The sequence below is a fragment of the Thermopolyspora flexuosa genome (genome assembly GCF_006716785.1).
Taxonomy (GTDB): domain Bacteria; phylum Actinomycetota; class Actinomycetes; order Streptosporangiales; family Streptosporangiaceae; genus Thermopolyspora; species Thermopolyspora flexuosa.
Window position 1 is genome coordinate 1,663,683 of record NZ_VFPQ01000001.1, and the last position, 115,047, is coordinate 1,778,729.

At 73.6% G+C, this 115,047-nt stretch carries 100 protein-coding genes and 1 pseudogene (2 of these 101 running past the window's edge); 62 read left to right on the plus strand and 39 right to left on the minus strand.

The features are described from left to right. Positions 1-345, plus strand: partial view of a carboxyl transferase domain-containing protein gene (locus FHX40_RS07155; protein ID WP_142261602.1) — the final stretch only. 1,155 nt of this gene lie to the left of the window's left edge; only the last 345 of its 1,500 coding nucleotides appear in the window; the start codon falls outside the window, past its left edge; it ends in the stop codon at positions 343-345. Between the two features lie 3 nt (positions 346-348). Here FHX40_RS07155 and FHX40_RS07160 read toward each other — a convergent pair whose 3' ends face one another. The 4 genes from FHX40_RS07160 to FHX40_RS07175 are packed head-to-tail and all read right to left on the minus strand — an operon-like array spanning position 349 to position 3,123. Next, positions 349-771 (minus strand): hypothetical protein, encoded by a 423-nt coding sequence (locus FHX40_RS07160; protein WP_142258882.1) that lies wholly within the window; start codon positions 769-771, stop codon positions 349-351. A 37-nt stretch (positions 772-808) separates the two neighbouring features. After that, on the minus strand, positions 809-1,276 hold the full coding sequence (locus FHX40_RS07165) for a hypothetical protein (RefSeq protein WP_229788667.1): 468 nt from the start codon (positions 1,274-1,276) through the stop codon (positions 809-811). Between the two features lie 10 nt (positions 1,277-1,286). Continuing rightward, positions 1,287-2,081 carry a carbon-nitrogen hydrolase family protein gene (locus FHX40_RS07170; protein ID WP_142258883.1) on the minus strand — a complete coding sequence of 265 codons (795 nt, stop codon included), beginning with the start codon at positions 2,079-2,081 and terminating at the stop codon, positions 1,287-1,289. 4 nt (positions 2,082-2,085) lie between these two features. Next, positions 2,086-3,123, minus strand: coding sequence for a DUF418 domain-containing protein (locus FHX40_RS07175; RefSeq protein ID WP_142258884.1), 1,038 nt, complete (start codon positions 3,121-3,123; stop codon positions 2,086-2,088). 103 nt (positions 3,124-3,226) lie between these two features. Here FHX40_RS07175 and FHX40_RS07180 point away from each other — a divergent pair, with 103 nt between their 5' ends. The 10 genes from FHX40_RS07180 to FHX40_RS07225 all read left to right on the plus strand — a co-directional run bounded on the left by FHX40_RS07180 (position 3,227) and on the right by FHX40_RS07225 (position 12,156). Next, positions 3,227-4,414: a pyridoxal phosphate-dependent aminotransferase gene (locus FHX40_RS07180; protein WP_142258885.1), complete on the plus strand. Its 1,188-nt coding sequence runs from the start codon at positions 3,227-3,229 to the stop codon at positions 4,412-4,414. Positions 4,415-4,516: 102 nt separating this feature from the next. Continuing rightward, positions 4,517-5,455, plus strand: a complete 939-nt coding sequence (locus FHX40_RS07185) for a carbamate kinase (protein WP_229788670.1) — start codon at positions 4,517-4,519, stop codon at positions 5,453-5,455. Between the two features lie 16 nt (positions 5,456-5,471). Further along, positions 5,472-6,578, plus strand: a complete 1,107-nt coding sequence (gene bar / locus FHX40_RS07190) for a barbiturase (protein WP_142258886.1) — start codon at positions 5,472-5,474, stop codon at positions 6,576-6,578. Positions 6,579-6,618: 40 nt separating this feature from the next. Then, entirely contained in the window at positions 6,619-7,155 is a 537-nt protein-coding gene (locus FHX40_RS07195) for an SseB family protein (RefSeq protein WP_142258887.1), read from the plus strand. Positions 7,156-7,234: 79 nt separating this feature from the next. Beyond that, the gene (locus tag FHX40_RS07200; protein WP_142258888.1) at positions 7,235-7,960 is read left to right on the plus strand and encodes a prepilin peptidase; all 726 of its coding nucleotides are present in this window, start codon (positions 7,235-7,237) and stop codon (positions 7,958-7,960) included. Positions 7,961-8,083: 123 nt separating this feature from the next. After that, entirely contained in the window at positions 8,084-9,262 is a 1,179-nt protein-coding gene (aroC, locus tag FHX40_RS07205) for a chorismate synthase (RefSeq protein WP_142258889.1), read from the plus strand. Continuing rightward, the gene (locus FHX40_RS07210; protein WP_142258890.1) at positions 9,262-9,795 is read left to right on the plus strand and encodes a shikimate kinase; all 534 of its coding nucleotides are present in this window, start codon (positions 9,262-9,264) and stop codon (positions 9,793-9,795) included. Before aroC ends, FHX40_RS07210 begins: the two co-directional genes overlap by 1 nt. After that, positions 9,792-10,868 (plus strand): 3-dehydroquinate synthase, encoded by a 1,077-nt coding sequence (gene aroB / locus FHX40_RS07215; protein ID WP_142258891.1) that lies wholly within the window; start codon positions 9,792-9,794, stop codon positions 10,866-10,868. Before FHX40_RS07210 ends, aroB begins: the two co-directional genes overlap by 4 nt. Positions 10,869-10,909: 41 nt before the next feature. Next, positions 10,910-11,356 carry a type II 3-dehydroquinate dehydratase gene (gene aroQ / locus FHX40_RS07220; RefSeq protein WP_142258892.1) on the plus strand — a complete coding sequence of 149 codons (447 nt, stop codon included), beginning with the start codon at positions 10,910-10,912 and terminating at the stop codon, positions 11,354-11,356. A gap of 2 nt (positions 11,357-11,358) precedes the next feature. Beyond that, positions 11,359-12,156 (plus strand): SGNH/GDSL hydrolase family protein, encoded by a 798-nt coding sequence (locus tag FHX40_RS07225; protein ID WP_142258893.1) that lies wholly within the window; start codon positions 11,359-11,361, stop codon positions 12,154-12,156. 46 nt (positions 12,157-12,202) lie between these two features. Here the strand turns inward: FHX40_RS07225 and FHX40_RS07230 are convergent, their stop codons facing one another. Further along, on the minus strand, positions 12,203-13,537 hold the full coding sequence (locus FHX40_RS07230; protein ID WP_142258894.1) for a hypothetical protein: 1,335 nt from the start codon (positions 13,535-13,537) through the stop codon (positions 12,203-12,205). Positions 13,538-13,816: 279 nt separating this feature from the next. On the opposite strand from FHX40_RS07230, the gene FHX40_RS07235 reads away from it, so the two are divergent. Beyond that, positions 13,817-15,871: an ATP-dependent DNA helicase gene (locus tag FHX40_RS07235; protein WP_142258895.1), complete on the plus strand. Its 2,055-nt coding sequence runs from the start codon at positions 13,817-13,819 to the stop codon at positions 15,869-15,871. Here the strand turns inward: FHX40_RS07235 and FHX40_RS07240 are convergent. Further along, positions 15,852-16,667: an ABC transporter permease gene (locus FHX40_RS07240; RefSeq protein ID WP_170198747.1), complete on the minus strand. Its 816-nt coding sequence runs from the start codon at positions 16,665-16,667 to the stop codon at positions 15,852-15,854. The genes FHX40_RS07235 and FHX40_RS07240 overlap by 20 nt on opposite strands. After that, positions 16,667-17,614 (minus strand): ATP-binding cassette domain-containing protein, encoded by a 948-nt coding sequence (locus FHX40_RS07245; protein WP_142258896.1) that lies wholly within the window; start codon positions 17,612-17,614, stop codon positions 16,667-16,669. The genes FHX40_RS07240 and FHX40_RS07245 overlap by 1 nt, the downstream gene beginning before the upstream one ends. 76 nt (positions 17,615-17,690) lie before the next feature. Between FHX40_RS07245 and FHX40_RS07250 the strand changes: the two genes are divergently transcribed. The 4 genes from FHX40_RS07250 to FHX40_RS07265 all read left to right on the plus strand — a co-directional run bounded on the left by FHX40_RS07250 (position 17,691) and on the right by FHX40_RS07265 (position 19,743). Next, positions 17,691-18,539, plus strand: coding sequence for a TetR/AcrR family transcriptional regulator (locus FHX40_RS07250; protein WP_211350188.1), 849 nt, complete (start codon positions 17,691-17,693; stop codon positions 18,537-18,539). 62 nt (positions 18,540-18,601) lie between these two features. Further along, positions 18,602-18,976, plus strand: a complete 375-nt coding sequence (locus FHX40_RS07255) for a hypothetical protein (RefSeq protein WP_142258898.1) — start codon at positions 18,602-18,604, stop codon at positions 18,974-18,976. Between the two features lie 60 nt (positions 18,977-19,036). Next, on the plus strand, positions 19,037-19,414 hold the full coding sequence (locus FHX40_RS07260) for a YidH family protein (RefSeq protein WP_142258899.1): 378 nt from the start codon (positions 19,037-19,039) through the stop codon (positions 19,412-19,414). Further along, the gene (locus tag FHX40_RS07265; RefSeq protein WP_142258900.1) at positions 19,414-19,743 is read left to right on the plus strand and encodes a DUF202 domain-containing protein; all 330 of its coding nucleotides are present in this window, start codon (positions 19,414-19,416) and stop codon (positions 19,741-19,743) included. Before FHX40_RS07260 ends, FHX40_RS07265 begins: the two co-directional genes overlap by 1 nt. Positions 19,744-20,231: 488 nt before the next feature. On the opposite strand, the gene FHX40_RS26155 is transcribed toward FHX40_RS07265, so the two are convergent. Both FHX40_RS26155 and FHX40_RS25730 read right to left on the minus strand, forming a co-directional pair. Continuing rightward, the gene (locus FHX40_RS26155; protein WP_306465699.1) at positions 20,232-21,251 is read right to left on the minus strand and encodes an aggregation-promoting factor C-terminal-like domain-containing protein; all 1,020 of its coding nucleotides are present in this window, start codon (positions 21,249-21,251) and stop codon (positions 20,232-20,234) included. A 370-nt stretch (positions 21,252-21,621) separates the two neighbouring features. Beyond that, positions 21,622-21,906 carry an aggregation-promoting factor C-terminal-like domain-containing protein gene (locus FHX40_RS25730; protein ID WP_373286892.1) on the minus strand — a complete coding sequence of 95 codons (285 nt, stop codon included), beginning with the start codon at positions 21,904-21,906 and terminating at the stop codon, positions 21,622-21,624. 4 nt (positions 21,907-21,910) lie between these two features. Between FHX40_RS25730 and FHX40_RS25735 the strand changes: the two genes are divergently transcribed. Together FHX40_RS25735 and FHX40_RS07280 are read left to right on the plus strand one after the other, a co-directional pair. Further along, positions 21,911-22,300, plus strand: a complete 390-nt coding sequence (locus tag FHX40_RS25735; RefSeq protein WP_229788760.1) for a hypothetical protein — start codon at positions 21,911-21,913, stop codon at positions 22,298-22,300. 73 nt (positions 22,301-22,373) lie between these two features. Continuing rightward, positions 22,374-22,847 carry a glutathione peroxidase gene (locus FHX40_RS07280; protein ID WP_373286893.1) on the plus strand — a complete coding sequence of 158 codons (474 nt, stop codon included), beginning with the start codon at positions 22,374-22,376 and terminating at the stop codon, positions 22,845-22,847. 94 nt (positions 22,848-22,941) lie between these two features. Here FHX40_RS07280 and FHX40_RS07285 read toward each other — a convergent pair whose 3' ends face one another. After that, complete coding sequence (locus tag FHX40_RS07285; RefSeq protein WP_306465700.1) at positions 22,942-23,943, minus strand: LacI family DNA-binding transcriptional regulator; 1,002 nt, start codon at positions 23,941-23,943, stop codon at positions 22,942-22,944. A gap of 204 nt (positions 23,944-24,147) precedes the next feature. Here FHX40_RS07285 and FHX40_RS07290 point away from each other — a divergent pair, with 204 nt between their 5' ends. Further along, positions 24,148-25,365 carry an ABC transporter ATP-binding protein gene (locus FHX40_RS07290; protein WP_142258903.1) on the plus strand — a complete coding sequence of 406 codons (1,218 nt, stop codon included), beginning with the start codon at positions 24,148-24,150 and terminating at the stop codon, positions 25,363-25,365. A gap of 15 nt (positions 25,366-25,380) precedes the next feature. Here FHX40_RS07290 and FHX40_RS07295 read toward each other — a convergent pair whose 3' ends face one another. Then, positions 25,381-26,133, minus strand: coding sequence for an SDR family NAD(P)-dependent oxidoreductase (locus tag FHX40_RS07295; RefSeq protein ID WP_142258904.1), 753 nt, complete (start codon positions 26,131-26,133; stop codon positions 25,381-25,383). Positions 26,134-26,521: 388 nt separating this feature from the next. Between FHX40_RS07295 and FHX40_RS07300 the strand changes: the two genes are divergently transcribed. From FHX40_RS07300 to FHX40_RS07310, 3 genes are all read left to right on the plus strand, one after another. Further along, a complete protein-coding gene (locus FHX40_RS07300) occupies positions 26,522-26,896 on the plus strand; it encodes a carboxymuconolactone decarboxylase family protein (protein WP_142258905.1) in 375 nt (124 codons plus the stop codon). 302 nt (positions 26,897-27,198) lie between these two features. Then, positions 27,199-27,828 (plus strand): hypothetical protein, encoded by a 630-nt coding sequence (locus FHX40_RS07305; RefSeq protein WP_142258906.1) that lies wholly within the window; start codon positions 27,199-27,201, stop codon positions 27,826-27,828. Between the two features lie 9 nt (positions 27,829-27,837). Next, on the plus strand, positions 27,838-30,861 hold the full coding sequence (locus FHX40_RS07310) for an AAA family ATPase (protein WP_142258907.1): 3,024 nt from the start codon (positions 27,838-27,840) through the stop codon (positions 30,859-30,861). 96 nt (positions 30,862-30,957) lie between these two features. Here FHX40_RS07310 and FHX40_RS07315 read toward each other — a convergent pair whose 3' ends face one another. Further along, complete coding sequence (locus tag FHX40_RS07315) at positions 30,958-32,499, minus strand: aldehyde dehydrogenase family protein (protein ID WP_170198748.1); 1,542 nt, start codon at positions 32,497-32,499, stop codon at positions 30,958-30,960. Positions 32,500-32,688: 189 nt separating this feature from the next. On the opposite strand from FHX40_RS07315, the gene FHX40_RS07320 reads away from it, so the two are divergent. The 3 genes from FHX40_RS07320 to FHX40_RS07330 all read left to right on the plus strand — a co-directional run bounded on the left by FHX40_RS07320 (position 32,689) and on the right by FHX40_RS07330 (position 37,383). After that, complete coding sequence (locus FHX40_RS07320; RefSeq protein ID WP_229788677.1) at positions 32,689-34,125, plus strand: MFS transporter; 1,437 nt, start codon at positions 32,689-32,691, stop codon at positions 34,123-34,125. Positions 34,126-34,711: 586 nt separating this feature from the next. Continuing rightward, a complete protein-coding gene (locus tag FHX40_RS07325) occupies positions 34,712-36,190 on the plus strand; it encodes an endo-1,4-beta-xylanase (RefSeq protein WP_142258910.1) in 1,479 nt (492 codons plus the stop codon). A 152-nt stretch (positions 36,191-36,342) separates the two neighbouring features. Further along, positions 36,343-37,383, plus strand: coding sequence for an enolase C-terminal domain-like protein (locus FHX40_RS07330; RefSeq protein ID WP_142258911.1), 1,041 nt, complete (start codon positions 36,343-36,345; stop codon positions 37,381-37,383). Positions 37,384-37,388: 5 nt separating this feature from the next. On the opposite strand, the gene FHX40_RS07335 is transcribed toward FHX40_RS07330, so the two are convergent. Together FHX40_RS07335 and FHX40_RS07340 are read right to left on the minus strand one after the other, a co-directional pair. Further along, on the minus strand, positions 37,389-38,930 hold the full coding sequence (locus FHX40_RS07335; RefSeq protein WP_142258912.1) for an LCP family protein: 1,542 nt from the start codon (positions 38,928-38,930) through the stop codon (positions 37,389-37,391). Between the two features lie 206 nt (positions 38,931-39,136). Further along, a complete protein-coding gene (locus tag FHX40_RS07340) occupies positions 39,137-40,582 on the minus strand; it encodes an alpha/beta hydrolase family protein (RefSeq protein ID WP_229788682.1) in 1,446 nt (481 codons plus the stop codon). A 164-nt stretch (positions 40,583-40,746) separates the two neighbouring features. Between FHX40_RS07340 and FHX40_RS07345 the strand changes: the two genes are divergently transcribed. Next, positions 40,747-41,874: an exonuclease SbcCD subunit D gene (locus FHX40_RS07345; RefSeq protein ID WP_142258914.1), complete on the plus strand. Its 1,128-nt coding sequence runs from the start codon at positions 40,747-40,749 to the stop codon at positions 41,872-41,874. Further along, the gene (locus FHX40_RS07350) at positions 41,875-46,053 is read left to right on the plus strand and encodes an AAA family ATPase (RefSeq protein ID WP_142258915.1); all 4,179 of its coding nucleotides are present in this window, start codon (positions 41,875-41,877) and stop codon (positions 46,051-46,053) included. Positions 46,054-46,088: 35 nt separating this feature from the next. Here FHX40_RS07350 and FHX40_RS07355 read toward each other — a convergent pair whose 3' ends face one another. Together FHX40_RS07355 and FHX40_RS07360 are read right to left on the minus strand one after the other, a co-directional pair. Next, on the minus strand, positions 46,089-46,829 hold the full coding sequence (locus FHX40_RS07355) for a M50 family metallopeptidase (RefSeq protein WP_142258916.1): 741 nt from the start codon (positions 46,827-46,829) through the stop codon (positions 46,089-46,091). Positions 46,830-46,869: 40 nt separating this feature from the next. Continuing rightward, the gene (locus FHX40_RS07360; protein ID WP_142258917.1) at positions 46,870-49,083 is read right to left on the minus strand and encodes a thiamine pyrophosphate-dependent enzyme; all 2,214 of its coding nucleotides are present in this window, start codon (positions 49,081-49,083) and stop codon (positions 46,870-46,872) included. 190 nt (positions 49,084-49,273) lie between these two features. On the opposite strand from FHX40_RS07360, the gene FHX40_RS07365 reads away from it, so the two are divergent. Further along, positions 49,274-50,650 carry a hydroxyisourate hydrolase gene (locus tag FHX40_RS07365; protein ID WP_142258918.1) on the plus strand — a complete coding sequence of 459 codons (1,377 nt, stop codon included), beginning with the start codon at positions 49,274-49,276 and terminating at the stop codon, positions 50,648-50,650. Between the two features lie 131 nt (positions 50,651-50,781). Here FHX40_RS07365 and FHX40_RS07370 read toward each other — a convergent pair whose 3' ends face one another. The 4 genes from FHX40_RS07370 to FHX40_RS07385 form a co-directional block, all read right to left on the minus strand. After that, on the minus strand, positions 50,782-51,636 hold the full coding sequence (locus tag FHX40_RS07370) for an ABC transporter permease (protein ID WP_142258919.1): 855 nt from the start codon (positions 51,634-51,636) through the stop codon (positions 50,782-50,784). 44 nt (positions 51,637-51,680) lie between these two features. Beyond that, positions 51,681-52,661: an ATP-binding cassette domain-containing protein gene (locus FHX40_RS07375; protein ID WP_142258920.1), complete on the minus strand. Its 981-nt coding sequence runs from the start codon at positions 52,659-52,661 to the stop codon at positions 51,681-51,683. After that, entirely contained in the window at positions 52,651-53,340 is a 690-nt protein-coding gene (locus FHX40_RS07380; RefSeq protein WP_142258921.1) for a PadR family transcriptional regulator, read from the minus strand. Before FHX40_RS07380 ends, FHX40_RS07375 begins: the two co-directional genes overlap by 11 nt. Positions 53,341-53,437: 97 nt before the next feature. Beyond that, positions 53,438-54,040: an SACE_7040 family transcriptional regulator gene (locus tag FHX40_RS07385; protein WP_142258922.1), complete on the minus strand. Its 603-nt coding sequence runs from the start codon at positions 54,038-54,040 to the stop codon at positions 53,438-53,440. 160 nt (positions 54,041-54,200) lie between these two features. Between FHX40_RS07385 and FHX40_RS07390 the strand changes: the two genes are divergently transcribed. The 4 genes from FHX40_RS07390 to FHX40_RS07405 are packed head-to-tail and all read left to right on the plus strand — an operon-like array spanning position 54,201 to position 59,927. Then, a complete protein-coding gene (locus FHX40_RS07390; RefSeq protein WP_373286894.1) occupies positions 54,201-55,787 on the plus strand; it encodes a carboxyl transferase domain-containing protein in 1,587 nt (528 codons plus the stop codon). 8 nt (positions 55,788-55,795) lie between these two features. Beyond that, positions 55,796-57,754 (plus strand): acetyl/propionyl/methylcrotonyl-CoA carboxylase subunit alpha, encoded by a 1,959-nt coding sequence (locus FHX40_RS07395; protein WP_142258924.1) that lies wholly within the window; start codon positions 55,796-55,798, stop codon positions 57,752-57,754. Continuing rightward, positions 57,751-58,731 carry a hydroxymethylglutaryl-CoA lyase gene (locus FHX40_RS07400; protein ID WP_142258925.1) on the plus strand — a complete coding sequence of 327 codons (981 nt, stop codon included), beginning with the start codon at positions 57,751-57,753 and terminating at the stop codon, positions 58,729-58,731. Before FHX40_RS07395 ends, FHX40_RS07400 begins: the two co-directional genes overlap by 4 nt. 20 nt (positions 58,732-58,751) lie before the next feature. Continuing rightward, positions 58,752-59,927: an acyl-CoA dehydrogenase family protein gene (locus FHX40_RS07405; protein ID WP_142261608.1), complete on the plus strand. Its 1,176-nt coding sequence runs from the start codon at positions 58,752-58,754 to the stop codon at positions 59,925-59,927. A 36-nt stretch (positions 59,928-59,963) separates the two neighbouring features. On the opposite strand, the gene FHX40_RS07410 is transcribed toward FHX40_RS07405, so the two are convergent. The 3 genes from FHX40_RS07410 to FHX40_RS07420 form a co-directional block, all read right to left on the minus strand. Then, positions 59,964-61,637, minus strand: coding sequence for a hypothetical protein (locus FHX40_RS07410; RefSeq protein ID WP_142258926.1), 1,674 nt, complete (start codon positions 61,635-61,637; stop codon positions 59,964-59,966). A 120-nt stretch (positions 61,638-61,757) separates the two neighbouring features. Further along, positions 61,758-62,723 (minus strand): carbohydrate kinase family protein, encoded by a 966-nt coding sequence (locus FHX40_RS07415; protein WP_170198749.1) that lies wholly within the window; start codon positions 62,721-62,723, stop codon positions 61,758-61,760. Further along, positions 62,705-63,637, minus strand: coding sequence for a pseudouridine-5'-phosphate glycosidase (locus FHX40_RS07420; protein ID WP_142258927.1), 933 nt, complete (start codon positions 63,635-63,637; stop codon positions 62,705-62,707). Before FHX40_RS07420 ends, FHX40_RS07415 begins: the two co-directional genes overlap by 19 nt. Positions 63,638-63,847: 210 nt before the next feature. Here FHX40_RS07420 and FHX40_RS07425 point away from each other — a divergent pair, with 210 nt between their 5' ends. The 4 genes from FHX40_RS07425 to FHX40_RS07440 all read left to right on the plus strand — a co-directional run bounded on the left by FHX40_RS07425 (position 63,848) and on the right by FHX40_RS07440 (position 67,032). Then, the gene (locus tag FHX40_RS07425; RefSeq protein WP_142258928.1) at positions 63,848-65,395 is read left to right on the plus strand and encodes a phytoene desaturase family protein; all 1,548 of its coding nucleotides are present in this window, start codon (positions 63,848-63,850) and stop codon (positions 65,393-65,395) included. 162 nt (positions 65,396-65,557) lie between these two features. Then, positions 65,558-65,764, plus strand: a complete 207-nt coding sequence (locus FHX40_RS07430) for a hypothetical protein (RefSeq protein WP_142258929.1) — start codon at positions 65,558-65,560, stop codon at positions 65,762-65,764. Positions 65,765-65,841: 77 nt separating this feature from the next. Next, entirely contained in the window at positions 65,842-66,693 is an 852-nt protein-coding gene (locus tag FHX40_RS07435; protein WP_142258930.1) for a helix-turn-helix domain-containing protein, read from the plus strand. Positions 66,694-66,765: 72 nt separating this feature from the next. After that, complete coding sequence (locus tag FHX40_RS07440; RefSeq protein WP_142258931.1) at positions 66,766-67,032, plus strand: hypothetical protein; 267 nt, start codon at positions 66,766-66,768, stop codon at positions 67,030-67,032. Between the two features lie 34 nt (positions 67,033-67,066). Here the strand turns inward: FHX40_RS07440 and FHX40_RS07445 are convergent, their stop codons facing one another. Together FHX40_RS07445 and FHX40_RS07450 are read right to left on the minus strand one after the other, a co-directional pair. Next, a complete protein-coding gene (locus FHX40_RS07445) occupies positions 67,067-67,825 on the minus strand; it encodes an ABC transporter permease subunit (RefSeq protein WP_142258932.1) in 759 nt (252 codons plus the stop codon). Between the two features lie 53 nt (positions 67,826-67,878). Beyond that, positions 67,879-68,526: pseudogene (locus FHX40_RS07450) on the minus strand (ABC transporter ATP-binding protein); the annotation flags it as partial. Positions 68,527-68,754: 228 nt separating this feature from the next. Between FHX40_RS07450 and FHX40_RS07455 the strand changes: the two are divergent. Beyond that, complete coding sequence (locus tag FHX40_RS07455) at positions 68,755-70,056, plus strand: sensor histidine kinase (protein ID WP_142258934.1); 1,302 nt, start codon at positions 68,755-68,757, stop codon at positions 70,054-70,056. Beyond that, positions 70,053-70,745 (plus strand): response regulator, encoded by a 693-nt coding sequence (locus FHX40_RS07460; RefSeq protein WP_142258935.1) that lies wholly within the window; start codon positions 70,053-70,055, stop codon positions 70,743-70,745. The genes FHX40_RS07455 and FHX40_RS07460 overlap by 4 nt, the downstream gene beginning before the upstream one ends. Before the next feature lie 6 nt (positions 70,746-70,751). On the opposite strand, the gene FHX40_RS07465 is transcribed toward FHX40_RS07460, so the two are convergent. From FHX40_RS07465 to FHX40_RS07485, 5 genes are all read right to left on the minus strand, one after another. Next, the gene (locus FHX40_RS07465) at positions 70,752-71,507 is read right to left on the minus strand and encodes an enoyl-CoA hydratase-related protein (RefSeq protein ID WP_142258936.1); all 756 of its coding nucleotides are present in this window, start codon (positions 71,505-71,507) and stop codon (positions 70,752-70,754) included. Positions 71,508-71,678: 171 nt separating this feature from the next. Beyond that, the gene (locus tag FHX40_RS07470; protein WP_229788687.1) at positions 71,679-73,304 is read right to left on the minus strand and encodes a serine/threonine-protein kinase; all 1,626 of its coding nucleotides are present in this window, start codon (positions 73,302-73,304) and stop codon (positions 71,679-71,681) included. Between the two features lie 257 nt (positions 73,305-73,561). After that, positions 73,562-74,011, minus strand: coding sequence for a hypothetical protein (locus FHX40_RS07475; RefSeq protein ID WP_142258938.1), 450 nt, complete (start codon positions 74,009-74,011; stop codon positions 73,562-73,564). Between the two features lie 35 nt (positions 74,012-74,046). Further along, on the minus strand, positions 74,047-74,934 hold the full coding sequence (locus tag FHX40_RS07480) for an RNA polymerase sigma factor (RefSeq protein WP_211350189.1): 888 nt from the start codon (positions 74,932-74,934) through the stop codon (positions 74,047-74,049). Positions 74,935-75,149: 215 nt separating this feature from the next. Beyond that, positions 75,150-76,541, minus strand: a complete 1,392-nt coding sequence (locus FHX40_RS07485) for a S8 family peptidase (protein ID WP_142258939.1) — start codon at positions 76,539-76,541, stop codon at positions 75,150-75,152. A 136-nt stretch (positions 76,542-76,677) separates the two neighbouring features. On the opposite strand from FHX40_RS07485, the gene FHX40_RS07490 reads away from it, so the two are divergent. From FHX40_RS07490 to FHX40_RS07500, 3 genes are all read left to right on the plus strand, one after another. Next, positions 76,678-79,302: a CHAT domain-containing protein gene (locus tag FHX40_RS07490; protein WP_211350190.1), complete on the plus strand. Its 2,625-nt coding sequence runs from the start codon at positions 76,678-76,680 to the stop codon at positions 79,300-79,302. A 572-nt stretch (positions 79,303-79,874) separates the two neighbouring features. After that, positions 79,875-81,536: an aa3-type cytochrome oxidase subunit I gene (ctaD, locus tag FHX40_RS07495; RefSeq protein WP_229788690.1), complete on the plus strand. Its 1,662-nt coding sequence runs from the start codon at positions 79,875-79,877 to the stop codon at positions 81,534-81,536. 65 nt (positions 81,537-81,601) lie between these two features. Then, positions 81,602-82,600, plus strand: coding sequence for a diacylglycerol/lipid kinase family protein (locus tag FHX40_RS07500; RefSeq protein ID WP_170198750.1), 999 nt, complete (start codon positions 81,602-81,604; stop codon positions 82,598-82,600). 14 nt (positions 82,601-82,614) lie between these two features. On the opposite strand, the gene FHX40_RS07505 is transcribed toward FHX40_RS07500, so the two are convergent. Beyond that, a complete protein-coding gene (locus FHX40_RS07505) occupies positions 82,615-83,076 on the minus strand; it encodes an HIT family protein (protein WP_142258942.1) in 462 nt (153 codons plus the stop codon). A gap of 32 nt (positions 83,077-83,108) precedes the next feature. Then, positions 83,109-83,570 (minus strand): hypothetical protein, encoded by a 462-nt coding sequence (locus tag FHX40_RS25015; RefSeq protein ID WP_170198751.1) that lies wholly within the window; start codon positions 83,568-83,570, stop codon positions 83,109-83,111. 469 nt (positions 83,571-84,039) lie between these two features. On the opposite strand from FHX40_RS25015, the gene FHX40_RS07515 reads away from it, so the two are divergent. The 6 genes from FHX40_RS07515 (at position 84,040) to FHX40_RS07540 (ending at position 91,410) form a co-directional block, all read left to right on the plus strand. Beyond that, the gene (locus tag FHX40_RS07515; protein ID WP_142258943.1) at positions 84,040-85,236 is read left to right on the plus strand and encodes a sensor histidine kinase; all 1,197 of its coding nucleotides are present in this window, start codon (positions 84,040-84,042) and stop codon (positions 85,234-85,236) included. A 1,119-nt stretch (positions 85,237-86,355) separates the two neighbouring features. Continuing rightward, positions 86,356-87,126, plus strand: a complete 771-nt coding sequence (locus FHX40_RS07520) for a LytR/AlgR family response regulator transcription factor (RefSeq protein WP_142258944.1) — start codon at positions 86,356-86,358, stop codon at positions 87,124-87,126. Continuing rightward, on the plus strand, positions 87,123-87,560 hold the full coding sequence (locus tag FHX40_RS07525; protein WP_229788692.1) for a hypothetical protein: 438 nt from the start codon (positions 87,123-87,125) through the stop codon (positions 87,558-87,560). The genes FHX40_RS07520 and FHX40_RS07525 overlap by 4 nt, the downstream gene beginning before the upstream one ends. 33 nt (positions 87,561-87,593) lie before the next feature. Next, positions 87,594-89,318 carry a sodium/solute symporter gene (locus FHX40_RS07530; protein ID WP_142258945.1) on the plus strand — a complete coding sequence of 575 codons (1,725 nt, stop codon included), beginning with the start codon at positions 87,594-87,596 and terminating at the stop codon, positions 89,316-89,318. A gap of 155 nt (positions 89,319-89,473) precedes the next feature. After that, positions 89,474-89,803 (plus strand): DUF485 domain-containing protein, encoded by a 330-nt coding sequence (locus FHX40_RS07535; protein WP_142258946.1) that lies wholly within the window; start codon positions 89,474-89,476, stop codon positions 89,801-89,803. Then, positions 89,800-91,410 carry a solute symporter family protein gene (locus FHX40_RS07540; protein WP_142258947.1) on the plus strand — a complete coding sequence of 537 codons (1,611 nt, stop codon included), beginning with the start codon at positions 89,800-89,802 and terminating at the stop codon, positions 91,408-91,410. The genes FHX40_RS07535 and FHX40_RS07540 overlap by 4 nt, the downstream gene beginning before the upstream one ends. Before the next feature lie 146 nt (positions 91,411-91,556). Here the strand turns inward: FHX40_RS07540 and FHX40_RS07545 are convergent, their stop codons facing one another. Further along, positions 91,557-93,266 carry a DNA polymerase/3'-5' exonuclease PolX gene (locus tag FHX40_RS07545; protein WP_142258948.1) on the minus strand — a complete coding sequence of 570 codons (1,710 nt, stop codon included), beginning with the start codon at positions 93,264-93,266 and terminating at the stop codon, positions 91,557-91,559. A gap of 90 nt (positions 93,267-93,356) precedes the next feature. On the opposite strand from FHX40_RS07545, the gene FHX40_RS07550 reads away from it, so the two are divergent. From FHX40_RS07550 to FHX40_RS07565, 4 genes are all read left to right on the plus strand, one after another. Continuing rightward, complete coding sequence (locus FHX40_RS07550; protein ID WP_211350191.1) at positions 93,357-95,450, plus strand: SpoIIE family protein phosphatase; 2,094 nt, start codon at positions 93,357-93,359, stop codon at positions 95,448-95,450. Positions 95,451-95,525: 75 nt separating this feature from the next. Next, positions 95,526-95,987, plus strand: coding sequence for an RrF2 family transcriptional regulator (locus tag FHX40_RS07555; RefSeq protein ID WP_142261613.1), 462 nt, complete (start codon positions 95,526-95,528; stop codon positions 95,985-95,987). A 55-nt stretch (positions 95,988-96,042) separates the two neighbouring features. Continuing rightward, the gene (locus FHX40_RS07560) at positions 96,043-97,272 is read left to right on the plus strand and encodes an MFS transporter (RefSeq protein WP_142258949.1); all 1,230 of its coding nucleotides are present in this window, start codon (positions 96,043-96,045) and stop codon (positions 97,270-97,272) included. Between the two features lie 5 nt (positions 97,273-97,277). Further along, positions 97,278-97,676: a RidA family protein gene (locus FHX40_RS07565; RefSeq protein WP_142258950.1), complete on the plus strand. Its 399-nt coding sequence runs from the start codon at positions 97,278-97,280 to the stop codon at positions 97,674-97,676. 43 nt (positions 97,677-97,719) lie between these two features. Here the strand turns inward: FHX40_RS07565 and FHX40_RS07570 are convergent, their stop codons facing one another. Beyond that, the gene (locus FHX40_RS07570) at positions 97,720-98,751 is read right to left on the minus strand and encodes an ROK family protein (protein ID WP_142258951.1); all 1,032 of its coding nucleotides are present in this window, start codon (positions 98,749-98,751) and stop codon (positions 97,720-97,722) included. Between the two features lie 117 nt (positions 98,752-98,868). Between FHX40_RS07570 and add the strand changes: the two genes are divergently transcribed. The 4 genes from add (at position 98,869) to FHX40_RS07590 (ending at position 102,114) form a co-directional block, all read left to right on the plus strand. Then, positions 98,869-99,900 carry an adenosine deaminase gene (add, locus tag FHX40_RS07575; protein WP_189136209.1) on the plus strand — a complete coding sequence of 344 codons (1,032 nt, stop codon included), beginning with the start codon at positions 98,869-98,871 and terminating at the stop codon, positions 99,898-99,900. Between the two features lie 70 nt (positions 99,901-99,970). Next, positions 99,971-100,282: a hypothetical protein gene (locus FHX40_RS07580; RefSeq protein ID WP_142258952.1), complete on the plus strand. Its 312-nt coding sequence runs from the start codon at positions 99,971-99,973 to the stop codon at positions 100,280-100,282. A 136-nt stretch (positions 100,283-100,418) separates the two neighbouring features. Continuing rightward, entirely contained in the window at positions 100,419-101,690 is a 1,272-nt protein-coding gene (locus tag FHX40_RS07585) for a cytochrome P450 (protein WP_142258953.1), read from the plus strand. Between the two features lie 4 nt (positions 101,691-101,694). Beyond that, positions 101,695-102,114, plus strand: a complete 420-nt coding sequence (locus FHX40_RS07590; protein ID WP_211350192.1) for a VOC family protein — start codon at positions 101,695-101,697, stop codon at positions 102,112-102,114. Between the two features lie 67 nt (positions 102,115-102,181). On the opposite strand, the gene FHX40_RS07595 is transcribed toward FHX40_RS07590, so the two are convergent. Continuing rightward, positions 102,182-102,862, minus strand: coding sequence for a class I SAM-dependent methyltransferase (locus FHX40_RS07595; protein WP_142258954.1), 681 nt, complete (start codon positions 102,860-102,862; stop codon positions 102,182-102,184). A 218-nt stretch (positions 102,863-103,080) separates the two neighbouring features. Here FHX40_RS07595 and FHX40_RS07600 point away from each other — a divergent pair, with 218 nt between their 5' ends. The 7 genes from FHX40_RS07600 (at position 103,081) to FHX40_RS07630 (ending at position 110,677) form a co-directional block, all read left to right on the plus strand. Next, on the plus strand, positions 103,081-103,749 hold the full coding sequence (locus FHX40_RS07600) for a hypothetical protein (protein WP_142258955.1): 669 nt from the start codon (positions 103,081-103,083) through the stop codon (positions 103,747-103,749). 123 nt (positions 103,750-103,872) lie between these two features. Further along, positions 103,873-104,811, plus strand: a complete 939-nt coding sequence (locus FHX40_RS07605; RefSeq protein WP_142258956.1) for a polyphosphate polymerase domain-containing protein — start codon at positions 103,873-103,875, stop codon at positions 104,809-104,811. 3 nt (positions 104,812-104,814) lie between these two features. Beyond that, positions 104,815-105,492: a DUF4956 domain-containing protein gene (locus tag FHX40_RS07610; RefSeq protein WP_142258957.1), complete on the plus strand. Its 678-nt coding sequence runs from the start codon at positions 104,815-104,817 to the stop codon at positions 105,490-105,492. 6 nt (positions 105,493-105,498) lie between these two features. Next, positions 105,499-107,025, plus strand: a complete 1,527-nt coding sequence (locus FHX40_RS07615) for a CotH kinase family protein (RefSeq protein ID WP_142258958.1) — start codon at positions 105,499-105,501, stop codon at positions 107,023-107,025. Positions 107,026-107,465: 440 nt separating this feature from the next. After that, complete coding sequence (locus FHX40_RS07620) at positions 107,466-108,800, plus strand: extracellular solute-binding protein (RefSeq protein WP_229788698.1); 1,335 nt, start codon at positions 107,466-107,468, stop codon at positions 108,798-108,800. Positions 108,801-108,843: 43 nt separating this feature from the next. Next, positions 108,844-109,776, plus strand: a complete 933-nt coding sequence (locus tag FHX40_RS07625; protein ID WP_142258960.1) for a carbohydrate ABC transporter permease — start codon at positions 108,844-108,846, stop codon at positions 109,774-109,776. 1 nt (position 109,777) lies between these two features. Next, entirely contained in the window at positions 109,778-110,677 is a 900-nt protein-coding gene (locus FHX40_RS07630; RefSeq protein WP_142258961.1) for a carbohydrate ABC transporter permease, read from the plus strand. A gap of 390 nt (positions 110,678-111,067) precedes the next feature. Here the strand turns inward: FHX40_RS07630 and FHX40_RS07635 are convergent, their stop codons facing one another. From FHX40_RS07635 to FHX40_RS07650, 4 genes are all read right to left on the minus strand, one after another. Continuing rightward, entirely contained in the window at positions 111,068-112,675 is a 1,608-nt protein-coding gene (locus FHX40_RS07635) for an ABC transporter substrate-binding protein (protein WP_142258962.1), read from the minus strand. A 147-nt stretch (positions 112,676-112,822) separates the two neighbouring features. After that, positions 112,823-113,887: an ABC transporter permease gene (locus FHX40_RS07640; RefSeq protein ID WP_211350193.1), complete on the minus strand. Its 1,065-nt coding sequence runs from the start codon at positions 113,885-113,887 to the stop codon at positions 112,823-112,825. A gap of 14 nt (positions 113,888-113,901) precedes the next feature. Further along, complete coding sequence (locus tag FHX40_RS07645; RefSeq protein ID WP_142258963.1) at positions 113,902-114,861, minus strand: ABC transporter permease; 960 nt, start codon at positions 114,859-114,861, stop codon at positions 113,902-113,904. Continuing rightward, positions 114,858-115,047 carry the end of an ABC transporter ATP-binding protein gene (locus FHX40_RS07650; RefSeq protein ID WP_170198752.1) on the minus strand. Its footprint extends 875 nt past the window's final position, so the window shows 190 of its 1,065 coding nt (coding positions 876-1,065); the start codon falls outside the window, past its right edge; the stop codon is at positions 114,858-114,860. Before FHX40_RS07650 ends, FHX40_RS07645 begins: the two co-directional genes overlap by 4 nt.

Here is a 115,047-nt window from a genome sequence, read left to right on the forward strand (position 1 = left end):
GCGGGCGGCGCGGCGCTCGCGCTGCTGCCCGCCGACCGGGTGCTGTGCGCCCAGCACGGCTGGCTCGCGCCACTGCCCCCGGAGGGCGCGTCGGCGATCCGCTACCGCACCGTCGACCGGGCGGCGGAGATCTCCCGGGCGCAGGGCGTCGGCTCGGCCGACCTGCGCCGCTCCGGCGTGGTGGACCGGATCATCCCCGAGCTGCCGGACGCCGCGGCCGAGCCGGCGGAGTTCTGCGCGCGGGTGGCCCGCACCCTCGAGTACGAGATCGCCGTGCTCACCGGGCGCGACCCGGCCGAGCGGCTCGCCGCCCGGCACGCCCGGTACCGCACGCTCGGCGGCTGACGGTCAGGAGCCCCCGGCGGCCTCCGCCGGGCGGCACGGGATCGGGATGCGCTCCACCCGGATCGAGGTGACCTCCTCGCGGGGCACGACCACCTCGTAGGCGCCGTGGTCGACCATCCAGTAGCCCAGCGCCTCGGCCTGCGTGCCGTTGTGCCCCGCGTAGGCGATGTGCAGGCCGTCGGTGTCCTCGTCGAGGACGAGGCACGGCTCGCCGGCGAACGCGCCGACCGTGCGCACGAGCATGAGCCACTCCAGCTCGTCGCGCCGCACCGTGAGCCGCCAGTAGCCGTCGGCCTGCTCGAACCCCTCGCGCGGCTCCTCGCTGAACAGCACCACGTCGTCGCTGTCCGGCCCGACCGCGGCCGGGTGGGTGTGGCCGCGGTACCGGGCGAGATAGCCGCAGCCCACCGGCTCGACATCGGTCATCGGCACACTCCGGTCCTGCCTTCCGCCGGCGACCCGGTCACCGGGCCGGCCGCCACGTCAGCCCATCGTAGATCGCGAACAGGTGCTCGCCGTCCTCGTCCACCCGGTAGATCTCCGCCCCGGCCGGGATCGGCATCGGCATGGTGTGGAACTGCGGCACCACGTGGCCGCGCGACGAGGTGAACCCGTTGCCGGCGAACGGCGGGCTGTCGTGCCAGTCGCCGCCCATGTGCGGGCCGTACGGCACGGCGTAGCCGTCGCTGTCGCGGGCGTACCACCGCAGCAGGTAGAGCTCGGGCACGTCGGGGGTGAGCTGGGAGCCCTCGAAGCCGAGGTCGAGCGCCTCGTACAGCAGCCGCGGCGTGGTGAGGCGGAGGCAGTCCTGCACCCGGTACACGTAGCCGGAGATCACCGTGCGCTTGCCCTGCAGGTACGGCACGAGCAGCCGCGGCGGGATCACCTTCTGCATCCGGGTCCGGGCGGCCGGCGCGCTCAGCTCGCTCACGAGCGCCAGTTTACGATCCGTTTCCCCGCAGCCGCCGGTGTTCCAGACAGGGCAGGACGGCGCGGACCCGCTCGGTGGCCGCGAGGTCGAGCTCGGCGACCCGCACCGCCGCCTCCGGGCCGAGGTCGGTGCGCACCACGCCCATCGGGTCGACGAGCATGCTGCGGCCCACGCCGAAGCCGTCGCGGAACTCGGGGGCGGGGGCCTGGCCGACCGCGATCGTCCACATCGTGTTCTCGATCGCCCGCGCCCGGACCAGGGTGACCCAGTGGTCCTCCTTCATCGGCCCCGACCCCCAGGCGGCGATCACCGCGAACGCCTCGGCGCCGAGGTCGACCAGCCGCCGGGCCAGCTCGGGGAAGCGCACGTCGTAGCAGGTGACCAGGCCGAGCCGCAGCCCGGCGAGCCCCACCACGACCGGCGTGTCGCCCGGGCGCACCAGCTCCGACTCCCGGCCGCCGAAGGAGTCGAACAGGTGGATCTTGCGGTAGCTCCCGGCGAGCGAGCCGTCCGCCTCGATCGCGACCGCGGTGTTGTAGACCCGGCCGTCCCCGGACGGCTCGAACACCCCGGCGAGCACCGCGACGCCGTGCTCCCGCGCCGCCTCGGCGAGCCCGGACACGAACGGCCCGTCGAGCGGCTCGGCGGCGGCCAGGGCGTCCCGGCCGAAGCGGACCAGGGTCGCCTCGGGGAGGACGGCGAGGCGGGCGCCCCCCGCGGCGGCCTCGGCCACGGCCGCGCGGGCGCGCTCCAGGTTGGTCTTGGGGTCCTTGGTGACCGCGAGCTGGCAGAGGGCGACGCGCATGCGCTCATTCTCCCCCGGCCGTGCCGTACCGGACCGGATCGGGGCGCCGGTTGGGGGTGATGCGCCACCAGGTGGCGCACCGCCAGACCCACTCCAGCGGGCCGTACCGGTGGGTGCGCAGCCACCACCGGGCGAACGCGAACTGGACGGCGAGCACCAGGGCCGAGTACCCGATCACCGACAGGTGGGTGGTGTCCCGGGCCAGCAGCGGCAGCGCCGCGAGGATGAACGGCGTGCTCGTCAGGTAGTTGGTGAGCGCCATCCGGCCCAGCGGCTCCAGCACGGCCGAGACGGCGCGGCTCGCCCGCGCCACCAGCACCGCGCCGAGCGCGTACGCGGCGGCCCCGAAGAGCGCGGCGACCAGCCCCGCCGCGTACGGGTCGATCCCCGGGTCGAGCGCCTCGCCGAGCTCCAGGTGCAGCCAGAGGGCCGCGGCGGCGAGCACCGCCGAGGCGGCGAACGACGGCACGAGCAGCCGCGGCGCGGGCCGGTAGCGGACGAGCGCCATGCCGACCGGGAACAGCCCGGCGATGAGCAGCCAGGCGTCGACCAGCGCCACCGCCGCGGCGACCCCGGCGAGCCCGGCGGCCAGCGCGGCCCAGCGCGGCAGGTAGGACAACGGCAGCAGCAGCACCAGGCCGAACGCCGCGTACGGCAGCAGCACCTCGCCCTCGTTGACGGTCTGGTGCAGCAGGCCGAAGCAGGCGAGCACGACGAGCCGCATGAACAGCGCGAGCCGGGGGTGCTCGGTGCGCTCCCGGGCGGAGTCGAGGAAGAGCACGAAGCTCATCCCGAACAGCAGCGAGAAGATCGGGTAGAACCGGCCCTGGAGCAGGGCGCCGATCACGTCGTCGACCGGGCCGCCCTCGTGCGTGGACCAGGTGGCGGCGCGCACGAACTGCCAGGTGTTCACCACCATGATCCCGCAGATCGCGAAGCCGCGCAGCGCGTCGAGCTCGCGGACCCGCGGCCGCGGCGGCGGTTCGCCGGTGGGTGAGTCGGGCACCGGCGGGTTCTCGGGGACGCGGCGCGGCTCGGCCATACCGCCAGTTCATCACGATGGGTGGACTCGGCGCGAGCGGCCCGTGCCCGTTCGCCGCGCCACCCCCTCGGCGTGGCCGCCTCCGCGCACTACGCTGAAGCCCGTGACAGAGCCTCTCGTCGCCAGGATGCGGGCGTTCGGCACCACGGTCTTCGCCGAGATGACCGCGCTCGCCGTACGCACCGGGTCGCTCAACCTCGGGCAGGGCTTCCCCGACACCGACGGGCCCGCCGCGATGCTCGACCGCGCGGTCGAGGCGGTCCGCTCCGGGCTCAACCAGTACCCGCCGGGCCCCGGCCTGCCGGAGCTGCGGCAGGCGGTCGCCGAGCACCACAAGGAGCGGTACGGCCTCGCCTACGACCCGGACGGCGAGGTCCTCGTCACCGTCGGGGCCACCGAGGCGATCACGGCCGCGGTGCTCGCGCTCTGCGAGCCGGGCGACGAGGTGATCGTCTTCGAGCCGTACTACGACTCCTACGCCGCGGCGATCGCGCTCGCCCAGGGGGTGCGGCGGGCGGTGACGCTGCGGCCGGTGGCGGGCCGGTTCGCGGTCGACCCGGACGAGCTGCGCGCCGCGGTCGGCCCGCGCACGAGGCTGATCATCGTCAATTCGCCGCACAACCCGACCGGCACCGTGTTCACCCGGGAGGAGCTGGAGGCGATCGCGGCGGTGTGCCTCGAGCACGACCTGATCGCGATCACCGACGAGGTCTACGAGCACCTCACCTTCGACGGCACCCCGCACATCCCGCTCGCCACGCTGCCGGGCATGCGGGAGCGCACCGTGATGATCTCCTCGGCGGGCAAGACGTTCTCGGTGACCGGCTGGAAGACCGGCTGGGTCTGCGCGCCCGCGCCGCTCGTCACCGCGGTGCAGACGGTCAAGCAGTTCCTCACCTTCACCGCGAACGGCCCCTGGCAGGCCGCGGTCGCCTACGCGCTGCGCAACGAGATGGCCTGGGTGGCAAGCCTGCGCGACGAGCTGCAGGCCAAGCGCGACCGGCTCGTCGCCGGGCTCACTGAGGCCGGGTTCGCCGCGCTGCGGCCCGCCGGGACCTACTTCGTGCAGGCCGACATCCGGCCGCTCGGCTTCACCGACGGGCTCGACCTCGCCCGCCGGCTGCCCGAGCTCGCGGGTGTGGTCGCGATCCCCACCCAGGTGTTCTACGACGACGCCACGGCGGGCCGGCACTTCGTGCGGTTCGCGTTCTGCAAGCGGGACGAGGTGATCGACGAGGCGGTACGGCGGCTCGCCCGGCTCGGCGGCGCGAGCCGTACCGGGGCCCGCTGAGCCGCCCCGCCACCCGCTTGGCAAGGAACGCCGACAACCCGCCGGTTGTTGGGCACCCGTTGCCAATGAGAGCGCGGGAGTCCTGCGGATAGCTTTCGCGGTGTGGGCGAACGCGTACTGATCGCATTGGGCGGCAACGCGATGACCGGCCCGGACGGCAGCGCCGCGCCGGAGGACCAGCGGCGCGCCATCGAGGAGGCGATGCGGCACGTCGCGGAGCTGCGGGCGCGCGGCCACCAGGTGATCCTCACCCACGGCAACGGCCCCCAGGTGGGCAACGTGCTGCTGAAGAACCAGCTCACCGCCGACGTGGTGCCGCCGGTGCCGCTCGACTGGTGTGTGGCGACCACCCAGGCCACCATCGGCACGCTCGTGCTCAACGCGCTGGGCGGCCGCACCGCCGTGGTGGTCACCCGCACCCTGGTCGACGCCGCCGACCCGGCCTTCGCCGACCCGGTCAAGCCGATCGGCCGCTACTTCACCGAGGAGGAGGCGGCCCGGTTCGAGCGGTTCGGTGAGACCTGGCGGCGGTTCGACAAGGGCTGGCGGCGGGTGGTCGCCTCCCCCGAGCCGGTGGAGATCCTCGACGCCGAGGCCGCGGTCGCGCTCATGGAGAGCGGCTTCACCGTCGTCGCGGCCGGGGGCGGGGGAGTGCCGGTGGTGCGCGAGCCCGACGGCACGCTGCGCGGCGTCGCCGCGGTGATCGACAAGGACCTCGCCGCCGCGGTGCTCGCCAGGGACGTCAAGGCGTCCACCCTGGTGATCGCGACGAACGTGCCGCACGCGTTCGTCGGGTACGGCACGCCGCGGCAGCGTCCGGTCGGGCGGGTGACGCCCGAGGAGCTGCGGGCACTGCAGGCCGAGGGGCACTTCGCCCGCGGCAGCATGGGCCCGAAGATCGAGGCGGCGGCGCGGTTCGTCGAGAACGGTGGGGAGCGCGCCGTGATCACCACGCTGGAGCGGATCGGCGAGGCGCTCGACGGCGAGGTCGGCACCGTGGTCCGGACGGCCGCGGGGCATGGGACTGGCGAAAACGGATGACGAAAGGTTGATGGGGATGCCGGATCCGATCGAGGTACGCAAGGTTCCGATCGAGAGCGTGACCGACGCGTCCGGGCTGGCCAAACTGATCGACGACGGCGTGATCGAGGCCGACCGGGTGCTCGCGGTCATCGGCAAGACCGAGGGCAACGGCGGCGTGAACGACTACACGCGCATCCTCGCCGACCGGGCCTTCCGCGAGGTGCTCGTGGCCAAGGGCACCCGTACGCCGGAGGAGGTCGCGCAGGTCCCGCTCGTCTGGTCGGGCGGCACCGACGGCGTGATCAGCCCGCACGCCACGATCTTCGCGACGATCGACCCGGCCAAGGCCGTGAAGACCGACGAGCCCCGCCTGTCGGTCGGCGTCGCGATGAGCGAGGTCATCCTGCCGGAGGACATCGGCCGCCCGGCGATGGTGGAGAAGGTCGCCGCCGGCGTGCGCGAGGCGATGAAGATCGCCGGCATCGAGGACCCGGCGGACGTGCACTACGTGCAGACCAAGACCCCGCTGCTCACCCAGGCGACGATCGCCGACGCGCACAGCCGCGGCAAGACCGTGGTCACCGAGGACACGCTCAAGTCGATGGACATCTCGAACTCCACCACCGCGCTCGGCATCGCCGTGGCGCTCGGGGAGATCGAGATGCCGCGCGAGGACCAGATCCACCGCGACCTGTCCCTCTACTCGAGCGTCGCCTCCTGCTCCTCGGGCGTCGAGCTCGACCGGGCGCAGATCGTCGTGGTCGGCAACGTGCGCGGCATCGGCGGCCGGTACCGCATCGGCCACTCGGTGATGAAGGACGCGCTCGACACCGACGGCATCTGGGAGGCGATCCGGTCCTCCGGCCTCGACCTGCCGGAGCGGCCGCACCCGTCCGACCTCAAGGGCCGCCTCGTCAACGTGTTCCTCAAGTGCGAGGCCGACCCGACCGGCCGGGTGCGCGGGCGGCGCAACATCATGCTCGACGACTCCGACGTGCACTGGCACCGCCAGATCAAGGCGGCCGTGGGCGGCGTCGCCGCCTCGGTGACCGGCGACCCGGCGGTGTTCGTGTCGGTCGCCGCGGTGCACCAGGGCCCGTCCGGTGGCGGTATCGTCGCCGCCATCTCCGACCTGGGGTGAGCCGCCGGCCCGCAGAATGCCGCCGGTAGGCTCGGGTGCCGTGCCGAGCATTCCGCAGCCGATCCTCCCTGACGACGACGGGTCCCCCGACCCCGCGCTCGCGAAGGCGCTCGCCGATCTCGCCGCCGGGTCGGGTGACCCCTCGGCGGTGGTCGCCGCGCTGCAGCACGCGCGGCTGCTCATGCCGGCCGTGGTCGTCGACGCGTCCGAGCTGCCGGGGGAGGCGTGCGGGAGCGGGAGCGACATGGCGCTGCCCAAGCTGATCGGCAAGGACGGCCGGGCGGCCGTGCCCGCCTTCACCGGGCTGGAGGCGCTGCGCCGCTGGCGGCCCGACGCCCGGCCGATCCAGGTGCGGGCCGCCCAGGTCTGCCACACCGCCGTGCACGAGGACGCCGCCGCCGTGGTGATCGACGTGGCGGGGCCGGTACCGTTCCCGATCGAGGGGGCGCTGCTGCACGCGCTCGCCGCGCTCGACGCGCCCCCCGGCCAGGTCCTGGAGCGCATCCAGGAGATGCCGGACGCGGTGGTGGCCCGGGTGACGCCGCCCCGCCGCAGGTTCCGCTGGTTCCGCAGGTAGCGCCGATCCCGGAACCGGTTGTCCACAGCCCTGATCACGGGCCGCCCCCGGGTGGCCATGGTCGCCTAGTCTCGATCGGGTGACCGCTCTCGCCGTCGCCGCAGCCGCGCTCTTCGGGTTGCTCGCGGGCCGGTACGTCCGCGAGTTCGCCCGCCGGTACGGCCCGCACAAGGGCGGCCCCGCGCCCGGGGACGGGGGCGGGGCCGGACCGCTGGAGCAGGGCGCGGAGGATCCCGGGCCCGGGGCGCTTGGCACGCTACGCGCGGTCGCGCGCACGGTCCCGGTGCCCGCCTGGCCGCCCACCGTGGAGGCGGCCACCGCCGCGGTCTGCGGCGCGGTCGCCTGGCGGCTCGCCGGGGAGTCCGGCTGGCTGCTCGCCGCCTGGCTCTACCTCGCGGTCGCCGGCATGGCGCTCGCCGTCGTCGACTGGCGCACCCACCGGCTGCCCGACGCGGTCACGCTGCCGTCGTACCCCGTGCTGCTCGGCATGCTCGCCCCGAGCGGCGCCCTGCCGCCCGCGCTCGCCGGGATGCTCGCGCTCGGCGCGATCTACGCCGTGCTGTGGCTGGTACGGCCGGACGCCCTCGGCCTCGGCGACGTGAAGCTCGCCGGGCTCATCGGCCTGGTCACCGGCGCGCTGGGCCCGCAGCCCTGGATCACGGCCGCGGCCGGCGGGCACCTGCTCGGCGCGGCCTACGCGATCGGCCTGCTCGCCACCCGCCGCGGCACGCTGCGCAGCGAGTTCCCGTTCGGCCCGTTCATGCTCGCCGCGGCGCTCGCCGCGCTGCTCCTGCCGTACCCGTAGCGGATCACCGGGGCCGGGGCGGGCCGACCGGCGCCGCACGGCGGAGCCCGATCCCCGCGACACCCGACCGGGAGGGGCCATCCGGGGACACCGCACGGTGCCGCACATGGAAGACTTGTCCCCATGTTGCGTTGGTTGACCGCCGGGGAGTCCCACGGCCCCGAACTCGTCGCGATCCTTGAGGGGCTGCCCGCGGGAGTTGAGGTGACCACGGCCGACATCGCCGAGGCGCTGCGCCGCCGCCGGCTCGGCCACGGCCGGGGTGCCCGGATGAAGTTCGAGCAGGACGAGGTCACCATCGTCGGCGGCGTGCGGCACGGGCGCACCCTGGGCAGCCCGGTCGCGATCCGCATCGGCAACACCGAGTGGCCCAAGTGGCAGACGGTGATGGCCGCCGACCCGGTGGACGAGGCGCTGCTGGCGAACCAGGCGCGCAACGCCCCGCTGTCCCGTCCGCGCCCGGGCCACGCCGACCTGTCGGGCATGCAGAAGTACGGCTTCGACGACGCCCGCCCCGTGCTCGACCGGGCGAGCGCCCGGGAGACCGCCGCCCGGGTGGCGCTCGGCCAGGTCGCGCGGAACTTCCTCAAGCAGGCGCTCGGCGTCGAGATCGTCAGCCACGTGGTGGCGATCGGCGAGGTGTCCGCGCCCGAAGGCCTGCTGCCCACCCCGGCGGACGCCGCCGCGCTCGACGAGAACCCGGTGCGCTGCCTCGACCCGGCCACCTCCGAGGCGATGATCGCCGAGATCGACGCCGCGCGGAAGGACGGCGACACCCTCGGCGGCGTGATCGAGGTGCTCGCGTACGGCCTGCCGCCGGGGCTCGGCAGCTACGTGCACTGGGACCGGCGGCTCGACGCCCGGCTCGCCGCCGCGCTCATGGGCATCCAGGCGATCAAGGGCGTGGCGGTCGGCGACGGCTTCGAGACCGCCCGCCGCCGCGGCTCCCGCGCCCACGACGAGATCGTCAACACTCCCGAGGGTGTACGGCGAGTCACCAACCGCGCGGGCGGCATCGAGGGCGGCATGACCAACGGCGAGCCGCTGCGGGTGCGCGCCGCGATGAAGCCGATCTCCACCGTGCCGCGGGCGCTGCAGACCATCGACATCAAGACCGGCGAGCCCGCCAAGGCGATCAACCAGCGGTCGGACGTGTGCGCGGTGGTCCCGGCCGCGGTGGTGGGCGAGGCGATGGTCGCGCTCGTGCTCGCCGACGCCGCCCTGGAGAAGTTCGGCGGCGACTCGGTCGAGGAGGTCGCCCGCAACCTGAACGGCTACCTGTCCGCGCTGGTGGTGAAGTGATGACGGCGGCCACCCCGGCGGAGCACGCGACCCGGCCGCGCGCGGTGCTGATCGGACCGCCCGGCTCCGGCAAGACCACGATCGGGCGGCTGCTCGCCGACCGGCTCGGCGTCGGCTTCCGGGACACCGACGCCGACGTCGAGGCCACCGCGGGCAAGACCGTCTCGGACATCTTCGTCGAGGATGGCGAGGAGCACTTCCGCGAGCTCGAGGCCGCCGCGGTACGGCTCGCGCTCGCCGAGCACGCCGGCGTGCTCGCCCTCGGCGGCGGCGCGATCCTGCGCCCCGAGACCCAGGAGCTGCTCGCCGGCCACACCGTCGTCTACCTCGAGGTGGGCCTCGGCGAGGCGGTGGAGCGGGTCGGCCTCGGCGCGGCCCGGCCGCTCCTCGTGCTCAACCCGCGCGCCCGGCTCCGCAAGCTCATGGAGCAGCGGCGCCCGATCTACGAGCGGCTCGCCACGCTCCGGGTGAGCACCGAGGGCCGGGATCCCGAGGAGATCGTCGAGCAGATCGTCAAGGAGCTGCCGGCATGACGGCGACGCGGATCGGCGTCGGCGGGGCCGAGCCGTACGAGGTGGTGGTGGGCGGCGGCGTGCTCGGCGAGCTGCCGTCGCTGCTGGGCGACAAGGTGCGCACGGTCGGCCTGGTCCACCCGGTGACGCTGCCGGAGATCGCCGGGCGGGTCGAGGCCGCGCTGCGCGAGGCCGGCTACCGGGTGATCCCGCTGCCCGTGCCCGACGGGGAGCAGGCCAAGTCGGTGCAGGTCGCCGCCGAGCTGTGGTCGGCGCTGGGACAGAACGGTGTCACCCGCTCGGACGCGGTGGTCGGCGTCGGCGGCGGGGCGACCACGGACCTCGCCGGGTTCGTCGCCGCCACCTGGCTGCGCGGCGTGAAGGTGGTGCTCGTGCCCACCACGCTCCTCGCCATGGTGGACGCCGCGGTCGGCGGCAAGACCGGCATCAACACCCCCGAGGGCAAGAACCTGGTGGGCGCGTTCCACCCGCCCGCCGGGGTGCTGTGCGACCTCGAGACGCTCGCCACCGTGCCGCCCGCGGACTACGTGGCCGGGCTCGCCGAGGTGATCAAGGGCGGGTTCATCGCCGACCCGGAGATCCTCGCCCTGGTGGAGAAGGACCCGGAGGGCGCGCGCACCCCCGAGGGCCGGCACACCCGGGAGCTGATCGAGCGCAAGATCCGGGTGAAGGCCGAGGTGGTCGGGGCCGACCTGCGCGAGTCCGGGCTGCGGGAGATCCTCAACTACGGCCACACGCTCGGGCACGCGATCGAGCGGGTCGAGGACTACCGGATGCGGCACGGCGAGGCGGTCGCGATCGGCATGGTGTTCGCCGCGGCGCTCTCCCACCTCGACGGCCGCGTCGGGCCGGAGCTGGTGGAGCGCACCCGGTCGATCCTCACCGCGGTCGGCCTGCCGGTGCGCTACCGGCGCGACGCGTGGCCGCGGCTGCGCGAGCACATGCGCGTGGACAAGAAGAACCGCGGCGCCACCGCCCGCTTCGTGGTGCTCGACGACGTGGCGAAGCCCTCCCGGCTGGTGAACCCGTCCGAGGAGCTGCTCGAGGCGGCGTTCGAGGCGGTCGCGGGCTGACGGCGCATCCGGTACGACACGAGAGAGTCAACGGGGTGAACGTGAGGCAGGTCCTGGTTCTCAACGGGCCCAACCTGGGCCGGCTGGGCAGCAGAGAGCCCGACGTGTACGGCTCGAGCACCTTCGAGGACCTCGTCGAGCTGTGCCGCAGCGCGGGCCGCGAGGTCGGGCTCTCGGTGGAGGTGCGGCAGACCGACGACGAGGCCGAGCTGGTCAAGTGGGTGCACGAGGCGGCGGACGCCCGGATTCCGGTGGTGCTCAACCCGGCCGCGTTCACCCACTACTCCTACGCGCTGCGGGACGCGCTCGCCCAGCGCACCGCCCCGCTGGTGGAGGTGCACATCAGCAACCCGGCGGCGCGCGAGGAGTTCCGGCACACCTCGGTGGTCGCGGGCGTGGCCACCGGCACGATCGCCGGGTTCGGCCTGTACTCCTACGTGCTCGCGTTGCACGCGATCGCGCGGCTGCTCCGGGAGGAGGGGAACTGACCATGCCGGACATCGACCTCACCGGCTCGGCGCCCGCCCGCGGCTACCGCACCTTCGTCGCGATTGGCGACAGCTTCACCGAGGGCCTCAACGACCCGGGCAAGGACGGCCGGTTCCGCGGCTGGGCGGACCGGGTGGCCGAGCGCCTCGCCACGCTCAACCCCGAGTTCCGGTACGCCAACCTCGCGATCCGCGGCAAGCTGCTCGACCAGATCGTCCGCGACCAGGTGCCCGCCGCGCTCGAGATGAAGCCCGACCTGATCAGCTTCTGCGGCGGGGCGAACGACCTGCTCCGGCCGGGCTCCGACCCCGACCGGGTGGCCAAGACGCTCGCCCGCACCGTACGCGAGCTGCGCCGTACCGGGGCCGAGGTGCTGATGTTCACCGGGGTGGACCTGCGCGACACCCCGGTCATGCGGCGGCTGCGCGGCAAGTTCGCCGTCTTCTACATGCACGTCCGCTCGATCGCCGACCTGTACGGCTGCCGCCTGGTGGACCTGTGGCCGATGCAGAGCCTGCGGGACTGGCGGGCCTGGTCCGAGGACCGGCTGCACATGAACTCCGAGGGGCACCGGCGGGTCGCCGCCCGGGTGCTCGAGGTGCTCGGCGTGGAGAGCGAGGACGACTGGCGCACGCCGTGGCCGCCGCGCGAGCCGGTCGACCCGTGGGTACGGCGGCGGGAGGACATCCGCTGGGTGCGCGAGCACCTCGTGCCGTGGATCGGCCGGCGGCTGCGCGGCACCTCGTCGGGCGACGGGCTGGACCCGAAGCGCCCGGTGCCGCTGCCCTACGAGCCGTGAGCGGGAAGGGGCCCGGCGGGGGCCGCCGGGGCGCGCCCGCCCGGGCTCACCACTCGCGGCGGCGGCCGTGCGGGTCGCGGTCGTCGGCCGGCGGCTGCTGCCGCTCGCCGGTGGCGTACGCGGGCTCGGCCGGGTAACCGCCGGGGGCCTGCCCGTAGCCCTGCTGCGGGTAGGGGCCGGTGGTCGGCTGCTGGTAGCCCTGCTGCCCGTAGTCCTGGTAGTCACCGGCCGGGCCGTAGTCGCCGGCGGAGTGGCGGCCGCCGCGGCCGCCCACCTGGCCGAGGCCGAGCGGGTCGTTCGGGTCGACCTCCGGCTGCTGGGGCTGGGCACCGTAGCCGCCCTGCGGGTCGAGGGACGGCGTGCCGTACGGGTCGGTGCCGCCCTCCCCGGGCCGCCCGGACCCCTGCGGCACCGGGCCGGGGTGGCCACCGTACTGCTGGGCGGGGTACTGCCCGTACTGGTCCGCGCCGCCGTACTGGTCACCGTACTGGTCGGCACTGTACTGGTCACCGTACTGGTCGGCACTGTACTGGTCGGCGCCGTACCGGTTCCCGCCGTACTGGTCGGGGTACTGGTCCGACCCGTACTGATCCGCGTACTGCTGGTCCGCGTACTGCTGGTCGGAGTACTGGTCACCGCCGGAGTAGCGGTCCCCGGCGTACTGGTCGGCGTACTGGTCGTTCTGCCTGCCGTACTGCGCGGGCGGGCCGGAGGCGACGAGCTTGTCCGGGGCCGGGTTGCCCCGCGCCACGAGCACGTCGTTGGGGCCGACCGTCGGCAGCGAGGACAGCCGCGGGTCGCTGTCGGTGTACGACGAGCCGCCGCCCTGGTAGGACCCGGAGTCCTGGTAGCCGCCGTTGTCCTGGTAGTCGTCCTGGTACGCGCCGCCCTCCGGGTAGGACGCGTTGCCGTCCTGGTAGCCGCCCTCCTGGTAGCCCGCGCCGTCGGAGTAGTGCGCGGGGTCCTGGTAGCCGCCCTGGTCCTGGTACGGCCCGCCGGAGTAGGCGTCGGCGCCGGAGTAGGCGGGCTGGTCGGGGTAGCCGCCGGGCTGCTGGGCCGCGGGGTCACCCTCCTGCTCGGGACGGACGTACTGGCCGGTACCGGGGTAGTCGGGGTAGTCGCCCTGTGCCTGAGGCCGCTCCTCGGCGGGCTCCGCCTGGTCGGAGAGCTGCTTGCTCGCCTCGGCGAAGCCGACCTCCAGGGTCTGCAGCAGCCGCTCGACGTCCTGGAAAGGCATGCGGAAGCTGGCGGTGCACATCTCCCCCCGCCACAGGCTGAGGACGAGGGTGCCCTCGTGCCACGTCACCCGGAGCACGCGCTCCTGGCCACGGGCATCGAAGAAGACCTCGCCGAAGGAGGGTAGTGGGACAACTTCCGACATGGCAGACATAGTGCTATTACCAGCCTTTATTCGTCCACTAGACGGTCAAACCTTACCGTGGGCGGCCCTCCATCCGCCCGGAGAAGTCGGAGAGCTTTGCACTCAGAAGAGAATAAGCGGCTTGACCCCTCTCGCGACGGGGTACCGTTGACGCTCGTGCCCGATTCTCTTCCGCCGACGCCCCCCATCGGGTCCGCCGACCACCCCGCGACCGGCGATGCGGCCGATCACGGGCCGTTCGGCACCGAGCCGATTTCGGACACCCGCCCCGAGACCGAAATGTCGTCCGGCTCCGAGCTGGAAGTTTCAGCCGAGACTCCCGGGACGGACGAGGCCGCCGCCGGCGAGGCCGACGCCGCCACCGACGACCTGCCGCCCGTCGAGGAGCTGCTCAGCGTGGCGGTCGCGGCGCTCGGCGGCTCCGAGCGGCCCGGCCAGGTGAAGATGGCCCAGGCGGTACGGCACGCGATCGACGCCCGCGAGCACCTCGCGGTGCAGGCGGGCACCGGCACCGGCAAGTCGCTCGCCTACCTCGTCCCGGCGATCCGGCACGCGGTCGCCACCCGCACCCCCGTGGTCGTCTCCACCGCGACGATCGCCCTGCAGCGCCAGCTCGTCGACCGCGACCTGCCCCGCCTCGTCGAGGCGCTCGCCGGCCGCCTGCCGTACCGGCCGAGCTTCGCCATCCTCAAGGGGCGGCGCAACTACCTGTGCCGGTACAGGATGTCCGCCGAGATGCCCGAGGACGAGCAGCCGGACGAGCTGTTCGACCCGCGCGCGGTGAGCGCGACCGGCCGCATGGTGCAGCGCATCCTCGAGTGGGCGGAGGAGACCGAGACCGGCGACCGGGACGAGCTCGTGCCCGGCGTGAACGAGCAGGCCTGGCGGCAGTTCTCGGTGAGCGCCCGCGAGTGCCTCGGCGCGAACCGCTGCCCGTACGGCGAGGACTGCTTCGCCGAGCGCGCCCGGCAGCTCGCCGGGGAGGCGGACGTGATCGTCACCAATCACGCGCTGCTCGCCATCGACGCGATGGAGGAGGCGTCGGTGCTCCCCGAGCACGACGTCGTCGTGGTGGACGAGGCGCACGACCTGGTCGACCGGGTCACCTCGGTGACCACGGGCGAGCTGTCGGAGAGCACCGTGTTCACCGCGGTACGGCGGTGCGCCCGGCTCATCGAGCAGGGCGTGGCCGACCGGCTGCAGGCGGCGGGGGAGGACCTCAAGGCGCTGCTCGCCGCGGCGCCGCCCGGCCGGATCGACACCCTGCCCCCGGTGCTCGGCACCGTGCTCGGCGTGGTCCGGGACGCCGCGGCCGCCTGCCTCACCGCGCTCGGCCCGCGCACCGAGCGGGCGGACGACGACCGGCCCGAGCTGGCCGGGCAGCGCAAGGCGGCGTTCACCGCGCTCGACGAGGTGCACGACACCGCCCAGCGCATGCTGGACGCGTTCGGCATCGAGAACGAGGTGGACCGCGCCGAGGTGGTGTGGCTCGCCGCGGGCGGGGAGCGCCGCCCGCCCACCCTGTACGTCGCGCCGCTCACCGTCGGCGGCATGCTGCGGGAGAACCTGTTCGGCCGGCGCACCGTGATCCTCACCTCGGCCACGCTCGCGCTCGGCGGCACCTTCGACGGCATGGCCCGGCAGTGGGGCCTCGGCCAGGAAGGCTGGTCCGCGCTCGACGTCGGCTCGCCGTTCGACCACGCCCGGTCCGGCATCCTCTACGTGGCGAAGCACCTGCCGCAGCCGGGCCGGGAGGGCCTGCCCGACGCCTACCTCGACGAGATCGTCGCGCTGATCGAGGCGGCGGGCGGGCGCACCCTCGGCCTGTTCTCCTCGATGCGCGCCGCCCGGCAGGCCGCCGAGGCGCTGCGCGAGCGGCTCGACGTGCCGCTGCTGTGCCAGGGCGACGACGCCACCGGCCTGCTCGTCCGGCAGTTCGCCGAGGACCCGGCGACCTGCCTGTTCGGCACGCTGTCGCTGTGGCAGGGGGTGGACGTGCCGGGGCCGTCGCTCTCCCTGGTGGTGATCGACCGCATCCCGTTCCCGCGGCCCGACGACCCGCTCGCCTCGGCCCGGCAGCGGCACGTCGCGGCGAAGGGCGGCAACGGCTTCATGACCGTCGCCGCCACCCACGCCGCGCTGCTGCTCGCCCAGGGCGCGGGGCGGCTGCTGCGCGCGCAGACCGACCGGGGCGTGGTCGCGGTGCTCGACCCGCGGCTGGCCACCGCCCGGTACGCCGGATTCCTCCGGGCCTCGCTGCCGCCGTTCTGGCCGACCACCGACCGGGCCACCGTGCTCGCCGCGCTGCGCCGGCTCACCGGGAGCGGCGCCTGAAGGCGAGCGTCGCCGTGCCGTACCCGGCGGCGAGCAGGCCGGCGCACCAGGCGACCGCGAGCGCCGCGTCGCCGCCGGGGGAGCCGCCGAGGAACAGGGCGCGGAGCGTGTCGGTGATCGGGGTGATCGGCTGGTGCTCGGCGATCACCCGCAGCACCGCGGGCATCGTCTCGGGCGGGACGAACCCGCTGCTCACATAGGGAAGGAAGAGGAAGACGAAGCCGAACCCGCTCGCCGCCTCCACCGACCTGGCGAGCAGGCCGAGGCCGAGCGCGGTCCAGGACACCGCCGTGATGTAGAGGACGAGCAGGGCGAGCGCGGCGAGCCAGGCGCCGGGGCCCGCCGCGGGGCGGAACCCGGCGAGCAGCGCCACCGCGATCACCATCGCCGTGGACAGCAGGTTCCGGGCGACGCTCGCCGTGACGTGGCCGACGAGCACCGCGGACGGGAACACCGGCAGGGAACGGAACCGGTCGACGATGCCGTCGCGCACGTCGGCCGCGATCACGGGCGCGGTGAGCGCCGCGCCGTACCCCGCGCACAGCAGCATGATCCCGGGCACCACGTAGTCGACGTAGCGCCGCCCGACGTTCATCGCGCCGCCGAGGACGTACACCGACAGCAGCATGATCATGACCGGGAGCACGACCGCGAGGATCAGGTTCTCCGGGTTGCGGGTGATGTGCCGGAGGCTGCGCCCGGCCATGACGAGGCACTCGGCGGCGGCGCGGGCCGGGGCCGGGCGGTACGGCGTGGCGCGGTACTGCGGGCGCGCCGGGACGGTGGCGGTGGGCATCAGGCGGCCTTTCCCTTCTTCCGGCCGGTGAGGGCGAGGAAGACGTCGTCGAGGGTGGGGCGGTGCAGGGCCACGCGCGCCACGGCGAGCCCGTGCGCGGCCATGTGGTCGAGGATGCGGCGGACCTCGTCGGCGGTGCCGTCGGTGGGGAGGGTGAGCGCCCGCCGGTGCTCGTCGCGGCGGACCACGCGCGCGCCGAGCGCGGCGGACGCGCGGGCGAAGTCCGCGGCGGCGGCGAAGAACAGCTCGACGTGCTCCCGGCCGGCCTCGCGCTTGAGCCGCTCGGCGGTGCCCTCGGCGATCACCGTGCCCTCGTCGAGCAGGGCGATCCGGTCGGCGAGCCGGTCGGCCTCCTCCAGGTACTGGGTGGTGAGCAGGATCGTCACGCCGCCCGCGGCGAGCTCCGTGACGATCTCCCACAGGCTCTGCCGGCTGCGCGGGTCGAGGCCGGTGGTCGGCTCGTCGAGGAAGATCACCGGGGGTTCGGCGATCAGCGTGGCGGCGAGGTCGAGGCGGCGGCGCATGCCACCCGAGTAGGTCCGCACCCGGCGGTGCGCGGCCTCGGCGAGGCCGAAGCGCTCCAGCAGCTCGGCCGCGCGCCGCCGGGCGCCCGCCCGGCCGAGGTGGTGCAGCCGCCCGATCAGCGTCATGTTCTCCATGCCGGTCAGCAGCTCGTCCACGGCGGCGAACTGGCCGGTGAGGCCGATCGAGCGGCGCACCAGGTGGGGCGCGCGCAGCACGTCGTGCCCGGCCACGCGGGCGGTGCCGCCGTCCGGCCGCACCAGCGTGGCGAGGATGCGCACGGTGGTGGTCTTGCCCGCGCCGTTCGGCCCGAGCAGGGCCTGGATCGTGCCCCGCGGCACGGCGAGGTCCACGCCGGAGAGCACCCGGGTGGCCCCGAAGGATTTCGTGAGTCCGGTCGCCTCGACGACCGCTTCGGCTGTCATGCGTCGTCGGTCCTTACTGTGTACGTTCTACTGTGTACCTCATACATTATTTGCTGTACGGTATACACAGTGGGAGGTGGACGTCAACGGGCATGGGGAGAGCGTGGGCCGCGGCAAGCAGGAGGCCGGTCCGGCGGCACAGGCCGGCCTGTCGCGCGGGCTGGAGCTGCTGTGGGGGCTGCGGGAGCGGCCGCGCAAGGGGCCCAAGCCGGGCCTGAGCCTGGCGCGGGTGGTGGCCGCTGCGGTCGAGGTGGCCGCGGCCGAAGGGCTCGCCGCGGTGACCATGAGCCGGGTGGCCGAGCAGCTCGGCTTCACCACGATGTCGCTCTACCGCTACGTGGAGAGCAAGGAGGAGCTCCTCGTCCTCATGATCGATCACGTGATCGGGCGGCCCTCGCCCGCCGTGACCGAGGCCGAGGGGTGGCGCACGCGGCTGGAGCGCTGGGCGTGGGAGATGCTCGCGGTCTACCGCCGCCATCCGTGGATCACCCGGATCCCGGTCGACCACCTGCCGATCTCGCCGAACCAGCTCACCTGGATGGAGACCGGGCTGCAGAGCTTCACCGGCACCGGCCTCGCCCCGATCGAGCGGCTCGCCCTCGTCATGCTCGTCAACGGCTTCGTCCGCAGCCAGGCCGAGCTCGTCGGCAACCTGCGCCGGGCCCGCCGCGAGGAGGGGGTCACCGAGGGCGAGATGCTCGCCCGGTACGGCCGCCTGCTCGCCCGCCTGCTCGACCCCGGGCGCTTCCCGGTGCTCCACGAGATGGCGGCCTCCGGGGTGTTCGAGGGGCCCGACTTCGCCACCGACCCGGACCCGGAGCACGCCGAGGTCGGGCCGGAGACCGAGCCGGACTTCGACTTCGGGCTGCAGCGCGTGCTCGACGGCGTGGCGGCGTACCTGCGGGCGCGGGACGGCTCGGCCTGAGGCCGTACCCGGGCGCCATGCCGTACCGCGCGCCCGGGGCGGGCGCAATGTAGGTTCGAGGCATGCGCCGTCCGTCCATCTGGCTCTCCCTCGCCACCGCGGTCGTCCTCACGCCGGCCGCCGCCGGGTGCAGCACCCTCGACAAGGCCCAGGCCTGCCTGGAGAGCAGCAAGGTGGTCACCGAGACGATCAGCCGCGTCCGCCAGCTGGGCAACGACCCCGCGGAGATGGAGCGGGCCCTCAACGACGCCGCCGACCGGCTGAACGAGATCGCCGACAGGGTCGGCAACACCACGCTCAACGACGCGCTGTCCGACCTGGCGCGCTCCCTCGAGGGCATCAACGTCCGGAACGTCAACGACGCGGTCGACGCGGTGCAGCGGGTGGTCACCGACGGCACCGCCGCGGCCGAGCGCATCGCCCGCGAGTGCACCTGACCGGGCCGCACCGCCCCTCCCCGTCACCAAGCAGGGAAAATCGGTCAATACGCTGGTCGTATGAGCTCTTCGCACGGCCCTCTCCCGACGGCGGCACGGGGCGGTGACGAGAGCGAGCCCGATCCGCGGTTCACCCTGGCGAACGAGCGCACCTTCCTCACCTGGCTCAGCACCTCGCTCGCGCTGAGCGCCGCCGGGGTGGCGGTGGCCGCGATGCCGCAGCAGGTGTTCCTGCCGTGGATGCGCACGCTTATCGCCGTCCTCCTCGTGCTGCTCGCCGCGCTCGCCGCCGGAATGGCCTACCCGCGGTGGCGCCGCGTGCAGCGGGCGCTGCGCCGCGGGGAGCCGCTGCCGGCGCCGTCGATCGCCCCGCTGCTCGGGTACGGCGTGGCCGCGGTCGCCGTGCTCGCGCTCGTGCTCATCCTGCTGGGGCAGTGATGCCCGAGCGGGTGTGGGACCGGGGACTGCAGAGCGAACGCACCCGCCTCGCCTGGGTGCGCACCGCGGCCGCGCTCGCGGCGGGCGGCCTCGGCGCGGCCTTCCTCTCGCTGCGCGGCGGCGCGGGCCCGCTCGCCGTACCGCCCTTCGCCGTGGCCGCGCTCTGCGGCGCGGTGCTGCTCGCCCGCACCGGGGTGCGGTTCCGCAGGGTGCAGCGCGCCCTGCACGCGGGCCGCCCGCTCGACAACCGGGCGGACGCGCTGCTGGCCTGGCTGGGCGTGCTCGCCGTGATCGGCGGCAGCCTCCTCACCGTCGCCTGCCTCGCCTGATCCGCACCGGGCCGCCGCGGCCGAGCAGCCCGGGAGCGGACGCGGCCGAAGCCCGGCGATCCGTGCTCGCCGGGTTCGCGCGTGGCCCGGACGCATGCCGGCGACCACCCGGTCGGGACACCGAGGGCGGGGTGGGCGAACGCGCACCCCTCGGCTCCGCGCGGGGATCGCCCGTTCGGCTCGTGCTCGGGAGAGGCAGGCGGCCGCCGCGTGATCGGTGCCCGGGTGGCCCGCCGGTCACCTGTGCCCGCCCGGGAGGGAGGGCGGCGGGCCCGGGAAGCGGCGGAAGGCGCGGGCGCGTGCGCCCCGGCGGCCGGGTGTGATCGGGTGCGAGGCGGCGGGCAGTCGCCGTTCTCGTGCGTGCCGGCGGCCCGGGCCGACGACGGTGTCGGTCCCGGGCCGCCGCGTGTGGGCCGCGCGTGCCCGAGCGGTGCCCCTTCCCCCAGGCGCCCCTCGCCACGCGTCGGCCCGGCGGCACCGAGCCGGGCTCAGTACCAGTTGCGCCGCTGGAAGTGGGCCCAGGCGGCGCAGGGCGTGCCGTACCGCGACTTGATGTACCGCAGCCCCCAGCGCACCTGCGTGATCGGGTTGGAGCGCCAGTCGCGCCCGGACACCCTCATCTTGTGCGCGGGCAGCGCCTGCGGGATGCCGTAGGCGCCCGAACGGGGGTTGCGCGCGCGGTGGTTCCAGTTGCTCTCCCTGGTCCACAGCCGGTCGAGGCAGCGGAACTGCCCCGGCCCCCAGGAGCGGCGGACCAGGTGGAAGGCGAAGCTCTTCACCGAGTGGCGTCCGGCGTGCGCCCGGGCGTGCCGCGCGTGCCGGGCCTTGTGCACGGCCTTGTGCACGGCCTTGGCCCGCGTCCGCGCGAAGCCCGCGGCGAACCGCTGCTGCGCGTGCGCGGCCCGGTGCGTCCCCCGCGGGAGCGCCGCCCCCTGCTTCGAGGCGGCCTCCTGCCGCTGCGACGCCTCCTCAGGCCGCCCGGACGCCTCGGCGTGCCGAGTGCCCTCGACCTGTTGGGTTCCTTCGGTCTGCTGCGTGCCGTCGGGCCGCTGCGCCTGCCCGGCCTCCGCCGCACGCGGCCGTACGGCCTCGGACGGACGCTCGGCCACCAGGCCCGGGCGGAGCCCTGCCGGGAACTCCGGTATGGCGACCCCCGGGCCGGACGGCGGCGTGAGCCGCTCCGGCAGCGCGTCCATCGCGTGCCACACCTCGGCCCACAGCTCGGCCGAGGGGCCGAACTCCGACGACCTCGCTTTCGGTCCGATCGGCGGCACCCGGGGCGGCACCTCGGGCGGCAGCGGACGTTGCCGCGCGTCCGGCCCGGACGGCGAACCGCTCCGAGCCCCGTCCCGGGCCTCGCTCTGCGGGGCGCGCGCGGCCTGCGCGTCCGGCTCGGCCGCGGGCGGGTTCCCCCGTTCGGCGGCAGCGGCGGAGGCCGCGCCGCCGGTGAGCAGGGCGGTGGTGGCGACGGTCACGACGGTCTTGCGCAACGCGCGTTTGCTGTCCAAATCCATCCTTTCCTCGGGCCGCGTGCGGATGACGGGCATCCGGGCACGCCCGCGGCGGCCCGTGGGCCTGCGGGTGCGCCCGCGTGCGCCCGTCGTGCGGCCGCTCGCCCATGGCGTGGGCGCCGGCCGTCCGCTCGGCCTCCCGGTCCTGAGCCATTCCGTGCGGGAATGGTCCGGAAGGCACCGCGACGGGTCCTGTGGCGGTTTCTAGTACGCGAATCGGTCGCGGCCGATTACCTGCGACACGCTGCGGAGAGGTGTTTGCCGAACCGGTGCGGACGGCCGCCCGTCTCGCGGGTGCGGGGTTAACCGGCTCGGCGCGCGGATGACCTTGGACGGCGGGAAAAATTGCCGTGCCATGGGGTTTGGATCAGTACCAGCCGCGTGACCTGGCATGAATCCACGCGGCGCACGGCGTGCCGTACCGCGACTTGATGTAGTGAAGGCCCCATTTGATCTGAGTTTTCGGATTTGTCCGCCAGTCGTTTCCGGCGGACGCCATCTTCCCGGCCGGAAGGGCCTGCGGGATGCCGTACGCGCCCGAACGGGGGTTGCGCGCGAGGTGGTTCCAGCCGCTCTCGCGCTCCCACAGCCTGCTCAGACAGGCGAACTGGGCGGCGGCCCAGCCGCGGGCGCGCGCCAGGGGGCGGGCGATCGCCTTGTTCCGCGCCTTCCTGCTCGGCGCCTTTCGCGCCTTCGTCGTCGGCGCCTTTCGCGCGGCCGTGGAAACGGCGGCGGAGGACGTCGTCGCCGCGACGAGCGCCGGCCGGACGGCGGCCGTCGCGGGCGCGGCCGCGGCGGCCGTGGTCGCGGTTCCGCCCACGAGGGCGGTGGCGGCGAGCGTCGCGCCGATGGTGCGATGCGTCGGCATAGGCATGTCCCTTTCAGGGGTGAAACATGGCAACGCCGACACATTGCCGCACTCGTCATTTATTCAGATTTTTTCTGCCCTTCTGGTGAAGATCATCCGGTTGTTCGCGCCCTCCGCCGATGTCTGTCTACCAGGACCGTTCTCCGGTGCCAGTGAGGATCGCCACATTTCAGCATGAAAATGCCGATCTATACCTTTTGGTGATATCGCCGGCGGGGCAGGGTTATGCTCGTCCCGTGACTCTGCTCAACGTGCCCGTGCGTACCCTCAGGCAGGAGGAGACGACGCTCGGGGAGATCCTCGCGGGCCGCGCCGCCCTCGTCGTCAACGTCGCCTCACGCTGCGGCCTCACCCCCCAGTACGAGGGACTGGTACGGCTGCACCGCCGCTACGCCGAGCGCGGGTTCACCGTGGTCGGCGTGCCCTGCAACCAGTTCCTGGGGCAGGAGCCCGGCACCGCCGAGGAGATCCTGGAGTTCTGCTCCACCACCTACGGCGTGGACTTCCCGCTGCTGGAGAAGACCGACGTCAACGGCGAGAACCGGCACCCGCTCTACCGGGAGCTGACCGCCTTCCCCGACGCGGACGGCAATGCCGGCGACGTGCAGTGGAACTTCGAGAAGTTCCTGCTCGACGCCGAGGGCCGGGTGGTGGCGCGGTTCCGCCCCCGGGTCGAGCCGGAGGACCCCGCCGTCATCGAGGCGATCGAGAAGGTCCTCGGCTGATCCGGCATCCATGTCCGGTACGGCCGGTCCGCCGGACCGGGCGCACCGCGCACCGGCCCGGCGGCCGACCTCCGCGTCACGGCGCGGGCGCCGGTCACCCGCCCGGCCGGGTCCGCCGCCGGGGCGCGCAGCTCGCCCGCACGATGAGCTCGGTGGGCAGCGTCACCACCCGGGGCTCCCGCGCCCGCCGCCCCTCGCGCAGCACGAGCTCGGCCGCGCGGTAGCCCATGTCCCGCGCCGGCTCGGCGATCACCGTGAGCGGCGGGGAGCACAGCTCGGCCCACGGCACGTCGTCGAACATGATCAGCGAGACGTCACGGGGGATGCGCAGGTCGAGCTCGCGCGCGGCGAGCACCGCCGCCTCGCCGAGCAGGTTGCCCCCGGCGAGCAGCGCGGTGAGGTCCGGGCGGTGCTGGAACAGGCCCGCCGCCGCCGCGTACGCCGAGTCGCGGCTCGCCCGGGCGTAGGCGACGAGGTCCTCGTCGGCCGTGACGCCGAGCGCGGCCAGCGTGTCGAGGAACGTCCGCACCCGGCGGCGGTCGCCGTACCGGGCGAGGAACGCGATGCGCCGGTGCCCGAGCCCGGCCAGGTACTCCAGCGCGGTGCGCATGCCGGTGCGGTCGTCGGCGAGCACGGCCGGGACCGCGGGCTCGTCCGGCCCGCGCCGCCCGGCGAACACCACGGTGAGCCCCGCCCGGATCGCCGGGGCCCAGCTCTCCCCGTCGCCCGCGGGCACCGCGATCACCCGTTCCACGCTCTGCTCGACCAGCGCCCCGATCCGGTCGGCCTCGCGTTCGGGGTCGTCCCCGGTCACCCCGATGATCACCGGCTCGCCCGCCTCCCGGGCCCCCGCCATGACGCCGTCGGCGAGCCGTGCGTAGAACAGGTCGGTGATGTCCGGGACGAGCAGGCCGATGCCGCCCGAGCGCTGGCGACGCAGGTTCCGGCCGAGCGCGCTCGGCCGGTAGTCGAGCGCCGCCACCGCCGCCAGCACCCGTTCCCGGGTCTCCGGGCTCGCTGACCCGGTGCCCGACAACACCCGGGAGACCGTGGCCACCCCCACGCCCGCGGCCTCGGCGACATCCCTGATCGTCACCCTACGGGGACTGTTCGTGCTCATGATGGAATCGATTCCATCACAGTTCCACGGGCCTGACCAGGCCCGCCCCCGTGAAAGACCATGAAAATAAGGAACTTCTTGACACTGTCGGTGCGTGTCGTGTGTGATGATGAAAACGTATCCATATCCGTAACCAGGTGCGGCCGCCGTCCCGGCCAGACCTGAGCGCGAAGGACTGTCATGGCATCGATTGTTCTAAGGCACGTCGACAAGGTGTACGGCGGCGGCGTGAAGGCCGTGAACGATCTCAACCTTGAGATCAAGGACGGCGAGTTCATGGTGCTGGTCGGCCCGTCGGGATGCGGTAAGTCGACCGCGCTGCGGATGATCGCCGGTCTGGAGGACATCACCTCCGGTGAGATCCTCATCGGCGACCGGGTGGTCAACCACCTGCCGCCGAAGGACCGGGACATCGCGATGGTGTTCCAGAACTACGCGCTGTACCCGCACATGACCGTCGAGGAGAACCTCGCGTTCGGCCTGAAGCTCCGCAAGATGCCGAAGGCCGAGATCCAGAAGCGGGTGCAGGAGGCCGCCAAGATGCTCGGCCTCGAGCAGTACCTCAAGCGCAAGCCGGCCGCGCTCTCCGGTGGTCAGCGGCAGCGCGTCGCGATGGGCCGTGCGATCGTCCGCGAGCCCCAGGCCTTCCTCATGGACGAGCCGCTGTCCAACCTCGACGCCAAGCTGCGCGTGTCGATGCGCGCCTCGCTCAACACGCTGCACGAGCGGCTCGGCGTCACCACCGTCTACGTCACGCACGACCAGGTCGAGGCGATGACCCTCGGCGACCGGGTCTGCGTGCTGCGGGACGGTGTGCTGCAGCAGGTCGACACGCCGCAGAACCTGTTCGACAACCCGGTGAACCTGTTCGTCGCCGGCTTCATGGGCTCGCCGTCGATGAACTTCACCCGGGCCGAGCTGGTCCGCGGGGACGGCGGCGCGTACGTCGCGTTCGCCGGCTACCGGCTGCCGGTGCCGGACTCCACGTTCGCCGAGAAGCCCGGCCTCGACCGCTACCTCGGCCGCAAGATCATCCTCGGTATCCGCCCGTCGGACTTCGAGGACGTGAGCGCGGCCCACGACCACGCCGGGTGGGCGCGGATGCCGGTGCGCGCGGAGGTCACCGAGGAGCTGGGCAGCGAGATCAACGTGCTGTTCTTCATCGACGCGCCGCCGCTGGAGCACCGCGACACCGCCGCCGCGCAGGAGACCAGCGACGACGAGGACGGCGCGCTGCCGCTCGCGGGCGACAAGTCGCTGTGGACCGCGCGGGTCAACTCGCGCAGCCACGTGCGCCCCGGCCAGCAGGTCGAGCTCGTCGTCGACACGCACAACATGCACTTCTTCGACATCGACACCGGCCTGGCGATCGGCCACGAGCTCAACATCGGGCGCTGAGCTCGCGGCCAACGCTCACAGGCCGACCTTCTCGGCGATCCGGCCGAGGAGATTGGGCGGGGTCAGCCTGCCGACGGCGGCGATCAGCTTGTAACGCCGCGCCGGCACGCTGACCCGCAGCCCGCGGGCGAAGTCGCGCATCGCCTCGGCCACCACCCGGTCGGCGTCCAGCCACAGGAAGCCGGGGATGCCGCCGGGGTCGATGCCGGCCCGCTGGTGCAGCTCGGTGCGGGTGAACCCGGGACACAGGGCCATCACCCGCACCCCCTTGTCCGCCACCTCGCCCGCGGCCGACTGGCTGAACTGCACCAGCCACGCCTTGCTCGCGCCGTACGTGCTGCCGCTGGGGAAGTACGCGGCGACCGAGGCGACGTTGATCACCCCGCCGCGCCCCTTGGCGACCATGCCGGGCAGCGCGGCGGAGGTGAGCCGGAGCACCGCCTCGCAGTGCAGCTTGAGCATGCGGAGCTCGTCCTCGATCGGCACCTTCAGGTACGACCGGCGGTGGGCGAAGCCCGCGTTGTTCACCAGCAGGTCCACCCCGGCCCGCAGCCGCTCGGCCACGGCCTCGATGCCGTCGTCGGTGGTGAGGTCGGCGGGGAGCGTCTCCACCTCGACCCCGTACCGCTTGCGGAGATGTTCGGCGGTCGCGCGCAGCCGCTCCTCGTCACGGCCGTTGAGGATGAGGGTGAGGCCGTCGCCGGCGAGCCTGCGCGCGAAGGCCGCGCCCAGTCCGGAAGTCGCTCCGGTGATCAGTGCGGTAGGCATGGATCAAGCCTAGGGCCGCCCCGGCCCCTCCCCGCAGGGGACACGTGGCGGCCGGCGGGGGAGGGGGACGGCCCGCGCGCCGCGCCCGTCCGCCGGTCGTTCATCCGCCCGCCCACGTGCCCCGATTCCGCCCGGCCGGCCTCGTAGAGGCACTCGAGCGCGCGCACCGCGCCGCCCCGCGGACGCGCCTCCGGGACGTTCGTTACATCCATATGAACGCCGCATTGCGCGCGCATTCACCGGCGCGCCGTCTCGTCAACGTTCGCGACCTCTTTGCCACGGAGCCTTTTCCTGGCGCGGGAAGTACCCAAAGATAGGTTTCGGGGGACCAGCCGGATATCCGGGCCCGCCCACCCTCACCGGTCGGCCCGACACAGTGGAGTGGCTCATGAGCGAGAGCCTGGACGAGCAACTCGCCCATCACGCCCGGGGTATGCGCACCGTCGGCCAGGCGCACGGCCGGGAGCGTCCCGCCGCCCGCGACTTCCTCGCCAGAACCGTGGAGGACCTGTTCGCCGAGGTGTGGTCCCGCGACGTGCTCAGCGACCGCGACCGCCGGCTGCTGCTGCTCGGCCTGCTGGTGGGGCAGGGGCTCGACGACCAGGTGGCCGTCCAGCTCGACGTGTCGATGCGGACCGGTGTGCTCACCCCCGAGGAACTGCGCGAGATCGTCGTGTTCCTCACCCACTACGCGGGCTGGGCCCGCGGGGCGCGGCTCAACGACCAGGTCGAGGACCTGATTGAACGTTTCATGGACGGCTGATCGGGGGCGCATTTGGCCGCGGACGTCGCCGGGCGGGTCCGCCGCGGGGACCTCGGCCCGCACCGCCGGGAATCCGGCCGGGAACGGTCCCGGGCACACCGCCGCCGAATGCCGGTACGGCCTGCCCGTGCTTCCCCCTTCGGATCACAGGACGGTACAAGAAAACGCCAAGATTTGGGAAAATTTCCGTAGTGCGTTTCGGTACACCGGGGAGAGATACTCGAAAAACGGGCACAACCCCCCGACAACCGCAAAGCGGAGGTAAGGCCCCAATGAAGAGAGCGCGGGCGAGACCCGGAGCGGTGGTCGCGCTTGCCGCCGCCGCGGGTGTGCTCGCCGGATGCGCGGGCCCCGAGTTCACCTACGTGCGGGACAGCAGCGGCAAGGCGTACTTCAAGGTGCCCGCCGAGTGGCAGAAGGTCGACCAGAAGGCCCTCGACCGGCTGCTGCTCGGGGATCCGGACTCCGAGCAGACGCAGGCGATCAAGGACCTCATCTGGACCGTCGCCTACGACGCCGGCCGGACCCCGTCGATCGACCACCTCACCGGCACCAACGGGCCTCCGGACGAGCCGTTCGCGCTCGCCATCGTCCAGACCCTCACCCCGGCGCAGCGCCAGCAGGCCTCGCTCAACTACCTGCGCAACGTGCTCATCCCGGTGGTCGGGGAGGACGGCCCCGCGAACGGCGTCGAGATCATCAAGGACGAGGAGCTGCCGCAGCCGGGCGGGGCGAAGGGCGTGCGAACCGTCTTCACGATGACCGTCGGCCCGGGGCAGAGCCAGACCCTCAACAAGACGGTGTACCTGTCCGGCGACGGCAACACGATGTCGATGCTGCTGATCCAGTGCTCGACCGACTGTTACAAGGCCCGCTCCAAGCAGATCGACCTCGTCGCGCAATCCTTCCGAATCAAGCCGGACGCCCCGTAAGGAGTTCCGTTGAGCAATCCACCACCCCAGCCGGAAGGGCTGCGGGCGCCCGGTACCGGCCCGGGCGACCCGGAGCGGGTGACGCGCAAGCGGCTGTCCCCGTGGGACCGGATCAAGTTCCTCCTCGGGCTCTCCGTCGCCTACCTGATCCTCGTCTGGAACCACCTGGTCACCTTCGAGGGCATCACCACCTTCCCCGAGTCCCTGGTGGCGACGGCCGCCGACCGGTGGGGCATGGTGATCTTCACCCTGATCGGGCTGGAGGTCCTGCGCCAGATCCACTTCCTCATCAGCGAGCGGTCGGCGGGCTACCACCTTTTCTGGACGAAGAAGGTCTTCGGCGGGTTCGAGCGCTGGTCCCACCGGCGGTTCAGCGACTGGACGCGGTTCCGCATCGCGCGGGTCATCAAGGTGTTCTTCTGGATCGCGGTCATCGCCATGGTGCTCGCGGCCGTGCTCGACACCAACCCGCTCACCGCGCTGTTCACCGCCCCGGCGCTGCTCTGGCAGGTGCTGCCGTACGGCCTGCAGCTCGCCTTCGCGTTCTTCTTCATCATCTTCCAGTTCGTCGGCCTGTTCTGGTTCCTGTCCCGGGGCGGGATCGACACCTACTACCCGGACGACATCAAGACCCGGTTCTCCGACGTGTGGGGCCAGGACCACGTCGTCGAGCGGGTGAAGGAGAACATCGTCTTCCTGGAGAAGCCGGACGAGATCGAGGAGAAGGGCGGCTACGTGCCGAGCGGCCTGCTGCTGTGGGGCCCGCCCGGCACCGGTAAGACGCTCATGGCCGAGGCGGTCGCCGGCGAGACCGGTAAGCCGTACGTGTTCGTCGACCCCGGCGCCTTCATCAACATGTTCATGGGCGTCGGCATCCTCAAGGTCAAGTCGCTCTTCCGCAAGCTGCGCAAGCTCGCCCTGCGGTACGGCGGCGTGATCGTCTTCTTCGACGAGGCCGACTCGCTCGGCAGCCGCGGGGCCCTCGCCCAGCAGGGCCCGCCGGGCATCGGGACCGGCATGATGCCGCAGGCGTTCGCCACCAGCGGCTGCAACGGCTTCGGCTACCTCTCCCCGCACGTGCAGTGGGAGCTCTCCCGGGCCGCGCTCTCCTCCCACGACGACGCCCCGCAGGTCCGGCGCAACCGGTTCTTCGTGGGCGGCATGGGCGGCGGCAACGCCGGCACCCTGCAGGCCCTGCTCACCGAGCTGTCCGGCCTGAAGAAGCCGCGCGGCTTCATCAACCGGTACGTGCGCCGCCTGCTCGGCATGCGGCCCAAGCCGCCGCCGAAGTACCGGATCCTCGTCATGATGGCGACGAACATGCCGAACGCCCTCGACGAGGCGCTGCTGCGGCCGGGCCGTATCGACCGCATCTACAAGGTCGGCTACCCGTCCAAGGAGGGCCGGGTCCGCACCTACCAGGGCTACTTCGCCAAGGTCAAGCACGAGCTCACCGACGAGCAGATCGACAAGCTCGCCACGATCACCCCGTACTACTCGGGCGCCAAGATCAAGGACCTGGTGAACGAGGCCCTGATCATGGCGATCCGGGACGGCCGCGAGGTGATCACGTGGCAGGACGTGATGAAGGCCAAGCACCTCAAGAGCCTCGGCCCGCCGGAGGGCGTCGAGTACGTCGAGCGGGAGCGGCACGCCACCGCGGTGCACGAGGCCTGCCACGCGGTCATGGCCTACCGGGTGCGGCACCACCTCGAGATCGACATCGCGACGATCGAGAAGGGCGCCGGCTACCTCGGCATGGTGTCGAGCATCCCGGTGGAGGACCAGTTCACCGAGTGGCGGTCGACGTACGAGGCCGACATCCTCGTCTCGCTCGCGTCGCTCGCCGGGGAGCGCATGTTCTTCGGCAACGACAACTCCTCGGGCGTCTCCGGTGACCTCGACTCGGCGACCACGGTCGCCGCGCTCATGGAGACCCACTGGGGCATGGGCTCGGGCATCTCCTCGCTGCCCGCGCTGCAGCGCCTGCAGATCATGCCCGGCAAGCCCGATCCGCGGCGGCGGCGGGACGCCCAGGACAAGGGCGGCAAGGAGGCGATCGCCGACGGCCTCGGCGAGCGCATCGAGCGCACGCTCTCCCGCCTGCTGGAGAAGGCCGAGCAGATCCTCCGGGAGAACCGAACCGAGGTGCTCGCGGTCGCGCACGCGCTGGAGCGGCACAAGACGCTCAGCGGCGACGACGTGGCCGCGGTGATCGAGGGCCGGCAGGGCACGATCCTCGACGGCTCGGTCTACAAGGACCCGGCGTTCATGGCCGAGATCGAGGAGTACCACGAGGCGGCGCTGCGCGCCCACCAGCAGCCGGGCACGCCGATGCTGCCGCTGCCGGAGCCGCCGCTGCGGGCGCCCCGCATGGCGCCGCCGAAGATCGTGGAGGGCGTGATCGCGGACGGCGCCTCCGCGGGCGGCACGTCCGCTTCCGGGCGCACCGCGGCGCCCGTGATCGCCCCGCCCCCGCCGCCGAGCACCGCCCCGGTACCGGTGGTGTTCAAGCCGCCGCCGCTGCCGGACCGGCCCGGCGACGGCCAGGCGCAGGCGAACGGGCGGCCGGACTTCGTGCCGTGGAGCGAGGACGGGCCGCCGCCTCCGCCCCCGCCGCCGTACCCCTCGGCGGAGGCCAAGCCGCGGCGCCGGTCGGGCCGGGGCGTGTGGGTGGTGCTCGCCGCGGTCGTCGCGCTCGTCGCGTTCACCCTGCTCGGCGCTGCGCTGATCAGCGGCGGGGCCGGGGCGATCGGGACCGGCGGGGCCACCGACGGCCCGGCGACGGCGGGACCGGACGGGTTCTCCACCGGCCTGCTGATCATCCTGCTCATCGGGGTGCTCGCGGTCATCGCCGGCGTCGTGCTCGCGTACCTGCTCATCCGCAACCAGCAGGCCGCGCGGGCGCGGGCCGAGGAGTCCCGGGACCGGGCCGCGGAGCGGGCCCAGCTGCTCGCCGCGGCGATGGACCCGGAGGTCGCGATGCGCCTGCTCGGGTACGACGGCCGGCGGCCGCCGGACGGCCGTACCTGACCTGACGGGACGACGACGCCGGGCCCCCGGCGACGGGGCCCGGCGTCGTCCGTTCCGCGGCCGGTACGGCGAGCCGGAGAGACCGGCCGCGACGGGTCAGAGCCGGAAGCCGAGGTCGGGCACGATCTCGGCCACGTCCATCTGGGCCTTCTGCAGCCGCCCCGAGTAGTCCCAGTTCATCGCCTGCCAGCGGGTGAACTGGTCGAGCACCCACATGCCGGACTGGCGGCTGCCGTTGCCGGAGCGGCCGTTGCCGCCGAACGGCAGGTGCGCCTCGGCGCCGGAGGTGGAGTTGTTCACGCTCACCATGCCCGCGCCGACGCCCTCGCGGAACCGGAACGCGGCGCGCGGGTCGGTGGTGTAGATCGAGGAGGACAGCCCGTACCCGGGCAGGTTGGCCAGCTCGATCGCCTCCTCGAGGGTGCGGAACGTGGTCACCCCCACGATCGGGCCGAAGGTCTCCTCGGTGAACAGGCGGTCCACGGGCCGTACCCCGTCCACGATCACCGGGTGGTAGTAGAGGCCGTTCTCGCCGGTGAAGCCGCCGCGCGGGTTGTCGGCGGTGATCCGGCCGATCGGCGAGGTGACCACGGTGTGGTGCGGCTGGATCCAGGTGAGGTACTCCTCGAACCGCTCGGCGAACCGGCGGTCGAGCAGCGGGCCGTACAGCACCTTGTCCCGCGGGTCGCCGATCTTCGCCTCCGCCACCGCGGCGGCGAACCGGCGTACGAACTCGTCGTGCACGTCGGTGTGCACGATCGCGGTGCCGAGCGAGGTGCAGCGCTGCCCGGCGGTGCCGAACCCGGAGAACAGCGCGCCCTCGACGGCGAGGTCGAGGTCGGCGTCCGGCATGATCACCATCGGGTTCTTGCCGCCGAGCTCGAGGCACGGCGACTGCAGGTGCCGCCCGCACAGCTCGCCGATGCGCCGGCCGACCTCGCTGGAGCCGGTGAAGCCGACCTTGTGCACCGTGCCCTCGGCGAGCGCCCGGTCGAGGCCGGCGTAGGTCTGCTCGCCGTCGGCGAAGACGATGTTGAGCACGCCGTCGGGCAGCCCGGCCGCGGCGAACAGCCGGTAGAGGGCGTGCGCCGACGCGGCGGCGTACTCGGCGGGCTTCCACACCACGGCGTTGCCGCACAGCAGCGCGGGCACCAGGTACCACGACGGCACCGCGACCGGGAAGTTGCCCGCGGTGATCACGGCGGCGACCCCGACCGGCACCCGGAACGTGAACAGCTGCTTGTCCGGCATCTCCGAGGGCACGGTCTGGCCGTACAGGCGGCGGCCCTCGCCGAGGAAGAAGTCGCAGGTGTCGATGATCTCGCGGACCTCGCCGAGCGCCTCGGCGTACGGCTTGCCGATCTCCCGGGTGACCAGCGCGGCGAGCGTGGCGGCGTTCTCCTCCACCAGCCGCCCGATGGAGGCGATCACCCGGCCGCGGACCGGCGCGGGCACCCGCGCCCACTCGCGCTGCGCCTCGGCCGCGCTGCGGCAGGCGGCGGCGAACGTGGCGGCGTCGGCGAGCCGTACCTCGGCCACCGCCTCGTCGAGGCGGGCCGGGTTCACCGACGTGTACGGCGTGCCGGCCGCCTCGGCGTCCTTGCCGCCGATGACGGAAACGATCTGACGGGACACCATCAACCTCCGGGATTATTGGACGACCGGCGCAATCTTTGCGATTCTCCGTACCCTGCGCCGGAAATTCTATTGGCGCCCACCCGGACGGTGAAGTGCCCGGATGAGGCGGCCGGACACCTCGGCGGGCTTGCCCGAGGCCGACCGAAACGGTGGATGCACGATCGACCCGATGACCGTAATGTCCGTACTGTGGGTACAGCGCTGACCGGGCGGGCGAAGGGGGCGTTCGCGCCACGGTACCGGACCGTCTCCATCGGGATGGTCGTGCTCACCGTGCTCATGGCCTACGAGTACCTGGCGGTGGCGACCGCCATGCCGGTGGTGGCCCGGGCGTTACACGGCGAGGAGCTCTACGCGCTCGCGTTCAGCGGCTCGCTCGCCGCGGGCGTGGTCGCGATGGTCGGCGGGGGACGGTGGAACGACGCCACCGGGCCGCAGGCGCCGATCTGGACCGGCGTGGTCTCGTTCATGATCGGCCTCGCCGTGTCCGGGATGGCGCCGAGCATGGAGGCGTTCATCGCCGGGCGGCTGCTGCAGGGGTTCGGCGGCGGCCTGTTCTCGGTCTCGCTGTACGTGCTCGTCGGCCGGGTGTACCCGAGCGCGCTGCACCCGAAGGTGTTCTCGCTGCTCGCCGCCGCCTGGGTGGTGCCCTCCATGGTCGGCCCCGCGATCACCGGCCTGCTCGTGGACGGGCCGGGATGGCGCTGGGTCTTCCTCGGCGTGCCCGCGGTGACCGCGCCCGCGGCCCTGCTGCTGTGGCGCGGCCTGCGCCGGGTGCGCGAGGCCGAGGAAGCCGCCGAAAACGCCGCCGAGGAGCCCGCTGACGCCGGGACGCGTCCCGGGGAGAGCGGGGTGGCCGCCGGGTCGGTGTGGGGCAAGCTCGGCTGGGCCGGGGCCGCGGCGGCCGGCGCCGCGCTGCTGCAGTACGGCGGCGGCCTGCTGCAGCAGGACGACGGGCGGCAGGCCGGGCTCGGCGCGCTGCTCGCCGCCGCCGGGCTCGCCGTGCTCGGGGTGGCCCTCCCGCCGCTGCTGCCCGCGGGCACCCTGCGGGCAGCCCGCGGCCTGCCCACGGTGATCGCGCTGCGCGGCCTCGCCGCCGGCGCCTTCTACGCGGCCGAGGTGCTCGTGCCGCTCATGCTCAACGTCCACCGCGGCCTGCCGGTCTGGCAGGCCGGGCTCGCGCTCACCGGCAGCGCCATGGCCTGGTCGTTCGGCTCCTGGCTGCAGGGGCGGCGGACGTGGAACCGGCGGGTCATCCTGCGCCTCGGCACCGCGCTCATCGGCGTCGGCACCGCCCTGGTGGCGCTCTCCCTGCTCCCGGCGGTGCCGGTGGTCGTCTGCTTCGCCGCCTGGGCGGTGAGCGGGTTCGGCATCGGCATGGTGTACCCCACGCTCTCGGTGCTCGTGCTCGAGCTGTCCCCGCCGCAGGAGCGGGGCGCGAACAGCTCCGCCCTCCAGGTCGGCGAGTCGGTGTTCTCGGTGGTCACGGTCGCGGTCACCGGCGCCCTGCTCACCGCCCTGGGCCGCGGCGAGGCCGCGTACGTGGCCTGTTTCGGGCTCGTGGTGCTGATCACGCTCGCCGGTACCGCGATCGCCGGCCGTTACGCGGTCCGCGGCCCGGAATGACCCGGGTGGTGAACCGTCACGCCCGCCTTGCCGTATTTCGGTTGTGCCGGGCGCGGGAGTGTTTCGAAAGTTTTCTGTCCCGTCACATAGCCGTAACCTGCCGCGACCTGCTGTTTTGATCTTGGTGCGAAAATTTTCTGCCAACGATTGACAAGTTTCGGGCACTCCTCGCGCTCGCTCTATGCATGGCCCGCCGATCGCGCGGCGGTATGCCGGCCGGCGGGCGTAATCCGATGCCATTCCGATGCCATTCCGATGCCATTCGGGGGTGTGCGCCTGCGGGCGCGGCGTCGATCCCGCGGGGACTCCCGCGGTTTCCCCCTCCGTGTCCCCTAATGGGCGCTCAGGCATGGGCGTGAACGCCCAACCGCTCCGATCTTGTGAGCGAAACTTTTCGGCAGGCTATTGACAAGTTTCGTGAATGTTTCCCACACTTGCTCTGCAGACGGCCCCGCCGATCATGGGTGCACCGGTCGGCGGGACCGTGCTCCGACGCCATTCGGGGGTGTGCGCCTGCGGGCGCGGCGTCGATCCCGCGGGGACTCCCGCGGTTCCCTTTCCGTGTCCCTCTAATGGAGGCTCAGGCATGGGCGTGAACGCCTTCCCCAGACCCGGAGCTCGGCGGTTCACCGGCGGGCTGTACCGGGCCCTGGCCGCGGCCACGGTGAGCGTGGTCGGCGTGGTCACGGCCCTGACGGTGACCCAGCCCGCCAGCGCCGCGGCGAGCACGCTCGCCGAGGGTGCCGCGCAGCACAACCGGTACTTCGGCGTGGCCATCGCCGCGAACAGGCTCAACGACTCGGTCTACACCAACATCGCGAACCGCGAGTTCAACTCGGTGACGGCCGAGAACGAGATGAAGATCGACGCCACCGAGCCGCAGCAGGGGCGGTTCGACTTCACCCAGGCCGACCGGATCTACAACTGGGCGCGCCAGAACGGCAAGCAGGTCCGCGGCCACACCCTGGCCTGGCACTCGCAGCAGCCGCAGTGGATGCAGAACCTCAGCGGCCAGGCGCTGCGCCAGGCGATGATCAACCACATCCAGGGGGTCATGTCCTACTACCGGGGCAAGATCCCGATCTGGGACGTGGTGAACGAGGCGTTCGAGGACGGCAACTCCGGCCGCCGGCGCGACTCCAACCTCCAGCGCACCGGTAACGACTGGATCGAGGTCGCGTTCCGCACCGCCCGCCAGGCGGACCCCTCGGCCAAGCTCTGCTACAACGACTACAACATCGAGAACTGGAACGCGGCCAAGACCCAGGCGGTCTACAACATGGTGCGGGACTTCAAGTCCCGCGGCGTGCCCATCGACTGCGTGGGCTTCCAGTCGCACTTCAACAGCGGTAACCCGTACAACCCGAACTTCCGCACCACCCTGCAGCAGTTCGCGGCCCTCGGCGTGGACGTCGAGGTCACCGAGCTGGACATCGAGAACGCCCCGGCCCAGACCTACGCCAGCGTGATCCGGGACTGCCTGGCCGTGGACCGCTGCACCGGCATCACCGTCTGGGGTGTCCGCGACAGCGACTCCTGGCGCTCGTACCAGAACCCGCTGCTGTTCGACAACAACGGCAACAAGAAGCAGGCCTACTACGCGGTGCTCGACGCCCTGAACGAGGGCTCCGACGACGGTGGCGGCCCGTCCAACCCGCCGGTCTCGCCGCCGCCGGGTGGCGGTTCCGGGCAGATCCGGGGCGTGGCCTCCAACCGGTGCATCGACGTGCCGAACGGCAACACCGCCGACGGCACCCAGGTCCAGCTGTACGACTGCCACAGCGGTTCCAACCAGCAGTGGACCTACACCTCGTCCGGTGAGTTCCGCATCTTCGGCAACAAGTGCCTGGACGCGGGCGGCTCCAGCAACGGTGCGGTGGTCCAGATCTACAGCTGCTGGGGCGGCGCCAACCAGAAGTGGGAGCTCCGGGCCGACGGCACCATCGTGGGCGTGCAGTCCGGGCTGTGCCTCGACGCGGTGGGTGGCGGCACCGGCAACGGCACGCGGCTGCAGCTCTACTCCTGCTGGGGCGGCAACAACCAGAAGTGGTCCTACAACGCCTGATCCCCGGCTGATCGACCCTAGTTGAGGCCGCCTCCGGTACGGCACCGCCGTACCGGAGGCGGTCCCTTGTTCGTCCAGGACGGAAGGACCGGTCTGAGCAGGCGCGGCGATCGGGCACCATGGTGGGAGGCACGAAAGCGGGAGGGGGTCGCATGCCGCGAGTCCGGGAAGTGGAGGTGTTCCACCTGACGCTGCCCTACGGGCGGCGTCCGGAGAGCATCCTCGTCCGGCTCACCGACCACGGCGGCATGACCGGCTGGGGCGAGATGGTGCACCCCTCCCCGCGGCACGACGGCGCCGAGCACGGGCACGAGCTGCGCAAGACGTGGGCCGCACTGGAGGAGACGCTCGCGCCCACCCTGCTCGGCGTGGACTGGGAGCACCCGGACGAGCTCGGCGTGCTCCCCGGCGGCCCGGCGGTCGACATGGCCTGCTGGGATTTGTGGGGCCGGCTCAACGGCGTGCCGCTCGCGCACGCGCTCGGCGGCAGCCGTACCTCGCTGATCGCCACCGCCCGGCTCGCCGCCGACCGGTCCACCGAGGCGGTGATCGCCCGGGTGAACCGGCAGGTGTGCGCCGGGTACGCCCACATCACCCTCGACATCCACCCCGGCTGGGACGTCGAGCCGGTGCGCGCGGTGCGCAAGGCCTACCCCGGGCTCGTGATCACCGTCGACGGCCGGGGCGCCTACCGGGACGTGGAGCAGCTCGTCGCGCTCGACGCCTACGGCGTGGCCACGATCGAGCGGCCGTTCGCCGAGCTCGCCCCGCACGTCGAGCTGCAGGAGCGGGTGTCCGCGCTGGTCGCGTTCGAGGCGCACTCGGTGGACGAGCTCGCCGCGGCGATCGAGGCGAAGGCCGGGCGGGCGCTGCTGCTGCGGCCGTCCCGGTTCGGCTCGCTCCGCGAGGTACGGCGGGCGCACGACCTGGCCGTCGAGGCGGGCTGGCAGATCGCGGCCGCGGGCGGCAGCGGCACCGGGCTCGCCCGCGCGGCGACCGTGGCCGTGGGCAGCCTCCCCGGCTGCACCCTCCCCGCCTACGTGGCCGAGCCGCCGCGCAGCGCCCAGATCGTCAAGCCGCCGGTCGGGCCGTCCGGCGGCGTGGTCGCGGTCCCGCTCACCCAGCCGGGGCTCGGCCACCTGGTGGACGAGGACCGGGTGCGCCGCCTCGCCACCGACTCGTTCAGGCTGTAGCCCGGTCAGCGCCGGTCCGCGCCGGCCGTACCGGGGGAGCCGCAGCCCGCGCCGAGCGCGGTCGGCCGCGCCCGGTCCGCGTCGTCCGGGGCCGTGTTCCGGTCCGTCTTCCCGCCGGAGTTCTTGCCGGAGGCCTGCGGGGGACGGCTCGCCGCGGGGGAGGCGTCCCGCACCGAGTCGGCGATCGCCTTCCGGGTGAGCCTGCGGATCTTGTCCCAGTCCGGGTAGCCGGTGTGGATCAGCGGCGGCACGAACTGCAGTCCGGTGACCCTGGCGTCCTTCACCTTCGCCGCGACCGGGACGAGGTGCTTCAGCATCGGCCGGGGGATGTCGGTGCGGAACATGCCCCTGGTCGCCTCGGCGAGCTGGGTGAACCGGGCGAGCACGGTCGCCGGGTCGGCCTGCTCCAGCAGGGCGTTGAGCACGCAGCGTTGCCGCCGCATCCGGGTGAAGTCGTCGCTGTTGGTCCGCGAGCGCGCGTACCACATCGCGTCGGCGCCCTTGAGCCGCCGGGTGCCCGCCTTGACCAGGCCCTCGTTGTACTTGCCGAAGACCACGTCCTGCTCGACGGTGAGGGTGAGCCCGCCGATCGCGTCGATGATCCGGGCGAACCCCCAGATGTTGACGAGCACGTACCAGTCGACCTTGAGGCCGAGGGTGTGGCCGACCGCGTCCTTGAGCGCCTCCGGGCCCATGCCGGTGCGCCCGCCGAAGATCTCCGGGTGCCGGTCGGCGTACTCCCACACCGCGAACAGCAGGTCCTCGCGCGACCCGTCCGGGTTCGGCGGCAGCCGGAAGCCGTCGGGGAACCGCCGGTGCATCGGGCTGCCGGGCGGGAAGCGCACGTTCTCCAGGTTGCGCGGCAGGCCGAACACGACCGTGTTGCCGGTGCGCAGGTCGACGCTCGCCAGGTTGATGCTGTCGGTGCGCACGCCCTGGCGGTTCTCCTGCCAGTCGCCGCCGAGCAGCAGGATGTTGATGCGGTCACGGCCCGCCCACGGGTCCTCCGGCGCGGCCTGCGAGGCCGCCGTGGGGGTGTCGAACACGTCGGCGATCGCCCGGCGCGACACGTCCGCGTACCGGGCCGCCAGGGTGAACGGCACGGCCGTGGCGACCGACAGCGCGCCCGCCACCACGCCGGTGACGATCTGGCCGCCCGCCCGCAGCTCGCCCGGGCGCAGCACCACGTACGAGTGCACGATCAGCGCGAACCACGCCAGCGCGATCACGATCGCGGCGATCGAGATCGTGCCCAGCCACTCCAGCGCCCGGCCCAGCAGATCGGCGTCCGCGGTCAGCGCCACCGCGACGGCGCCCGCGACGAGCACGGCGTAGACGCCGAGCAGCGCGAACCCGGTCCGCCGCCATCCCGCGCGCAGGTGCGCGGCGCCCGGGAGCACGGCGGACAGCGCCGTCCACCCGATCACGGCGAGGGCCCGGCGCGCCGAGGCGCGCCCGCGCGGCGGCGGCGCGGCCCGGGACGGCGTGCCGGCGGATGCGGTTCGGTTGCGGGAGGTGTCCTCGGCCGGGGGCGATCCGGCGCCCATGGCGGTGGGCTTCGTGGGATCCGCCCCGTTCCCCGGCGGTGTGCTGCGTGTCGACACTCCTCTTCCCCTCTGGTCGAAGGGGGAGCGTATTCAGTGTCCTCTCGTTGTTTAGGGGGTTCACGTGAACACGCCGGGAAGGATCGGGACATCCGGCCAACGATGTGGCAAAGGGCCGGTAAACGGTGACTTCGGGCCTTGGCCGCCCGTTACCAGGGCAGGGAGAACAGCCCGTAGTAGGCCCCGGCGACGAGCAGCACGCCCGCCCCGCCGAGCACGCCGCCGAGCGCCAGCCACTGCCACCGGCTCGGCTGCCAGCCGTCCCGCAGCGCCGCGTGCACCGCGAGGCCCGCGAGCACCTCCTGCACCAGCAGCAGTACGGCGAGCACCCGGACCACGAGCCAGCCGGCGAGCACCGCGGGCCAGGCCCCGGCCTGGTTCACCGAGAACAACACGATCAGCGTGATGAACGCGACGATCGCGGCGAGCAGCCCGGCCGCGGTGTACGCGATGCGCCGCAGCCGCCCGCGGATCGGCGGCCACACCCGGGCGTTGGTCTGCTCGGCGGGCTCGCCGCCGCGCAGCCGTACCACGAGCTCGGTCACCGGGGCGGCGATGAACCCCACGGCGACGAGCATCAACGTGAGCGAGAGGAACTCCATGTCCCCGTACCAGGGGGCGCGGGGCACGTCGGCCGCCTCGTACCGCTGCACCGGCCGGGCCCCGGCGATCGGGATCCCGGGCCGGGCGGTGTCCGGCAGGCCGAGGATCCAGCGGCCGAGCGTGGGCAGGTACTCGGGCGCGTACGGCCCGCCGTTGATCCGCATCGCGTGGTCGGCGCCCGCGAGGAAGCGGATCGTGTAGTTCCGGTTGCCGCCCTCCTCCAGCGCGGTGGTGAGGGTGCGGGTGCTCTCCACGAACGGGATCGACGGGTCGGCCGTGCCGTACAGCGCGAGCACCGGCTGGCTGATCCCGCGGATCGCCGGGGTGCCGTCGTAGCGCAGGAAGTCGAAGCCGACCCCGCCCATCGCCCGGGTGAGCAGGTCACGCACCCCGTACGGCGCGTGCAGCCGCAGCAGCTGCTCGTTGAGCGCCCAGGCGACCTGGCGCATGGGGGAGACGTTCGGGGAGGACACGAGCACCACGAACCGCACGTCCGTGCTGCGGGACGCGGCGATCGGCACCACCCAGCCGCCCTCGCTCACCCCCCAGATCCCGGTGCGCGACAGGTCGACGTCGGGCCGGCGGCGCAGCTGCTCGATCATGCGCAGCGCGTCGTCGGCGAGCAGCCCGAAGTCGCGGTGGCGAAACGAGTAGCCGACGGTGCGCTTCTCGTAGACGAGGGTCACGATCCCGGCCCGGGCGAGCCAGTCGGCCGCCTCGGCGAACTCCTCCCGGTCGCCGCGCCCCGACCCCTGGACGAACACCATCGCCGGATGCCGCCCGGGCTTCCTCGGCGCCCGGATCGTGGCCTTCAGCGCGGTGCCCCGCACCGGGACGGTGATCTCCTCCTCGGAGATCGGCGCGGTGGCGGGGACCGGCGCGTACTCGGCGGCGGGCTGCGCGGGGATGGCGCCGAGTTCCTCGTTGAGGCGCGGGGGATCGAACGACGGCGGGGAGAGCAGCGCCCCGACCGTCGCCAAGACCGCCAGCACGACGCCGATGGCAACGCCCAGTGTGCCCCGGCCCACAGCCATCGCTTGACGACCCCGCAGCACGTGTCGAGTTGTCCTCTGTCGAACACTGTACGGCACGGTAATGAGACCTGTGAGGCACAAGCGACGGCGATTGTTGCCGGGACCTGTTAGCTTCGTGCGACATGCGGGTGCTCCACACCTCCGACTGGCACCTGGGACGGACGTTCCATCGGGAGAGCCTGCTCGGCGCGCAGGCGGCGTTCATCGACCACGTGCTGGAGACGGTCCGGGCCGAGCGCGTCGACGTGGTCGTCGTCAGCGGTGACCTGTACGACCGGGCGCTGCCGCCGGTCGACGCGGTGGCGCTGTGCGACGAGGCGCTGCGCCGGCTCGTCGCCGCGGGCATCCAGGTGATGATCATCAGCGGGAACCACGACTCGGCCACCCGGCTCGGGTTCGGCACCGACCTGCTGGGCGCCGCGGGGGTGCACCTGCGCACCGCCCCGGACCGCGCCTGGCGGCCGGTGACCATCGACGGGGTGAGCTTCTACGGCATCCCCTACCTGGAGCCGGAGCTGGTGCGCGGCCCGTGGGAGCTGCCCGAGCGCAGCCACACCGCCGCGCTCGGGCACGCCATGGCGCGCATCCGCGAGGACGCCGCGGGCCGCGGCACCCGCACCGTGGTGCTCGCCCACGCGTTCGTCACCGGCGGTCAGGCGAGCGACAGCGAGCGCGACATCAGCGTCGGCGGGGTGGCGCACGTGCCGGTGAGCGTGTTCGACGGGATCGACTACGTCGCGCTCGGCCACCTGCACGGCGCCCAGCGCATGACCGAGACCGTGCGGTACAGCGGCTCGCCGATCGCCTACTCCTTCTCCGAGGCGGGCCAGGTGAAGGGGTCCTGGCTGGTGGACATCGGCCCGGACGGGTTCGCGGGCGCCGAGTTCGTGCCCGCGCCGGTGCCGCGGCCGATCGCGCGGCTGCGCGGCACGCTCGACCACCTGCTCACCGACCCCGACTACGCCCGCTTCGAGGACCACTGGCTGCACATCACCCTCACCGACCCGCTGCGGCCGAAGGCCGCGATGGAGCGGCTGCGGCAGCGCTTCCCGCACACGCTCGCGCTCGCCTTCGAGCCCGAGGGCGCCGAGGCGCCGGCCCGCCGTACCCGGACCACGGCCGGGCGGCCCGACATCGAGGTGGCGCTCGACTTCGTGCGCGACGTGCGCGGCGAGCCCGCCGACGAGGACGAACGACGGCTGCTCGAGCAGGCGCTCGCCGCCTGCCGCATCAAGGAGGCGACCACGTAGATGCGCCTGCACCGCCTGCGGCTCACCGCGTTCGGCTCCTTCCCGGGCGAGGAGGAGGTCGACTTCGACGCGCTCGGCGCGTCCGGGCTCTTCCTCGTGCACGGCCCCACCGGCGCGGGCAAGACCACCGTGCTCGACGCGATCTGCTTCGCGCTGTACGGCAGGGTGCCCGGGCACCGGGACAACGCGCGCAGCCTGCGCTGTGACCACGCCCCGCCGGAGCGGGGGCCGAGCGTGGAGCTGGAGTTCACGCTGCGCGGCAGGCGGCTGCGGGTCACCCGGTCGCCCGCGTGGCAGCGCCCCAAGCTGCGCGGCGAGGGGTTCGTCGAGGAGAAGCCCAAGGTCATCGTGTCCGAGCTGGTCAACGGCGAGTGGGTGGGGCGCACCCGCCGCCTCGACGAGGCCGGGCACCTGCTGGGCGACCTGCTCGGCATGTCCGCCGAGCAGTTCTGGCAGGTCGTGATGCTGCCGCAGGGCGACTTCGCGCGGTTCCTGCGCGCCACCGGCGACGAGCGCGGGCGGCTGCTGCGGCACCTGTTCTCGGTGCAGGTGTTCACCGACGCCGAGAACTGGCTCGCCGAGCACCGCACCCGGATGGGCCGGGAGCGGCAGGAGCTCGCCCACGCCGTGGAGGTGATCGTCCGGCGCATGGAGGAGGCGGCCGGCGAGCACCTGCTCGCGCACCCGGGGGAGGCCGCGGCCGAGCCCGGCACCGTGTCCGACGCGGCGCCCGCCGGCATGTCCGCGGACGCGGCCTCCGGCACCCTGTTCGACATCGCGCCCGGCACGCCGGTCGGCGCGGTGCCCGCGGCGGCGGCCGGTCCGGTGCGGAAGGAGGCGCACGTCCTCGCGGACCCGGCCGAGGACCCGCTCGGCTGGGCCGACGGGCTGATCGCGCGGGCGGCGGCGCTCGCCGCCGAGGCGGGGGAGGTCTGCGCGGCGCGGGAGACGTCGGCGCAGGAGGCGTGGCGGCGGCTCGACGCGGCGCGGGCGCTCGCCGACCGGCAGCGCCGGTACGCGGACGCGCTCGCCCGGCGGGCCGCGCTGGAGGAGGCCGCCGCGGAGCGCGCCGAGCTGGAGGCGGTGCTCGACGCGGCGGCGCGGGCCGACCGGGTACGGCCGCTCGCGGACGCGGTGACCGTACGGGCCGAGGCCGCCACGAAGGCCGCCCGGGTCGCCGCCGACGCCCTCGCCCGCATCCCGGTGCCCGACCCGGACGCGCCGGGCGGCGGGGACGGCGCGGGGGCCGAGCGGCCCGCCCCCGACCCGGAGTGGCTGGCGACGCTGGAGCGCAGGAGGCGCGACGAGATCGCCCGGCTCGACGGGCTGCGCGCCGAGGAGGAGCGGCTCCGCACGCTCCGGGCCGAGCACGAGGCCCTGGAGAAGGACCTCGCCGGCTGGACCGGGCGGGAACGCGAGATCACCGATCGGCTCGCCGTGCTGCCCGAGCGGCGCCGCCGCGCCGAGGAGGAGCTGAACGCGGCCCGGATCGCCGCCGCCCGCCTGCCCGGCGCCGAGGCGGCCTGCGCGCGGGCGGCCGAGCTCGCCGCGGCGGTCACCGCGCTCGGCCGGGCCCGCGCCGCCCTGCCGTACGGCGTCGGCGAGGGAGCCGATGCGCTCACCCGGGCCGAGCGCGAGCGGCGGGACGAGATCGCCCGCCTCGCCGCGCTCGGCGAGGACGAGGAACGGCTCGCCGAGGTGGAGCGGCGCCTCGCCGAGCTCGCGGCCGAGGCGGAGGGGCTCGCGGTACGGCGTGACGCCGCCCGGGCCGCGCTGGAGGGGCTGCCGGAACGGCTCGCGGAGGCGACCGCCGCGCTCGACGCGGCGCGGGGCGAGGCCGCGCGGGTGCCCGCCGGGCAGGCCGCGGTGGACGCCGCCCGGGCCCGGCTGGAGGCGGTGCTGCGCCGGGACGCGCTGGCCCGGGAGCTGGCGGACGCCGAGCGGGAGCGGCGGGCCGCCACCGACCGGGCGCAGGAGCTCCGGGAGCGGCTGCTGGAGATCCGGCAGGCGCGCATCGAGGGCATGGCCGCCGAGCTCGCCCGGCACCTGGTGCCGGGCGAGCCGTGCGCGGTGTGCGGGTCCACCGAGCATCCCGCCCCGGCGGCGGCAGCGGCGGCGGGGCCGAGCGCCGATGACGAGGCGGCGGCCCAGGAACGGTACGAGGTCGCCGACCGGGCGCGGGGGGAGGCCGAGCGCCGCTGTGCCGTACTCGCCGGTGACCTGGAGACCGCCCGCGCGGCGGCCGGGGAGGCGTCCGAGGCCGAGGCGCGCGACGCGCTCGAGCGGGCCGAGGCCGAGGTCGCCCGGCTGCGCGACGCCGCCGAGCGGGAGCCCGGCCTGGCGGCGCGGGCCGACGAGCTGCGGCGCGAGCTGGAGGCCATCGAGCACGCCCTGCGCGAGGCCGATCGGGAGCTCGCCGAGCACGAGACGCGGCGCGCCGCGCTCGCCGGGGAGCGCGACCGGCTCGCCGCCCGGCTGGAGGCGGCGCGCGGCGAGGACGACTCGGTTCGCGCCCGGCGGGACCGGCTCGCCGCCGAGGCCGAGCTGATCCGCGCGGCGATCGACGCGGCCGACCGGGCCGGGCAGGCGCGGGCCGCGTACCGGGCCGCCCGCGCCGGGATCGACGACGAGCTCGCCGCCGCGCTCGACCACGGCCTCGCCGAGGTGGAGGCGGCGACCGGCGACGGCGAGGCCGCGCCGCGCGACGCGACGGCGAGGGCCGGGAACCTCGCCGCGCAGGACGCGGACGGCGCCGCGACCGCCTGGGCAGGCACGGCCGCGGATGGCGTCGCGGATGGTGCGCCGGGCGACGACCTGTCCGGCGGCGTCGGGGCGGGTGCGGGTACGGCCGCGCTCGGTGCCGTGCCGGAGCCCGCCGGGCTCGACGCCGACCCGGTCGACCGGGCCCTGGGCGCGCTGCCCGGAACCGGCATGGCCGCGGCGCGGGCGATCCTGGCCCGGCTGCGCGCGTCCGCGGCCCGCGAGCCGGAGCTGGCCGCGGAGGCCGAGCGGCTCGCGGCCGAGGCGGAGCGGCTCGCCGCCGAGATGACCGAGCTGACCCAGCGGATCGCCGCCGGGCGGGCGCGCCGGGACGAGCTCGCCGCGGACATCGACCGCATCGGCGCGCTGGTGGCCGAGGCGCGCGGCGCCGACGCCACGCTCGCCGCCCGGCTCGACCGGCTCGCCGAGGAGGCCGACCTGCTGCGCGAGGCCGCGGAGGCCGCCACGCTCGCGGTCACCGCCGACGCCGAGCTCGCCGCCGCCCGCCTGCAGGCCGAGCAGGCCGCGCGCGAGGCCGGGTTCGCGAGCCTCGCCGAGGCCGAGGCCGCGGCGCGCCCACCGCAGGAGCGGGAGGCGATGGCCGAGCGGCTGCGCGAGCTCGACGGCGAGCGGATCGCGGTCACCCGGCTGCTTCAGGACCCCGAGCTCGTCGCCGCGGCGGCCGAGCCCGAGCCGGACCTCGCCGCGCTCGAGGCCGCCTGGCAGGCCGCCGCCGACGACCACCAGGCCGCGGTCAGCGCCCGGGACGAGGCGGCCCGCCGCCACGAGCGGCTCGTCGCGCTGCGCGGCGAGCTCGACGAGGCCTGGGGCAGGCTGCGGCCCGCGCAGGAACGGTACGAGCTCGCCAAGCGCATGGCCGAGCTGGTCGGCGGCACCTCACCCGACAACCCGCACCACATCCGGCTGTCGTCGTATGTGCTCGGCGAGCGGCTGCGGCAGGTGGTGGACGCCGCCAACGAGCGCCTGGAGCACATGTCCGCGGGCCGCTACCTGCTCCTGCACGACCTGCGGCGCGCCGCGGGCGACCGCCGCAGGACCGGCGGCGGGCTCGGCCTGCGCGTACTCGACGGCTGGACCGGCGTCGACCGCGACCCGGCCACCCTGTCCGGCGGGGAGAGCTTCATCTGCGCGCTCGCGCTCGCCCTCGGCCTCGCCGACGTGGTCGCCGCCGAGGCGGGCGGGGTCGAGATCGGCACGCTCTTCGTCGACGAGGGCTTCGGCACGCTCGACGAGGACACCCTCGACGGCGTGCTCGACATCCTCGACGAGCTGCGCTCCGGCGGCCGCACCGTCGGCATCGTCAGCCACGTCGCCGAGCTGCGCACCCGGATCAAGGCCCGGCTCCAGGTTGACAAGGGCCGCACCGGCTCCACGCTGCGGGTGATCGCCGCGGCCTGAGCGAGCGGCGCCCGGCCGTACGGCACGCCCGCCGGTCAGGGGACGAGCGCCGAGACCAGGCCGCGGGGGAGGAGGTCGGCCGGCAGCAGGAGGTAGCCGCCGTAGACCAGCGAGGCGGCCGCGACGACGAAGAAGAAGCCGACCCACACCGTGCCCGGGATGCGGGTGAGCCGGGCGAGCTGGTCGGCGTCGGAGTTGCCCGCCGTACCGCGGCGGCGCTTGCCCTGCAGCTCGAAGATCGGCCGCACCCCGCCGACGAGCAGGAACCACACGCCGAGGTAGGCCACCACGCCCTGCACCTCGTCGGGGGTGAACCAGGACAGCGCGAACAGCGCGCCGCCGACCACGAGCAGGGAGACCGCGCCGAACACGTTCCGGATCAGCAGCAGCATGCCCGCGAGCAGCACGAGCGCGCCCCACAGCAGCACCCGGACGTAGCCCGCGGAGGCGAGCACCGCGCCGCCGAGGCCGAGCAGCGACGGGGCGACGTACCCCGCCGCGGCGGTGGCGATCATGCCGAGGCCGGTGGGCTTGCCCTTGGTGAGCGTCACGCCGCTGGTGTCCGAGTGCAGCCGGATGCCCGCGAGCTTGCGCCGGCTGAGCAGCGCGGCGAGCGCGTGCCCGCCCTCGTGCGCGATCGTGATCAGGCCGCGGGTGATCTGCCAGGAGGTCGGGTGGAGCACCACGGCGAGCACACCGAGCCCGCAGGCCACGATCACCAGGTCCGGGGGCGGCGCTTGCGGCGTGGCCAGCTCTTTCCACAGGGCGTCGAGCATCTGCGGCAGGTCACCTCTGCTTCGGATCGGGGGCGGGGGATCAGCCGAGGAGCTTGCGCGCGGCCTCCTCGATCTCGGCCTCGGACAGCAGCACGAGGTCGGCGGCCGCGCCGAGCGGGACGAAGCTGTCGCTGGAGGTCACCCGGGCGATGCGGCCGGTGAACCCGGCGTCGATCAGCGCCATCGCCACGCTCTCCGACACCCCGCCGCTGCGCCGGGTCTCGTCGGCGATCAGCACCCGGCCGGTGAGCTCGGCGGCGTGCACCAGGTCGGCCACCGGCAGCGGGGAGAGCCAGCGCAGGTCGAGCACGCGGCAGCCGTACCCCTCGGCGGTGAGCCGCACCGCGACGCGCAGGCTCATCCGCAGCCCGTTGCCGAACGTCACGATGGTCAGCTCGCGGCCGTCGCCGTAGGTGCGGGCGCGGCCGATCGGCACGTGCGTCTCCGCCCAGCGGCTCGGCGGCTGGTACGGCGCCAGCCACCCGTTGTCGCCGTCCTCGAACAGGTCGCGGGTGTGGTAGAGCGCGATCGGCTCGAGGAAGATGCACACCTCGCCGTCGACGCGCGCGGCGGCAAGGCAGGTGCGCAGCATCGCGGCGGCGTCGTCCGGCCGGGCCGGGGAGGCGACCACCACGCCCGGGATGTCGCGCAGCGCGGCGACCGAGTCGTCGTTGTGGAAGTGCCCGCCGAACCCCTTCTGGTAGGCGTAGCCGGGCACCCGCACCACCATCGGGTTGCGGTACGCGCCCTGCGAGAAGAACCGCAGCGTGGACGCCTCGCCGCGGATCTGGTCGAGCGCGTTGTGGATGTAGGCGAGGTACTGGATCTCCGGCACCGGCAGCAGGCCGGACAGCCCCGAGCCGAGCGCGAGGCCGAGGATCGCCTGCTCGTCGAGCAGGGTGTCGAACACCCGGCCCGCGCCGAACCGGCGCAGCAGCCCGCGGGTCACGCCGTACACGCCGCCCTTGCGGGCCACGTCCTCGCCGAAGGCCACGATCGACGGGTCGGCGGCCATCGCGTCGGCGAGCGTGCGGTTGATCGACTGGGCGAGGGTGAGCGGCCCCTCCTCCTCGGGGAGGCGGGCGAAGACCTCCCGGCGCCGCTCCTCGGGGGCGGCGCGGGCCACCTCGGCGGCGACCGCGTCCGGGCGGCGCGGCGCGAGCGGCGCCATCACCTGGATCGCGCTGGTGAGCTTGGGCCGCCCGGCGGCCTCGTCGGCGAGCTCGAGCACCCTGGCGCGCAGCGCCTCGTACCGGGCGAGCACCTCCTCGGGGGTGAGCAGCCCGGCCTCGACGAGCAGGCGGGCGGTGCCGATGAGCGGGTCGCGGGCGAGCCCGGCCGCGATCTCGCGCGGCGAGCGGTACGCGCTCTCCACGTCCGACCCGGCGTGCCCCATGAGCCGCACCGTGCGCAGGTGGAGCAGCGCCGGGCGGCGGCGGGTGCGCACCAGCTCGGCGGCCTGACACGCCACGTCGTAGGCCTCGGCGAGGTCGTGGCCGTCCGCGGTGAAGTACGCGATCTGCGGGTGGCGGGCCGCCTCGATCCAGCCGGACGGGGTGCGCACGCTGATCCCGATGCCGTTGTCCTCGCACACGAACAGCACCGGCGCGGGCAGCCCTTGGTAGGCCGCGTACGCCGCGGAGTTGACGCCGGTGAGCGCGCTGGCGTGGTTCGCCGAGGCGTCGCCGTAGCTGCACACCACGATCGCGTCGGCCGGCCACGGCGAGGGCAGGCCGAGCTTGCGGGCGCGCTCGATGGCGAACGCGACCCCGGTCGCCCGCGGCAGGTGGCTCGCGATCGTGGAGGTCATCGGGACGATCGCGAGGTCCGGATGCCCGAACACCTTGTGCCGCCCGCCCGCGATCGGCTCCTCGGCCGAGGCGGTGATCCCGAGCAGCACGTCGCGCAGGCCCGCCTCCGGCGGGCGCCCCGCCTGGGCGGACCGGGTCAGGTAGAACGCGCCCGACCGGTAGTGGAGCAGAGCGGGGTCGGTGGGACGCAGCGCGGCGGCCACGGCTGCGTTGCTCTCGTGGCCCGCCGAGCCGATCGTGTAGAACGCCTGACCCCGTTCCTTCAGCACCCGGGCCGCGATGTCGAGCAGGCGGCTGCCGAGCTGGAAGTCGAAAAGTTCCAGGCAGCGGGCCCCGGTGAGCGCGCTTCCCTCGCGCACCGGCAGGGCCGGATCGCGCGGGGCGCCGGGGCGCAGCGCCGCGACGGTCTCGGTGAAGTTCGTCTCAACGATGTCGCGGGCCACAGCCCGATTATGTCCCTTCACCCCGCGTCGTGTCCCCAATCGATTGTGGACCGCTCCAATTCAACTGTTTTTCATGACAAATTGTCAAATCGCACAACCGAGAGTCAGAAATGACCGTCTACTGGCTGAAGACCAGACGTGGCACCCTCAACGCCGCGTCCAACAGAGACGGGGAAGGATGGCTACCCGAATGTTGCGACGCATCACTACCGTCGTGGCCACGGTGGCGGTCGGGTCGGTGACCCTGGTGACCGCACCGGCGGCCGCCGCGACGGTAGGGGCCCCCAAGGCCCCGACCATCACCAGCGTGGTGGTGCAGCCGAACCCGGTCGTGGTTCCGAGCGAGAAGCGGGTGACGGTCACGTTCAGCTTCGTGACCGGCAACGACGCCACGGAGGCCGAGGCCTACCTCAAGCCCCCGGCCCCGAGCGTGGAGACCAAGATCACGCTGACCAAGCGGAACCTCGGGTTCGGCAAGGCCCAGTGGACCGCGACCCACAGCTTCGACCGGAGCGCGAAGCCGGGCTCGTGGAACCTGCGCGTGTACGCCAAGAACAGCGGCGGCGACGCCTCCGGCAACAAGAGCTTCGAGGTCCGGCAGGTCTGGAAGACCGCATTCACGAACTTCGACGCCCGCCCGCGCCTGGTGCGCGAGGGCGACCGGATCCGGCTCGACGGCAGGCTGCAGGTCGAGACCGCGGGCGGCGGCAGGAAGGCGCTCGCCGGGGAGCGCGTGCACATCGCCTTCCGGCCGCTCGGCGGCCGGTCCTGGGTGCGCGTCGACTCCACCCGTACCCGCCGTGACGGCGGCTTCGGCGAGTTCGTCCGGGCCACCCGGTCCGGCTGGTACCGGGCCGAGTACGACGGCTCCAAGACCACCCACCCCGCCAAGAGCGAGGCCGACCGCGTGACGGTCAAGCCGCGCGAGCTCGCCACCCGGATCAGCGACTTCGACGTCGCGCCGCGCAGCGTGGCGGCGGGCGGGAAGGTCACGGTCACCGGCCGCCTCCAGGCCGCCGACGGGCGCGGCTGGGACGGCGTGCGCGGCCGCCGGGTCGACATCTTCTTCCAGGAGAAGGGCTCCGGTGAGTGGGTGCGGGTCGGCTCCGACCGCACCGACCGCTTCGGCCGGTTCCGCGAGCGGATCACCGCGAAGGCGCCCGGCTGGTGGCGCGCCGTCTTCGACGGCGGGCGCGGCCTGAAGGGCAGCGAGAGCCGGGTCGTCTGGGTGGCCGCCGAGAGCAAGGCCGACACCCGCATCGTCCGGTTCGACGCGTTCCCCGAGCCGGTGCGGTTCGGCCGGTTCCTCAACTTCCGCGGCAAGCTGCAGGTGCTCGACGGCAAGCGGTGGGTTCCGTTCGACCGGCAGAAGGTGCGGCTCTACTTCAAGGCCGACGGCAGGCGGAAGTGGGAGCTCGTGAAGGACGCCCGGACCGGCCGCGACGGCGGGTTCGCGCTGCGTGAGCGGGCCTTCCGGTCCGGCTGGTGGCGGGTCGTCTTCGCGGGCGACGCCAGGACCGAGGAGGCGGTGGCGCGTCCCGACCACGTGCGGGTCGTGCGCCGCTGACGCGCCGTGCCGTACGGCGGTGCCGCGCGCGGGCCTCGGCCCGGACGGCGCCGCCGTACCGGCGGACGGCACAGCGTGAGGCGGCCCGGGGCCGGGTGCCCAGGGCCGCCTTTCGCCGCCTTCGGCCGGGGTCAGTCGGTACGCCGGAACTGGGCGATGGCGACGCCGAGGAACGCGGCGCCGACCAGCGCGACCATGCCGAGCTCCAGCGCGACGGGAACCTGCCAGCCGAACCAGTGCACGCCCGGGTTGAGCATCGCGTTCACCTCGGGGGTGACGTCGAGGTGGCCGAAGACCGCCTGCCGCATCGGGTCCACCGCGTACGTCAGCGGGTTGATCGTGGTGAGCACGTGCAGCCACGAGGGCAGGCCGGCGAGCGGGAACATCGCCCCCGACAGGAACATCATCGGCATGATCGCCATCTGCATCATGCCGAAGAAGCTCTGCATGTTCTTCATGCGCGCGGCGAAGGTGGTGCCGAACGCGGTGATGGTGAACGCCGCCAGGAACATCTCGCCGAGCAGCGTCAGCATCAGCACCGGGTCGTACGGCACGCCGACCAGGCCGGCGAGCGCGAGGATGATCACGCCCTGGCCGGTGGCGACGACCGCGCCGCCCAGGCACTTGCCGATGACGATCGCGCCGCGGCCGACCGGGGCGACGAGCATCTCGCGCAGGAAGCCGAACTCCCGGTCCCACACGATCGACCCGGCCGAGAACATCGCCGTCATGATCACGGTCATCGAGATCATGCCGGGGTACATGAAGGTGCGGAAGTCGACGCCGGGGATCGACCCCTGCACCAGGGTGCCGAGGCCGGTGCCCATGATGAACAGCCACAGCACCGGCTGGACCAGCATCGACGCCATGCGCGTGCGGTCGTTGAGGAACCGCAGCATCTCGCGGTGCAGCACGACCTTGATCGCGCGCAGGTTGTGGCCGGTGCCGCGCAGCGGCACGCGGACCGACACGACTTCGGTTGCCATATGCCGTCTTCCCTGGGTGTCGGTGTCTTCGTCCGTGCCCTCCGCTAGCGGCGGGCCATCATGCGCCAGGCCGACGCGGGGTCGGCCTCGGCGTCGCGGATCGTGGTGCCGGTGTACTTCATGAACACGTCGTCGAGGGACGGCCGGGAGACGCTCACCGAGCGGATCGGCATGCCGAGCTCGGCGAACAGCCGGGGCACGAACTCCTCACCGGACGGCACCGCGAAGGTGACCGCGCCGTCGTGCACCGCGGCGTCGATGCCGAACCGCTCCTTGAGCGCGGCGATCGCGGCCTCGTCGTCCCCGGTGTGGATCTGCACCCGGTCCCGGCCGACGCTCGCCTTGAGCGCCTCGGGGGAGTCGATGACCACGATCCGGCCGTGATCCATGATCGCGATGCGGTCGCAGTACTCGGCCTCGTCCATGTAGTGCGTGGTCATGAAGATCGTGATGTCCTCGAGGTGCCGCAGCTTGTTGATGTAGCCCCAGATCGCGGCACGGGTCTGCGGGTCGAGGCCGACCGTGGGCTCGTCGAGGAAGAGCACCCGGGGCGAGTGGAGCAGGCCGCGGGCGATCTCCAGGCGGCGCCGCATGCCGCCGGAGTAGGTCTCCACCTTGGCGTCCTTGCGCTCCCACAGCCCCACCATCTCCAGCACCTGGCGGATGCGGCCGTCGAGCAGGCTCTTCGGCACGCCGTACAGCTCGGCGTGGAAGCGCAGGTTCTGCTCGGCGGTGAGGTAGGTGTCGAGGGTCGGGTCCTGGAACACCAGGCCGATGTTGCGCCGCACCTCGTCGCGCTCGGTGACGATGTCGTACCCGGCGACCCGGGCGGTGCCGGAGGTGGGGGTGGCGAGGGTGCACAGCATGCTGATCGTGGTGGTCTTGCCCGCGCCGTTCGGCCCGAGGAAACCGAACACCTCGCCGGGGGCGACCTCGAAGCTCACCCCCTTCACCGCCTCGAAGTCCCCGAAACGCTTGCGCAGCTCGTGGACCGACACCGCGGGAACCTTGATGTCAGTTGTCATCCGTCGTCTCCAGATCGTCCTCGGCGAGGATCCGGAAGATCGCCCGCCTGGTGTCGCGAAGCAACCGTCGTGCCGCCGCCGCCTGCCGGGGATTCGCGATCTGCACCAGTTGCCCGAACGCCTCGTGGAGCTGCGCCCACAGCATGCGCAGCTCGGCCAGATCCTCCGGCAGGGTGCCCGCCACCTGTGCCCACGGGGGCGGCTGCCCGGCGCGCTCGGCCGCGTGGGCGCGGCCCGCGTCGGTGAGCCGGTAGACCCGGCTGCCCGCCGACTCCTCCGAGGTCACCAGCCCCTCGTCCTCCAGCTGCTGCAGGGCCGGGTAGACCGAGCCGGGGCTCGGCCGCCAGATGCCGCAGCTGCGCGCGGCGATCTCCTGGATGAGCTGGTAGCCGTTCCGCGGGCCTTCGGCGAGCAGGGAGAGCACCGCGGCGCGCACGTCGCCCCGCCGTACCCGCGGCGCGATGGCCTGGCACGCCCCCGGCGGATGGGGCGGCGTCGGTGGCAGGGGCGGCACCGGCGCATCCGGCGGTGGGGGCGGCGGATGCGGGGGCGGATCGTGCGGCGGACGAGGCGGCGGGTGGGACGGGGCGCCCGGGGCGCCGAGGAACAGGTCGGCGACCAGGTCGGTCTCGGGGCCGCGCGGCGGGCCGGGCGGGCCCGGGCGTCTCCGATGGGGCATGACGGACTCCTCCAACTATCGAGATACCTAAACGATATATCTAGATAGTTGGGACAAACAAGGCATCGGTTGGGCCGCCGAGAGAAGTTAGTCGGCGTTAACTTTCCGCGAGCGCGGCGAAGGCGGCCTTGGCCATCCGGCGCAGCAGCTCGGCCATGGCCGCCCGGTCGAGCTCCCCGGCGCTGTGCGGGGTGGAGTTGAGCAGGCCGAACACCGCGTGCGCCGCGGCGCGCAGCCGCGGCGGCGGGCAGTGCGGGTGCAGCTCGGCGAGCACGGTCACCCACTCCTCGGCGTACAGCCGCTGCAGCCGCCGGATCCGGCGCCGCTCCGGCTCGGGCACGTTGCCGAGCTCCTGGTCGTGCACCCGGATCAGCGCGGGCTGGTCGAGCGCGAACGAGATCTGCACCTCCAGCAGCCCGTCCAGGGCCTCCTCGGGGCCGCTCGCGGCGGTCACCACCTCCGCCCCGGCGGCGCGCAGCCGCTCGCTGATGTCGAGCAGCATCTCGGCGAGGATCGCCTCCTTGCCGGGGAAGTGCCGGTACAGCGCCGGCCCCGACACCCCGACGGCCGCGCCGATGTCCTCGATCGACACCCCGTGGAAGCCGCGCGCCGCGAACAGCTCCGCGGCGGCCCGCAGGATCTCGGCGCGGCGCGAGCCGCGCGTCCGGGTGGTGGGGGTGGCAGCGGTCATGCTCGACATCCTAAGTTAGTGTTAATTAACATCAGGCGAGAGGGGGTGCCGGATGGGAGTGGACCCCGAATCGTACGCGGCGGAGATCACGAACTCGGCCACGGCGCCGGACACCGTGCCGGACACTGTGGCGGGCACTGCGGCGGGCACTGTGGCGGGCACTGTGGCGGTGCCGGACGGCGTCGTGGACGCCGAGGCGTTCAAGCGGAACGCGGAGACCAACGAGCGGCTCGTCGCCGAGCTGCGCGAGCGGCTCGCCGCCGCGGCGCGCGGCGGCCCCGAGCGGGCCCGGCAGCGGCACGTGGCGCGGGGCAAGATGCTGCCCCGAGACCGGGTGGACGCCCTGCTCGACCCCGGGTCCCGGTTCCTCGAGCTGTCGCCGCTCGCCGCCTACGGCATGTACGGCGACGAGGCGCCGGCGGCGGGCATCATCACCGGGATCGGCCGGGTGTGCGGGCGGCTCTGCGTGATCGTGGCGAACGACGCCACGGTCAAGGGCGGCACCTACTACCCGATGACGGTGAAGAAGCACCTGCGCGCCCAGGAGGTGGCGCTGCAGAACCACCTGCCGTGCATCTACCTCGTCGACTCCGGCGGCGCGTTCCTCCCGATGCAGGACGAGGTGTTCCCGGACCGCGACCACTTCGGCCGCATCTTCTACAACCAGGCCACCATGTCCGCCCGCGGCATCCCGCAGATCGCCGCGGTGCTCGGCTCGTGCACCGCGGGCGGCGCGTACGTGCCCGCGATGAGCGACGAGGCGGTGATCGTCCGAAACCAGGGCACGATCTTCCTCGGCGGCCCGCCGCTGGTGAAGGCCGCCACCGGCGAGGTGGTGAGCGCCGAGGAGCTCGGCGGCGGCGAGGTGCACTCCCGCATCTCCGGCGTCACCGACCACCTCGCCGAGGACGACGCGCACGCGCTGCGCATCGTCCGCGACATCGTCGCCACCCTGCCCCCGCCACCCGCCCCGCAGTGGGCGGTCGAGGCGCCCGAGGAGCCGCCGTACGACCCGCGCGAGCTGTACGGCATCGTGCCGCCCGACCCGCGCACGCCGTACGACGTCCGCGAGGTGATCAGGCGCATCGTCGACGGCGGCCGGTTCGTCGAGTTCAAGGCCGAGTACGGCCCGACCCTGGTGACCGCCTTCGCCCGCATCCACGGCCACCCCGTGGGGATCGTCGCGAACAACGGCATCCTGTTCAGCGAGTCCGCGCTCAAGGGCGCCCACTTCATCGAGCTGTGCGACCGGCGGGTGATCCCGCTGGTGTTCCTGCAGAACATCAGCGGCTTCATGGTGGGCAAGGCGTACGAGCACGGCGGCATCGCCAAGCACGGCGCGAAGATGGTCACCGCGGTCTCCTGCGCCCGGGTGCCGAAGTTCACCGTGATCATCGGCGGCTCGTTCGGCGCGGGCAACTACGCGATGGCCGGGCGGGCGTACGCGCCGCGCTTCCTGTGGATGTGGCCGAACGCCCGGATCTCGGTGATGGGCGGGGAGCAGGCGGCGAACGTGCTCGCCACCGTGCGCCGCGACCAGCTCGGCGACGCCTGGACCGCCGAGGAGGAAGAGGAGTTCAAACGGCCCATCCGCGAGCAGTACGAGCGGCAGGGCAACCCGTACTACTCCACGGCCCGGCTGTGGGACGACGGCGTGATCGACCCGGCGGACACCCGCACGGTGCTCGGCCTCGCCCTGTCGGCCGCGGCGGGCGCCCCGCTCGAGTCCGTCGGCTACGGCGTGTTCCGGATGTGAGGGGAGCGATGTTCGCAACCGTGCTGGTCGCCAACCGGGGGGAGATCGCCGTCCGGATCATCCGCACGCTGCGCCGGCTCGGCGTGCGCTCGGTCGCCGTCTACACGGAGGACGAGCTCGCGGGCGGCGCGCCGCCCCGGCACGTGCGCGACGCCGACGCCGCGGTACGGCTGCCGCGCGGCGGCTACCTCGACGCCGAGGCGATCGTCGAGGCCGCGCTGCGCACCGGGGCCGAGGCGGTCCACCCCGGCTACGGCTTCCTCGCCGAGAACGCCGCGTTCGCCCGGCGGTGCGCGCGGGCCGGGCTCGTGTTCGTCGGCCCGCCGCCGGGGGCGATCGAGGCGATGGGCGACAAGATCCGCGCCAAGGCGACGGTCGCCGCCGCCGGGGTGCCGGTGCTGCCCGGCGGGGCCGAGCCGGACGACGACCTCGCCGAGGCCGCCCGGCGCATCGGCTTCCCGGTGCTGGTCAAGCCGTCCGCGGGCGGCGGCGGCAAGGGCATGCTGCTGGTGCGCTCGGCCGAGGAGCTGCCCGCGGCGCTCGAGTCGGCCCGCCGTACCGCGCGGGCCGCGTTCGGCGACGGGACCCTGCTCGTCGAGCGATACGTGGACCGGCCCCGGCACATCGAGATCCAGGTGCTCGCCGACGCGTACGGATCCGTGGTGCACCTGGGGGAGCGCGAGTGCAGCCTGCAGCGGCGGCACCAGAAGATCGTCGAGGAGGCGCCGTCGCCGCTGCTCGACCCCGAGACCCGGGCCCGGATGGGCGCCGCCGCGGTGGAGGCCGCCCGTGCCGCGGGCTACGTGGGCGCGGGCACGGTCGAGTTCATCGCCCACGAGACCGGCGGCCGCGTGGAGTTCTTCTTCCTGGAGATGAACACCCGCCTCCAGGTGGAGCACCCGGTCACCGAGGCGGTCACCGGCATCGACCTGGTGGAGGCGCAGCTGCGCGTCGCCGCGGGCGAGCCGCTGTGGTTCACCCAGGACGAGGTACGGCTCGCCGGCCACGCGATCGAGGCCCGCGTGTACGCCGAGGACCCGGCGCGCGGCTTCCTGCCCACCGGCGGCACCGTGCTCGTGCTGCGCGAACCCGAGGCCGCGGGTGTGCGGGTCGACTCCGGCCTGCTGCCCGGCACCGTGGTCGGCACGGGCTTCGACCCCATGCTCGCCAAGGTGATCGCGCACGGCCCGGACCGCGCCGAGGCGCTGCGGCGGCTCGACGCCGCCCTCGCCGCCACGACCGTGCTCGGCGTGCCGACGAACGTCGCGTACCTGCGCTCGCTGCTCGCCGACCCCGCCGTGGTCTCCGGCGCGCTCGACACCGGGCTCGCCGAGCGGCACACCCCCGCCCCGGGTCCGCGCGACGACGCGCTCGCCGCCGCGGCGCTGCTGCTGCACGACCGCCCCGTCGGCACCGACCCGTGGGACATCCCGGACGGGTGGCGGATCGGCGAGCGGGCGTGGACCCGCTACCGGCTGCGCGACGGCGAGGCCGCCGTCGAGGTCCGGGTGCGCGGCCTGGCCGGCGCGGCCGAGGTGGCCGTCGGCGACGGCGCCGCCGTACCGGCGCGGCTGCTCGGCCGCCGCGGCGACGAGGTCACGGCCGAGCTCGGCGGGGTCGCCCGCCGGTACGCCTGGGCGCGGGACGGCGACGTGCTGTGGCTCGGGGCCGGCGGGGCGGCCTGGCGGTTCGAGCTCGCCGGCGAGCGGCGCGAGCGGGCCGCGGGCCGGGCCGGCGGCGGCGCGGTGCGCAGCCCGATGCCCGGAACCGTGCTGCTGGTGAAGGTGGCCGAGGGGGAGCGGGTGACCCGCGGCCAGCCCCTGGTGATCGTCGAGGCGATGAAGATGGAACACGTGGTCACCGCCCCGATCGACGGGGTGGTCACCGAGCTGCCCGCCCGCGCGGGACGCCCCGTGGAGCTGGACGCGCTGCTCGCGGTCGTCGAGCCGGAGGAGGAGCGGCCATGACCGCGACCACACCGGCCGGGAACGGCCTGCCGTACCGGGTGCCGCTGGACGGGCTGCCCGATTCCGTGCGGATCTACGAGGTCGGCCCGCGGGACGGGCTGCAGAACGAGTCCGCGGTGATCCCGGTCGAGGTGAAGGCCGAGTTCATCCGGCGGCTCGCCGCCGCCGGGCTCACCGTGATCGAGGCGACGAGCTTCGTGCACCCCAAGTGGGTGCCGCAGCTCGCCGACGCCGACGAGCTGCTCGACCGGCTCGGCCCCATGCCCGGGGTGCGGCTGCCGGTGCTCGTGCCGAACGAGCGCGGCCTGGAGCGGGCGCTGCGCCGCGGCGTGACGGAGATCGCGATCTTCGGCAGCGCCACCGAGACGTTCGCCCGGCGCAACCTCAACCGCGACATCGCCGGGTCGCTGGAGATGTTCGCGCCGGTGGTGGCGCGGGCGCGGGAGGCCGGGCTGCGGGTGCGCGGCTACCTGTCGATGTGCTTCGGCGACCCGTGGGAGGGCCAGGTGCCGATCGGCCGGGTGGTGGAGGTCGGCGCCCGGCTGCTCGAGCTCGGCTGCGACGAGCTGTCCCTCGGCGACACGATCGGCGTCGGCACCCCCGGGCACGTGACCGCGCTGATCGCGGCGTTCGGCGCGGCCGGGATCGGCCCCGAGCGGCTCGCGGTGCACTTCCACGACACCTACGGCCAGGCGCTGGCGAACACGCTCGCCGCGCTGCGCGCCGGGGTGCGCACGGTGGACGCCTCGGCGGGCGGCATCGGCGGCTGCCCGTACGCGAAAAGCGCCACCGGCAACCTCGCCACCGAGGACCTGGTGTGGATGCTGCACGGCCTCGGCATCGAGACCGGCGTGTCCCTGGAGTCCCTGGTGGCGACGAGCGTCTGGCTCGCGGAGCGGCTCGGCCGCCCCAGCCCGTCCCGGGTCGTCCAGGCGCTGGCGAGGCGGCTCAACGAACAGGAGGGGAGCCAGGGATGACCACGGCCACCACGCACCACCTGCCCATGCACATGCTCAGCGAGGAACACGAGACGCTGCGCCGTACCGTCGAGGAGTTCGCCCGCCGCGAGGTCGCCCCGGTGATCGGCGACTACTACGAGCGCTGCGAGTTCCCCTACGAGATCGTCCGCAAGATGGGGGAGCTGGGCCTGTTCGGCCTGCCGTTCCCCGAGGAGTACGGCGGCATGGGCGGCGACTACTTCGCCCTCTGCCTCGCCCTGGAGGAGCTGGCCCGGGTCGACAACTCGGTGGCGATCACCCTCGAGGCGGCGGTGAGCCTCGGCGCGATGCCGATCTACCGGTTCGGCACGCCCGAGCAGAAGGCGACCTGGCTGCCGAAGCTCACCAGCGGCGAGATGCTCGGCGCGTTCGGCCTCACCGAGGCGGGCGGCGGCTCCGACGTGCCCGGCGGCATGCGCACCACGGCCGTGCTCGACGGCGACGAGTGGGTGATCAACGGCACCAAGGCGTTCATCACCAACTCCGGCACCGCGATCACCGGGGTGATCGCCGTCGCCGCGATCACCGGCACCCGGCCGGGCCCGGACGGCCCGCGGCCGGAGATCAGCACGATCCTCGTGCCGAGCGGCACCCCCGGCCTCACCGTGTCCCGCAAGTACTCCAAGGTCGGCTGGAACGCCTCCGACACCCGGGAGCTGTCGTTCACCGACTGCCGGGTGCCCGCGGCGAACCTGCTCGGCGAGCGCGGCCGCGGCTACGCGCAGTTCCTGCAGATCCTCGACGAGGGCCGGATCGCGATCGCCGCGGTCGCGGTCGGCCTCGCCCAGGGCTGCGTGGACGAGTCCCTCGCCTACGCCAAGCAGCGCCGCGCGTTCGGCCACGCCATCGGCGAGTACCAGGCGATCCAGTTCAAGATCGCCGACATGGCGGCCCGGGCGCACACCGCGCGCCTCGCCTACTACCACGCGGCCGCGAAGATGCTCGCCGGCGAGCCGTTCAAGAAGGAGGCCGCGATGGCGAAGCTCGTCGCGTCCAACGCCGCGATGGACAACGCCCGCGACGCCACCCAGATCTTCGGCGGCTACGGCTTCATGAACGAGTACCCGGTCGGCCGGTTCTACCGCGACGCCAAGATCCTCGAGATCGGCGAGGGCACGAGCGAGGTCCAGCGCATGCTCATCGCCCGCGAGCTCGGCCTGCCCGCGCTCTGCTAGCCGTACGGCCGGCCGGGCGGGCCCGGCCGTACCGGGTCAGCCGCCGACCGCGGAGGCGAGCTGGGCGTCGAGGCGGTAGCCGTTGATCGTGATGTAGACCGCGTCGCCGGGCCGCGCGCCGATGCGCATGAGCACCGGCTGGAGCGAGTCGAACACCGGCTGGTCCCGCCAGACGAGCACGACCGCGTTGTCGCCGGGGCCGGTCACCGACAGCAGCGTGCCCGGGCGCATGCCGAGCTGGGCGGCGTACGCCTCCGGCACCGGCACCGGGGCGCCGCGCAGGTGCTCGGCGGTGATCTCGATGCGCTGCCAGCGGCGCGGGTCCGAGGCCGGGCTCGGCACCGGCGGCGGGGGCGGCGGCGTGTGCGGCCCCCGCGGGTACGGCTGGCCGGAGAGCGCCTGCAGCGCGGCGAGCGCGGTCTGCGGGTCGACCTGGTTGCCGACTTGCGGCACCGGGTGGCCACCGCGGGCGGCGCGGCCGTTCGCCCCCGGGGTACGGCGCGGCAGCGCGGGCAGGCTGCCGGTGGAGGTGGTGGAGTGCTTCGCCTCGTGCGCGCCCGCCCCGGGCCGCGTGCCGGGCTCCTTGGGCAGCGCCTCCAGCCACGCCTTCGCCGAGTGCGAGCGGATGCCGATCTTGCCGAGCAGCTCGACCACGTCGGTCTCGTCCGGGTGGGCGGCGAGGAGCTGCCGGGTCTTCTCCTGCAGGCTGCCGAGGTCGCCCACGACGAGCCAGCCGTCCTGCAGCCGGCGGTCCGGCATGAGCGCGACGAGCACCCGCCACAGCGGCGTGTTGAGCGAGGGCACGAGCACCGGGTGCGAGGGGTCCATGCTGATGAGCTGCTCCTGGGTGGCCGCCGCGCCGAGCCACTCGGACAGGCCGAACAGGTGGCCGGTGAGCGGGGCCGAGTCGGGGGAGCGCATCCACATGAGCACCCGCTCCTCGGCGCTGCGCTGCGCGTGGGAGAGCACCTCGCGGTCCACGCCCAGCCGGTAGGCGAGCGCGCGCAGGCTGATCGGCTCGGCGGCGAACAGGCGCTCGGCCGCGATCGCCTTCTCCAGCGGCGACCAGTCCCGCAGCAGCGTCTCGACGAGCGCGACCATGGGGTACTCGGAGGTGATCTTCGCCGGGTCCGGCGTGATCACCGGCGGCTCCTCGGGCGCCTTGGCGGGCTGGGTCTCCGGCAGCGTGTCGGCGGGGACCGGGGCGGCGAGCGCGGGCACCGGCGGGGCGCTCGGCTGCGCGGCGGGCGCGGGCGGCGCGAGCGTCGCGGTCCCGCCGCCCTCCACGGGCAGCCGCTTGAAGAACTCGCGGAACGCCGCCGCCATCACGACCTCGGGCGCCGCCGGTCCGCTCGGCGCCTGCAGGTCGGCGGGGGTGAGCCGGCGCAGCCGGGACCAGCCGCCGAAGCCCCCGGCCGCGCTGCGGGCCGGCTCGGGCCAGTCGGGCAGGTTCGGGTCCGGGCTGTGCGTCTGCAGCGCCGGAAGCAGCTCGACGATCGGCATGTGGCCCCACAGGGCGACGGCGAGCCGGGCGAGCCGGTCGCAGATCCAGTCCGCGCCGGTGACGGAGAGCGCGCGGCCGATCGCGACGGAGCCCCACCAGCCCCCCGGCAGCCGGGGATCGGCCAGCACCTCGGCGACCTGCTGCGGCCGGGTCCAGCGCAGCGCCGGAACCAGATCACTTAAACAGGTCGATGACTGGGCATCCATCGGCTGACCGCAACCTCCCCGGTTTCCACGATGAAACGTGGAGTTATTCGTGGTGCTCGTGGTGCGTGCTAATGGTGCAGCTTACGCCGGAACGGACTTAGGTGTGTCAAGTGGGAGAAATTACTGCGTTCCACTGGCGGTTCCATTTCCGCTCCGATCCCGGACACCAGGGCGTCCGCCCACCTGCCGTACGGCCTGCGCGCCCGCCCGGCACCCGGACGCGACCGCCTCCACCGTGCCGCTCCCGGCGAGCAGGGCGGTGAGGAAGCCCGCCGCGAACGCGTCACCGGCGCCGGTCGAGTCGACCACCTCCGTCGGTACGGCGGGCACGTGGGCCACCACCCGCCCGCCCTCGGCGAGCAGCGCGCCCCGCGCCCCCAGCTTCACCACCGCAGTACGGTACCGCCCGCTCAGCCGCGCGGCGGCCGATTCCGGATTCCCGTCCGGCCCGAGCCCGCCGAGCAGCAGCGCCTCGTCGAGGTTGGGGATCACCACGTCCACCCCGGCGGTCTCGGCGAGGAACCGCTCCGGCCCGAAGTCGCGGAGGAAGTGGGCCGAGGCCGGGTCCACGCTCACCGTCACGCCGCGCCGGGCCGCCGCGGCGAGCGCGAGCCGTACCAGCTCCAGCCCGGGCGGCGCGAACAGCGTGTAGCCGGACACGTGCAGGTGCCGCACCCCGTCGAGCAGCCCGTCCTCCCAGTCGGCGGCGCACAGCCGCCCGCTCGCGCCCCGGTTGGTGAGCATGGAACGTTCCCCGGTGGCGTCCACCATCGCGATCACCACCGCGGTGGGGTGCTCGGGGTCGACGCGCACGTGCGGGCGCACCCCGGCGCGGCGCAGCTCGGCGGTGTGCCAGTCGCCGGTGTCGCGGCCCACCCGGGTGAGCAGCCGGACGTCGGCGCCGAGGTACGCGGCCCACGCGGCGGTGTTCGCGCCGGAGCCGCCGGGGCGCAGCGCGATGTCCGCGGGGGTGTCCGTGCCGGTCCCCGGCCCGCCGCCCGCGGCGCACGGCCGGGGCACCCGCAGCGTGACGACGTCGGTGACCACGTCGCCGATGACGAGCAGGCTCACCCGCCGCTCCAGCACGCGGCGATCTCCGCGGCGAGCCGGACATTGCCGCGGACCGCGGCGAGGTTCGCCTCCAGGGACCGCCCCTCGGTGCCGCGCACCAGGTAGTCGAGGAGGAACGGGGTGATCGCCTGGCCGGTGACGCCGGCGTCGCGGGCCGCGGCGAGCGCCTCGGCGAGCACGCGGTCGTGCAGGGCGGGGTCGAGCTGCTCGTGCTCCGGTACCGGGTTCGCCACCACCACCGCGCCGCCGGGCACGCCGAGCCGCTCCCGCTCGCGCAGGATGCGCGCGGCCTCGGCCGGGGTCTCGATGCGCCAGTCCACCCGCTCGCCCGAGGAGTGCAGGTAGAAGCCGGGGAACTCGTCGGTGCGGTAGCCGACCACGGTGATGCCCCGGGTCTCCATGCGCTGCAGCGTCGCGGGCACGTCGAGGATCGACTTCACCCCCGCGCACACCACGATGATCGAGGTACGGCTCAGCGCGTCGAGGTCGGCCGACTCGTCCTGGGTCTCCAGCCACTCGCGGTGCACGCCGCCGAGCCCGCCGGTGGCGAACACCCGCACCCCGGCCCGCGCGGCGAGGAACGCGGTCGCCGACACCGTGGTGGCGCCGCTCGCCCCGAGCGCCGCGGCCGGGGCGAGGTCGCGCAGCCCGAGCTTGCGCAGGCCCGGCTCGGACGCGACGCGCTCCAGGTCCCGCTTGTCCAGGCCGACCCGGGCGACGCCGTCGAGCACCGCGATCGTCGCGGGCACCGCGCCGCCCTGCCGTACCAGGTCCTCCAGCTCCTGGGCCACCTCGAGGTTGCGCGGCCGCGGCAGGCCGTGCGAGATGATCGTCGACTCCAGCGCGACCACCGGGCGGCCGTTCGCCAGCGCCTCGGCGACCTCCTCAGACAGGCGGATGGCCTCCCGGCCGTCCTCACGCTCACGCATGCCCTCGCTCGTCCCCCTGCCACGGTCCGGGAATGGATGTCCGATGTGTACCGATAATGCCGCAACGCCGCGTGTCGCAGTGTCGCGTCACCGATGGGCACTCTATGCGCCATTGCGGCGTGATGTCCTCGTGACATCTCGCCAACAAAATCGCGCGCACAGGACCATTTTCGCACTGGTTATCTGATTCATCCCTGTTCTGGAGAGAACATGCGCTATGACGTGGTCGTGGCCGGGGGCGGCCACAACGGGCTCACCGCCGCGGCGTACCTCGCCCAGGCCGGGCGCAGCGTGCTCGTGCTCGAGCGGCAGGACCACGTGGGCGGCCTCGCGGTCTCGGCGCGGCCGTTCCCGGGCGTGGACGCGCGGCTGTCGCGGTACGCCTACCTGGTGAGCCTGCTGCCCGCGCGGATCGTGCGGGAGCTGGGGCTGCCGCTGGAGCTGCGCCGCCGCCGCTTCGCCTCCTACACGCCCTCCGGCGCGACCGGGCTGCTCGTCGACAACGACGACGAGGAGCGCACCGCCGAGTCGTTCGCCGCGGTGACCGGCGGGCGGGCCGACTACGACGCCTGGCGGCGGTTCTATGGCATGATCGGCGAGGTGGCCCGGCGGCTCGCCCCGACGCTGCTGGAGCCGCTGCCCACCCGCGAGGAGGCGCGGCGCATCGTCGGCGACGAGACCGCGTGGCGGGCGCTGTTCGAGCGGCCGATCGGCGAGACCGTGGCCGAGACGTTCGGCTCCGACCTGGTGCGCGGCGTGGTGCTCACCGACGCGCTCATCGGCACCTTCGCCGACCCGGACCGCGACCTGCTCGCCAACCGCTGCTTCCTCTACCACGTGATCGGCGACGGCACCGGGCTGTGGAACGTCCCGGTGGGCGGCATGGGCGCGGTGTCGCAGGCGCTCGCCGACGCCGCGGTACGGCACGGCGCCGAGATCCGGACCGGGGCCGAGGTGCTCGCCGTCGACCCCGCCACCGGGGAGGTGACCTTCCGCGACGCCGCCGGGGAGCACACGGTCACCGGCGGGCACGTGCTCGCCGCGCTGCCGCCCGCGGTGCTCGCCCGGCTCACCGGCGCCGACCCCGGGCCGGCCCCGGAGGGCGCCCAGCTCAAGATCAACATCCTGCTCGCCCGCCTGCCCCGGCTGAAGGACCCCAAGGTGAGCCCGGCCGAGGCGTTCAGCGGCACCTTCCACATCAACGAGGGCCGCGATCAGCTCGCCGCCGCGTACGCGCAGGCCGCCGCCGGGCGCATCCCCGAGCTGCCGCCCGCGGAGGTGTACTGCCACACGCTCACCGACCCGTCGATCCTCGGGCCGGAGCTGCGCGAGCGGGGCGCGCACACGATGACGCTGTTCGGGCTGCACATGCCCGCCCGGCTGTTCCGCGACGACCCGGAGGGCGCGCGCGAGGCGGCGCTGCGGGCCACGCTCGCCTCGATCGACTCGGTGCTCGCCGAGCCCATCGAGGACTGCCTGCTGCGCGGCCCGGACGGCGAGCCGTGCCTGGAGGTGAAGACACCGGTCGACCTGGAGAACGAGGCGGGCCTGCCCGGCGGGCACATCTTCCACCGGCACCTCGCCTGGCCGTACGCGGAGCCGGACGACGCGGCCGACGGGGCGGACCCGGCCGCGGTGCGGTGGGGCGTGGCGACCGCGTGGCCGCGGATCCTGCTGTGCGGCGCGGGCGCGCGGCGCGGCGGCGGGGTGAGCGGCATCCCGGGCCGGAACGCGGCGATGGCCCTGCTCAACGGCTGACCGGAACCACCGGGGAGGGGCCCGGGAGACGCCGGAGAATCGTGCACGAGGTGTTCACCGGCGGTTAAGAGAATGATCAAGAACAACTGGTGACATTCAGGCACTTTTCTCCGATGATTCCAGTACTATTGCGCGCAATTGCAACGGACGAGAGGGGTCGTCATGCGGTTGCGTTTCCTGGGCTCCACCTCCGAGGCCGGCGCCTGCCCCTCGCTCTACGAGACCGATCGGGGAACGATCGTCGTCCAGGGCATGCAGGTGGTGGACCCCGACGCGCTCGCCGACCTGCGGGACGTGCTCGACGGCGAGACCGCCGTCGAGGTGCCGCGGGAGCTGCTGGTGGACATCGCACGCAAGGTCCTCGGCTGATCACCTTTTGGGGAGTTCCCTATGGTGAGTACCGCAGGCAGGCGATTACGCTGCCAAGCGGTTCCGGGGAGGTGGGCGTGAGCGGCTTTCAGCAGGCCCGCATCGAGCTGGGTGCGCGGTTGCGCCAGCTGCGGGAGGACGCGCAGCTGTCCGGCAAACAGCTCGCCGCGCGGCTGGGCTGGCAGCCCTCCAAGGTGTCCCGCATCGAGAACGCCCGGCAGACCGCGAGCGAGAGCGATGTGCTGGCGTGGGGGCGGGCGGTCGGCGCCGCCCCCGACGTCATGGAGGAGCTCCTGGCGGTCATGACCGCCATGGACGAGCAGTACAACTCGTGGCGGCAGCGGCACCGGGGCGGCCTCACCGCGAGCCAGGAGAACTTCCGCGACCTGGAGCTCAACACCCGGCTGTTCCGCGTCTTCGAGCCGGGCATCGTCATCGGCCTGCTGCAGACCTCCGAGTACGCCCGGCACATCTTCACCAAGGTGCGCCGCATGTACGGCGGGGCCGACGAGATCGACTCGGCGATCCGGGTGCGCATGCAGCGCCAGGAGGTGCTCTACGACCGCAACCGGACATTCCACTTCATCATGCCGGAGGCGGTGCTGCACTACCGGCTCGCCCCGCCCGAGGTGATGCGCGGCCAGCTCGACCGGCTGCTCGCGGTCACCTCGCTGCCGAACGTCGAGTTCGGCGTGCTGCCGTTCGAGGCGCTGCTGCCCTCCGCGCCGCTCAACGGGTACTGGATCTACGACTCGCGCATGGTCGTCGCGGCGACGCGGACCAAGGAGCTGATCCTCAAGAGCCCCGACGACGTCGACTTCTACGTCAAGAACTTCGAGGAGTACCGCGAGGTCGCGGCGTACGGCGACGACGCGCGTGCGATCATCATCCGCGCCATCGACCAGTACGCCAAACAATCCACCGCATAAATCGGGCAATTGCTTGCCGAAAACCTTTGCCCCGTGCAATCCTTTGCCCCGGAGCGGCTAGCGGAGGTCAGCATGACGCTGGACATCATGTCCTGCCTTGAGCGCTTCGCCCAGGCCACGCGGAACCACATTGACCTGTCCGTCCGGGTGAAGTACGCGACGCCCGCCTACGTGCACGTCCGCAACCGGTTCAGCGAGCGGCTCACCGAGGACGTGACGTGCAACGGCAACGGCGAGTTCGTCACCTCGTGGGGGTACCGGCTGGGCTCGGTGGACGACATCGAGGGGGCGGCCGCCCGGCTCGCCTACCTGCTCGCCGCCCTGCCCGCCACCCGGTAGCGCCGCCCGGGGCTCGCGCGTCAGGCTCCGCTCGTCAGATGTCGTCCCGCCGCAGCACCAGGTAGCCGCCCGCGAGCGCGGCCGCCGTCCACAGCACGAGCAGGCCGACGCCCTCCCAGGCGCCGTAGGCGCGGGCGAACCGCGGATCGTCCGGCGGCGTCAGGTGCATGATCACCCAGGCGACCTGGTCCGGCAGGTACTGCAGCACCGGCTTGAGCGCCGGCACGTTGGCGATCCCCTGCGAGCCGAGGAAGAACATCGGCAGCATGATCCCGAGCGACCGCACCGTGCTGCGCAGCATCGTGGCCACGCCGAGCGCGAACGGGCACATCAGCGTCAGGAACAGGAACGCACCGGCCATCGCCTCCGGCACCCCCTCCGCTCCCACGCCCACCCCGGCCGGGCCGAGCGCGCGCTGGGCGGCGAAGAACGCGGCCGGCACGGTGACCAGGGCGACCGCCGCCGCGGTGAGCGTGGCGGCGAGCGCCTTGCCCGCGTAGAACACGCCGCGCCGGGGCGTCGCGAGCAGCGAGGGCGCGATCGTGCCCGTGCCGTACTCGCCGCCGATGGTGAGCACCGCGAACACCACCACGCCGAGCTGGGCGAGGGTGAGGCCGTAGAACGCGGGGAACAGCGGATCGAACGCCGGATCGTCCGCCGCGTCGCGCATCGTGTTGCCCGCCAGGCAGGCGAGCCCGACGCCGGCCACGACGACCGGCAGCAGCGCCCCCGCCGTCGACCGCAGGCTGCGGATCTTGACCCACTCCGCCCGCGCGGCCGCGACCACGCTCATCCGCGCCTCCCCTCGGTGAGCCGGAAGAACGCGTCCTCCAGCGAGCCGGCGGTGGCGGTGAGCTCGGCCACCGTGGTGTCGGCGAGCAGCCGCCCGCCCTCGATCACGATGACGCGGTCGGCGGTCTGCGCCACCTCGCCCATCAGATGGCTGGACACGAACACGGTGCGGCCCTGCGCCGCGTGGTCCCGCAGCAGGCCGCGCAACCACCGGATGCCGTCCGGGTCGAGGCCGTTCATCGGCTCGTCGAGCACGAGCACCTCCGGGTCGCCGAGCAGCGCCGCGGCGAGGCCGAGCCGCTGCGCCATGCCGAGCGAGAACCCGCCGGCGCGGCGTCCGGCCACGTGCTCCAGCCCGGTCATGCCGAGCACCTCGTGCACCCGCGCCTTGGGGATGCGGTTGCTCCGCGCCAGCCACAGCAGGTGGTGGTAGGCGGTGCGGTCCGGGTGTGCCGCCCGCGCCTCGAGCAGCGCGCCGACCCGCCGCAGCGGGTCCGTGAGCTCCCGGTACGGCCGGCCGCCGACGAGCGCCGTCCCCCGGGTCGGCCGGGTGAGCCCGAGGATCATGCGCATCGTGGTGCTCTTGCCGGCGCCGTTCCGGCCCAGGAAGCCGGTGACCGTGCCGGGCCGTACCGTGAACGAGATCCCGTCGACGGCGACGGTGCTCCCGTAGCGTTTCGCAAGGTCACGTACCTCGATCATGCGGAGCAGCGTAGGAACCGCGATCGTCCGGTGCAGTCCGCTTTCGTCGCCGTCGGCCGCGACGAAAGTGGACGACCGTCCCGTCCGGCGTGCGCCGTGCCGGGCCGGCCGTACGGCGGGGCGGCGGCCGCCGAGGGCGCGGCCCTGGGCGGCGGGGGAGCGGTCCGAGATCGCCCGGTTCGGCCGGATGCGCGTTCGGCCCGGGCCCGGCCACGTACGCTGCTGAGCATGGGCCGACATCTCCTCGCCGGTCTCGTGGTGGTGGCCGAGCTCGGGCTGCTGCTCGTGGTGAACCGGGGCGATTCGCCCCTGTGGGTGGCCGCGGCCTATCCGGTGGCGGTGATCGCCCTCATGGTGTGGCAGCGGCGCGCGCCGATCGGCGCGTACGCGGCCGCGCAAGGGCTCGGCGTGCTCACCGGCGTGGGCCTCGTCCTGCTCCTGTGGGTCTCCTACCGGGCCGGCCGCGCCCTCGGCTCCCCGCGTCAGGCCGTGGCCGTCGCCGCCGCCACGGTCGCCGCGTTCGCGGTACGGCTGCCCGGCGGGCATCCGGTCAGCCTGGCCGCGGTCCACCTCGTGTTCGTGGTGCTGCCGCTGCTCGTCGGCCGGTACGTCGCCCAGCACGAGCGGCTGGTGGCGGCCCTGGAGGCGAGCAACCGGCGGCTGCGCCGCGAGCGGGAGCTGCTCGCCGAGCGGGCACGGCTGCGGGAACGGCTGCGCATCGCCCGGGACATGCACGACTCCCTCGGCCACCGGCTCGGCCTCGTCGCGATCCAGGCCGCCGCCCTGGAGGTGGCGCCGCTGCCGCCGGAGCAGGCGACCGCGGTACGGCGGCTCGCCGCCGCGGCCCGGGACGCCGTGGACGAGCTGCACGAGGTGGTCGGCGCGCTGCGCGCCGCGGACGAGGAGCCGGTCGGCCGGGGCGTCGCGGACATCCCCGGGCTGGTCGGCGAGTTCCGCGCGGCGGGCGTGCCGGTCACCCTGCGCCGCGCGGGCGCGGAACGGCCGCTGCCCCCGGCGGCGGACGCGGCCGCCTACCGGGTGGTGGAGGAGGGGCTGACCAACGCGGCGCGGCACGCGCCCGGGCGGCCGGTCACCGTCACCCTCGAGTGGGAGGCGGACGCCCTGCTCGTCGGCGTCGTCAACCCGCTGGCCGCCGCGCCCGCCGAGGCGGGCGGGCCGCGGCACGGGTACGGCCTGCGCGGGCTGCGCGAGCGGGTCGGTGCGCTCGGCGGCCTGCTCGACCACCGCCGGTCCGGCGAGGAGTTCCGGCTGTTCGCCATGCTGCCGCTCGCGGCCGCCGCCGAGGCGCCGGTCCCGCCGCCGGTGCGGTCCGACGGCCTGCCCGAGGCCGCGGCGGACGGCTCCGCCGGATTCGGCCACGTCCCCGCGTCGGCAGGCGCCGAGGCGGCCGTGCCGTACCGGACCGGCGGGGTGCGGCACCAGGTCCCGGCGCGGCTGGTCGGCGCGGCGATCGCCACGCTGCTGTTCGTGGTGCTGCCCGGCGCCATGGTGCTGGGGGTCCCCGGATGATCCGGGTGCTGGTCGCCGAGGACGAGCCGCTGATGACGGCGGGAATCCGCGCCGTGCTCGAGTCCGCCCCCGGCATCGAGGTCGTGGCGGAGGCCGCCGACGGGCGGGCCGCGGTGGACGCGGCGCTCCGCCACCGGGTGGACGTCGCGCTCCTCGACATCCGGATGCCGGGCATGGACGGCCTCGCCGCGCTCGCCGAGCTGCGCCGCCGCGTCCCCGCGGTGCGGGTGGTCATCCTCACCTCGTTCGGCGACGAGCCGAACGTGCACCGCGCGCTCGCCGCGGGCGCGTCCGGCTTCGTGCTGAAGAACTGCGCCCCCGACGAGCTGGTCCGCGCGGTCCGCGCGGCGCACGACGGCGACGCCTACCTGTCGCCGCCGGTGACCCGCACCGTGCTCGGCATGATCGCCCCGGCGGAGAGCGCGCGCCGCCGCGACGCGGCCGGACGGCTCGCCGCGCTCGCCCCCGCCGAGCACCGGGTGGCCGTGCTCCTCGCCGAGGGGCTCTCCAACGCCGCGATCGCCCGGCGGCTGGGGATGAGCGAGGCGAGCGTCAAGACGTACGTCAGCCGGGTGCTCGCCAAGCTCGGCTGCGACAACCGGGTGCAGGCGGCGCTGCTGGTCCGCGACGCCGCCGGGACGCCGCCGGTGGCCGCGGACGACGGCCGCGCCGCGGGCGGCGGGCGGTGACCGGCGTCAGTACCAGGCCGGGTCGCGCTTCTCACGGAACGCGCGGATGCCCTCCTGGCCCTCGGGCGAGGTGAACCGCTCGGCGGACAGCCTGCTCATCTCGCGCAGGCCCTCGGCGAAGGAGAGCGTGGGCACGGTCCGCACCAGGCGCTTGGTGATCGCGAGCGCCTCGGGGCCGCCGCGGCGCAGCATGTCGGCGTAGTGCGCCACGGTGGCGTCGAGCTCGCCGGCGGGCACCGCCCGGGTGAGCAGGCCGATCTCGACGGCGCGGCGGGCGTCGAACACCTCGCCGGTGAGGAAGTACTCGGCCGCGGCCCGCGGGTCGAGGCGGCGCAGCGCGGTCACCGCGATCATGGCCGGGACCACGCCGAGCCGTACCTCGCTGAACGCGAACGTGGTGGTGTCGGGGGCGATCGCGAAGTCGCACGCGGTCACCAGGCCGAGCCCGCCCGCGCGGGCCGTGCCGTTCAACCGGCAGATCACCGGCTTGGGGCTCTCCCAGATCGTGGTGATCACGCGGGGCAGCGCCTCGGTGACGGGGGCGCCGTCCGCCGTCTGCTCCTTCAGGTCGGCGCCGGAGCAGAAGACCGGCCCGGCGCCGGTCAGCACGATCACGCGGACCCCGGGCGCGGCGACGGCCCGGTCGAGGGCGGCGGACAGCTCGGCGAGCAGCGCCCTGGAGAGGGCGTTGCGGTTGTGCGGCGAGTCGAGGGTGATCGTCGCGACCGCGTCCCGCTCCGACACGTGCACCAGTGGGCTCATCGAACGCTCGCCTCCCTCTCCGCGGATCGTCGGCCCCGGCCGGCACGGCGCGAGGGCCGCGGGCGGGCCGCCGCCCGCGCCGCCCGCCGGGCGCGGGGCCGTGCGCCCGGCGCCGTCACCGTACCCCGGCGCGGGGAGCCGATCACGCGGCCGCGTGCGCCGGGCCCGGCGTCAGTCGCAGGCGCCCCAGCTGCTCTGCCAGCTCTTGGTGCCGTAGGTGCCGCCCCACATGACGCACTTCTGCTTCGCCGGCAGGCGCACCGGCCCGGCGTAGGCGGTGTACGTGCCGCTGTCGACGCCGTACGCCCCGCCCTTGACGGTGAGCTCGGCCTTCATGAACACCTTGGCGGGGATCACGAGCTCGCCCATCGTCACCACGCACTTCGTGCCCTGCGCGGGGTTGTGGAGCAGGTACGTGGTGCCGCCGTTGCCGTACGCGTGCTGGGCTACCAGCCGGAACCCGCTGCCGCACACGCCCACCGGGTTGTACGGGTTCGGCGTCGAGCCCGGCGGATAGCTCTTGGTCGGCGTCGGGCTCGGCTTCGGCTTCGGCGAGCTCGGCTTCGGCGTGGGCGTGGGCGTGGGGCGCTTGCGCCGCCGCGTCGGCGACTCGGAGGGCTCGACGGCCCGGCTCCGCCGCGGGCTGGGCCGCACCGTCAGGGTGACCGTGGGCACGGGCTGCGTCGGCAGCGCCTGCGGGGCGGGCGTACGGCGGCGCCTGCGCGGCGTCGGCGACACCTCCTCCCGCGCCGGTACCGCGGTCGCCGGCTCGGCCGACGGCGTCGGCGACTGCTGCTGCGTCGCCTGGGCGGCGGCGGGCGTGTGCGCGGGCGAGAACGGCTCCTGGTTGCGGGTCTGCACCACCGCCACGGTCCCGGCGGCGAGCACGACGGCGCCGACGCCCACCGCGATGCCCACGGTCATGCCGCCGCGCCGCGGCGCGGGCACCTGCGGCTGCTTGGGCGGCGGCGGGGCGACCGGGGGCGGCGGCGCGGGCTGCCCGGTGAGCGCGGTGACGAGCTGCTCGGCCGTGGGCCGCTGCGCCGGGTCCTTCGCCAGGCAGGCGGCGACCAGGTCGCGCAGCGGCGGCTCCATGAGCGTGAGGTCCGGCTCCTCGTAGAGGATCCGGTGCATCACGGTGGGGATGGAGTCGTCGCCGAAGGCGGGCCGCGCGGTCGCGGCGTACACCATCGTGACGCCCCAGGAGAACACGTCCGACGCGGGCGTGGCCGGCTGCCCGGCGAGGATCTCCGGCGCGAGGTACGACGGGGTCCCCATCGCCGTGCCCGTGCGCGTGGCCCCCGGAACGTCGAGCGCACGGGCGATGCCGAAGTCGATCACGACCGGGCCCTCGGGCCCGATGAGCACGTTCGCCGGCTTGAAGTCGCGGTGCAGCACGCCCGCCCGGTGGATCGCGGCGAGCGCGGTGGCCGTGCTGATCGCCAGACGGTCGAGCGCCGCCCCGCGCCGCGGCCCCTCGCGCTCGACGAGCGTGCGCAGCGACGGCCCCGCGATGTACTCGCTCACCACGTACGGCCGGCTGCCCTCCACGTCGGCGTGGAGCACTGCGGCGGTGCAGAACCGGGCCACGCGCTGGGCGACCGCAACCTCGCGCAGGAACCGCTCCCGTGCCTGCGGATCCGCGGCGAGGCCGGGATGGAGCAATTTGATGGCGACCTGTTCCCCGGCCGGGCTGCGGCCCAAATAGACGATGCCCTGCGCGCCCTCGCCCAGGCGCCCGAGCAGCTCATACACCCCCAGGCTGCGCGGGTCGTCCGCCGTGAGCGGCTGCGTCACCACGTTCCCCCTGAAATCACCGGCAAAATTCCTACTTGCGGCAGAACGCTACCAGTGGGATGGCCGGTGTCTGTGGGACGTTCTTAACTTGAGACCTGCCATTCGGTCGAATGACACCGTTTGACCGCAGGTTTCGCCGCATATCAGTCCGAATCCGGACATATCGCGCAACACCGCATCTGAACGGTTCGCGCCATGGCCCGGGCCGTGGCGCGCCGCGTACCCCGGACCGCCGCGCCGCGCGGGCCGTTCCCCCGCTAGATCGCGACCCAGTCGGTGACCACGGTCTGCTCCGCCGTGCTGCAGCGCAGCCCGAGCGGCCCGGCGGGCAGACCCTCGCAGCTGAACCGGCCGAGCTCGTCGGCCTGGACGTGGAGGCGCCGGTCCGGGCGACGCACCTCGATCCCGGCGGGGCGGGGAGGCGTGATCCGCCCGGTGAGCCGCCGCGCGTCCCCGCACTCGGTGATCTCGACCTCGACGGTGACGGTCGCCGACTCGAAGGTGAGCAGCCGGGGTGCGCCCGGGCCGCGCACCAGGGCGGCCTGCTCGGGGGCGTGGGAGTCGAAGGTCAGCTCGGCGGGCTCCGCGTCGACGGTGTGCCAGGCGTAGGCGGACACCGCCTGGCGGAGCAGGTGCTCGGGGACCGGATCGAGCATGCCCGCGGCGCGGCGCAGCTCCTCCTCCAGCCCGGACCTGTCATCCGGCATTCGGACCCTCCCCCCGTGTGCTCTCGTTCGCACTCCTAGCGTGCCCGGCGTCGCCGGTGCCTCGGCGGCTCGCCGGCCATCGCCCGGCGCAGGCAGTCGAGACAGCGGGCGCGTGTCGGCCCGATGCTGCCCACCGGCATGCCGAGCGCCTCGGAGATCTCCTGGTAGCTCGGCGGCGGCGTCGCCATGAGCAGGCGGAGCAGCCGCCGGCACCGGTCGGACAGCGTCTCGAACGCCTCCCCGAGCCGGCGGAGCCGGTCGGCCTCGGCGGCGGCCCGCTCCGACTCCAGCATCGCCTGCTCGGGGGAATGGTGGTTCACCCACGGGGACACCGTGTCCACGTCGTCGACCGGCGTCACCCGCCGGCTCCACCTGAGGGCGCGCAGCGCCTCGTGCCGTGCCGTGCTCGCCAGCCACGAGCCGACCCGTTCCGGATCCTTGATCTTCTGCAGGTTCGCGGTCAACCGGAACCAGGTGATCTGCCAGACGTCCTCGACGTCGGACTCGGAGAGGCGGTGCGCCCGGATCACCGACCACACCAGCGGCGAGAACCGCTCGACGAGCGCCTCCCACGCCGCGGCGTCGCCGCGGGCGGCGGCGTTGACCAGCGCGCTGACGGCGCCGCCCCGCGGTCCGCAGGATTCGTCACCGTCGACGGCACCGTCGATCACACCGTCGACCGGCTCCTCGGCCGCGTCGTCGATCGCCTCGTCCGGGTCGGCGCGCGGGCCGTCACGCACGGCGTCGTGCGGGCCCGCGGCCGCCGCGCCGACGGCGCCGTCACCGGCGGAGCCGCCGCCGGCCCCGCCGAAGCACGCCTCGATGGTCCCATCGATGGCACGGCCGTCCGGGCCGCCGATCGTGCCGCCCACCTGGTCGCGACACGGGTCACTGATCGGGCCGCTGACTGAATCGCTGTCCACAACCGGATGTCCTCGAAGGGCGCGGGATGCTCATCGTACGGCCCGACGCACGCCGCCCGCAGCCGGATGAACGTTACGGCAGGGTCTTACCCGGACCATCGCCGCGGAACGCCACGGCGAAGGCCGGAGTCACGGCGGCGGACCCCGGCGGGAGTGGCCGGGAACGCCACCCGGGGCAGGCCTGTCGGGCGACGTCCCGTGCGGCACGCCACCGGCTACGGCAGCACGCGGAGCGGCAGGCCGTCCGAGGAGTCCGTGACCTCTCGCAGCGAGGCCACCAGCCGCGCCGCGGCGGCCCGGGCGTCCCGTACCCCGGTCTCGCGGTGGATCTCGGCGGCCAGCGCGGCGATCCGCCCGGCGACGATCGGCGTCGCGAACGACGTGCCGCTCCACGCGGCCATGCCGGAGAACTTCTCCTGGTCGGCAGGGTTCGCCCCGGACAGCGACCCGGAGCGGGCCGGCGAGACGCAGGTGCAGTCCGGATAGCGGGCCGGCGACGCGTACCGGCAGGTCGCGGTCGACGAGTGCAGGTACTCGTACACCCCGTCGAGGTAGGCGTTGACCAGCCGCTCCCCGGGCGCGTACACGGTCACCCAGTCCCCGTGGTTGCTGAAGCAGGCCCGGCCGACCCCGTGCGCCGGGTCGCGCAGCGCGCCCACCGCGACCACGCCCGGCACCGGCGCGGACCGCCCGCCGACCGTCCCGGCGTAGGCGGCCGGCCAGAACGGCACGTCCTCACCGTGGTTGCCCGCGGCGGCGACGAGCACGGTCCCGGACCCCGCGGCGAGCCGCTCGATGAACGGCTCCAGGCCGAGCGGCGGGCGGCCGTCCCACGTCTTCGCGCCCGCGGAGAGGCTGATCACGTCGGGCCACGGCCCGTCCTGCGGCAGCGCGTCGAGCAGCACCGCGCCCAGTCGGTCCTCGAGGATCGCGCCCGCGCTGGCGAACGCGTTCGACACCTGCACGGTCGCGCCCGGGGCGACGCAGCGCAGCACGCCGGCGACGAACGTGCCGTGCCCCGTGTAGTGGAGGATGCGCCCGCCGGTGACCGGGTTGTCGTGGCCGCCGACGGCGGTGACGCCGGACAGCCACGGGTGCCGGGCGAGGTAGTCGGGGTCCTCGGCCTCGCGGGCGAGGCCGGTGTCGATCACGAGCACCGAGACGCCCGCACCGGCCGAGCCCTCGGCGGGCGCCGGGACCGGCGCGGCGTCCGCGGGCACCGGGGCGGGCTCGTCACCCGGGCAGAGGTTGACCCCGGTGATGAACATGAGGTGGTTGGGCGCGACCATGGCCCGGTTCGGCCCCATGCGCGCGTCGATGCGCGCCATCACCTCCGGCACCGGGTCGGAGATGCGCACCTTGGTCACGCCCGGAACCGGGCTGCCGACCACCTCGGCGCCGGGGACGAGGGAGTTCACGTCCGCGACGGCCCGGTCGCGCACGAGCAGGTGGCCGCGCTCGTAGACGTACTCGGGCACGCGGCCGGAGCCGGGCTCCACCCCCGGCGGGCCGACCTCGACGTCGATGCCGGCCTCCCGCACGAGCCGCAGCTGCTCCCAGAACCGGGCGGCGCCCGGATCGTCGCCTTCGGGGGGCAGTGTCGTCATTAGATTGGCCTTCCGTGATGGTTGTGCTTCGCTTGCTTAGAGTCACCGGAGAGGCCGTTGATACGCGCGATACCGAATCGGCATGCCGGTGACCGAACGTGGACAACCCGGCACGCGGCGTCTACCGTCTCTCCCCGTGCCCGAGGACCTGCTGGACATGGTCTTCGCCCGCCCGAAGGAGGCGGTCGCCGCGGCCGGAGCGTGGCTCGCGACCTCGCCGCCCCCCTATAGGGCGTCGATCGCCCACCAGGTGCTCGGCATCTACCACCGCGACTTCGGGGACTCGGCCGAGGCGTTCCGGCACCTGAAGCTCGCGCTGCGGTACGCCCGCCGGTCGCGGTCGGTGGACCGGGAGGCCGACGTGCTCGCCACGCTCGGCGTCGCCCACGTGAAGGCGGGCCGTACCCGGCTGGGGCTGCGCCTGCTCGACGAGGCGGCCGCCAAGGCGAGCGGGAAGACCGCCGCGCACGTGCTGTTCCGGCGCGGCGGGGCGCTCCGGATCCTCGGCCGGCACGGGGAGGCGCTCGCCGACCTGCGTGCCGCCGTGCCGATCCTGCGCGCCGCCGGCGACACGATCTGGACGGCCCGGGCGCTCACCCTGCGCGCGCTGATCGGCCTCGCGCTCGGCGCGATGCGGCAGGCCGACGCCGACTTCCGCGCGGCCGAGGAGCTGTGGGCCACCACCGACCAGGAGCACGACATCGCGGTCGCGGTGCAGAACCGCGGGCTCGCCGCCTACCGGTTCGGCGACCTGCCCGCGGCGCTCGGCCACCTGGACGAGGCGGCCCGGCGCTTCGCCGCGCTCGGCACCCCCATGCCGGACCTCAGCCTCTACCGGTGCGGGGTGCTGCTCGCCGCGGGGCTCGCCCGCGACGCGCTCGCCGAGGCCGACGAGGCGATCGCCCGCCTCGAGGGGCGCGTCGGGCAGGCCACCCACCGGGCCGAGCTGCTGCTCATCGCCGCCCGGGCCGCGCTCGCCGCCGACGACCCGGGCACCGCGATCGTGCGGGCGGGCCAGGCCGCCCGGCTGTTCGCCCGGCAGAAACGCGACTGGTGGCGGGCACACGCCCGGCTCGTGCTGCTCCAGGCCCGGTTCGCGGCCGGGATGGTCTCCGGCAGGCTCGTCGCCGACGCGGCCGCGGTCGCGGAACGGCTCGCCGCGATGCGGTCGCCCGAGTCGGTGCGCGCCCACCTGCTCGCCGGCCGTACCGCGCTCGCGCTGGGCCGCCGGGCCCGGGCCGAGCGGCACCTCGCCGAGGCGGCCCGCGGGCGGCTGCGCGGCCCGGCGATGGCGCGCGCCGAGGGCTGGCTCGCCGAGGCGCTGCGGGCGCACGCCGCCGGGGACGCCCGGCGCGTGCTGCACGCCTGCCGCCGCGGCCTCGACCTGCTCGACGAGCACCGGCTCACCCTCGGCGCGGCCGAGCCGCGCGCGCTCGCCGCCGCCCAGGGGGCCGAGCTCGCCGCGCTCGCCCAGCGGGTCTGCCTGGAGACCGGGCGGCCGTCCCGGGACCTGCTCGCGTGGAGCGAGCGCTGGCGGGCCACCGCGCTCGCCGTACCCCCGGTCTCGCCGCCCGAGGACCAGGAGCTGCGCAGCGAGCTCACCGCGTTCCGGGAGATCACCGGCCGGCTGGAGGAGGCCCGGTCCTCCGGCGCGCCGGTGGCCGCGCTCGCCCGGGAGCAGCGGCGGCTGGAGCGCGCGATCCGCGCCCGCACCCTGCGCGTGCCCGGGGCCAAGGGCGTCGGCACCCGCCGCTTCGACGTCGGCGAGCTGCTCGGCGCGCTGGGCCCGCACACCCTGGTGGAGATCGTCAGCGTGGCCGGGCGGCTGCACGTGCTGGTGTGCGCCGCGGGCCGGGTGCAGCGGTTCGCCGCGGGCACGCTCGCCGACGCGGTCACCGAGGTCGAGCACGCCCGCTCGCTGCTGCACCGGTTCGCCTTCGGCGGGCGGGCCGACCACCGCATGGCGGTCCTGGAGGCGACCGCGGCCCGCCTGGAGGAGATCCTGCTCGGCCCGGCCGCCCGCCTGCTCGGCGACGGCCCGATCGTGATCGTCCCGCCCGGACGGCTGCACGGCGTGCCCTGGACGCTGCTGCCCGCGCTGCGCGACGCCGCGGTGAGCGTCTGCCCGTCCGCCACGTCCTGGCTCGCCGCCCGTGCCGCCGCCCCGCCGCCGCACCGGGACGTCGTGCTCGTCGCGGGCCCCGGGCTGCGCACCGAGGCCGCCGAGCTGCCCGGCCTCGCCGACCTGTACGCGGTGCGCGGCCCCACCGCCACCGACCCGGGGATCCGGGCCCGGGTGCTGCGGGACGACGGCGCGCGGGCGGGCCGGGTGCTCGAGGCGATCGACGGGGCCTGGCTCGCGCACATCGCCGCGCACGGCGAGTTCCGCGCGGACAGCCCGCTGTTCTCCTCGCTGCGCATGGCCGACGGCCCGCTCACCGTGCACGACTTCGAGCGGCTGCGCCGCGCGCCGTACCGGATCGTCCTGCCGAGCTGCGACTCGGGCAGGCTCGCCCCGGTGGGCGCGGACGAGCTGCTCGGGCTCGCCGCGGCGCTGTTCCCGCTCGGCACCGCGGGGCTCGCCGCCTGCCTGGTCCCGGTGAACGACGAGGCGGTGGTGCCGCTCATGCTCGCCCTGCACGAGCGGCTGCTCGCCGGCGTGACGCTCGCCGAGGCGATGCGCGACGCACGGCACGCCGTGGCCGGTGACCCGCTGCACCGGGCCACCGGCTGGGCGTTCACCGTGATGGGCGCGGTCTGACGGCCGCCGAGGGCCGCCGCGCCCGGCGTGGGTGAGGACCACTTCTCCTTCGCGTGGCGTGCCGGGCGGGGCGCGAGACCGTCATCTGGCCCCCTCCTGCCACCCAGACGACGGACCCGCGCCCCGCGGGTTCGCGGACCACCCCTCCGGCGCCCCGCACCGGCCCCCGCGGGCGGAATCCGGCGCCGGGGAAGTGCGCCGGCCCTCCGCCCGCCGGGTGCGCGCCCACCCCGTGCGGTTCCGTCGGAGGCCCCCGCGGCGACTTCGGCGGAACCGGTTCCGGCGGCGGGCCGGACGCCGGGCCACCGCCGCGCGTCGCGTGCGGCGGCGGGTGCGGTGCCCACGTGCATTGCCGGGGGTGTGGATTCCGGTCACGTGGGCACCGCGCGAGGGTGTGCCGGGGCGGCGCGGCCGGCCGACCGCCTCTTCGTCCGGCGCGCACCGCCCCGGCGGCACCCCGCCCAGGTGATCCGTTCATACAGAGCAGCCAGGTGGCCTCCTGATACATGCGATCCGCCGGTTTGCCCCCCACCTGCGGGGGAACGGCGCGGAGGTATGCGAGGAGGTGCGTCGTGACCACCGTCGAGCGCCCGCCGGGCCGGGTCGAGGTGCGGGGGCGACGCCGCCCGGGGGCGGTCCTCGCCCACTGGCTGTCGTCCACCGACCACAAGGTGATCGGCCACCTGTACCTCATCACCTCGTTCGGGTTCTTCCTGATCGCCGGGGTGATGGCCCTGGTGGTGCGGGCGGAGCTGGCGCAGCCGGGCCTGCAGTTCGTCAACGCCGAGCAGTACAACCAGATGTTCACCATGCACGGCACGCTGATGCTGCTGCTGTTCGCCACCCCGCTGTTCGCCGGGTTCGCCAACGCGATCATGCCGCTGCAGATCGGCGCGCCGGACGTGGCGTTCCCGCGGCTCAACATGGCGAGCTACTGGCTGTTCCTGTTCGGCGGGCTGATCACGCTGTCCGGGTTCCTAACCGGGGACGGGGCCGCGTCCTTCGGCTGGACCGGCTACACCACCCTGTCGCTCGCGACGTTCTCCCCGGGGGTGGGCGGCGACCTGTGGATCATGGGGCTGGTGCTCGCCGGCATCGGCACGATCCTCGGCTCGGTGAACTTCATCACCACGATCATCCGCATGCGGGCGCCCGGCATGACCATGTTCCGCATGCCGATCTTCACCTGGAACGTGCTGCTCACCAGCATCATGGTGCTGATGGCGTTCCCGGTGCTCGCCGCCGCGCTGCTCGCCCTCGAGGCCGACCGCAGGCTCGGCACCCACATCTACGACCCGGCGAACGGCGGGCCGATCCTCTACCAGCACCTGTTCTGGTTCTTCGGCCACCCCGAGGTGTACGTGGTGGCGCTGCCGTTCTTCGGCATCGTCACCGAGGTGATCCCGGTGTTCAGCCGCAAGCCGCTCTTCGGGTACACCGGGCTCGTCGGCGCGACGATCGCGATCTCCGCGCTGTCGATGACGGTGTGGGCCCACCACATGTTCCCCACCGGCCAGGTGCTGCTGCCGTTCTTCTCCCTGCTCAGCTTCCTGATCGCGGTACCGACCGGGGTGAAGTTCTTCAACTGGGTCGGCACGATGTGGCGCGGCCACATCACCTTCGAGACCCCGATGCTGTTCGCGATCGGGTTCCTCGTCACGTTCCTTTTCGGCGGGCTCACCGGCGTGCTCCTCGCCTCGCCGCCGATCGACTTCCACGTGCACGACAGCTACTTCGTGGTGGCGCACTTCCACTACGTGCTGTTCGGCACCGTGGTGTTCGCGATGTTCGCCGGCTTCTACTTCTGGTGGCCCAAGCTCACCGGCAGGATGCTCGGCGAACGGCTCGGCAAGGTGCACTTCTGGATGCTGTTCGCCGGGTTCCACCTCACGTTCTTCGTCCAGCACCTGCTCGGGGCGGCCGGGATGCCCCGCCGGTACGCCGACTACTCCCCGGCCGACGGGTTCACCGCGTTCAACCTCGTCTCCTCGGCCGGGGCGTTCCTGCTCGGCCTGTCCACGCTGCCGTTCCTCTACAACATCTGGCACACCGCCCGCCACGGGCGGCGGGTGACCGTGGCCGACCCGTGGGGGTTCGGCAACTCGCTGGAGTGGATCACCTCCTGCCCGCCGCCGCGGCACAATTTCACCCGCCTGCCGCTCATCCGCTCCGAGCGGCCCGCCTTCGACCTGCGCTGGGGCCTGCCCGACCGGGTGAATCGATCATCACCCTGACCGCCCGGCCCCTCCGCCGCCTACGATGACCGTACGGACACCGGTCCGCGGCCAGCGGAACCACGATGAGCCGGCACAAGGAGCACCGTGTCCGCGGGATCGTCGAGGAGGCAGGGCGGGCGAGGGTGAGCGGATTACGGAGCAAGGAGGAGCACACGGCGGCGATCCGCAAGGACAGGCGGGTCGCGCTCGTCGTGAACACCCACTCCCGGCGCGGGCGGCGCAAGTACCTGGCGGTGATGCGGCTGCTGCACGCCGAGGGCTTCCGGCCGCTCGGCGCGTACGCGGTGATGGACCCGCGGCGGCTGCCCGACACGATCGAGACCGCGCTCGCGCTCAACCCCGACCTGCTCATCGTCGGCGGGGGCGACGGCACGCTCAGCGAGGCGGTCAAGCACGTGCCCGGCACCGACGCCGCGCTCGGCGTGCTCCCGCTCGGCACCACGAACAACTTCGCCCGCAGCCTCGGGCTGCCGCTCGACCTGGCCCGGGCGATCCGGGTGTTCCGGGTGGGCAAGGTGGCCGACGTCGACCTCGGCATGGCCGGGGACCGGCCGTTCGCCAACCTCACCAGCTTCGGCGTCTCGGTCGAGGTCGCGGCGACGGTGCGGCCGTGGCTGAAGCGGGTGCTCGGCCGCGCCGCCTACCCGCTCACCGCGCTCACCATCCTCCCGCACCACCGGCCGTTCCGCGCCGTGATCACCGTGGACGGCCGCCGCCACGAGCTGCTCACCCACCAGCTCAACATCGCCAACGGCCGGTTCCACGGCGGCTGGCAGATCGCCCGCGACATCAGCATCGACAACCACACCCTCGCCGCGTACCAGCTCGGCTCGGGCAAGCGGCTGCGGCTGCTGGTGGAGACGCTGATCCGGGCCACCACGGGCCGGTGGCAGAGCCTGGCGGGCGGGCCGTTCGTCACCGGCCGGGAGATGCTCGTGGAGATCGACCCGCCGCTGCTCGCGGACGTGGACGGCGAGGTCCGCCAGATCACCCCGCTGCTGCTGCGCAGCATCCGCAACGGCCTGCGGGTCATGGTGCCGCCCGACTTCGTCGACACCTGATCCGCCCGGTCCGGTCAGCACGCGGCCGGGGGAGCGGCCGCCTCCTCGGCTCCCGGCGCGAGGGCGGCGCGGATGCGCGCGGCATAGGACTCGGCCTCGGCCGCGTCCTGGTAGCGGGTGCGGGGCCAGAAGAAGCCGCGCAGGCCGTCCTTGCGGTTGCGCGGCACGATGTGCACGTGCAGGTGGGGCACGCTCTGGCTGATCCGGTTGTTCATCGCCACGAACGTGCCGCCCGCCGCGAGGCCGCGCTCGACCGCGCCCGCCACCGCCCGCACCCGCTGGAAGAACGGCCCGACCAGCTCGACCGGGAGATCGGTGAGGGTCTCGACGTGCGCGCGGGGCACCAGCAGCACGTGTCCCTTGAACACCGGGCGGGCGTCGAGGAAGCCCACGGCCACCTCGTCGCCGAAGACCGTCCACCCGGGGCGGTCGCCCCTGACGATCGCGCAGAAGGTGCACTGCTCCTGATCGGCCACCCGACGACCCTACCGGCGCCCCCCGCGGCGGATCACCGTCCGGCGCCTGCGGCGTGCCGCCCTCGCCCCGCCCGCCGCATCCGGCGCAGCACGAGGACGAGCACGGCCAGGCCCGCGAGCAGCGTGGCCGGGCCGGTACGCCGGCCGTGACCGGCCGCCTGCGGCTCGGCGGGTTTCCCGGGTTCGCCCGCCGTACCGGGGGTGGGGGCGGGCGCGGCAGGCACGGCCTCATCGGGGGCGGGGCCGCGGGTCTCGGCGGTGCGCGACTCGGGGGCGGTTTCGGTCTCCTCCTCGTCGTCCTCGGGGATCAGCTCCCTGCCGGTGTACCGCTCCTGGGCGATCTCGAAGCCCCAGAAGCGGAGCGGCGCGATGTTCCGGGAGTACCCCGGATGGTGGAGCGGCTCGGTCACGGGACTGCGGTGGACACCGATCTCGCCCGCCCGCAAGCGGAACTTGACGGGGTCCTCCGGGGAAATCGGTTCGTTCTCGGTCATCTCCGGGCCTCCCACGGGCGCCGCGCGGGAACCCTGCACCGCCGCGCGGTCGTCGGCAGAGCCCGACTACCCCGCAGGTGCCTCGCCAATCGCCCGTCGCGGACGGCCGGTTCCGGGCGTACGGCCGGCGGACGAGGCCGTTGGACGGACCGCACACGGCGGACCCGGATACGGCGAGGTGCCCGTCCCGGCACGGTTCGGGCGGGCGGCCGGGACCTGGGGCACCGACCGGACGGGGCGGCGCGGGTGGGCCCATTGCACTCCGGCCGTCGTTGCGGGTCATTCCGGACCCGGAAACCGGCGTCCCGGTGTTCATTTCGCGGCCTACGCGCGGCTGTTCGCCCTGCAGGCGTCCGGCTACCGCGACGGGATTCCGGGTGCGTGAGGCACGGCCGCGGTACGGCGGGGCGGACGAAGTCGCCGAGGCTGCCGGTGCCGCCCGGGCCGCGCAAGGAGTAGGCTCCGGCCCGTGGAGCCCGTGGTGCTGGTTCTCGTAGTGGCCGCCCTCGTGGGCGTTCCCGGACTGGTGTTGTGGCAGGTTCTGCGGGGCCGGCGCGACCTGGGCAGCACGCGGGCGGAGCGGGCGACGTTCGAGACCCTGCACACCGCGTCGCTCGCCGCCCCGCCGCTGCGCGCCGGGCTCACCAGGGCGGGTGCGATGAAGTCGTCGCGGCACCTGCGCGAGCTGCTCGGCTCGCCCGCGATCGCGATCACCGACAGCGAGGAGCTGCTCGTCTACGAGGGGGTGGGGGACCACCATGCCGCGGACGCGTTCCGCCACGCGCAGAACACGCTGAAGGACGGCCGCACCCAGGTGCTCGGCCCGGACGTGATCACCTGCGACGTGCCCGAGTGCCCGATCCGGTACGCGGTGGTGGTGCCGCTCACCACCGACGAGCGGGTGGTCGGCTCGCTCGCCGCGTACGGCGACCACGCCTCGGCGGGCCTGGTGCGGGCCACCCAGGAGGTGGCGAACTGGGTCGACGTGCAGCTCGAGCTCGCCGAGCTGGACCGCTCCCGCACGCTGCTCATGGAGGCGGAGGTGCGCGCGCTGCGGGCGCAGATCTCGCCGCACTTCATCTACAACTCGCTCACCACGATCGCGTCGTTCGTGCGCACCGACCCGGAGCGGGCCCGGGAGCTGCTGATCGAGTTCGCCGACTTCACCCGCTACTCCTTCCGGCGGCACGGCGAGTTCACCACGCTCGCCGAGGAGCTGCGCTCGATCGACCGCTACCTCATGCTGGAGCGCGCCCGGTTCGGCGACCAGCTGCAGGTGACGCTGCGCATCGCGCCGGAGGTGCTGCCGGTGGCGCTGCCGTTCCTGTGCCTGCAGCCGCTGGTGGAGAACGCGGTACGGCACGGCCTGGAGAGCAAGGACGGCGTCGGCCGGATCACGATCATCGCCGAGGACGCGGGGTCGGAGTGCCACATCAGCGTCGAGGACGACGGCATCGGCATGGATCCGGAGCGGCTGCGGCGCATCCTCGCGGGTGACCCGGACGAGCGCTCCGGCTCGGGCGGGGTCGGCCTCGGCAACGTGGACGAGCGGCTCCGCCAGGTCTACGGCGACGAGTACGGCCTCGTCGTCGAGACCGGCATCGGCGCGGGCACGAAGGTCAACGTCCGCGTGCCGAAGTACCACCCCGGCGTCTCGGTCCGCTGACCCGCCCACGCGGTACGGCCGGGCGATTTGGGGGACATTTTCGCCTTTGGTAAAGCCGGTTACCGGCGGCGTCGGAAACGTCGCGATCGATGGGGCACGGACGGACGGGAGCGACGCGGAACACTCGCCTCCGTGCCCCGTCGTGATCGCGCCACATGTGGTTTTCGCGTGGTTCACATTGGCGTAACGGGAATGAAAAGTTCGGCGCTGTCGTGCCCAAGGGCCTTACCAGGCGGGCAGGGCCGCGGCGCGGCCGCAAGGTGGGCGTTTCCGCTGCTCATACGGGTCCTCGGCAGGACCGGGAGGTACGGCTGCGCCGCGATCGGATGCCGCTCGCGGCCATCCGGGCGGCCGAACGGCGGGCGGTGCCTTCCGCCGGGAAAGAGCCGGGACGGGCGGGCCGCCTGGCGGTTTTCATATAGGCCCTGCGACGGATTACCGGCGGGTGCGCGGATGCCGCCCGTTTTCGTGATCCGCAAACCGGCCGGCGAGGCGTATCCCTGCCATCGGCCCGTGCGTCCGGCGGCGCCCCGGACCACGAATCGTGTCCGCCGAGGCCGCGGCCGCGCATCCCCGCCGCGGATCGATCCCCCGGCCGGAACCCGCGGCGGGAGGGAACGCCGGACGGCACTCGTCGCCACCCCGGCGGCCTCGGCCTCGCCCGTGTGGGCCACGACCCGGTCCGCGATCACCGGCGAGTGTCCTGCGCGACGCTCCCGAGCGGCTTCCTCCTGCCCACCACCGCCCTGGCCGGATCGCGCGGGCGGAAGGCCTTCCGCGCACCTCCGACGCATCTCCCGGCCGCCGAGCACGCCGCGGACCCGCGGGCCGGCCGGTGCGCAGGCCGGTGATCCCGCCGCCCATGCCGCCCGGTGGCACGTCCGGCGCACCTTTGGGGGAATGTTTGCCCAGGTTGTGGGCAGGTGAGCCGGCCCGCCGTACGGCACCGGCCCGGCCCGGGCCTGCCGTCGGTACAGGTTCGGTGCGCTTTACATGACCGTGTGCGGATGTCGTCAAGTAAGTCTGTTAGACGTGGGTGGCCTCGGCTGCGGCCGTTGACATTGCATGTCGGATTCATCACGCTCGTTGGCATTCGCAGTTGGCAGTAGGGAGTGAGTAGTGGTCGGCCTTCGAGTCCTCGCGGTCGATGATGAACAGCCCGCCCTGGAGGACCTGGCGTACCTGCTGCGTGCGGATGACCGGATCGGGGAGGTGCTCACCGCCCGTGACGGGGCCTCTGCGCTGCGGCTGCTGGATCGGGCACTCGCGGAAGGGCGGCCGATCGAGGCGGTGTTTCTCGACATCCGCATGCGCGGGCTCGACGGGGTGGTGCTCGGCAGGCTGCTCGCCCAGTTCGCCCGGCCGCCCCGCGTCGTGTTCGTGACCGCCTACGAGGAGCACGCCGTCGACGCCTTCGAGATCAAGGCCGAGGACTACCTGCTCAAGCCGGTACGGCCGGAGCGCCTCGCGGAGGCGATCCGCCGGGTGTGGGCCGCCACGCGCGAGGCGTCCGATCCCGACCGCAAGAGCCGGGCGGCGGTGGAGGTCGACACCATCCCGGTCGAGCTGGGCGGGGTCACCCGGTTCGTGTCGAGCACCGACGTGCGCTACGTGGAGGCCCAGGGCGACTACGCCCGCCTGCACACCTCCACCGGCAGCCACCTGGTCCGCATCCCCCTCGCGGTGCTCGAGGACCGGTGGGCGAACGCGGGCTTCGTCCGCGTGCACCGCAGCCACCTGGTCTCCCTCAAGCACATCGACGAGCTGCACCTCGGCTCGGGGCGGTGCACCGTACGCATCGGCGACACCGAGATCCCGGTGAGCCGCCGGCACACCCGGCAGCTCCGTGACCTGCTGGTCCGCCGGGCGAAGCCGGGGCGGGGCGAGTGAACCCCCGCCCCGCGGACCGGCCGGACAAGCGCGCCTTCGAGCGGCTCCTCACGGAACGGCGCACGGCCGAGCGGCCGCGCCGCCAGGTGGTGACGAGCCCGCGCACCCTCGCGGCCCGTCGCCCCCGCTACCCGCTGACCCGGGAGATCGACGAGCAGACCCAGCTCGGCGAGGTCTACATGCGCTCGCTGGTGCGCACGCAGCTGCGCCTCGGCCTGTTCGTGTGCACGCTGCTCGGCTGCGTGGTGGGCGGCCTGCCGCTGCTGTTCCTGCTGGTGCCGAAGCTGCGCGCGGTCGAGGTGCTCGGCGTTCCGCTGCCGTGGCTGCTGCTCGGCGGGCTCATCTACCCGTTGTTCACGCTCGTCGGATACTTCTATGTGCGCAGCGCCGAACGCAACGAGCGCGACTTCGCCGAACTGGTCGACCGGCAGTGACAGTGACGCAGCGGTGGTGGTGACGGACCTTCCATGAGTTCCGCGTACGGCGTCGTCGCCGTCCTGCTGGTGGTCATGGCGACGGTCCTCATCGGCGCCTTCGGCATCCGGCTGTCCCGGACCACGTCGGACTTCTACGTCGCCTCGCGCACGGTCTCCCCGCTGTGGAACGCCTCGGCGATCGGCGGGGAGTACCTGTCCGGCGCCTCGTTCCTCGGGATCGCCGGGCTGATCCTCGCGCACGGCGCGGACCTGCTGTGGCTGCCGGTCGGCTGGACCGGCGGCTACCTGGTGCTGCTCGTGCTCATCTCGGCGCCGCTGCGCCGCTCGGGCGCCTACACGCTGCCCGACTTCGCCGAGGCGCGCCTGGAGTCGATGACCGTGCGCCGGACCGCGAGCGTGCTCGTCGTGCTCATCGGCTGGCTGTACCTGATGCCGCAGTTCCAGAGCGCCGGGCTGGTGCTGCGCGGCGTCACCGGGGCGCCGGTGTGGGTGGGCGGCGTGCTCGTCGCGGTCGTGGTCGCGGTGAACGTGCTCTCCGGCGGCATGCGCTCGATCACCTTCGTCCAGGCCTTCCAGTACTGGCTGAAGCTGACCGCGCTCGCCCTCCCGCTCATCTTCGTGCTGATCGCCTGGAACGCCGACGGCCGCCCCACGCCCGGGGAGGGGCCGCCGGTGTTCCGCGACCGCACCACGGTGACCTTCCCCAGCGACGTGCGGATCAAGGTGAGCGAGCCGGTGGCGGTGACCGCCGAGGGCGTGATCGACGACCGGCCGGTGCGCGGCCCGGTCACCCTCGACCCGGGCACGCACGAGATCCGGCACGACGCCAAGGTCACCTTCCCGGCCGGTACGGCGGTGCCGCACATGGAGAGCCTGCCGATGCTCAACGACGAGGACTGGGCGCTGCCGCTGCAGGGCCGGGACCATCCGGTGTACGCCACCTACTCGCTGATCCTCGCCACCTTCCTCGGCACCATGGGGCTGCCGCACGTGCTCGTGCGGTTCTACACCAACCCCGACGGCCGGGCGGCCCGCCGTACCACGCTCGCCGTGCTCGCCCTGCTCGGCACGTTCTACCTGCTCCCGGCCGTGTACGGCGCGCTCGGCCGGCTCTACACGCCCGAGCTGCTGATGACCGGCCGGACCGACGCGGTGGTGCTCACGCTGCCCGGGCGGCTGGTCGGGGGAGTGCTGGGCGAGCTGCTCACCGCGCTCGTCGCCGCGGGCGCGTTCGCCGCGTTCCTGTCCACCTCCTCGGGGCTCACCGTGTCGGTCGCCGGGGTGCTCGGCCAGGACATCCTCGGCGGCGGGGTACGCTCGTTCCGGATCGCCACGGTGCTCGCCGTGATCGCGCCGCTCGTGCTGGCGATCACGGCGCGGGCGCTCGCGGTCGCCGACGTGGTGGGGCTCGCGTTCGCGGTCGCCGCGTCGTCGTTCTGCCCGCTGCTCGTGCTCGGCATCTGGTGGCGGCGGCTCACCACGGCCGGGGCGATGGCCGGGCTGCTCGTCGGCGGCGGGCTCGCCGGGGCCGCGGTGGTGGCCACGATCGTCGGCGGGCCGTACGACGGGTGGACGGGCGCGCTGCTCGCCCAGCCGGCCGCGTGGACGGTGCCGATCGCGTTCCTGGTGATGATCGTGGTGTCGCTGCTCACGCCGCGGAAGGTGCCGCTCGGCGTGGCCCGGACCATGGTCCGGCTGCACACCCCGGAGACGCTGAACGTCGATCGCGGAGACTGGCGCCCGCGGTCCGCATGACCGCTCACCGCAAAATAGCTACCACTCACCGCAGCGGATTTCACTCCGCCGCGGCAGCGTGACGACTGGCCGATTGTTGCTGCTTGCGGTCTCGAAAGGGTGGACGGAACACTCCTACGTTATCCGTGATCCAGATCACAGCCGTAGGAGGCGCCGTGACCACCAGGCATCAAGAGACGACGATCTACGAACAGATACAGGCGAGTCCACGGTTCCAGGAGCTGCGCAAGAAGTTCCGGAGCTGGACTTTCCCGATGACCGTCGCCTTCCTGGCGTGGTACCTGCTCTACGTGTTGCTGTCGGGCTTCGCGCGCGGCTTCATGGCCGCCAAGGTGCTCGGCAACATCAACGTGGCGATGATCTTCGGCATTCTCCAGTTCGTCTCCACGTTCCTGATCGCGTGGGCCTACTCGCGGCACGCGGCGTCGAAGCTGGACCCGATCGCCGAAGAGCTCCGGCATGAGGTCGAGGGGAAGAACTCGTGAACCAGCAGGCCCTGTCCATCATCCTGTTCCTGATCTTCGTCGCCGCAACGATCGGCATCACCTACTGGGCGAGCAAGAACACCAAGACCGCGGCGGACTTCTACGCGGGCGGCCGGTCGTTCAGCGGCGTGCAGAACGGCCTCGCCATCGGCGGTGACTACATGTCGGCCGCCTCGTTCCTCGGCATCGCCGGCATGATCGCCCTCTACGGCTACGACGGCTTCCTCTACTCCATCGGCTTCCTCGTCGCGTGGCTGGTGGCGCTGCTGCTCGTCGCCGAGCTCATGCGTAACTCCGGCAAGTTCACCATGGCGGACGTGCTCGCCTTCCGGATGAGCCCCCGCCCGGTGCGCACCGCCGCCGGCGTCTCCACGATCACGGTCTCGATCTTCTACCTGCTCGCCCAGATGGTCGGCGCGGGCGCCCTGGTGGGCCTGCTGCTCGGCATCGAGGGTGAGGCCGCGAAGGCCGGCACGATCGTGGTGGTCGGCCTGCTGATGATCATCTACGTGGTGTTCGGCGGCATGAAGGGCACCACCTGGGTCCAGATCGTCAAGGCCGTGCTGCTCATGGGCGGCGCGGGCCTGATCACCCTGCTGGTGCTCGGCAAGTACGGCTTCAACCTCTCCGGCCTCATGGGCACCGCCGCCGAGCAGAGCGGCAAGGCCGACGCGTTCCTGCAGCCGGGCCTGCGGTACGGCACGGAGGAGCAGGGTCTCGCGGGCAAGCTCGACCTGATCAGCCTCGGCCTGGCGCTCGTCCTCGGCACCGCCGGTCTGCCGCACATCCTCATCCGCTTCTACACCGTTCCGAACGCCAAGGAAGCCCGCAAGTCGGTGAACTGGGGCATCGGCCTCATCGGCACCTTCTACCTGTTCACCCTCGTGCTCGGCTTCGGCGCCGCCGCCCTGGTGGGCAGCGACGCGATCCGCGAGCAGAACGCGGCCGGCAACACCGCGGCGCCGCAGCTCGCCCAGGCGGTCGGCAACATGATCTTCGGCGAGATCGGCGGCACCGTGCTCCTCGCGGTGATCTCCGCGGTCGCGTTCGCCACCATCCTCGCCGTGGTCGCGGGCCTCACCCTCGCCTCGTCCTCCTCCTTCGCCCACGACCTGTACGCGCACGTGTTCAAGCGCGGCCAGGTCACCGAGCGCCAGGAGATGGTCGTCGCGCGGGTCGCCGCGTTCGTCATCGGCATCGTCTCGATCGGCCTCGGCATCCTCGCCCAGGGCCTGAACGTGGCGTTCCTCGTCGCCCTGGCGTTCGCGGTCGCCGCCTCCGGTAACCTCCCGGCGATCCTCTACAGCCTGTTCTGGAAGCGGTTCAACACCACGGGCGCCGTCTCGGCGATCTACGGCGGTCTCATCTCGGCCGTGGTCCTGGTGATCTTCTCGCCGGTGGGCTCCGGCAAGCCGACCTCGCTCTTCCCGGACGCGAACTTCGCCTGGTTCCCGCTGGAGAACCCGGGCATCGTGTCCATCCCGCTCGGGTTCCTCTGCGGCTACCTCGGCACGATCCTGAGCAAGGAGTACAACGCCCAGAAGTTCGCGGAGATCGAGGTCCGCTCCCTCACCGGCGCGGGCGCCGAGAAGGCGATCTCGCACTGAGCCTGATCCCCGCACCCCCACCCACCCTGAATGCCGCCCACCGGGCGCCCGGCGACGGGCTCCCGGTGGGCGCCGGGACCTCCCCCGCGGGTACGGGCGTCAGCCTCCACGGCGCCCGTGCCCGCGGGGGATCACCTGTTCCGGGCTCAGGCGCCGGGGCGGCGCAGGAACGCGAGCAGCCGCTCCGGTGGCCAGCAGTTGATCACATCGTCCGGGGTGAGCCCGGCACGCCGGGCGATGCCGACGCCGAACCGCTGGAAGGCCAGGTGCGGTACGGCGTGCGCGTCGCTGTCGATCGCGAACTTCACGCCGTGCCGCCGCGCCAGCCGTACCAGGTCGGACGGCAGGTCGGCGCGGTCCGGGTAGGAGTCGATCTCCATCGCCGTCCCGGTGCGGGCGGCGGCCCGGAACACCGCGTCCCAGTCGGCCTCGACCGGCGGGCGTTTGCCGATCTTCCGGGTCGTGGGGTGCCCGATGACGTGCACCTCGGGGTTCTCACACGCGGCGATGAGCCGCCGGGTCATCTCCGCGGGGGACTGGGTGAAATGCGAGTGCACCGACGCCACGCAGACGTCGAAGCCGGCGAGGATCTCCGCCGGCCAGTCCACCGAGCCGTCCGGCCCGATGTTGAGCTCGGTGCCGTGCAGCAGCCGCATGCCGGGACGGGCCGCCTGCAGCCGGCGCAGCCGTTCCCGCTGGGCCAGCGCCTTCTCCAGGGTCATGCGCTGCATCACCAGGTCGGGCGCGTGGTCGGTCACCGCGTAGTAGGCGTGGCCGCGCCGGGCCGCCGCGGCCACCATCTCCTCCAGGGACGCGACCCCGTCGGTGAGGTCGGTGTGGGTGTGCAGGTCGCCGCGCAGGTCCTCGAGGGTCACCAGGCGGGGGAGCCCGCCGCGCAGCGCCGCCTCGACCTCCCCGGCGTCCTCCCGCAGCTCGGGCGGCACCCAGGGCATGCCGAGCGCCGCGTACACCTCCTCCTCGGTCGCGGCCGCGAGCGGCCGCCCGCCGTCGTACAGGCCCTGGCCGGTGAGCGTCCACCCGCGCTCGGCGGCGAGGGCGCGCAGCCGCGCAAGGTGCGCGGCCGACCCGGTCGCCGCGAGCAGGGCGGCGCCCCACGACTCCTCCGGCACCACCCGCAGCCGCACCCGGGGCCCGTCCGCGGCCCGCGCCGACGCCGTGCCCGGCTCCTCCTCGGCGACCTCGGCGAGGTACGGCAGGCCGCGCAGCACGGCGACGAGCGCGGCCGGGTCGGCGGCGGTGGCGAGCAGCTCGACCTCGGCGATCGTCTCCGCGCCGCGGCGCAGCGCCCCGGCCACGGCGACCCGTCCGGCGCCCGGGGCCTCGCGCAGCGCCGCGGCCACCCGGTCGGCGAGGCCGGTGGCGACGCCCAGGTGCACCTGCGAGCCCGCCTCGAGCAGGTGTTCCACGCCGGCGAGCAGGTTCGCCAGCGTCTTCGGGCCGAAGCCCTTGCGGCCGGTGAGCCGCCCGGCGCGGATCGCCTCGGCGAGCGCCTCGGGCGAGTCGATGCCGTACTCGTGGAAGAGCACCAGCGCGGTCTTCGGGCCGAGCGAGGGCACCCGCACGAGCCGCCGCACCCCCTCGGGCACACGTGCGCGCAGCTCGTCGAGCTGGCGGAAGCCGCCCCGCCGCAGGAACTCCTCCACCTTGCGGGCGATCGCCTCGCCGACGCCGGGCACGGCGCGCACGTTCTCCGGGGTGACCTCCTCCGGGTGGCCGGCGATCGCCTTCGCCGCCCGCTGGTAGCTCCGCACCCGGAAGGCGTCGCCGCCGTCGAGCGCGAACAGCTCCGCGTACTCCTGCAGCGCCGCGGCGACGGCGTCATTCGCCCTGCTCATGGCCAAAGGGTACGTCCTGGGGCGCTTCGGTTAGAGTACATATCAACTGACCTGCGGTGACGGTGAAGGACGAGGACGGCGAAGGCGGCGGTGGAGCACCAGATCGACACCCGTTCGGGCGACGCCCTGTTCCGGCTGGCGTTCGCCCAGTCGCCGTTCGCCCTGGCGGTCCATGACAAGGACATGATCTGCCGGCGGATCAGCGACCACATGGCCCGCCTCTTCAACATCACGCCCGAGGACCTCATCGGCCGCAGGCTCACCGACGTGCTCAAGGGGCCCCAGTACGACGCGATGGAGCGGCGGGCCCGCCAGGTGCTCGCCACCGGCGAGGCCCAGGTGCTGCACACCTTCCGCCGGGTGCCGGGGGAGACCCGGGAGCACGCCTGGACCGTCTACGTCACGCCGCTCAAGGACGACGACGGGCAGGTGATCGGGGTCCAGGTCGGCGCGCTCGACTTCACCGAGCAGTACTGGACCCGGCAGCGGCTGCTGCTGCTCAACGAGGCGAGCACGAGCATCGGCACCACCCTCGACGTGACCCGTACCGTCCGCGAGCTGACCGACCTCGTCGTGCCGCGGTTCGCCGACTTCGCCGGCGTGGACCTGCTCGACTCGGTGCTGCGCGGCGACGAGCCCGGCCCCGGGGCGTTCCCCAGCCGGGTGCCGCTGCGCCGGGTCGCCCACCGCTCGATCCGCGAGGCGGTGCCCGAGGCCGCGGCCGAGCTGGGGGAGATCGTCTCGTACCCGGACTACTCCCCGCCGGCCCGCGCGCTCGCCGCCGGGGTGCCGATCCTCACCGGCCACGACGACCCCGACTTCCAGCGCTGGATCGCCGCCGACCCGATGCGGGCCGCCCGGGTGCGCGACTACGGGTTCTACTCGGTGATGGTCGTGCCGATGCGCGCCCGCGGCGTCACCCTCGGCCTGGTGATCTTCGCCCGGCTCACCCACCCCGAGCCGTTCACCAGCGACGACCTGTTCCTCGCCGAGGAGCTCACCTCGCGCGCCGCCTACGCCGTCGACAACGCCCGCCGGTACAGCCGGGAGCGGGCCACCGCCGTGGCGCTGCAGCGCAGCCTGCTGCCGCAGCGGCTGCCCGAGCAGTCGGCGGTGGAGGTCGCCACCCGCTACCTGCCCACGGGCAGCCACGCGGGCGTCGGCGGCGACTGGTTCGACGTCATCCCGCTGTCCGGCGCCCGGGTCGCGCTCGTCGTCGGCGACGTGGTCGGCCACGGCCTGCGCGCCTCGGCCACGATGGGCCGGCTGCGCACCGCCGTACGCACCCTCGCCGACGTCGATCTGCCCCCGGACGAGCTGCTCACCCGGCTCGACGACCTGGTGGCCCGGCTGTCCGCGGAGGGCTCGTCGGCCGACCGCGACGAGGTCGGCGTCGACCTCGGCGCGAGCTGCGTGTACGCGGTGTACGACCCGATCGCCCGCACCGTGACGCTGGCGCGGGCCGGCCACCCGGTGCCCGCGGTGGTCACCCCGGACGGCAAGGCGTACTTCCCGGAGGTGCCCGCCGGGCCGCCGCTCGGCCTGGGCGGCCTGCCGTTCGAGTCGACCGAGATCCAGCTGCCCGAGGGCAGCCTGATCGTCCTCTACACCGACGGGCTCATCGAGTCCCGCACCGACGACATCGAGGCCGGTCAGGAACGGCTGCGCCGGGTGATCGCGGACGCCGACCCCTCGCCGGAGGTCACCGCGGACGACGTGCTCGCCGCGCTGCTGCCGGACCACCCCACCGACGACGTGGCCCTGCTCATCGCCCGCACCCGGCGGCTCGACCGGGTCGCCACCTGGGACATCGACGCCGACCCGGCGATGGTCGCCACCGCCCGCAAGCTCGCGGTCGAGCAGGTCGAGGAGTGGGGGCTGGGCGAGGCCGCCTGCATCACCGAGCTCGTGGTGAGCGAGCTGATCACCAACGCGATCCGGCACGCGGCCCCGCCGATCCGGCTGCGGCTCATCTACGACCGCACGCTGATCTGCGAGGTCGCCGACTCCAGCAACACCGCGCCGCACCTGCGCCGCGCCCGGGCCATGGACGAGGGCGGCCGCGGGCTGCTGCTCGTCGCCCAGCTCGCCGACCGCTGGGGCACCCGGCACACCCCCACCGGGAAGATCATCTGGGCCGAGCAGGTCGTCCCGGCCTCGGTGCCCCACCGGGTCCCCGCCTGAGCGGGCACGGACTCCGCCGCGACGTGGGACGGTTGCCGGTGAGGATTCTGGACAGTTAATATCCAGATCGTGCGGATGAGTGAGGGCGTCGAGTGGGCGCTGCACACGTGTGTGAACCTCGCCTGGGTCGGGCGGCCGGTGGGCTCGGCCCGGCTGGCGGCCTTCTACGGCCTCCCTCCCGCCTACCTGAACAAGCGGCTGCAGAACCTCGTCCGGGCCGGAATCCTCACCTCCGTGCCCGGGCCGAAGGGCGGGTTCGCGCTGGCGCGCGACCCGGCGTCGATCAGCCTGCTCGACGTGGTCACCGCGATCGAGGGACCCGATCCCGCGTTCCGCTGCACCGGCATCCTCGGCGACAGCCCGTGGGGGGACAAGACCGCCGACCACCCGTCCACCTGCGTCATCGCCGCGGCCATGCGCCGGGCGGAGCTCGCCTGGCGCAGGGAGCTGGCCGGGCAGACCATCGCCGACGTCTGCGCCACCGTGGAACGGCGGGCGCCGGGGGAGCCCGAGCGCACGCGCCGCTGGTTCGGCTGAGACCGCACCTGTCGACCCGGCCCCTCCGGGGCCCTTTTTTCGGAGGAGATCCTGGATGTTAGATATCCAGAATAGGACCGCAGCCGGATCCACGGCGCGGGGATGGTCCGCCGTCTGCGCCGTCGCGCTGGGCATCTTCGCCCTCATGACCTCCGAGCTGCTCCCCGTCGGCCTGCTCACCCCCGTCGCCGCGGAGCTGGCGGTGTCCGAGGGCACCGCGGGGCTGATGGTGACCACGCCGGGGCTGGTGGCCGCGGTGGCCGCGCCGGTGCTGACCATCGTCGCCGGGCGGCTGGACCGCAAGGTCATGCTCGCAGGGCTGATCGGCCTCATGGCGCTGGCCAACCTCGCCTGCGCCGTCGCGCCCGCCTTCGCCGTCGTCCTCGCCGCCCGGCTCACCGTCGGCGTCAGCGTCGGCGGCTTCTGGGCGATCGCCGGCGGGCTCGCCCCGCGCCTGGTGCCCGAGCGGCACGTCGGCCGCGCCACCGCGGTCATCTTCGGCGGCGTGTCCACCGCCTCGGTCATCGGCGTGCCCGCCGGAACCCTCGCCGGGCAGGCCGGCGGCTGGCGGCTCGGGTTCGCGCTCGTCGGGCTCCTCGGGCTGGTGGCGCTCGGGTTCCTGCTCCTGCTCGTGCCCGCGCTGCCCGCCACGCGGACGGTCTCGTTCGCCCAGGTGCCCGGCGTGTGGCGGACCCCCGCCGTGCGCGCCGGGATCGCGCTCACCTTCCTGCTGATCACCGGGCACTTCGCCGCGTACACCTACCTCCGGCCGATCGCCCACGAGATCGCGGGGATCCGGCCGGACGTGATCGGCCTGCTGCTGCTCGGCTACGGCGTCGCCGGCGTGGCGGGCAACTTCGTCGCGGGCGGCCAGGTGGCCCGCCGTACCCGCGGCACGCTGCTCGTCATCGGCGCGGCGCTCACCGCCGTCACCGGCCTGCTCGCCGTGGCCGGCGCGGGCCCGGCCACGGGGACGGCGGCGGTCGTCGCGTGGGGCCTCGCCTACGGCGGCGTCTCGGTGAGCCTGCAGACGTGGATGCTCAAGGCGGCTCCCGCCGCGGCCGAGGCCGCCACCTCGCTCTTCGTCGCCGCGTTCAACCTGTCGATCGCGCTCGGGGCGCTGCTCGGCGGCCTCGCGGTGGACGGGTACGGCACGGCCGCCGCGCTCTGGCTCGCCGCCGCGCTGCTGCTGCCATCCACCCTCGTCGTCCTGGTCACCCGTCCCGATCCGGCCACCCGCCCGCGCGCGGGCCGCCGGCTCGAACCGAACCTCCGGGAGGAGTAACGATCATGTCCTTCACCATCACGAACCCGCCCGCGCTGCACGACCCGGTCCCGTTCGGCTACAGCCACCTCGCCACGGTGACCTCCGGGCGGCTGGTCCTGGTCGCCGGGCAGTACGCCTCCGACGAGCACGGGCAGGTGGTGTCCCCGGACTTCGCCGTGCAGGTGGACCGGTCCCTGGCGAACCTCGGCACGGCGCTGCGGGCCGCCGGAATGGACTACCCCGACGTCGTGCAGGTCCGGACCTTCGTCGTGGACCACGGTCCGGAGCGGCTCGCCGTGATCGCCGAGGCGGTCCGCCGGATCTGGGGCGACCGGCCGCCCACGCAGACGCTGATCGGCGTGGCGGCGCTGGCCCTGCCCGGCATGCTGTTCGAGATCGACGCCGTCGCGGTCCGCCCGTGACGGTACGGCGCGCCCCGGCGGCCTGCCGGGCGCGCGCCACCGGTCAGCCGTCCGACGCCTTGACCTGCTGGAGCGCGGCGAGCGCCGCGCCCCGGGCGCCGGCCATGTCGAGGTCGTGCACGAGCAGCAGCTCCGAGGCGGCCCGCTGCTCCTCGCGCAGCACGACGTGCTCGCGCACCTTGTCGAGGAACCACTGGCGGAAGTGCGGTGCGGCCTCCACCACGCCGCCGCCGAGGAAGTACACGTCCGGGTCCATGAACTGGGCGGCGACGGTGAACAGGCGGCCGATCGCGATCGCCTGCTGCTCGAAGATCCGCAGTGCCATCTCGTCGCCCCGCTCGCCGAGTCCCCGCAGCATGCGGGCGGCCTTCGCGATCGGCTCGACCGAGGCGAGCTCGTGGCCGGGGTAGCGGGTCAGCCAGTACGGCAGCAGGTTGCGCTCGATCCCGGTGAGCGAGGCGACGCTCTCGGCGTCCCCCTCGAAGCCGCAGTTGCAGCTCGGCACCGGCTGGTCCGGCTCGAGCAGGCCGCGCAGCGGGATGTGCACGTGGCCGAGCTCGCCCGCCATGCCCGCCGCGCCCGTGACCACCCGGCCGCCGACCACGACGCCGCCGCCGAGGCCGGTGCCGACGATCGCCGCGACCGAGGAGTGCTCCGCCGCGGCCGGGCCGAACCGCACGTGGTGGGCGTAGAGCGCGGCGGCGTTGCCGTCGTTGTTGTAGACGACCGGCAGGCCGAGCCGCTCCTCCAGGGCGCCGCGGAAGTCGAAGCCGCACCACTCCGGGTGGCCGAAGTTGGTCGCGCCGCGCGCGGAGATCACGCCGTCCGCGCTCGCCGGCCCCGGGGTGTCGAGCCCGACCGCGCGCACCCGCTCGATCGGCACGCCGGTGAGCTCGAGCACGCCGTGCATCGCCCGGACCAGCGCGTCCACGGCCACCGCGGGCCCCTCGCGGACGTGGCTGGGGGTCTCCACCAGCCGGTCCACCAGGAACCGCCCGTCCGCGTCGACGACGGTGGCGTTGTTGCTCGTCCCGCCGTTGTCGAGGCCGACAACCACCCAATCCGCAGTAGTCATACGTGGAAGGTAGTCCCCTCGCCGGGACTCCACGATGTATCAAAATCGGACAATTTCCCGGGAGATTTCTTGGATCGCCGTGGAGTGGCACGGCGGGCGGCACCTACCGTGGCGGGCATGGCGTCCGGGGACATCGCTCGGTTCGTCGCCGCGCTGCCCAAGGTCGAGCTGCACGTGCACCTCGTCGGCTCGGCGTCCGCGGCGACCGTCCTCGAGCTCGCCGCCCGGCACCCGGACGGCCCGGTGCCGACGACCGCCGCCGGGCTTGCCGCGTTCTACCGGTACCGGGACTTCGCCCACTTCGCCGAGGTGTACACGGCGGTGAGCTCGCTCGTCCGCGACCAGGAGGACGTCGCCTCGCTCGTGCTGGGCGTGGCCCGGGACCTCGCGGCCCAGAACGTCCGCCACGTCGAGCTCACCGTCACGCCGTACAGCCAGGTGCTCGTCGGCATCCCGATGCACGCGGTCACCGAGGCGCTCGACGTGTCGGCGCGCGAGGCCCGCGACCGGTACGGCATCGGCATCGCGTACATCTTCGACATCGCGGCGGTGCAGGGCGCGGAGGGCGCCCGGGCCACCCTCGAGCACGCGCTGGAGCACCCGCCCGAGCGCCTGGTCGGCTTCGGGCTCGGCGGCGACGAGCGGCGGCGCGTGCCCCACTTCGCCGCGATCCGCGACGCGTTCCGCGCGGCCACCGCGGCCGGGCTGCACAGCGTGCCGCACGCGGGGGAGATGGGCGGGCCGGAGGTGATCTGGCAGGCGCTCGGCGAGCTGCGCGCCGAGCGCATCGGGCACGGCATCGGCTGCGTGCGCGACCCCGCCCTCGTCGCCCACCTGCGCGAGGCCCGGATCCCGCTGGAGGTGTGCCCCACCTCGAACGTGCGCACCGGCCAGGTGCCCGCGATCGAGCACCACCCGTTCCCCCGGATGCTCGCCGACGGCCTTGTGGTCACCGTCAACAGCGACGACCCGCCGATGTTCGGCACCACGCTCACCGACGAGTACCTCACCCTCGCCCGCGTCTTCGGGCTGGGCCCCGGAGAGCTCGCCGAGCTCGCCCGCAACGCGGTGCGCGCGGCGTTCCTGCCCGCCCCGGAGAAGGCGGCGCTGCTCGCCGAGATCGACGCGCTGGTCGCCGGCCCGTGGTGATTGCTTCAGGTGGTCAGGGGTAGCCAAGACGCCATGGCGCCGAGGGGCGCCGTGAGGGGGGAAGTGTTCGATGATCCAGATGCTGCACAAGAAGGGGATCCGGTCCGGCACCCTGTACACGCTGGGCCTCGGCTCCATCGCGTTCTCGTTCGTCACCTGGCTGCTGTCGAAGAGGTTCGAGGCGGCCGGGATCGACCGGGCGGACCGCTGGGGCCTGTTCGTCGGCGAGTGGGCGCCCACCTTCATCGCCATGGGCGTCGCGCTCCGCATCGAGGAGACGCACCGCGAGCTCGCCGGCCCCGAGGGCTACCAGACCGGCCGGGAGCAGCCCTGGGAGCAGGAGACCGTGGGCGAGCGCACGCCCGCCGGCATGCGGCACTAGGCCTCTCAGCCGGGGGCGGCGGCGACGGATCGCCGCCCCCAGGCCGTGCCCCGGCCCCGATCGCGGTCCGGGCCGTTCCCCGGAGCCCCGTAGGCGGCCGGGTTACGGCACGGCGGTGGCGGGCAGGGCGGTGGTCATGGCAGACGACACGCTGTTCTTGCTGCTCGAAGGCTACGGCTGGCTGCCGGCGCTGCGCCGCCGGGCGCCGGGCGAGGTCGCCCGCACCCGGCTGCTGGGCCGCCGCGCGGTCGCGATCTGCGGGCCGGACGCCGCCCGCTTCTTCTATGAGGACGACGGCATCCGGCGTGGCCCGGCGCCGCCGCACCTGGTGCGCAGCACGCACTTCGTCCGGGGCACCGGCCAGAACCTCGACGGGATCACCCGCGAGGCGCGCCGGGCGATGTTCCTGCCGGTGCTCCACGGCGACGCAGCGGCCGACCTGGTCTCCCGGGCCGCGGCCGCGTGGGACGAGGCCGTGCCGCGGTGGGGCGCGGAGCCGTCCGTGGTGCTGTTCGACCGGGTCGCCCAGGTGCTGGCCACCGCCGCGTACGGCTGGGCCGGGCTGGAGCCGCCGGAGCACGAGACGCCCAAGGTCGCCGCCGACCTGGTCGCCATGGCCGAGGGGTACGCCACCCTCGGGCCCCGCCACTGGCGGGCGCGCGCGGCCCGGCGGCGCCGCGCGGCCGCGCTGGCCCACCTGGTACGGCGGGCGCGGGCGGGCGTGGTGGCGGTCCGCCGCGGCACCGCCGCCGACGCGGTGATCCGGCACCGGGACCGCGACGGCGCCCTGCTCAACCCCCGCGTGGCCGCGTTCGAGCTGCTCAACGTGCTCCGTGCCACGGTCGCGGTGTCCTGGTGGGTGACCTTCGCCGCGCACGCCCTGCACCGCTGGCCGTCCCATCGGGGGCCGCTCGGCGACAACGACACCGGCTACATCGAGGCGTTCGTCCATGAGCTGCGGCGGTTCTACCCGTTCGCCCCGTTCTTCGGCGGCCGGGCGGTGCGGGACCTGTCGTTCCGCGGCGAGCCGATCCCGGAGGGCACGCTCGTGCTGCTCGACGTGTTCGGCCAGCACCACGACCCGGCCCTGTGGGAGGAGCCGTACGTGTTCGCGCCGGAGCGGTTCGCGGGCCCGCGGCCCGGGCCGTACGAGCTGATCGCCCAGGGCGGCGGGGACCCGGCGCTCGGCCACCGCTGCGTGGGGGAGGCCGTCACCGTCGAGCTGCTGAAGACCCTGGTGCCCCGGCTCGCCACCCTCGACTACCGGGTGCCCGGCCAGGACCTGTCCGTCTCGCCGTGGCGCATCCCGGCCCGGGTGGCGAGCGGCTTCGTGATGACCGACGTCCGCCAGGCGGTGCCCGCGCCGGTCCCGGAGACGGTGCCGGACGTCCGCCGGGCCCGGGGGTGACGCGGTGACCGGCCCGGCCGAGAGCGGTGCCACGGGCGCGGTCCGCAACCCGGCGGTGTGGCCGTGCCTCGCCTATCGGGACGCGCCCGCCGCGATCGCCTTCCTCACCGAGGCGTTCGGCTTCGTGGAGCGCGCCCGGTACGGCTCCGGCGACGTGGTCGAGCACGCCGAGCTCGTCTGGCCGGACGGCACGGGCGGGATCATGCTCGCCTCGGTGCGCGAGGGGAGCGAGTTCGCCCAGAGCACGGGGACGGCGGTGGTGTACGCGGTCACCGCCGAGCCCGACCTGCTGTTCGCGCGGGCCGTCGCCGCCGGCGCCGAGGTGGTGCGGGGCCTGCAGGACGAGGAATACGGCAGCCGCGGGTTCACCGTACGGGACCCGGAGGGAAATCTCTGGAGCCTCGGCACCTACCGCGGCGCCTGACGGGCGCATGGCGGGTTATCGGTAAAGTATCGAGTAAAACGATCCACAGGCCCTGTTCCTGCGGTTTTCACACGGTTTTTCCCGCGGATTTCACGTATCGCAGGCCCATTTCCCCGAGCGGCGGCCGGATGAATTTGGAGAAATAACCCAGCCGCGGCCCGGTGCGGCTTTCGAAGCGGAATCCGGCGGCGGTGGCGAGCCGGTGCAGCGACTGCGGGCTCACCCAGTCCGGGTCGGCGAACGTCTCGCCGACCACGAGCCGGCCGCCGGGCCGGATCACCCGGAACAGCTCGCGCATCGCGGCCGCCGGATCGTTCACCTCGCCGAGCACGGTGACCAGGAAGGCCCCGTCGAACACCTCGTCCCGGTACGGCAGGGCCTCCACCGACCCGCAGGCGGCGACGAGGTTCCGCGTGCGCAGCCGGCGCGCCGAGCGCAGCGTGTGGCGCAGCATGCGCGGCTGGATGTCGAGGATGTCGAGCTTGCCCTTCGGGCCCAGCCGGTCGGCCACGGACAGGCTGTAGTAGCCGTATCCCGGCCCGACCTCGAGGATGCGCTCGCCCGGCCGCGGGTCGAGCATCTCGAACAGGTGCCCGCGGGTGATCAGCGGGCGGGGGATCTGGACGCGGAACCGCTGGGTGTAGGAGAGCGGGTCGCGGTGGCGCCGCCGCCACACCGTCCCGCCGATCGCGGCGCCGATGGCGATGGCCGCCGTCGTCGCGGCGACCGCCCACGGACGTGCCTTCATGCGGATCCCTCCATCCCCGCGTTCCCGTGACCGTTCCTCCCTGGCTTCCCCCTGACACCAGCATCGAACCGGCCACCTTGAGCGGACAGTCGCGAAGGTCCCCGCCGCCTGGGCCGATGGTCCCCGGCCGCGCCGCGGCCCACGGCTCGGACGGGGCGGCCGGTCCCCGGCAGGCGGGCGGCAAGCCGCGTGCAAGCGGGCGCGCCCAATATGAGGCCATGCGTAACCGATGGCTGCTGCGAGGCGCGGCCGGGACGGCCGCGGCCGCCGCGATCCTCCTCACCTCCGCCCCGGCCATGGCGCACGGCGCGCCGCAGCGGCCGGCCACCACCTCCCAGACCGGCGTCGCGGCGCCGGCCACCGTGGCGAACACGCTGCTCAACGCCTGGCAGCGGCGCAACCGCGCCGCGGCCCTCCGGGTCGCCACGCCCGCGGTGGTGCGGGACCTGTTCACCTCTCCCCTGCGCTCCCCGGACGTGTTCCGCGGCTGCACCGGCAACGTCTGCCGGTTCGCGTACACGAGCGTGCGGACGCCGGGCGGGCTCAACGCCATCGTCATGGTGGTCTCCGGCAACAAGGTGACCAAGATCTACATGCCCCGGTTCATCACCAAGCCGGCGAACGCCGCCAAGCACCTGTTCGCCGCCTGGCGGGCAGGGGACCGCAACCGCGGGCTCGAGGTCGCCACCCCCGCCGCGGTGAACGCCCTGCGGTGGGTGCGCGGCCCCAAGGGCACCGTGCCGTACTCCTTCATGGGCTGCTCCAAGGCGCCCAAGCAGGAGTTCCGGTGCAGCTACTGGTACGAGGGCGGCGCGATGCACATGTGGGTCAACGGCTCGGCCGCGCGGGGCTACCAGGTCTACAAGATCACTTTCTTCGCCGACTGACGGCGGGTCAGCTGGTCTGCGGCGTGACGCCCGGTTCACCGGCCGTTCTCGCCGGATTCTGACCTGGTTCACATAAAGTTCTCAGGTTCACCGGGTGGCATGTCCCTCGACGAAAGGAGGGACATGCCACGTTTGTTTGGGCGCCGGCGGTCCGGCGGCGGCTCGGCGCCACCCGATCCCTCACCCCGCCCCGTCCTCCGTCCCGCCCGCGATCCGGCGAGCCGGGCCGACCCCGGCCACGCGCTCCGCGCCCCGAGCCCGCTGCACGCGTTCAACCGGTACGAGATCAAGTACCTCGTCGACATGTCCCGGGTGGACGCGCTGCGCGAGGAGCTCGAGCAGCGGCTCGACCGGGACGCCCACTGCGGCGAGGACGGCTACGGCGTGTGGAGCGTCTACTACGACACCCGCCACCTGCGGTTCTACTGGGAGAAGATCGAGGGACTGCGGTTCCGCCGCAAGCTGCGCATCCGCCACTACGGCGACCGGTTCACCATCGACGCCGGCACGCCCGTCCACGTGGAGATCAAGCAGCGCGTCAACCGGGTCACGCAGAAGCGCCGGGTGCGCCTGCCGTACCGGGACGCGCTCGCGCTGTGCGACGGGCGGCGCATGGTCGACCACGACCCCGCCGACCGGGCGTTCCTCGAGGAGGTGCTCGACCTGGTCTGCCGGCTCGACCTGCGCGCCACCGCGATCACCGGCTACCAGCGGCACGCGTACCTCGGCCGCGGCGCCGAGGTGGGCCTGCGGGTCACCCTCGACCGGCGGGTCCGCGGCCGGGACCGCGACTTCCACCTCGGCGCGGACGCGGAGAACCGGTTCATCGTCCCGCCGCACAGGGCGGTGCTGGAGGTCAAGGCGAACGAGCGCGTGCCGTACTGGCTCAACGACCTCACCGCCAGGTGGAACCTCCAGGTCGTCCGCATCTCCAAGTACTGCCAGGCCGTGGAGGCGTACGGCCTGGCCCCCCGTTCGATCTTCCACGTCCCCGTGTCCGGCCCGGACGCCGGCGAGCGTCCCGGCCCGGCCGGCCCGATATCCGCCCCCCGGGAGGGCTGACCCGTGGACTTCACCTTCGAGGACCTGTCCGGCACGTTCAGCGCCGCCGACATCGCCATCGCCATGGCCCTGTCGTTCACGCTCAGCGCGATGATCGGCTGGGTGTACCGGGCCACCCACCGCCACGTGTCCTACAGCCAGTCGTACGTGCAGACGTTGGTCGTCATCGGCATGCTCATCGCATTGATCATGCTGGTGGTGGGGTCGAACATCGCCCGCGCGTTCGCGCTCGTCGGCGCGCTCTCGGTGGTCCGGTTCCGCAACGCCATCAAGGAGACCCGCGACGTCGGGTTCATCTTCCTCGTCATGGGCGTCGGCATGGCCGTCGGCACCCGGTTCTACCTGCTCGCCGTCGTCGCCGCGGTGACGATCTCGCTGATCATCCTGATCATGCACCGGTTCGACTGGTTCCGGCTCAACGTGCGGCGCCAGGTGGTGAAGGTGCAGGTGCCCGCGGACGGGGACCACACCCACGTCATCCAGGACGTGCTGATCCGGTTCACCGACGAGTTCGAGCTGGTGAGCATGGAGTCGATCCGCGGCGGCGCGCTGCTCGAGCTGATGTACACGGTGCGCATCAAGCCGGGCTCCGAGCCCGCCGACCTGATCGCGGCCCTGCGCGAGCGCAACCACGGCCAGGGCGTCACCGTCCTCACCGGCTACGACCAGACCGATCTCTAGGCCGCCATGGAGCACGTCGGAAACGGTCCCCGGCGGCGGCTGCGGCACCGGATCCCGGTACGGCTGCGGCAGCACTGGCGCCTGGTCGCGCTGTGCACGGCGGTCCTCGGCGTGTGCGGCGGCGTGTTCGGCAGCGGCATGATCCGCCCGTACGCCGTCCGGGCCCCGGCCGCGGACGCCGCGGCGGGCGTCACCGTGGACGTCAGGGGCACCGTGGACCTGTTCGACACCTCGGTGCCGCACGAGCTGACGCTCACCTTCGGCGACGCGGCGTACCGGGACATGCTGCAGGAGTACTTCGCCACCGGGGAGAAGAAGTACATCGAGGCCGACCTGGTCATCGACGGGACCCGGATCCCGAGCGTGGGCGTCCGGCTCAAGGGCAACTCCACGCTCAACGGCCTGACCTGGAACGGCATGGTCCGCACCCGGCAGGGGGTGCGGCAGGGCGGCGGGCCGTTCGGCGGGTTCGGGGGCGGCGTGTTCGGCTCGTCGCTCAAGGGCGAGGAGCCGGAGAACCTGCCGTGGCTGATCAGCTTCGACGAGTTCGTGGCGGGCCGCCGCTACCAGGGACACTCCCAGATCGCGGTACGGCCGGCGCTCGGGCGGTCCGCGACGCTGCTCAACGAGGCGCTCGCCATCGCGCTGGTCGGCGAGTCCGGCGAGCCCGGCCAGCGGTTCACCTACGGGTCGTTCTCGGTGAACGGCCGGACGTCGGGCCCGCGGCTGATCGTGGAGTACCTCGACGAGGGGTACGCCGAGCGGCTCGGCGACGGGGTGCTCTACAAGGCCCTCGCCTCCGGCGGCTTCGACTACAAGGGCGAGGACCAGACCCGGTACACCACCGACTTCAAGCAGGTCAACGCGGTCGGGAGCGCCGACCTGCAGCCGGTGATCGACCTGATCAGGTGGGTGAACGACGCCTCGGACGAGGAGTTCGCGAGCGGGCTCGCCGACCGGCTCGACGTCGGGTCGTTCGCCCGCTACGTCGCGCTGCAGAACCTGCTGCTCAACTTCGACGACATGAGCGGGCCGGGACGCAACTACTACCTGTGGTACGACCGCGCCACGAGGCGGTTCCGGGTGATCAACTGGGACCTCAACCTCGCCTTCCAGGGCGACCCCGCGACCGGGCCGCACGACTCCGTCCGGCGGGGCTTCGGCCCGTGGCGGCCCCCGGACGGGCAGGGGAACGCCCGGACGCGGCCCGGTGAGCCGCCGCAGGGCGGGAACCGGACCCGGCGGGACCCGGTCGGCGGCGGTGGCGGACCGCGCATGGGCCACCCGCTGAAGGACCGGTTCCTCGCGTCGCGGGCGTTCACCGCGGTCTACGAGGAGCAGTACCGCGCCCTGTTCGCCGGGTTGTTCCGCGACGGGACCGCGGCCCGCCTGCTCGACGAGATCGTCGCGGCCTACAAGCGCAACGCCGGGGCCGACACCGCCACGGTCGACACCGAGGCCGCCTCGCTCCGCGAGCTGCTCCAGGCCCGGATCCGGGCGCTCGCCTCCGATCAGGTCGTTTCAGGAACCTAGCCGTACCCGGGGCGCCCGTGACCAGGGCGGTGTCCGCGTTCTCCCGCGGGCGCCGCCCTGAAATTTTCGCGCGCAAATTCCCGCGCCGCGGGCGCGCCGCGGCCGCGGCGTACCCCGGGTCACCGCGGGCGCTCGCCCGGGCTACCACCATCGATCAGGTGTTTTCATCGGCCCGGCCGTACTCGGATGCCCGTAACCAGGGCCGTGCCCACATCTTCCCGCGAGTGCCGTCCTGAAATTTTCGCACTTAACGGCAAGGTCGATTGTAAAGGTAAGGACACGCCGGTTGACATTTACGTGAAACGAAATCTAGATTCCCACCACAAAGCCGTTTCGCGGGCGAAAACGAAATTTTCGGCGTCCGGGGGAGCCGATCCGGGCCCGCAGGCCTCGGCCGACGAGCCACGGCCGGCCCTCGGCAGATGATCACGGAGTTCAGAGTGGAAATCAGGACGACGACTCGGCGTACCTTTCTCGGTCTTTCGCTGACCCTGCCCTTGGGTGCCGCGCTCACCGCCTGCGGCAGTGACGGACCGAGCCCGTCCTCCGGTGGTGGCGGCGGCAAGCCCACCGCCACCATCTGGTACCTCACCGGCCAGCCCGCCGAGGGCGTGCGCAAGGCGTCCGCCGAGCGCTTCAACAAGGCGAATCCGGATGCCGCCGTCAAGGTCACGCTCTTCGAGAACGACGCGTACAAGACCAAGATCAAGACGGCGATCGGGGCCGGTCAGGCGCCCACGCTCATCTTCGGATGGGGCGGCGGCACGCTCCGCAGCTACGTGCAGGCCGGTCAGGTGGACGACCTCACCCCGTGGCTCGACGAGAACCCGCAGATCAAGGACAAGCTGCTGGAGTCGACGTTCAGCGCGGGGGTCATCGACGACAAGGTCTACGGCCTGCCCACCGACCGGATCCAGCCGATCGTGCTCTTCTACAACAAGCGGGTCTTCGACAAGGTCGGCGTCGAGCCGCCGCAGACCTGGGGCGACGTGCTCGACCTGGTGCCGAAGTTCAACGCCGCGGGCGTCGCGCCGTTCTCGCTCGCCGGGCAGTCGCGGTGGACCAACATGATGTGGCTCGAGTTCCTCTTCGACCGCATCGGCGGCCCCGAGGTGTTCCAGGCGGTGTACGACGGGGAGAAGAACGCCTGGTCCCACCCGGACGCGATCAAGGCGCTCACCGAGGTGCAGAAGCTCGTCAAGATGAACGCCTTCGTCAAGGGCTTCTCCTCGATCGTCGCCGACCAGGACGCCGACCAGGCCCTCCTCTTCACCGACAAGGCCGCGATGATGCTGCACGGGAGCTGGACCTACGGCAGCATGAAGAGCAACGGCGGCGACTTCGTCACCGGTGGCCACCTCGGCTACATGAACTTCCCGCCGGTCGACGGCGGCAAGGGCGACCCGAGCAACACCTTCGGCAACCCGGCCCAGTACCTGTCGATCTACTCCAAGGCCACCCCGGAGCAGAAGGAGATCGCCAAGCGGTACCTCGCCTCGCTCGTCACCGACGAGGAGGCCAAGGCGTGGATCGACGTCGGCTCGCTGCCCGTGCTGAAGGGCACCGAGTCGCTGCTGGCGCAGTCGCCGGACGCCGACTTCCTCAAGTTCACCTACGACATCGCCAACAACGCCAAGCACTTCGGCCAGTCGTGGGACCAGGCGCTCAGCCCGACCGCCGCCGAGGTGCTGCTCGACAACATCGCCAAGCTGTTCCAGCTGTCGATCTCGCCGCAGCAGTTCGCCGAGAACATGAACCAGGTCATCGGCAAGTGACGGGCAGGACCAAGGCCATGACCGCATCATCGGGGGATCTGCGATGACCGCGATCGCCTCCGGCGCGCCGGGCCGTACCGGCCGGCGCGCCGTCGCGCCGGACACCCGCGACCGCGTGCTTCCCTGGCTCGCCCTGCCGGCGCTGCTGTTCTTCGTCGTCTTCGGCGTCGTCCCGCTCGTCGGCGTGCTCGCGCTGAGCTTCACCACCTGGGACGGCATCGGCGACATCACCTTCACCGGGCCGGCGAGCTGGCGGGAGGTGCTCGCCGACCCGCAGCTCCCCCACGGGCTGTGGGTGACGTTCCAGGTGATGGCGCTGTCCTGGCTGGTGCAGACGCCGGCGAGCATCCTGCTCGGGACGTTCCTCGCCGGGCACCAGCGCTACCGGGCCGTGCTCGCGGTGATCTTCTTCATTCCGCTGCTGCTCAGCTCCGCCGCGATCGCCGTCGCCTACCAGGCGCTGCTCGACCCGAACTTCGGCCTCGGCGCCGGGCTCGGCGTCGACCTGCTGGTGCAGGACTGGCTCGGCGAGCCGCACCTGGCCATGGGCGTGATCGTCTTCATCGTGTCCTGGCAGTTCATCCCGTTCCATGCCCTCATCTACCAGGGCGGGGTGCGCCAGATCCCGCGCTCGATGTACGAGGCGGCGCAGCTCGACGGGGCCGGCCGGGTGCGGCAGTTCTTCAGCATCACGCTGCCGCAGCTCAAGTACACGATCATCACCTCGTCCACGCTCATGGTGGTCGGCTCGGTCACCTTCTTCGACCTGATCTTCGTGCTCACCCAGGGCGGCCCCGGCGACGCCACCCGTGTGCTCGCCCTCGACATGTACAAGCGGGGCTTCCAGGCGAACCTCATGGGACCGGCGAGCGTGATCGCCGTGATCATCGTGCTCACCGGCCTCGGCCTGGCGCTCCTGCTGCGCCGGATCGGCGGCGCCTCGAACCCTGCCGCGAGCCAGCTGGACGGAGCGTGAGATGGCCGTGACCGTCACCGAGATCGAGCAGCAGAGCGCGGTCGCACCGGCCCGGTCGGGCCGGCGCCGCCGCCGCACCCCGCTGCGCGAGTGGAACTGGATCGGCGGCACCGCGGCGTGGCTGTGGCTCGTCGTCGTGATCGTGCCGATCTACTGGATCGTCGTCACCAGCTTCAAGTCGCAGTCCGGCTACTTCGCGAGCAACCCCCTGGCCCCGCCGACCGAGCCCACCCTGGAGAACTACCGCCTCGTCATCGAGGCCGACTTCGCCACCTACTTCGTCAACAGCGTGATCGTGGCGGTCGGCACGGTGGTGCCCGCGGTGCTGCTCGCCTTCATGGCCGCGTTCGCGATCGTGCGCGGCGCCCACAGCCGGTTCCTGCGCTGGGTGAACGGCCTGTTCCTGATGGGGCTCGCCATCCCGCTCCAGGCGGCCGTGATCCCCGTCTACCTGATCATCATCCGGATGCACATGTACGACACGCTGGGCGCGATCATCCTGCCGTCGATCGCGTTCGCCCTGCCGCTGTCGGTGCTCGTGCTCGCCAACTTCATCCGCGACGTGCCCAAGGAGCTGTTCGAGTCGATGCGGATGGACGGCGCGACCACCTGGATGACGCTGTGGCGGCTGGCGTTCCCGCTCACCCGCCCGGCCGTGGTGACCGTGGCGATCTACAACATGCTGCAGGTGTGGAACGGCTTCCTGCTCCCGCTCGTGCTCACCCAGTCCCCGGAGCAGCGCACCCTGCCGCTCGCGCTGTGGACCTTCCAGGGCGAGCACGGCGTGAACGTGCCCGCCATCCTCGCCTCGGTCGTGCTCACCACCCTGCCCATCGTGATCCTCTACGCGGTGGGCCGGCGCCAGCTCCTCAGCGGCCTCACCGCCGGCATCGGCAAGTGAGCCGGGCCGGTCACTCCGGCGCCCGCTCCGCTCCCTCCGCCCGGTCCGCGTCACCCCGCGGGCCGGGCGGAGCCGTACCGGCGCGGATCGCCCGGGCCTCGACGTCGTCGCGGCGCGGCCGTGCCTGCGCCGCCGGAGGCACCGCGCCGGCGGATCCGGGCGGCCTGCGGGCCGGGTGACGGCCGGACACGCCGCATGCGCAACGGGCACCGCCCCGGTCGTCCGTCCGCTGCCGGCGGCAGGCCCGGGTCCGGACCCGTGGCCGCCGCCGAGGGGACGCCGCCGCCCGCCGGTGGCGGAAAGGCCGCGGCCCGGCCGGGCGTCGGGTGACGCACCGGGCCGGGCCGCGGGCACCGCCGCCGCCCCGTCCCGCCGCGGCGGCGGCACCGGTCAGGAGTCGCTCAGCCAGACGTCCGCCAGCCGCTTGCCCTGGTAGATCGGGCTCGGCCAGAGGTTCTGGACGCGCGGGTTGGCGATCGTGTAGTCGAACTTCTGGATCGGGTAGAGCGCCTGGACGATCTCCGTCTCCATGCGCTCCTGCATCTGGCGGTAGATCTCGTGGCGCTTGGCCTCGTCGAGCGTCGCGCGGGACTGCTCGAGCAGGTCCATCAGGACGTCGTCCTTGATCTCGGCGTAGTTCTCCAGCGAGTCGGGCTCGAAGTCACGCCAGATCTGGTCGGGCAGGTGCACGCCGCGCAGCGCCTTGGTGACGTCGAAGTCGTGGTTGCGGCGCCGCTCGATGCCCGTCGCCGGGTCGACGATCTCGAGCTCCACCTTGATCCCGACCTTGGCCAGGTCGTCCTGCATCCACTGCGCCTCGCGGACGTCCTCGTCGTCGACCTTCTGCACCATCATCTTGGTGGAGAAGCCGTTCGGGTAGCCCGCCTCGGCGAGCAGCCGCTTGGCGCCCTCGGGGTCGTACGGCCGCAGCCGCAGCACCTCGTCCTTGGTGAGCGCGCAGGAGCAGGTGTCCGGCCGCAGCAGCGAGGTCAGGTTGTACCGGCCGCGGATGTTCTCACCCATGCCGACCCAGTCGACCGCGCGCACGAACGCCTGCCGTACCCGCAGGTCGTCGAACGGCTTGCGCTTGGCGTTGAGGTAGATGCTCACCGGCGCGCCCGGGGTCTCGGTGACCGTGAAGCCCTTCGACTCCAGCTCCTTGGCGACGTTCGCGTCGCTGGTGGTGCCGACGTCGATGCGGCCGCTGCGCAGCGCCGCGGTGACCGCGGCGATGTCCTGCACGATCGGGCGCCGGATCTCGTCCAGGTACGGCTTGCCCTTCTCGAAGTAGTCCGGGTTCTTCTTGAAGACCCACTCCACCTCGGGCTTGTGGCTCTCCAGGATGAACGGGCCGGTGCCGATCGCCTTGGTCTTCAGGTCGAACTTACCCTCGACGCCCTCCCGCGGGAGGATCACCATGAAGTGGTAGGCGAGGTAGTCGAGCAGCGGGGCGTAGGGGCGCTTGAGCCTGAGGACGACGGTGTGGTCGTCCGGGGCCTCGATCTTGGTGACCGGCTCGATCATCCACTGGTGCACCTGGGTGGCCTTCTTCAGCGCCTCGAAGGTGGCCACCACGTCGTCCGAGGTGAACGGCCGGCCGTTCACCGGCGGGATGTTCTGCCACCGGACGTCCTTGCGCAGGTGGAAGGTGTAGGTCTTGCCGTCCTCCGAGATCTCCCACGACTCGGCGAGGTCGGGCACGATCTCGTAGCCGGTCTTGGCGTCCGGGCCGGTCTTGACGTCGACCAGCTTGCTGTAGACGGTGCCGGAGATCATCGACGACGCCGTCGGGTCGATGGTCTCCAGCGGGTTGATGCCGTTGACGATCTCCGAGGGCGACTGCAGCACGAGCGTGCCGCCCGGCCGGGGGCTGCCCGCCGGGGCCTTCGCCTCACCGGTGCCCGCGCCGCCGTTGCCGCCACCGCCGCCACCGCCGCTGCACGCGGTCAGCGCGAGCGAGACGGCGAGCGCTGCGCCGAGCAGAATGCGGCGCTTCACGCCGGCCTCCCGGGGTGCGCGAGGTGACCGGCCGTCGTCCCGGCCGGGGTCGTTGCCGTGCCTGCGTCGGGGCCGCGGGTCGGGCTCGCCGGGACGCCCAACCCGCCACGAGAGATCTGCACGATGCTCCTGCCTCTCATCGGTCGGTTACCGCGGTGGTTCGGGGACGCGGCCGGTGCCGCCGGCCCGCGTGTCGGTGGACTCCAGCCGCTCGGCGCCCTGGGCGAGGCTGGGCGCCAGGCGGGAGATGAGGCGACGCCCCCACCAGCCGCGCCGCTCCTGGATCACCAGCCGCTGCACGCGTGGGTCGAGGTGGTCGCGCAGGGCGTCGCCGAGCAGGTTGAAGCTGAACACGGCGATGGAGAGCGCGACGGCGGGGACGACGATCAGCCACGGGGCGCGCTCGACGTACCGCACGCCCTCGGAGAGCATGAGCCCCCACGACGGGGTCGGCGGCGGCGCGCCGATGCCGAGGAAGCTCAGCGCCGACTCGGCGATGATCACCCCGGCGAAGATCAGGCTGCCGAGGGTGAACACCGAGGCGATCATGTTCGGCAGGATGTGCCGGGTGAGGATGCGCGGGGCGCCCGCCCCGGTGGCCCGCGCGGCCTCCACGTACGGCTCCTGCCGTACCCGTAGCGTCTCGGCGCGCGCGATGCGGTTGAACGACGGCGTGATCACGACGGTGAGCGCGATGATCGTGTTCCGCACCGACGGGCCGAGCACGACCGCGATGAACAGCAGCAGCACGATGCCGGGGATCGCCTGCACCGCGTCCATCACCCGCTGGAGCACGATGTCGAGGCCGCGGCCGAAGTAGCCGGACACCACGCCGATCGCGGTGCCGAGCACCAGGCTGATCAGCGTGGTCATCACGCCGATGACGAGCGAGGTGCGGGCGCCGTGGATCGCCCGGCTCAGCACGTCGCGGCCGAGGTCGTCGGTGCCGAGCAGGAACTCCGCCGACGGCGGCTCGAGGATGTTCCGCCGCTGCTGCACGATCGGGTCGTACGGCGCGACCACCGGGGCGAGGATCGCGATCAGCACGAACAGGCAGATGAGCACCAGCGCGGTGGCGCCGAGCGGCTGGGCGCGCACGAAGTCACGCACCCCGCGCACCACGCGCCGTACCGTGGACCGGCGCGGCGGCCGGGGGGCCTCCGCCTGCGCGGCGGCCGGCCGCGGGGGAGCCGCCGGCTGCGTGTCCGTCAACAGGTTCTCCTGGGTCACGACAACGCCCTCCCGTGCCGGATCCGCGGGTCGACCAGCGCGTAGAGCAGGTCGATGACGATGATCATGATCACGAACAGCGCGGCGTAGAAGATCGTGCAGGCGACCACCACCGGGTAGTCCCGGTCGAGCACCGCCTGGTAGATGAGCTGGCCGGTGCCCGGCAGGCCGAACATCTGCTCGATGATCACGGTGCCGCCGAGGATGGTGGCGAGCTCGAGGCCGAGCAGGGTGAGCACGGCGATCGTCGAGTTCCGCAGCGCGTGCTTGAGCACCACGGTCTTCTCCCGTACGCCCTTGGCGCGCACCGTGCGGATGTAGTCCGAGCCCAGCGACTCGAGCATCGACGACCGGGTGAGCCGGGCCACCGCGGCCATGCCGCCGGTGCCGAGCGCGAGCACCGGGATCGCGACCTGCTGCGCCCAGCTCGCGAAGTCCTCGGTCGGGCCCGCGTAGACGAGCGGCGGCGACCAGGCGAACCAGATCGCGAGCGCGGTGAGCGTGAGCAGGGCGACCACGAAGTTCGGCACCGACAGGAACGCCACCGCGATCAGCCGCAGCGTGCCGTCGACGGCCGAGCCGCGGGTGACCGCGGCGACGACGCCGATGGTCAGGCCGAGCAGCGAGCCGACGAGGATGGCGAGCAGGCCGAGCTGGATGGTGACCGGCACCCGGGCGAGGAACAGGTCGACCACCGGCTCCCGGCTGTAGAACGAGGTGCCGAGGTCGCCCTGGACCACGCCGCCGAGCCAGTTCCACAACTGCACCCACACCGGCGCGTCGAGCCCGAACTCGGCGCGCAGCGCGTCGGCCTCCTCCTTGCTCGCGCCGACCTCCTGGAGCTGCAGGCTCACCGCGTCACCGGGCACCAGGCGCATGATCACGAACACGATGACCGTGACCAGCACCAGCACCACGGCGCCGTAGCCGAGCCTGCGCAACGCGTAGGCGATCACTTTCCGCTCGCCTCCCCGGCGGGGTCGTACAGGTGGCAGGCGACGGTGCGGCCGTCCTCGATCCGGTGCACCTTGGGCGCCTCGGTACGGCACCGCGCCATCGCCTTCGGGCAGCGGGGGTGGAAGTGGCATCCCGAGGGCGGGTTGCTCGGGCTCGCCGGCTCGCCGCGCGGGGCCACCCGGTGC

What these genes read in the sequence shown, in the direction of transcription:
- FHX40_RS07455 (WP_142258934.1), top strand. Translation starts at nt 68,755, where the DNA reads ATGGGCCGACATCTCCTCGCCGGTCTCGTGGTGGTGGCCGAGCTCGGG.
- FHX40_RS07545 (WP_142258948.1), bottom strand. Translation starts at nt 93,266, where the DNA reads ATGAGCAGGGCGAATGACGCCGTCGCCGCGGCGCTGCAGGAGTACGCG.
- FHX40_RS07225 (WP_142258893.1), top strand. Translation starts at nt 11,359, where the DNA reads ATGCCGGACATCGACCTCACCGGCTCGGCGCCCGCCCGCGGCTACCGC.
- FHX40_RS07370 (WP_142258919.1), bottom strand. Translation starts at nt 51,636, where the DNA reads ATGGCAACCGAAGTCGTGTCGGTCCGCGTGCCGCTGCGCGGCACCGGC.
- FHX40_RS07355 (WP_142258916.1), bottom strand. Translation starts at nt 46,829, where the DNA reads ATGCTCGACGCCCTGTGGAAAGAGCTGGCCACGCCGCAAGCGCCGCCC.
- FHX40_RS07555 (WP_142261613.1), top strand. Translation starts at nt 95,526, where the DNA reads ATGAGTGAGGGCGTCGAGTGGGCGCTGCACACGTGTGTGAACCTCGCC.
- FHX40_RS07615 (WP_142258958.1), top strand. Translation starts at nt 105,499, where the DNA reads ATGGAGCACGTCGGAAACGGTCCCCGGCGGCGGCTGCGGCACCGGATC.
- bar (WP_142258886.1), top strand. Translation starts at nt 5,472, where the DNA reads ATGCCGGATCCGATCGAGGTACGCAAGGTTCCGATCGAGAGCGTGACC.
- FHX40_RS07560 (WP_142258949.1), top strand. Translation starts at nt 96,043, where the DNA reads ATGTTAGATATCCAGAATAGGACCGCAGCCGGATCCACGGCGCGGGGA.
- FHX40_RS07365 (WP_142258918.1), top strand. Translation starts at nt 49,274, where the DNA reads ATGTTGCGACGCATCACTACCGTCGTGGCCACGGTGGCGGTCGGGTCG.
- FHX40_RS07160 (WP_142258882.1), bottom strand. Translation starts at nt 771, where the DNA reads ATGACCGATGTCGAGCCGGTGGGCTGCGGCTATCTCGCCCGGTACCGC.
- FHX40_RS07600 (WP_142258955.1), top strand. Translation starts at nt 103,081, where the DNA reads ATGCGTAACCGATGGCTGCTGCGAGGCGCGGCCGGGACGGCCGCGGCC.
- FHX40_RS07585 (WP_142258953.1), top strand. Translation starts at nt 100,419, where the DNA reads ATGGCAGACGACACGCTGTTCTTGCTGCTCGAAGGCTACGGCTGGCTG.
- FHX40_RS07530 (WP_142258945.1), top strand. Translation starts at nt 87,594, where the DNA reads ATGAGTTCCGCGTACGGCGTCGTCGCCGTCCTGCTGGTGGTCATGGCG.
- FHX40_RS07475 (WP_142258938.1), bottom strand. Translation starts at nt 74,011, where the DNA reads ATGCCGGATGACAGGTCCGGGCTGGAGGAGGAGCTGCGCCGCGCCGCG.
- FHX40_RS07210 (WP_142258890.1), top strand. Translation starts at nt 9,262, where the DNA reads ATGACGGCGGCCACCCCGGCGGAGCACGCGACCCGGCCGCGCGCGGTG.
- FHX40_RS07430 (WP_142258929.1), top strand. Translation starts at nt 65,558, where the DNA reads ATGCGGTTGCGTTTCCTGGGCTCCACCTCCGAGGCCGGCGCCTGCCCC.
- FHX40_RS07605 (WP_142258956.1), top strand. Translation starts at nt 103,873, where the DNA reads ATGCCACGTTTGTTTGGGCGCCGGCGGTCCGGCGGCGGCTCGGCGCCA.
- FHX40_RS07265 (WP_142258900.1), top strand. Translation starts at nt 19,414, where the DNA reads ATGCCCGAGCGGGTGTGGGACCGGGGACTGCAGAGCGAACGCACCCGC.
- FHX40_RS07385 (WP_142258922.1), bottom strand. Translation starts at nt 54,040, where the DNA reads ATGTCGAGCATGACCGCTGCCACCCCCACCACCCGGACGCGCGGCTCG.
- FHX40_RS07375 (WP_142258920.1), bottom strand. Translation starts at nt 52,661, where the DNA reads ATGACAACTGACATCAAGGTTCCCGCGGTGTCGGTCCACGAGCTGCGC.
- add (WP_189136209.1), top strand. Translation starts at nt 98,869, where the DNA reads ATGGCGTCCGGGGACATCGCTCGGTTCGTCGCCGCGCTGCCCAAGGTC.
- FHX40_RS07235 (WP_142258895.1), top strand. Translation starts at nt 13,817, where the DNA reads ATGTCGTCCGGCTCCGAGCTGGAAGTTTCAGCCGAGACTCCCGGGACG.
- FHX40_RS07395 (WP_142258924.1), top strand. Translation starts at nt 55,796, where the DNA reads ATGTTCGCAACCGTGCTGGTCGCCAACCGGGGGGAGATCGCCGTCCGG.
- FHX40_RS07245 (WP_142258896.1), bottom strand. Translation starts at nt 17,614, where the DNA reads ATGACAGCCGAAGCGGTCGTCGAGGCGACCGGACTCACGAAATCCTTC.
- FHX40_RS07290 (WP_142258903.1), top strand. Translation starts at nt 24,148, where the DNA reads ATGGCATCGATTGTTCTAAGGCACGTCGACAAGGTGTACGGCGGCGGC.
- FHX40_RS07175 (WP_142258884.1), bottom strand. Translation starts at nt 3,123, where the DNA reads ATGGCCGAGCCGCGCCGCGTCCCCGAGAACCCGCCGGTGCCCGACTCA.
- FHX40_RS07345 (WP_142258914.1), top strand. Translation starts at nt 40,747, where the DNA reads ATGCGGGTGCTCCACACCTCCGACTGGCACCTGGGACGGACGTTCCAT.
- FHX40_RS07425 (WP_142258928.1), top strand. Translation starts at nt 63,848, where the DNA reads ATGCGCTATGACGTGGTCGTGGCCGGGGGCGGCCACAACGGGCTCACC.
- FHX40_RS07230 (WP_142258894.1), bottom strand. Translation starts at nt 13,537, where the DNA reads ATGTCGGAAGTTGTCCCACTACCCTCCTTCGGCGAGGTCTTCTTCGAT.
- FHX40_RS07630 (WP_142258961.1), top strand. Translation starts at nt 109,778, where the DNA reads ATGGCCGTGACCGTCACCGAGATCGAGCAGCAGAGCGCGGTCGCACCG.
- FHX40_RS07625 (WP_142258960.1), top strand. Translation starts at nt 108,844, where the DNA reads ATGACCGCGATCGCCTCCGGCGCGCCGGGCCGTACCGGCCGGCGCGCC.
- FHX40_RS07445 (WP_142258932.1), bottom strand. Translation starts at nt 67,825, where the DNA reads ATGAGCGTGGTCGCGGCCGCGCGGGCGGAGTGGGTCAAGATCCGCAGC.
- FHX40_RS07410 (WP_142258926.1), bottom strand. Translation starts at nt 61,637, where the DNA reads ATGGATGCCCAGTCATCGACCTGTTTAAGTGATCTGGTTCCGGCGCTG.
- FHX40_RS07460 (WP_142258935.1), top strand. Translation starts at nt 70,053, where the DNA reads ATGATCCGGGTGCTGGTCGCCGAGGACGAGCCGCTGATGACGGCGGGA.
- FHX40_RS07580 (WP_142258952.1), top strand. Translation starts at nt 99,971, where the DNA reads ATGATCCAGATGCTGCACAAGAAGGGGATCCGGTCCGGCACCCTGTAC.
- FHX40_RS07440 (WP_142258931.1), top strand. Translation starts at nt 66,766, where the DNA reads ATGACGCTGGACATCATGTCCTGCCTTGAGCGCTTCGCCCAGGCCACG.
- FHX40_RS07595 (WP_142258954.1), bottom strand. Translation starts at nt 102,862, where the DNA reads ATGAAGGCACGTCCGTGGGCGGTCGCCGCGACGACGGCGGCCATCGCC.
- FHX40_RS07170 (WP_142258883.1), bottom strand. Translation starts at nt 2,081, where the DNA reads ATGCGCGTCGCCCTCTGCCAGCTCGCGGTCACCAAGGACCCCAAGACC.
- FHX40_RS07420 (WP_142258927.1), bottom strand. Translation starts at nt 63,637, where the DNA reads ATGCGTGAGCGTGAGGACGGCCGGGAGGCCATCCGCCTGTCTGAGGAG.
- FHX40_RS07400 (WP_142258925.1), top strand. Translation starts at nt 57,751, where the DNA reads ATGACCGCGACCACACCGGCCGGGAACGGCCTGCCGTACCGGGTGCCG.
- FHX40_RS07330 (WP_142258911.1), top strand. Translation starts at nt 36,343, where the DNA reads ATGCCGCGAGTCCGGGAAGTGGAGGTGTTCCACCTGACGCTGCCCTAC.
- FHX40_RS07300 (WP_142258905.1), top strand. Translation starts at nt 26,522, where the DNA reads ATGAGCGAGAGCCTGGACGAGCAACTCGCCCATCACGCCCGGGGTATG.
- FHX40_RS07325 (WP_142258910.1), top strand. Translation starts at nt 34,712, where the DNA reads ATGGGCGTGAACGCCTTCCCCAGACCCGGAGCTCGGCGGTTCACCGGC.
- aroC (WP_142258889.1), top strand. Translation starts at nt 8,084, where the DNA reads ATGTTGCGTTGGTTGACCGCCGGGGAGTCCCACGGCCCCGAACTCGTC.
- FHX40_RS07570 (WP_142258951.1), bottom strand. Translation starts at nt 98,751, where the DNA reads ATGACTACTGCGGATTGGGTGGTTGTCGGCCTCGACAACGGCGGGACG.
- FHX40_RS07240 (WP_170198747.1), bottom strand. Translation starts at nt 16,667, where the DNA reads ATGCCCACCGCCACCGTCCCGGCGCGCCCGCAGTACCGCGCCACGCCG.
- FHX40_RS07335 (WP_142258912.1), bottom strand. Translation starts at nt 38,930, where the DNA reads ATGGGCGCCGGATCGCCCCCGGCCGAGGACACCTCCCGCAACCGAACC.
- FHX40_RS07350 (WP_142258915.1), top strand. Translation starts at nt 41,875, where the DNA reads ATGCGCCTGCACCGCCTGCGGCTCACCGCGTTCGGCTCCTTCCCGGGC.
- FHX40_RS07380 (WP_142258921.1), bottom strand. Translation starts at nt 53,340, where the DNA reads ATGCCCCATCGGAGACGCCCGGGCCCGCCCGGCCCGCCGCGCGGCCCC.
- FHX40_RS07485 (WP_142258939.1), bottom strand. Translation starts at nt 76,541, where the DNA reads ATGACGACACTGCCCCCCGAAGGCGACGATCCGGGCGCCGCCCGGTTC.
- FHX40_RS07500 (WP_170198750.1), top strand. Translation starts at nt 81,602, where the DNA reads ATGAGCCGGCACAAGGAGCACCGTGTCCGCGGGATCGTCGAGGAGGCA.
- FHX40_RS07295 (WP_142258904.1), bottom strand. Translation starts at nt 26,133, where the DNA reads ATGCCTACCGCACTGATCACCGGAGCGACTTCCGGACTGGGCGCGGCC.
- FHX40_RS07255 (WP_142258898.1), top strand. Translation starts at nt 18,602, where the DNA reads ATGCGCCGTCCGTCCATCTGGCTCTCCCTCGCCACCGCGGTCGTCCTC.
- FHX40_RS07260 (WP_142258899.1), top strand. Translation starts at nt 19,037, where the DNA reads ATGAGCTCTTCGCACGGCCCTCTCCCGACGGCGGCACGGGGCGGTGAC.
- FHX40_RS07565 (WP_142258950.1), top strand. Translation starts at nt 97,278, where the DNA reads ATGTCCTTCACCATCACGAACCCGCCCGCGCTGCACGACCCGGTCCCG.
- aroB (WP_142258891.1), top strand. Translation starts at nt 9,792, where the DNA reads ATGACGGCGACGCGGATCGGCGTCGGCGGGGCCGAGCCGTACGAGGTG.
- FHX40_RS07315 (WP_170198748.1), bottom strand. Translation starts at nt 32,499, where the DNA reads ATGGTGTCCCGTCAGATCGTTTCCGTCATCGGCGGCAAGGACGCCGAG.
- FHX40_RS07465 (WP_142258936.1), bottom strand. Translation starts at nt 71,507, where the DNA reads ATGAGCCCACTGGTGCACGTGTCGGAGCGGGACGCGGTCGCGACGATC.
- FHX40_RS25015 (WP_170198751.1), bottom strand. Translation starts at nt 83,570, where the DNA reads ATGACCGAGAACGAACCGATTTCCCCGGAGGACCCCGTCAAGTTCCGC.